The organism is Streptomyces sp. NPDC031121, assembly GCF_055570615.1.
On sequence record NZ_JBVIGV010000011.1, the window covers coordinates 125,964 to 221,263 of the forward strand.

A 95,300-nucleotide genomic window follows, 5' to 3' on the forward strand; every position below is an offset into this window, starting at 1 on the left:
CAGGCCGACGCCGACGTACGCGTACGGGGCGAACGCCGGGACGGTGGCCAGGAGCAGGAAGCCGGCCATGCCCGCGCAGCAGACGATCAGGATCGAGGGGGCGGACCAGCGCAGGCTGAGCGGGGCGACGACGAAGCGGCCGACGGTCATGGCCGCCCAGTAGGCGGAGGTGGCGGTGGCGGCGGTCGCGGCTCCGTAGCCGACGGCCTCCAGGTGGGTGGGCTCCCAGCCGCCGACGCCGGTCTCGATGGCGACGTGGAGCACGTAGATGCCGATGAACGCCGCGATGATCGGCATGACGCGGGCGCCGCTCGCGGCAGTGCCCCCGGCGGGGGCGGGTTCGGGTTCGCGGGCGGCGACGCCGCCGAGGGTGAGGAGGATGAGCAGGCTGAGCACGCCGATGCCGAGGAAGATCCCCGGGTAGTTCTCCGCGCCGAGCCGGCCGATCAGGGCGGGGCCGGCGATGGCTCCGATGCCGAAGTGCCCGTTGAGCAGGTTGAGCATGGCGGTGCTGCGGTGGCCGAAGCCGACGGCGAAAAGCTGGTTGAGGCCGTAGTCGATGCCACCGAAGCCGAGGCCGATGACGAAGGTGCCGGCAAGGGCGGGGATCCAGCTCGGCGAGAAGGCGAAGGCGGCGGATCCGGCGGCCATCAGCACGTACGAGCCGCCGAGCAGCACGCGGTTGTTCAGGCGGCCGCGCAGCACGTGGTAGACCAGCACGCCGAGGAGCGCGCCGGCGAAGTGGGCGCTCAGGCTGAGGCCGGCGACGGCCGGGCTGATGCCGTACTCCTCCCGGAGGGCCGGGATCGCGGGGCCGTACAGCGCCTGGAGGGCGCCGATCACGACGAACGCCACACAGGAGGCGACGATCGCGACGGTGGTGAGGAGGGGCCTCGCCGTTTCGGGCGGCTCTCCCCCACGGGTGGCGGACATCAGTCTCCTCATCGGTTGCGTACGAATGAACATCTTGATCGTTCAATACAGCACTAACTTCACACCACCTCTCACAGATTGCGCACTGGGAATGTTCGTTTCAACAGCCTCGATGTTTGAAAGACTCGGGGAAGCGATCGTCGCGGTCGCACCTGGGGTAGAAACGGACACATGAACGTGATGGAGAGGCACAAGCTCGTGGTGGGACTGCTCATGCAGCAGAACCGCGCGACCGTCGCCGAGCTGGCCCAGGCCACGGGGGCGTCCGAGATGACCGTCCGCCGGGACCTGGAGGTACTGGAGTCGCGGGGCGCGCTGCGCCGGGTCCGCGGCGGCGCGGTGAGCGCCCTGCCCGGCGGCGTCGAGCCGCCCTACGCCGTCCGCGCCCTGTCCGGGACGCACGCCAAGGAGCGGCTGGCCCGTGCCGTGGTCGACCTGCTCACCGACGGCGAGACCGTGGCCCTCGACACCGGCACCACCGCCGTGGCCGTCGCCAAGGCCATGGCCGGCCGGCGGTTCACCGTCTCACCCCTCTCGCTGCACGCGGCGTTCGCCCTCTCCGCGCATCCCGGCATCCAGCTCGTCCTGCCCGGCGGCCAGGTGCGCCCCGAGGAGCTGTCCTTCCACGGACAGACCCCCGTGGAGACCTTCCGCGACCTCTGCTTCGACACGTTCGTCCTCGGCTGCTGCGGCATCGACCCCGTCCAGGGCGCCACCGCCTACAACCTCGACGACGTGCAGGTGAAGCGGGCCGCGGTCGCCTCGGCCCAGCGCGTGGTCCTCGTCGCGACCGCCGACAAGCTGGGCCGCGCCGCGCTCGGGCGCATCTGCTCCGTGGAGGAGATCGCCATCGTCGTCACAGACGCCCCCGCCGACTCCCCTGCGGTCGAGGCGCTGCGGGAGCGCGGCGCGGAGGTGGTCCACCCGGCGGACGACTGAACCGCGCCCCACCCGGGCCCGGTTCAGGTTCCGAGTGCGCCGAGTACGTGCCCGGTCGTCACGTCGACGTGGGCCGGTACCTCGTCGTGGCGGTCGCCGGTGGTCGGCGTCCCCGTGGGCTCGAACATGAGGATCGCGGCGCCGGACGGCGCGTACGGCCTGTGCTGCGTGCCCCGGGGCACGGTGAAGACCGAGCCCCGTTCGAGGAGCACCGTGCGCTCCCCGGCGGGCTCGCGCAGGGAGATGTGCAGTTCTCCGTCGAGGACGAGGAAGAACTCGTCGGTGTCGTCGTGTGCGTGCCAGACGTGCTCGCCCTCGACCTTGGCGATGCGCACGTCGTAGTCGTTGACCTGCGTGACGATGCGGGGGCTCCACAGGGCGTCGAAGGAGGCCAGGGCCTTGGCGAGGGAGACGGGTGCGTTGCTCATGGGCCCATCCTCCGCGGTTCCGCGCAGGCGGTGTGAGTGCTAGGAATCGCACATGCCGCATGGATCCTCGCACGCACCGCGCCCGGCGGGCGCACACCGGGTCGTCGTGGTCGTCGACGCGAACTCGAACCCCTTCGAGCTCGGCTGCGCGACCGAGGTGTTCGGGCTGCGCCGGCCGGAGATCGGTCGTGACCTGTACGAGTTCGCGCTGTGCTCCCCCGAGCCCCGCACCCCGATGCGGGACGGGTTCTTCACCCTGACGGGGGTCGCGGGCATGGAAGCGGCCGAGACGGCGGACACCCTGATCGTCCCCAACCGCCCCGACGTGGAGGTCCCGCGGCGCCCCGCCGTGCTGGACGCCGTCCGCCGCGCCCATGCGCGCGGTGCGCGCCTGGTCGGCTTCTGCAGCGGCGCCTTCACCCTGGCCGAGGCCGGGGTGCTCGACGGGCGCCGGGCCACCGCGCACTGGCAGTGGGCGGACTCCTTCCGGGCGCGCTTCCCGTCCGTACGGCTGGAGCCCGACGTGCTGTTCGTGGACGACGGCGACATCCTCACCGCGGCGGGCAGCGCGGCCGCGCTGGACCTCGGGCTGCACATCGTCCGCCGCGACCACGGCGCGGAGGTCGCCAACGCCGTGAGCCGCCGCCTGGTCTTCGCCGCCCATCGCGACGGCGGACAGCGCCAGTTCGTGGAGCGCCCCGTGCCCGACCTGCCCGACGAGTCCCTCGCACCCCTGCTGGCGTGGGCGCAGGAGCGCCTGGACGCGCCGCTGTCGGTGTCCGATCTCGCGGCGCGCGCGGCGGTCAGCCCGGCGACGCTGCACCGCCGCTTCCGGGCCCAGTTGGGAACGACACCGCTCGCATGGCTCACGGCGGAACGGGTCGCCCTGGCCTGCCGGTTGATCGAGCGGGGCGAGGCCCGCCTGGAGGTGGTGGCGCGGCGCAGCGGGCTCGGAACCGCCGCCCGTCTGCGGACGCTGATGCGCCGGGAGACGGGCATCACCCCGTCGGCGTACCGGGCCCGGTTCGGGCGGCGGCAGACGGCGGCTGCGGGGAGCGGTTCGGCCGGTGGCGGGCGGGGTGAGCGCGGGCCGGAACCGACGCCCGGGTCGATTGTCAGTGGGGGGTGACAAAGTAAGGACATCGGTTCGGAAGAAAAAGGCGGGGAGCGGTCGTGTCCGGAAACCAGAACTACATCAACCATGTTGCCCTTGTACTGGACGCCAGTTCGTCGATGTCGCACCTGAACGGCAAGGTCGTGGAAGTCGCCGACCGCCAGATCGAATACCTGGCCCGCCGCTCCAGGGAACTGGACCAGGAAACCCGCGTCACGGTGTACGTCTTCTCCAACACCGTCGAGTGCATCATCTACGACAAGGACGTGCTGCGCATGCCGTCCTTGAAGAAGCTCTACCGGGTCGGCGGAATGACGGCGCTGCTGGCGGCGACGCTGAAGTCGCAGCGGGAGCTGGCGCAGACGGCCCAGCTGTACGGGGACCACAGCTTCCTGACGTTCATCCTGACGGACGGCCAGGAGAACGCGAGCCACCGCTGCGCGGACGCGCCCTCCAAGAGCCCGAAGGCGCTGGTGCAGGCGGTGTCGAAGATGATCGAGACGCAGGACGACAACTGGACGCTCGCCGTCCTCGTGCCCGACCAGATGGGCAAGCGGGAGGCCATGCAGTGCGGCTTCCCGAAGGACAACATCGCCGTCTGGGACGCCACGAGCACCCAGGGCCTGGAGGAGGCCGGCGAGGTCATCCGGGAGGCCACGGAGAAGTTCATGGTGGGCCGCACGAAGGGAATTCGCGGCTCGAAGGCGGTTTTCTCCACGGGCGGCGACGCGGTGAACGAGGCCACCATCAAGGCGGCCGGCCTGACCGCGGTGGATCCTTCGGGGTACGAGCTCATTCCGGTGGCGCGGGAGGCGGGTATCCGCGAATGGGTCGTGGAATGCGGGCGCACCTTCAAGAACGGCTCGGCCTTCTACCAGCTGAGCAAGTCGGAGAAAATCCAGGCGCGCAAGCAGATCGCGGTGCTGGAGAAGAAGACGGACAAGGTGTACTCGGGCCCGGAGGCCCGCGCCCTGCTGGGCCTGCCGGACGCGGAGGTCCGCGTCAAGCCCGACCACAACGACGACTTCACCATCTTCGTGCAGAGCACGAGCGTCAACCGCAAGCTGGTCCCCCAGACCCGCCTCCTGCTGATGGTGTGAGGTTCCCCCTCCGCTGGCGAGCCGGTGCCCCTTCGGGGTACCGGCTCGCCCGGCTGCCCCTCGGCCATGGCGGCTCGGCCCGCGGCGGGGCGCCGTTCCAAGATTTTTCGAAGTTCTTCTCTCCGGCCCCGTCCGAATCGGGTTCCCTGTGCCTCACCCACGGCGACCGACCCACCCGGGGCGGTCGTGAGGAGAACCGAGATGATGGACCTGTCCTTCGCGGCCACACCGTGCCTGGGCTGCACCGCTCCCGTCGACCTGCTGGACCTGGCCGAACCGCCGGACCGGGCCGGGGACGTGACCGCGGAGTACCTCGACCCGTCGCGCTGGTGCGACCGCTGCCTGCACCACTTCGACGACTGGGACCGCTTCTTCCGGCTGTACCAGCCGCGGGTGCGCGCCTTCTGCCTGGACAGGCTGAGGGGTCTCCTGCCCGACAACGAGGACCACTGGGAGGTCGCCGAGGACATCGCTCAGGAGGTGATGGTCGAGGCGTACCGGCACTTCGGGCAGTGGGAGCGGCCGGAGCGGGCGATCTGGACCACCGCCCGCAACAAGATCCACAAGAAGTGTGCGGCCTACCGCATCGTGACCAAGGACGGCTACGCGCTCACGGTCAGGCACGCCTCCGCCGCGCTCGTGGAGGACCCGTGCCTCGGCGCGACCGCGGATCCGGCGCAGGCGGTCGTCGACAAGGTCGTCCTCTACTCCGCGCTCTCCCGCCTGCCTGTCGGCCAGCAGGAGGCGGTCGTCGTCCACAAGGCCTTCCAGGTGCCGGCGGCTGCGGCCGGCACCGTGCTGGAGCGGCCGGGGTCGACGGTCAAGACACAGGCGGAACGTGCCCTCGCCCTCCTGCGGGAGGCCGCGGCGAAGGGTGCGCTCATCGCGCTGCCGGGCGTCGGCCTGTTCGGGCTGTACAAGGTCCTCCAGGAGGTGCCTCTGAAAGCCGTCGCCGAGGGCGCCGTCGACCTCCTGGCCGAGCCCGACCCCTACACGGTGCTCGTCGCTCTCGCCGCGAAGCAGGCCGGCCCCTACCTCAGCGAGTGCTACGGCGCCCTCCGCGAGCGGCTCGGCGGCGGGGAGCGCTCCACCTGGCGCGACCGTTCGTCCGCCAAGGACCCGGGCGCCGCGGGCGCCGACCGGGGCGGTCGGGCACGACGCGGAAGGCGGGGAAAGTGATGGCGGTGTACGACGTGCTCACCGGCTGGACGGCGGAAGCGCTCGGCGGCTTCACGGTCGCGCTGGTGTGCTTCCTCCTGCACCGGGCCCGCGGGCGCCGGGCCGCCGCCCGGCCCACGGCGCAGCCGGTTCCCGGCGCGGGGGTGCTGCGGACCTACACCCTGATCGGCGCCCGCGCCGCCGACGGGCAGCCCGTCCACCTCCCCAGCAGCCGGCCCGCGGGGGCCGTCCTCGTGTGGCCGGGCCCGTCCGGCGCGGCCGAGCAGTTCGAGCTCACGGACGCGGTCCTGCCGGACGGCACGTACGCGGCGGAGCGGCGGTGCCTGTACGGGCGCTGACAGCGGGCGGGCGGCCGGTCGCGGGGTCAGAGGAGGTCCGTCGCGTCCGTCGGGCGGGTGGGTGCCCACGAGGGTGAGGCCCGCGATGGTCCGGCGGGCCAGGTCAAGGGCCTGGCCCGCCAGCGTCGCCCAGCTTCTCCAGGTGCTCGGGCCGACACAACACCGACGTGACGACGCCGCCGCCCGACTCCGCGCCGGCCGCCCGCATGCGCTGCGGGATGTCGATTTCTTCGCCAGGCTGAGCAGCGCAGGAGTCCGCGTCAACAGCGCATTGCGCCCGACGGGACGCCGGCCTGCCGGTAGGCCCGCATCCTGTCCTCCACGGCTTGGGCGTTTTTCTGCGAGGTCTCCTGGATGATCGCGTGGAGCCCGTGGGCGCGGACGTATGCCTCGGCCTGCGCCATCCATGCCCGGCCGTCGGCCCGGGTGCAGGCGGCCATGAGGGTGTCGTCCCGTGCCATCAGCGCATCGTGGGCCGGGTGGTAGGGCTTGTAGAGGTCGCTGTCGATGTCCGCGAACCCGCCGTGCTGGGCGAGGGCGGCCGCGACCATCTCGGTCACCGGCTCTTGCCGGCGCCGGGCTGGCCGACGAGGAAGACCACGGTAGGGGTCTGCTGAGGCGCACGTCCGGCGAGGAGGTCGGGGACGATCCGCTCGCGGAAGTTCCGCTGGTTCTCCGCTTCCGGTAACCGGTGCCGAGCGACTTCGGCCGGGTCGATCATGCGGCGCCGTCCCGGACCTCGCGGGCGAGCTGCGCGTAGCGCTGCCGGGCCTCGGCGATCTGCTTCCGGTCGCTGGAGCGCAGCGCCTCGCGCTCGTGGGCGAGCCGGGTCTGGGCCGCGCGGGCCTCCTGGATGACCGCCGGGTCCGGGTGGGGCTTGGCCTCCTCGGCGGCGATGCGGGCGCTGTAGGCGCCGACCGCGCCGTTCACCGCCTCGATCGCCGCCTCGTAGGCGGCCGTCTCCTCGTTCGACCAGTCGTGCGGCTCCAGCGCGTGCGTGATGGAGATGCCGTTGCCGGGTGTGCTCATGGTGACCTCTCGTCAGAAGGTGGGGAGGGGCGGGCGGGGAAGGCCGGCGAGGTTCCAGTTCACCCACTGGCCGTTCTCGACCGAGCCGACCATCACGGTCGCGGGGCGGCCGGTCTCCCGCTGGGTCTCGGCGACCCAGGCCCGCGTCTGCGCGACGAGTCGCGGGTCGGTGGACTCGAACGGCGCCGCGGCCAGGTCGTCCTCGCGGTTCCAGGCGGCCAGCAGGCCGTCGAAGGACTCGGCAGGGGCCGCCCAGAAGAAGGCGTGCAGCGTGTCTGAGTCGGGGTGGTTCAGCCCTCGCGGCCGGTGCTGGGTCGTATCCGACCCCGAAGACCAGAACGTGTTCGGCCGCGGGGGCGGAGTTCACGCGGATGACGGAGTGTTGGCGGCCGTCCTGCGGGCGAGCCGCGCCGCGGTGTCCTCGTCGAGGACGATGCCGAACTCCTCCCCCAGCACCCGTCCGAGGTCGCGCGGGTGCACCGTGCGGCTGGTGCGGCTGCCGTCGGGGAGGACGGTCGTCCACTCGTCCCCGTCGAGGATCCGGTGGCTGCGGCCGTCGAACCGCTGGGCGTAGGCGCGGCGGGTGAAGGGCGACCGGGGGTGCGTGCCGACGTAGTGGCTGCCGCCGACGTAGTCGACGGGGTGCTGCGGGGTGAGGGTGAAGGTGTGCCGGTCGACCCAGCCGTGCGGCCCGCGGTGGTGCAGCCACCAGTGGTCGATGCCGTACTCCCCCGGCCTCCGCTCCAACCGGAACGGCCATCCTCCGGCCTCGGACCGGGCGTCGTCGACCAGTTCGAGCGGCTCCAGGGGGCCGGCCCCGTACCCGATGTCGCACAGCCAGCGGCGGTCGTCGCCGGGGACTTCGGCGAGGAGCAGGGCGTGCGTGGCGGGCGTGACCTTCTCCGAGCCGAGAGTCACGCGGCCGTGCAGCGCGGTGAACCGGAACCCGAGCCTCTCCAGCGCGGCGGCGAAGAGCACGGCGTGCTCGTAGCAGTACCCGCCCCGGCGGCGCCGCAGCATCTTGTCCTGCACGTGGGGCACGTCGAGCGGTATGGGCATGCCGAGCACGGCATCGAAGTTCTCGAACGGCAACGCGGTCACATGCCCGCGCACCAGCTCGCGCAGCGCGCCCTCGGTAGCCGCCCGCTCCCCCCGGAACCCGATACGCCCGAGGTACCCCTCGAGGTCGAGCAGCTCCCCCTGCCACCCGCCAGCGCCCACCGCCACCACACCACCCGTCCGCTCGCACTCACCGAGGACCGCCGTACGCACTGCGCACCGCCACCTCCGACGCTACCCCGGCCCCCCTGTACCCCACATCACGCCACAGACCGACGCCACCCCCTCCCCTGGACCGATGCCGCAAGTCGTAGGCGCCCCGGCCGGACGGCCTCGGCCGGGAGCGGGTTCGAGGCGGTGTGTTGGGGTTGTCGGCCAATGTGGGGGGCGGGGCGGGAAAGCGTTTGTGTGGTTGTCCGTGGGGCGTGATACTCACTGGGTTTGCGGGGCGGTCTGGCATCGGCCCTGGTCATGGACGTGAAGAAGGACGAGCAAGGGGTGGGTATGGCGTTGCTCCGGGGGGCGGGGCTGTCGCTGAGGCGGTGGGTCGGCAGGGCCGGTGTGCGGTTGGAGAAGGACTGCGGCGATCCCGCGGTGACGCAGGTGCGGGAGGCCGCGGAGGCGGGCGACTGGGCGGGCGTACGGGACGGGCTCGCCGCTCGGCCCGAGAGGGCCCGGGCGGGGATGCTGTGGACGGTCTCCGAGGTCGCCGGGGTGGAGGAGTGGATCCACCGGGCGATCGCGGCCGAGCCCGACTCGGCGCTGCCGCTGCTGGTCGCCGGGACGCGTTACGTGGGCTGGGGCTGGGAGGCCCGGACCGGTGCGCGGGCCAAGGACGTGTCGCGGGCGCAGTTCGAGGTGTTCCACGAGCGGCTGCGCCGTGCCGAAACGTTTCTCTACGGGGCCGCCGAGCGCGAGCCCGACTGGGTCTCGCCCTGGCAGGTGCTGCTGACCAGCGGCCGAGGCCTGGAATTCGGGCCGGTCGTCGCGCAGCGGCGGTTCGAGGCGGCGGTGCGGCGGGACCCGTTCCATCTGCGGGCCCACCAGCAGCACTTGCAGCAGGTGTGCCGGAAGTGGGGCGGCTCGCACGAGGAGATGCACGCCTTCGCCCGCGCGTCGATGCTCAAGGCGCCCGGGGGCAGCCTGCTCGGGCAGCTCGTCGCCGTCGCGCACATCGAGCACTGGCTGGACCTCCACGGCGAGGCGCGCGCGCGGTACATGCGGGGTTCCGATGTCGTCGGTTCGCTGCGGGAGGCCGCCGACCGGTCCCTCCTGCACCCCGACTTCGAGCAGGGCGACGGCCGCGTGCAGGTGTGCAACACCTTCGCCATGGCGTTCGCGCTCGCCGGGGACAAGGAGTACGCCCGCCGCTGCTTCGACGCGACCGGCGGCGTCGTCTCCGAGTTCCCCTGGTACTACATCAACGGTGGCGACCCCGTGGCGGCCTACCGCAACTACCGGTCCTCCGTGGGCGCCTGACCCCGGGCCGACCCAGACCTCCTGCCCCGTCCTGCCGCCGCCCCGCGCGGCGCGCCGAACGAAAGATCCCGTACAGGTGTCGCACTCCGCATCCGCCCACACCTTCCAGGTCGACCTGCGCGGCCTGGTCGACCTGCTGTCCCACCACCTCTATTCCAGCCCCCGCGTCTACCTGCGGGAACTCCTGCAGAACTCCGTGGACGCCATCACCGCCCGCCGGGCCGCCGACCCCGGCGCGCCCGCCGCGATCACCGTGCGGACGGGCGGCACGCTCACCATTACCGACACCGGCATCGGCCTGACCGAGGCCGACGTGCACCGCTTCCTCGCGACCATCGGCCGCAGCTCCAAGCGGACCGCGGACGGCGGCCTGGACGGGGCCGGGCTGGCCGCCGAGCGCGGGGACTTCATCGGCCAGTTCGGCATCGGCCTGCTCGCCTGCTTCGTCGTCGCCGACGAGATCACCGTGGTCAGCCGGCACGCCGCCGACCCGGCCGCGCCCGCCGTCGAGTGGCGCGGCCACTCCGACGGCCGCTACACCATCCGCACCCTCCCGGCCGGCTCGGTGCCGGAGCCCGGCACCACCGTCCGGCTCACCCCCCGCGCCGACAACGCCGAGTGGACGGCGCACGGCCGGGTCGTCGAGCTGGCCCGCCACTACGGGCGCCTGCTGCCGCACGAGGTGACCGTCGTCGACGAGGACGGCGCGCGCACCCGCATCGACGAGGCCCCGCCGTGGCAGCGGCAGCACGGCTCGCCGCTCGCCCGCCGCGAGGCGCTGACCGCGTACTGCCGCTCCGTCTTCGACTTCACGCCCCTCGACACCATCGAGCTCGACCTGCCGGCCGCCGGCCTGCGCGGCGTCGCGTACGTCCTGCCCACCGCGCTGAGCCCGGCCCAGCGCGCCGGTCACCGCGTCCACCTCAAGGGGATGCTGCTCAGCGACCAGGCGTCCGAGCTCCTGCCCGACTGGGCGTTCTTCGTGCGCTGCGTCATCGACACGACGAGCCTGCGGCCGACGGCCTCCCGGGAGGCCCTGTACGAGGACGGCACCCTGGCCGCCGTACGGGACGCACTGGGCGTCCGCATCCGCGACTGGCTGACCGGCCTCGCCGCGAGCGATCCGGCGCTGCTGCACCGGTTCGTCGACGTCCACCACCTCGCGGTCAAGGCGCTCGCCCGCTACGACGACGAGCTGCTGCGCATCGTCCTCCCGTGGCTGCCGTTCGAGACGACCGACGGGAACGTCACCCTGGAGGAGTTCGCGCGGACGCACCCCACCGTCCTCGTGACCCGCAGCGTCGAGGAGTTCCGCCAGGTCGCCCCGATCGCCTCCGCCGCCGGCCTCGGCGTCGTCAACGGCGGGTACACGTACGACCGCGACCTGGTGCACCGGCTGCCCGAGATCCGGCCCGGGACCGCCGTCACCGACCTGGACCCGGCGACCGTCACCGCGCACCTCGACGCGGTGGACCCGTCCGCGGAGATCCGGGCCGCCGCGTTCCTCGCCGTCGCGCGCGAGACGGTCGCCGCGCACGACTGCGACGTCGTCCTGCGCGACTTCCAGCCGGTCACCGCACCGGTGCTGCTGCTGGACAACCGGGAGGCCCGCCACGAGCGGACCCGCTCCGGCCTGGCCGCCGACAGCGACGGCCTGTGGGCCGACATCCTCGGCTCGCTGCGCAGCGAGACCCCGCGCGCGCAGCTCGTCCTCAACCACCTCAACCCGCTGGTCCGCCAGGCCGTGACGATCACCGAGCGCGGGCTCGCCGTCGCCGCAGCCGAGTCCCTGCTGGGGCAGGCGCTGCTGCTGAGCCGACGGCCCCTGAAGGCGAACGAGAGCGCCCTGCTGAACCGGGCGTTCATCAGCCTCCTCACCCACGCCATGCACCCCGGCGGCGCACAGTCCGCTCCCGGTTCCCACGAGCCCCGGAAGGAGCAGTAGATGCCGGACACCCCCGAGGCCGTGTTCGAAGCGCTGCGCGAGAACAACGAGCGCCCGTACGGCCTGCAGCGCACCGTCACCGCGGAGGAGCTGGTCGAGGCCGCCGAGCCGTTCGACAAGCCGGACATCCTGGTCACGGCGTTGATGGAGCTGATGGCGGCTTACGAGAACACCGGCGAGCACCGCAAGTCGCCGGTGGTGTTCGCGCGGCTGCTGAAGCTGTGGGAGGACGCGCCCGGCGCGTTCAGCGAATGGGAGGCGCACCAGGTCCTGTGGCGCTTCAAGTGGGTCGCGACGTCGCTGCTCCAGGTGCCCGAGGTGCCGCTGGCCACGATCGAGGGCTGGATCGGGCGGATGCGGGAGCGGTACGAGGCGGACGGCCACGGCGTGCAGCCGGTGGCCGCGATGCGGTACCACGTCGCGGCGCACTCCGGCGCGGGGGCGGACGCGGCCTACGACCTGTGGGCGACCCGGCCCCGGACCCGGCTCAGCGACTGCGAGGCGTGCGAGACACGCCACCACGCGCTGCACCGGGTCCGCGCCGGCGACGACGCGGCGGCGCTGGAGATGTGGCGGCCGGTCCTGGAGGGCGACTCCTCCTGCTCCGACGAACCGCAGATGAGCCAGGCGCAGGCGCTGCTGCCGCTGGTGCGGTCGGGCCGCCCGGACGAGGCGCGCTCGCACCACCTGAGCGGCTACCGGCGGGTGCGCGGCCTGACGGGCATGCAGGAGGAGGTCGGGCTGCACCTGGAGTTCTGCGCGCTCACCCGCAACGAGGGCCGCGGCCTGGAGATCCTCGCCGAGAACCGGCCGCTCTTCGAGGCGGTCGGCGCGCCGCTGTCCCGCCTCGGGTTCCTGACCGGCGTGGAGGTGCTGCTCGCCCGGCTCGTCGGAGACGGGCACGCGGACACGCCGGTGGCCGGGCCGCCCGGGCGGGGCTGGACGGCGGGGGAGCTGCTGGAGACCGTGCGGGCGGAGGCGGAGTCCCTGGCCGCCGCGTTCGACGCGCGCAACGGCACGACGGGCGTCGGCGACCGGCGGCGCGCGCGGCTGGCGTGCGCGCCGCTGACCGGGGAACCGCTGCCGCTGGGGCTGCGTACGGCCGCCGCGGCCGCCGTGACCGCCGTGACCGGGACCGGCGGGGGCGGTGGCAGCGCCTCTGCGGCTCCGGCTGCGCCCGCGATACCCGAGGACTTCGTCGAACTGGTGCGGGAGGCGCGGCGGATGGCCGCGCTGGGGCACCCCGGCGACACGCCGCTGTGGCAGCGGATCACCGCCGTGGTCGGCGAGGACGGGTACGCGCACGACGACCGGCTCGGCCCGGAGGGGCGCCTGCGCGCCGAGGTCGTCGAGCAGCGCGCGTACGAGCTGTTCGGGGACGACCGGGAGGCCGAGGGCACGGCCGCGATGACGGAGGCCGCCGGACTGTTCGGCGCGGCCGGGCTGCCGTGGGACGCGCTCGTCTGCCGGGCGCGGGCCCTCGCCTGGGCGTCCGTACCCAAGACCAGGGGCGGTTCCGATGCCGGCTCCGGCTCCGGGTCCGGGTCCGATGACGGGGCTGCGGACCGGGCCGTGATCCGTGCCGGCCTCGACGCGGTCCTGCGCGAGGCGGAGGAGCTGGCCGCGTCGGCCGGCTCCCCGGGCCCCGCCGCACGCCCCGACGGACCGGCGGCCGCGGCCGACGCGGCCGACGCGGCCGACGCGGCCGACGCGGCCGAGCAGTACCTGACCGTCGTGTACTTCCGCGCGTACGCCGCCTACCACGAGGCCGTGGCCGAGCTGCCGGAGGTCTCCGCGGCCGCCCTCGAACGGTTCGAGGAGACCGTCGCGTTCCTGCGCTCCGAGGCCGAGCGGCTGTCCGTACCGCACCGCAAGGCGGGCGCGCTGGAGTTCACGGCGGACCTGGCGCTGCGCCGCGGCGAGCCGGAGCGGGCGGAGGCGTGCCTGCGGGCAGCACTGGAGGAGGTCGAGGCGTCCGGCCGCCCCTGGACGGGCATCCGCACCCGGTCGATCCTCGCCCAGACGCTGTTCGCGCAGGGCAAGTACGGGGAAGCCCTGGACCCGCTGCACCAGGTGATCGCGCTCGCCGTACGGCACGGTGCCTCCGACTTCCCGCTGGCTTCCGTGCACGCCATGCTCGGACACGCGGCCTCACACGTCGGCGACGCCGCCACCGCGGTGCGGCACCTGTCGGAGGCCGCCGCCCGGCACGACCGGAGCGGCGCGCACGACGCGGCGGCCGACATACGGCTCCAGCTCGCTGACGTCCTCGCGCGCGCGGGCCGGCCGGAGGAGGCCGTCGCCGTTCTGGAGTCCGTCGACACGGCCGAGCCGGGCGTCCTCGACGACCGGCTGCACGCGCAGGTGCGGCTCACCCTCGGGCGCGGCCTGCGGGGGCTGGAGGAGCACCGGGCTGCGGCGGAGGTGTTCCTGCGGCTGGCGGACACCGTCGCGGGCTGGGAGGACGATCCGGCGGTGCTGACGCTGGTGGCGTCCGAGGCCGCGGTCTCGCTGGCGGCGGCCGACCGCTGGGACGCCGCCCGCGCGGCGTACGCCCGCGCCGTCGACGCGCACGCGAAGGCGGCCAATCCGCCGGTGATCATCCGGATGATGTGCGAGTTCGCCCGGCTGACCCCGCTCGGCGAGCGCACCGACGCGGAGGACGCCGAGGGGCCGGCGGGGCTGACGGCGGCGCTCGCCCACCTGGCGGAGGCCGACGCCGTGTGCGCGGCGGTGCCGCAGGACACGGACGGCTTCTCCCACGCGTACGAGACCGGTGCCATCCACTACCAGCGGGCCCGCGTCCTCGCCGCGGCCGAGCGCTTCGCCGACGCCCTCGCGGAGGCGGAGGAGTCCGCCGCCGCACACGAACGGGACGGCGAGGACGGCGAGGTGCCCCGCGCCGAATCCGTCCGGCTGGCGGCGGTGATCGAGTACAACGGCCTGGGACGGGCCTCGGAGGCGATGGCCCGCCTCTCGGCCGCCGCCAGGCGCTGCCGCCGGCACGGCCTGGAGGAGCCCGCACAGATCCTGGACGCCCTGCGCTCGGAGTTCCGCGCCCGGCAGTCCGACCGGTGAGCGGCGGCGCGGTCCGGCCGCCTGGCTGCTGCGTCAGGGGTCGTCGCGCTCCCAGAGGGTGAAGGCGTCTTCCCAGGACGCCGTCAGTCCGGTCGGGGTGTCGTGCGACCAGTCCGGCCCCGGGTCGGCGAGGACGGCGCGGATACGGCGCGCGGCCGCGCTGCCCGGGCCCTGGACGGCGACGACCGTCGCGAGGAGTTCCGCGCCGAGGCCTTGGCCGAGGGCGGGCTCCGTGACGGTGCGCCAGAGGCTGTACGTACGGCGGGCCGCGGCCTCGGTGTCGGGGTGCGCGGGGCCCTGCATGCGGGCGCGCAGGCGGAGCGCGTGCAGGTACCAGCGGACCGCCGCTCCGGTGTCGCCGGCCAGGCTGGCGAGGTAGCCGCGGACCTCGCGGATGTCCGCGAGGGCGGAGGTGGGGGCTCCGCCGACGGCTTCGTACGCGGCGTCGAGCTGCTCGGCGTGCAGCACCGCCTGGTCCAGGCTGCCTTCGGCGGCGAGGGCGGCGATGACGGCGATCCGGGCGGGAACGTCCGGGCGGGCGGGGGGCGGCTCCGGCGAGCCCCTCCAGAAGTCCGCGGTCACCACGCCCCACGGCAGGTACACCGCGTCCTCGCCCACCACTCCACCTCCCTGCGGATGCCGGTCTATCGGGTCAGCCGGGGGCCACGGTTTCCGCCGGCTCGCGTACGGACCACGGACCGGGCCCGGTCAGCGGGGATGTGCTGTTGCCGGAGGCAACCGGACCACTGCGACCGGTGGTTGCATCCACCGCGATCTCCCCACAGGTCGTGACACTATTCCCATTGCGGTCGCAGAGCGGTGAGCGGTCCGTCGCGTAGGGTCACGATAGCCGCTCACGGTACGACGCGGCGCGGGAATACCGTGCATACGAAATTCACACGAAGTGACGTCCTTCGTCGGGGCGTGCGGCTCGGGGGATTCATACGAATGGGCGAGTTGGCGTCGGCGGAGATCCCGGGATCGGCGCGCCTCGTGCTGCCCGTGATGGCCGCCGCCGGCGGAAGCGGCCGGTCCACCGTCGCCTGCCTGCTCGCCGACGCGCTGGCGCGGCTCGGCGACACGGTCGTCGCCGACCTGTCGGCGCGGCTCAGCTCCCCCTGGCCCGCCTGGACGGCGGGCACCCAGGGCGGCGGCGGACTCGGGGCGCTCCCCCCGGACCGGCCGCTGAGCCGGGCCGCGATCCGCGAGGCGGCCACGGTCCGGCAAGGGGCTGCGGGCCGCTGGTCGGTGCTGACCGACTCCCGCGAAGGGAACGCCGCCCCGCTCGGCCTCCCCGCCGACCCCGCCGCCTGGTACCAACTGGCCGCCGCCGGCGGCTGGCAGGTCCTCGTCGCCGACACCGCCCACCCCCTCGCGCACGACATCGCCGCGGCCGACTGGGCGGGCAGTCCCGGCCTGACCAGGGGCTGGTACGACCTCCCGTACGCCGTGCCCGTCCTGTGCGCGCAGCCCACCGCGGGCGGCGTACACCTGCTGCAACAGGCCGTGCAGGTCCTTCGCCGCAGCGGGGTGCCCCTGGACCGTACGGTCGTCGCGTTCTCCGCCGCCTCGGACGGGGACCTCCCGGCGGTGGCCAGGGCGGCCGCGACGATGCTGGCTCCGCATACCGCCGCCGTGGTGCACGTTCCGCACGACGCGGACATCCGGGCGCACGGTCTCGCGGCCGAGCCGTCCCGCATCCGCGACCGTACGGCGGGGGCGGCGCGCGCCCTCGCCTCGGCGGTGCTCGCCACAGCCCGCGAAGCCTTCGGGGATCCGCTTCCGGCAGCGCCCGAGCCGACGCCGATGCGCCTGTGACCTCACCTGCCGTATGACCATCCGATGAACGCCGTCGGCGTGGTGCTGCGGTCGGAGGCGTGCGGGGCCTGCGACAGAGCTGTCACAAGGTGGCATGACCGCTTGATCCAGAGCCTGGGGGCAAGGTGACAGTAGTCCCCGACATCGCGCGCGAACAGCGCGGGAAGGGGAGTTCATGTGACCGGGACCTGCGTCATCCTCGACATCGGCGGCGTACTCGAGTTCACCCCGGAGACGGGGTGGGTGCAGAGGTGGGAGGAGAGGCTGCGGCTGCCGCCCGGCACGGTGGACGAGCGGATGGGCGACGTCTGGCGTGCCGGCAGCGTCGGGGAGATCGGCGAACGGGACGTGCACGAGCAGGCGGCCACGCGCCTCGGCCTCGACGCGACGGGCGTCGAGGCCTTCATGGGCGACCTCTGGGCCGAGTACCTGGGCACACCCAACGCGGAGCTCATCGCCTACGTCGGCGGACTGCGCGGAAGATGCCGCCTGGGCATCCTGAGCAACAGCTTCGTCGGCGCGCGGGAGCGGGAGACGGCCCGGTACGGCTTCGACGAACTGGTGGAGCGGATCGTCTACTCGCACGAGATCGGCATCGGCAAGCCGGACGGACGCGCCTTCGACACCGTATGCGCCCGGTTGGACGTGCGTCCGGAGGACTGCCTCTTCGTCGACGACGTGGCGGTGAACGTGGAGGCCGCCCGCGCGGCGGGTATGCAGGCCCATCTCTTCGTGGACAACGCCGCCACGATCGCCCGCATCGCAGCCCATGTGGAGCCCGGGCGGACCGTGTGAGGCGCGGGCCAGGCGCCGGTCTCCTCGCAGATCGGCGACGGCCGGACCGGCTTCGCGGCCACGATGTGCCCGTCGGAGCGCAGGGACCATCAACCCGAGAGCTTCGCCCCTGCGGGTCGAGCAGTTCGACTCCGACTGGCACTCGGTACCAACAGCTCGATGCACGAACGGGCGTTGATCGGCTGCGCTCGTGTGATCGCCTTGGACGGGAGTCACAGGGGCTATTCGGACGGCATGGCACCACGCCTCAGGACGACGTCGGAGCTCCGCAAACCCGTGCTCCCCGCCCATCTCCCCGACCGGTGCTCCTGACCGACCGCGACGCCCTGAAGGGGTACGGGCGCCGCGGCAGGTTCCTCACGGCCGTGTGGTGGGCGCGGTGTCACAGAGCACGGGCGGTGATGTTGCCGTACGCGGTGGTGGCGTGGATGGTGAGGGCCGGGGTGGCGCCGTCGGTGTTGGCGAGGGCGTTGTGGATGCGTCCGTAGGAGGTGCCCGCGTCAAGGGAGGCCGAGGTGCCGCGGGCGGCACCGACGGTGATGTCGCCGTGCTCGGTGCGCAGGGTGAGGGTGCCGTGGTGGGCTTCGGTGACGGTCAGGTCGCCCTTCTGCGTGCGGAGTTCGCCCGGTCCCCCCAGGCGGCCGACGGTGATGTCGCCGGCCTGGAGGGTGAGGCGGGCGCCGGCGGCCTCGTCGAGCTTGACGGTGCCGTGCGCGCTGTCGTAGGCGACCTCGCCCAGCCGCCCGACGCCGCGGAACTCGGCGGAGGCGGTCCTCGCCTCGACGTGGGAGCCGGCCGGGAGCCGGACGGTGACCTCGACGCAGCCGGAGCCGGAGCCGGAGCCGGCCAGGATCCCCTTCTTCTTCGGGGTGGTGATGGTCAGGACGCCGTCGGTGCGGGCGACCTCCGTCTCCTGGGCGGCGGTGACGTCGCGGCTCTTGGAGGCGTCCGCGGGCAGCACCTCGACGGTGGTGTCGGCCCGGTCGGCGGCGATGAAGCGGATGTTGCCCGCCGGGACGTCCAGGACCACGGAGACGGGGGCGGGGGTGGCGAAGGTGTGCATGGCGGGTTCTCCCTGAAGTGATGCGGCGGGCCCTTGCGGCGCGCTGTTTCCGATGCGAGAAAGCTACGTTGCATTCGAGGGCCAGGCAACGGGCTCGTTGCGCTTTGAGTTCATATATGCAGCTCAAAGCCATTTAATCGTTGCATCTGGATGAGAAATAACGCAACGATCGACCGGCTTGCGTTGCAATGAACTGCGCATGAACGCTATACTGGACTTCCGGATCACAAAGGAGGCCGTCATGCCGGGAGGCCGGCTCACCCAGCAGGAACGCCAGCAGATCGCTCTCGGGTTGGCCGACGGCCTCGCCTACGCGGAGATCGCCCGGCGGCTCGGCCGCCCGACCTCGACCGTCACACGCGAGGTCATGCGCAACGGCGGCCCCACCGCCTACCGCGCCGACCTGGCGCACCGCGCCACCGAGCAGCGCGCGCAGCGCCGCCGGCAGGCCGCCCCGCGCAACGCGCCGACGCCCCCGCAGCCCCACGGCCGCGACGCCGAGGCGGTAAGCCGGTACGAGGAGGAGTTCACCACCGTCCTCATGGGCTCGGGCGTCCCGAAGATGATGGCCCGTGTGATGGTGTGCCTCTACACCACGGACGCCGGCAGCCTCACCGCGGCCGAGCTGGTCCAGCGCCTCCATGTCAGCCCGGCGTCCGTCTCCAAGGCGATCGCGTTCCTGGAGGAGCAGGGCCTCGTACGCCGGGAGCGGGACGAACGCCGCCGCGAGCGCTACATCGTCGACGACGACGTCTGGTACCAGTCGATGCTGGCCAGCGCCCGTTCCACCGCCCAACTCGTCGTGGTGGCCCGCCAGGGCGTCGGCATCCTCGGTCCCGACACGCCGGCGGCGGCCCGCCTCGAGAACATCGCGCGCTTCGTAGACTTCGTCACCGAGAGCCTCATCCGTGCCGCGGAACAGGCACGCGACATCCTCTACGCGAAGCCCGCCGGCACCCCCGACCGGGACGACAGCGCGGGGGCGGGCCCGCAGTAGGCGCACCGCAGGAGGGTCGGCGTCCACCCCGGGGGCCGCGGGCGGTGACGGTCACGCCGTCGCCCGCGGACTGGGCGGGCAGCGGTGTGCCCCAAGAGCTGCCCTCGCCGGTCTGCTGCCCCCGCCGGTGATCGTGTTGCGTGGGGTTGCCCGCCCGTTCCCGACCAGAAGGGCCCACCCCCGCGTGACACACGAGCACCGTTCCACTTCCCGTCGGACCGCCCGCGACAGAAGGCATTGCAGGCCAGGATCGCCGTCACCGCCGCGGCCGGAGTCCTGGCAGCCGGATGCGTCGGCGTCATCGGTGTCGCCAGCGTCTCTCCGCACCAGGGCGCTGCCGACCACGCCGTCGCCGTCGTCGCCCCTTCGACTCCGCACGCCGCTGAACAGCAGGAGGCGGCCCCGGCACATGCCCGCCAAACCCCTGCGCCGCCGCGACGACGAAGCCCCCGACGCTTCCGAAGCCGTCGTCCACCGCCAACAGGGCCCCTTCGCTCGCCGGTGTGATGAGTGAAGTCACCACGCCAACGACGAGGGGCGCTGCCTCGTCACCACACCCACTGACCAGCCCATTTCACCCTCCAGCACAGGATGAAAGAGGTTCAGTAGGATGTTCAAGGTCTCGTCGACGTACCGTCAGGCGGTGGCCTGGGATATCCCGAAACCGGCTCCGAGCTGCGAGAACGTCTCGTTCTTAGGCAGGTGCACCAGTGCGAGGAGCGCCTGCTGGAAGCAGCCGAGCTTGCGCCAGCGTGTGTTGCGGGCCTGGCGGTGCTCGTACAGCAGCCAGGCCACATGCTCGACGAGCTCATGAGGGATGTCGAGCGTGGCAGTGGCCGGCTGGGCGCCCGGCCTCCACGAAGCCCTCACCGGCCTCGGCGAAGGCGACCACGTCATCGTTGACGGCACCCTGATCCCCATCGACCGGATCCGCGCGGACGAGCCGTACTACTCGATGAAACACCGCAAGCACGGCATGAACGTGCAGGTCATCGCCCGGCCCGACGGCACACCGCTCCGGTTCTCCCGCGCGACGCCAGGCAGGACCCACGACCTGACCGCGGCCCGGGCCCACGGCATCGTCCAGGCCTGCCTCACCAGACAGATCCTCGTGCTCGCCGACCGCGCCTACCAAGGCGCCGGCGCCACCTTCCGCACCCCCTACTACCACCACCGCGAACAACCAGAGCACTACCAGCAGTTCTCCCGCTCCCCCGGCAGCTCGTCATCCCGCAGATTTCCCGACTCCAGGGTGGGCCGCGGGCCTCACTGGCCGGTCTGGCTGGTGCGGTACTCGTCCAACTTCTCGGCGAGGGCCTCGGTCTCCGTGATCAGGTGGGCGCGCGCGGCGGCCTGCTCCTTGTCGCCCTGTGCCTTGAAGGCCTTTGCGAAGTGGGGCTGGAGTTGGGTCCACCAGCCGTGATCCAGCATGGCCCACGCCTGCGGGCACAGCGGGGCCCGGCTCTTGGGCAGGTAGCCGGTGTCGACCAGGGGTCCCTCGTACTTCTTCGGGTCGCTCCCGTCCAGCGAGCAGAGGAAGTTGAAGACCCGCTGCTGGGTGACGGGGTGGTCGCTGGAGAATCCCTCCAGCGACAGCTCACCCTGCCTCCGGGCCATCTCGTCGAAGAGGATCGCGGCCGCCAGCGACGGGTTCGCTCCGGCGCCGTTGACGGTCTGGAAGGAGGCGAACCCGTCGGCCGCATCCTCTTCGAGGCCGAGGTTGGCCAGCATGAACTGGCGCTGGAGCGCGTGGCCCAGCTCGTGGCCGAAGATGAACTGGCCCGCCAGCGCGGTTAGGTCGTCGGCGTTGTACCGGTCCGCGGGAAACACCGCAGGCCGCTTGACGTCCTTGACCACGTCCTCGAACACGTCCCGGAACTCGGTCAGAAAGGCCGGGGGCATGTAGACGGTGCGGCCGTCGGGCTGGGTGACGGCGTCGGTGACCCCTGGCGGGACCTTGTCCGTCACCTTGACGACCAGGTCGTGCGGGAGGGCGACCCGCTCGTTCACCCAGTCGGCGCTCTGCTCGAGTACGCGGGACTTCCGGATCACGTCGTAGGCGTCCCGGTTCTCCGGTTTCACGGCGCCGTCCTCGTAGACGATGGTGACTCTGCCGTTCGCGTCGTCGGCCGCGCCGTCCGCCGCGCGGGCGCCACCACCGGAGCAGACGGTCCCCAGCCCGGCCACGAGCATCGCTCCCGCCACGGCGGTCCTCGACACGGCGCTTCCCGACACGGAGTGCCCGCGCCCCTTGCTCAGCACTCTGATCAGCTCCGTCCCCGGTCAAGGCCACGGAGGCACCGGCCTACGGCCCCCAAGCCAGATGGACGATTCAAGAAGATTATCCCCCTCCAGTGGTGTCGGTGCCCGCCCGGTCGCCGTCTTCCGGCAGAGCTGCGGATCCTCCACAAGACGCAGGGCCCGGCCTAGCCGGCTACCGAGACCGGACCTGGCGCCGCTCATCAGCCCGTTCCGTCGCTCTGCCCGCTCCCTTCCGCGCTCGGGTTCGTCGCGGGCGCCTTCCTGCTCTGGTTCGGCGCCGCCCTGGCCTGGTTCCACCTCGACGGGGACCGGGGCCGGCACGCACTGCAGCGTGCGTACAAGGTGACGTTCGGGTGGGGCGACGGGTTCTGATACCGCCCGGGCTCAGGCGCGGGCCGCGGGAGCGTCTTCGGGCAGGCGGGCGCGCAGCGTGTCGGCGAAGTCCTCCGCGCGGGCGAGCTGGACGCGGAGCCTCTCCACCTGCTCGGCGGCGGCCTGCTGGTAGGTGCGTACGCGGTCCAGGAGCGCCCCGCGCTCCTCGGCGTCGAGGGCGGCGCCGCCGTCGAGGCGGTCGGTGGCCTCCAGGAGGTCGCGCATCTGGTCGAGGGTGAAGCCGAGCGGCTTCATGCGGCGGATGACCATGAGGCGGGAGACGTCGCCCTCGGTGTAGAGGCGGAAGCCGCCCTGCGAGCGGGCGGACGGGGTGACGAGGCCGGTCTCCTCGTAGTGGCGGATGGTGCGCAGGGACAGCTCGGTCCGGGCGGCGACCTCGCCGATCTGCATGTGCCGGGCGGTGGTGTTGTTCGTGCCCGTGTGGTTGCCGCCGTTGTCGTCCACGTCCGTGGTCCTCCGGTCCTTCCGCGCCCGTCGGCCCGTGCCAGTGGGGGCGCCGCCGATCCCTACTCTAACGTTAGGGTAGAGTTGTCGGCGGCCGGGGCGGCCCGCTGCCGTCCTGCCGTTGCCGTGTCGGGGCCGACGGCGCCCCCGCAGAAGGTCCGATTCCGCAGGAGAGCAGCGTGCGCGAGCCCTTGGTGTCCGGCGCCGCCGCCTGCCCGCCGTGACGTTTCGCCGCAGGCCGTGAGCCGGGAAGCGGCCGCACCGCACGGTGCGTACGGTCGGCGCCATTCCCGGCGTCCCCGTCTGCTTCCTCTCCTCCGGTTCCGCTTCTTGGGGCCGCACGCCGTGTGCCGGCCCCGGTCTCCGCCTCCTCCGCGTGTCCCGGCTGCCGATCGGGGCGTGCCCGAGTACGACAGGTCTGTTCTCCTTGTCCCCTGCTGCCCCTCCTGCCTCCGGCACGTCTGCCGCCCCTCCAGCCGCTCCCGCCGTGGCCGCGGGCGCACGACTGCGCCGCCTGAAGCCCGACTGGGTCTCCGACCCGAAGGTGTGGCGGACCGAGATCCTCGCCGGTCTCGTCGTCGGCCTGGCCCTGATACCCGAGGCGATCTCCTTCTCGATCATCGCCGGCGTCGATCCGGCGCTCGGCCTGTTCGCCTCGTTCACCATGGCCGTCACCATCGCCGTCGTCGGCGGACGGCGGGCCATGATCTCCGCGGCGACCGGCGCCGTCGCCCTCGTCATCGCCCCGCTCAGCCGCGAGCACGGCGTCGGCCACCTCGTCGCCGCCGTCATCCTCGCCGGTGTCTTCCAGGTGGTGCTGGGCGCCCTCGGCGTGGCACGGCTCATGCGGTTCATCCCGCGTTCGGTGATGGTCGGCTTCGTCAACTCGCTCTCCATCCTCGTCTTCATGGCGCAGGTGCCGGAGATGCGGGACGTGCCGTGGGCCGTCTACCCGCTGATCGCGGGCGGCCTGGCGCTGATGGTGTTCTTCCCGCGGATCACGACGGCGGTCCCGGCGCCCCTGGTCTCCATCGCGGCCCTCACCCTGATCACGGTGGCGGCCGGGATCTCCGTACCGACCGTCGGCGACAAGGGTGCGCTGCCGTCGTCGCTGCCGGTGCCGGGTCTGCCGGACGTCCCGTTCACCCTGGAGACGCTGGCGACGGTCGCCCCGTACGCGTTCGCGGTGGCGCTGGTCGGCCTGATGGAGTCGCTGATGACGGCCAAGCTCGTCGACGACATCACCGACACCCGCTCGAACAAGACGCGCGAGTCGGTCGGGCAGGGCATTGCGAACATCGTCACCGGCTTCTTCGGCGGCATGGGCGGCTGCGCGATGATCGGCCAGACGATGATCAACGTGAAGGTGTCCGGCGCCCGCACCCGCCTGTCGACGTTCATGGCCGGTGTGTTCCTGCTGGTGCTGTGCATCGTCTTCGGGCCGGTCGTGTCGGAGATCCCGATGGGCGCCCTCGTCGCCGTCATGATCATGGTGTCGGTGGCGACGTTCGACTGGCACTCCGTCGCCCCGGGGACGCTGCGGCGGATGCCCGCCGGCGAGACCGCGGTGATGCTGGTCACGGTCGTCTGCGTGGTCGCGACGCACAACCTCGCCGTGGGTGTCGTCACCGGCTGCCTGTGCGCCATGGCCGTCTTCGCCAAGCGCGTCGCCCGGCAGGCGGAGGTCACCTCCGTGACCGACCCCGACGGCGCCCGCGTCGTCCACCGCGTGTCCGGCGCGCTGTTCTTCGCCTCGGCGGGGGACTTCGTCGGACGGTTCGACTACGCGGGCGATCCGGAACGCGTCGTCATCGACCTGTCGGCCGCCCACGTCTGGGACGCGACCTCCGTGGCCGCGCTCGACACCGTCACGGCCAAGTACGCGCAGCGCGGCAAGACCGTCGAGATCGTCGGCCTCAACGGGCCCAGCGCACACCTGCACGGCAGGCTGAGCGGCGAACTCCCTGTGGGGTGATCGGGGGCTGCCGAACCCGGCCCGGCCTGGTGCAGCTCGGCCCGGCCTGGTGCAGCTCGGCTCAGCTGCGGAGGGTGGCGGACGGGCTGCGTCCGTAGCGGCGGCGGTACGCGGCCGCGAAGCGGCCGGTGTGCGCGAAGCCCCAGCGCGCGGCGACCGCCGACACGGTGGCACCCGTCGAGGGGTCGGCGGCCACCAGGTCGGCGTGCGCGGCTGCCAGGCGTACGGCACGCAGGTACGCCAGCGGGGTGGTCCCGGCGTGCCGGGAGAACGCGTACTGCAGGGCCCGCGGGGTGACGTGGGCGGCGGCGGAGATGTCGGCGAGTGAGACGTCGCGGTCGGCGTTGTCTTCGATGAACGCGATGGCGCGGCGGAGAGTTCCCGTTCCGGCGTCCCGCCCGTCGGCGGGCGCCGGGCCCGGGCCGCCGGCACCGCCCGGTCCTTGGCCGTCGGGGCCGAGGGTGCTCGGCAGCGTGGCGAGGGCGGTGGCGGCGAGCAGTTGCGCGGCGCTGCCCATCACGAGTTCGGTCCGCAGTTGCCGGGGCAGTGCGGCGATGTGCGCGACGTGGGCGAGGGTGTCGGCGAGCTGCCGTCCGGCCTGCGCGCTCAACGGACGGCGGCCGGTCAGGCGGACGGGCCTGCGGTCCCGGGCGCCGCGGGCGGCGACCCGCGGGAGGAGGCCGGGGTCGAAGAGGACCGCGGTCTGCCGTACGGAGTGCAGGGCTCCGCGGTAGGGGCTGTCCGAGGTGGCGTGGAGGAAGGTCTCGCCGGGCCCGAAGGAGGCGTCGGGGCCGGTGCCGTCCGCGTCCACGGACACGGTTCCGGAGCGGACCGTCGCCACACAGACCCGGTTGAGGGGCTGCGCCGCGTACCGCATCGCGAAGCCGATCTCGAACTCGTTCACGCTGAACCCGGGCGTGGTCCGGCGCAGCAGCCGGGTCCTGGTGGGGCCGTCGCCGCCCGCAGTGGAGATCCGTACGTCCGCGTAGGTGCCGGAGAGGAAGGTTTCGGTCTCTTCCAGGTCCCTGCTGTGGAACACCAGCGGCTCCATCGGCTTCTCCACTCGTTCGTCGGAGGGCCCGCGGGGAGGCGCGAGCCGCTCCCGGTCGTCCTTGCCGGTGGGACCCTACGCCTGCCGGGACATGCCGCGGGCACAGTCGGAGGAGACGGGCGCGCCGACAGGCGGCAACGGCACCGCAATTCACCCGGCCTTCCGCCCCAGGAGAGCGAGAAGCCGCTGCTGGGGCGCACAGTTCGAGACCTGCGGCCTGCGGGGTCCCAGGCGTGCACGAGCGGTTCGATGGCGGCCGCGGCCACCACCTACTCGGCCGTCACGCCCCCGTGATGCGGGGCGACGCGTCGCGTCGGCGGCAGCGGCTGGGACGAGTCGCCGGGCGGGCTGGAGAGGGCGCCGTGAAACGCCTGCCGCCCATCTGACCAATTAAGGGATGGAGGGCGCCGTCCGGAGTCCCCGTCACCGTCACCGTCACCGTCACCGAGGAGGCAGCGAGTGAACAGTCCGCGACACGAGACGGGACCGCCGGAGCCGAGGGCGCGCGCGGGATTCGAGGTGTTCCGCGCGCAGCACTTCGGCTTCGTGCTGGGCTTCGCCGGGCGCCGGGTGGGCCGCCCGCACTGCGCCGGCGACCCGAACGCGGGCGTCTTCCGGGCCGGCATGCGGTCGGCCCCCGCGCCCCCGCCCGCCGGGCGCGGCCTCGCCGTCCTCGACGGCCTCACGGCCGCTGAGGCCGTCCGCGTTCTCGGGATCGGCCGGGTGGGGGTCCGCATGCGGCTGCGCCGTGCCCGGCGGCGTGCCCTGGGGTCCCGCTGCCCCGTTCCCGCATTCCAGATGGAGGCAGACCGATGACCAGCAGGCCCCACGCGTTCGAGGAGCGGCTCAAGGCAGCCCTCCTGGCCAGGTTCCCGGCCCAGCCGGCCCCCACTCCGACCCGCTCGTTCGCCAGGCGGTACGGCATACCCCTCGCCGTGGCCGCGGCGACCGTGGTTGCAGCCGGACTGGTGGCGCTGCCCGCCCTCGGCTCGCTCGGCGGAGGGCATGTCGGCGGCGCGCCCGCCATAGCCCCCTCGGTTTCGGTTTCGGCTTCGGCCGCGGCGGGCGTGGATCGTTCCGTCGACGGCTCCCTTCTGGTCGTGCTGCCCACCACCGAGTCCTTGCCGGGTGTGGTGGAGGAACTGCGCAGGCAGGGGGTGAAGGTGGCGGTGGTCGACAGGAAGCCCCTGTCCGAGTGTCCGCACCCGGGGGGCGGCTACTTGGGCCCGGGGGTGTCCCCCTACGACCCGGCGGAACCCCTCCTCGGCACAGGCGCAGGGCCGGCGGCCGACGGGCCGATCCTCAGGATCAACGACCGTTCCGTCCCGCCCGGTCACACCCTGGTCTTCGCCAAGCCGTACAAGTCGGCGAAGGCTCCGGTGAACGCCGGGGTCATGGCCGACTCCAGGGTGCCGCCCTGCGAACGGGACTACGCCTACCCCGACGCCGGCAGCGGAGCCGGGCTCGGGGACGCCCCAAACAGGGCGATACCGTGACGCGGCCCTGCCCCTGCCGCACCCGCCGCGGCCGGCTGGGACACGGGGGTGTCCAGCCGCCCGGGCGGGCGGGGGAGAGCGGGATGGGCCGCCATCGGCTCGGGCCGCAGCGGCGTGGCGCGGTGTCCGACGCGTCGCCTGTCTCCGGGGCCCGCCGCGTCGCCGATCTGGTCGAGCCGGCCGGGCCCTGACCGGAGGGGTCAGGAGGCCAGGAGTGCTTGGGCGATGGTCTTCTGCTCGGGCTGGAGTGTGACCGCGCCGTCCTCGATGTCCCAGAGGCAGTTCTGCAGGATGCGGCCGAGTGTCCATGCGGTGGCTCGTTCCCGGTCCAGACCGACGACTTCTGTCATCAGGTGGAAGCGGTGGCGGATGGCCGCGGGCACGTCTGCGGTGCCGAGGATGTCGTCCCAACGGTTTCGCAATGCGGGAAGCAGCTCGAAGCCGGGGTCGCCGGACAGGGGTTTGGGGTCGATGGCGAGCCAGGGAGCCCGTCCCGAGAGCTGCGAGGACGGGAGAGGGGCGAGAACGTTGTCATAGTGCAGATCCCAGTGCAGAAGCCGGTCGCCGGGCTCGTCCAGTAGCTCCCGCATCGCGGCCGCGCACGTAGCCAGCAGTCGTCGCTCGGAGGGGTCCGCCAGAGAGCGGGAGTACGTCGGAACCTGGTCGAGCATGGCTCGGGCGATGTCGGCCAACAGCCGCAGGCCGGCGGGGGCCGGGAGGGCAGCCAGTCGCCCCAGCAGCTCGGAGAGGTGCTGGAGAGCCTCGGTGCCGTCGGGCACCGTCGCGAGGGATCTGGCGGCATCGAGGCGTTCCAGGAGCATGGCTCCGGAGTCGGGGGCGGCGTTCAGTAGTGCGGCCGCGTGGCGGGGTCCCCAGACGCGCAGGGCGAGCGGCTCGTGTCGTGTCTCCTCGTCCACGGGCTGCAGCTTGAGTACGGCGGGGGTGCTGTCTGCCTGGAGCACTGGCAGTACGAGGGCGACGGCGCCGTGCACGGGCGGCCCGTCCAGTCGCAGACTCCAGCGGTCCAGGAACTCCTCGGCCAGGGTCGGCAGGGCAGCGGTCCATGCCCGCCAGGTATCGCCGTCCTGCGAGGCGGCCAGGGCCGCTGGAACTTCGACCTGGGACTGAGACCGGCTGAAGGCCACGACGCTCCCGGATGGCGACGGTGCGGGGGTGCTGGGGGCCAGCGCGCCTGACCGTCCTCGTCGTCGAGTCCGTCGGGCCGCCGTCATGCGATCGTACGTCTTCCTCGGCGCTGCCCGCCTGCCCTGGGGCTTCCGGTCCCGTCGGGGGAGGTTCTCGTGGAGGCTGCCGCCGCGTGGCGCGCCGCGCCGGAGTCGGCGGGCGCAGGAGTTGGTGTGCGGATGTCAGCGGACGTGGCCGGTCTGCCCCTTCGGGTGCGGGCCACCCGTACTGGTCGTGCCGCTGCGCCATGGCGGCTGTTCCCTTACGCGGCCTTGTGGAGGGCCAGTGAGTCCGAGACGCCCGGGAGGAGAGGGGGGAGGGGCTGGGGGTGGGGGCCCTCCCCCCTCGGTCTCGGGGTTACTTGAAGGTGACGTCCGAGCAGGAGTAGAAGGCTTCCTCGCTCTGGAAGGAGCCGTCGGGCTTCTTCAGGCCGTGCCAGATCGTGTAGATCAGGTGCTTGCCCTTCTTCTCCGGGAGCACCGCCTTGAACGAGAACGCCTTGGAGCCGAGGTAGCCGGACGGGGCCGCCGTCGCCGCGGTGTTGTCCGCGCTGAGGAACGGGGTGTCCTCCAGGTCGGACCACTTGAGCGGCTTCTTCGGGTCGTAGCCGTCCTTCGTGACGTACATCTCCATGCGGTACGGGTTGTGCAGGGCGCTGATGTCGTAGCGCAGGTCGTACTCGGCGCCGCCGGGCAGGGTCGTCGAGGGGAAGTCGTCGCGGGGCAGGTCGAGGCCGGAGAACTGGGCGTTGCCGGCGCTGCACAGCTTGCCGTCGGGGATGCGGGCGCGGTGCTGCGGGGAGGAGGTGGGGGTGCTGTGGTCGATGGCGCGGCCCTGGACGATGGACTTCCAGTCGCCGGGGATGGCGGGGCTCGCGGCGAGGGCGAGGCGGCAGGCTTCGGTCGCGGTGCGGTTCTTCGTGCAGGCCACGGTGCGGCTGACGGGGTCGGAGGTGGCGCCGTGGGCTGCGGCGGGGCCGGTGCCGAGGGTGGTGGCGGCCAGGGGGAGGACGGCGAGGGCGGTGAGGCGCAGGGCCGCGGTGCGGCGGCGGGGGGCCCGGGCGGCGTCGGCGGGGCCGTGGCCGGTGGGGGTGCGGGGGGTCGTCGGGTGCGGGGCGGTGCTCATGTGGGGTGCTCCTGGTGGTGTGCCTGAGGTGGGTGGGGCGGGCGGGGCCGCGGGGTCAGCCGCCGGTCTTGACGGTCAGTTCGCGGGAGAAGGCGCCCCACGTGCCGTCGCCGAGCCGCGCCCGGATCTTCACCGTGTACGTGGTGCCGGGGTGGGAGCCGACGAGGACCTCGCGGGTGCCCTTCGTGGTCGGCACGGGCAGTACGGGGGTGGCGGTGCCCCACATGAACGTCTGGGCCGGCTTGCCGTTCAGGTAGACCTGGTAGGTGGTGATCTGGCCGAGGTTCTGGGGGACGGACCAGGCGAGGTTGAGGTAGTGCTGGGTGACGGGGCCGTCCTGCTTGGTGGAGGTGGTGGCGGTGAAGTCGCCGGGTGCGCCGGCGCCGGTGCCGCCGCCCGTGCCGCCGCCACCGCCGCCGCCGGGCGCCGGGGCCGTCGTCACGGTGGCTTCGCGGGTCGGTTCGGACTCCTTGCCGGAGGCGTCGACGGCGGTGACCTTGAAGCGGTAGGCGGTGCTCGGGGTGAGGCCGGAGACGGTGGCGGAGTCGGCCTTGGCGTCGGCTTCCTGGACGCGCGTGCCGTTGCGGTAGATGCGGTAGCCGGTGACGGCCACGTCGTCGGTGGCCGGGTGCCAGCGCAGGGAGGCCTGGTAGGGGCCGGAGGCGGCGGCTTCGAGGTCGGCGGGGATGACCGGCTTCGCGGTGTCCTGGCCGGGTGCCGCGTGCGTGGTGAGGACGATGTCCTTGCTGAAGCCGGAGGTGCTGCCGTCGGCGCGGAGGGTGCGGACCTTGAACGTGTAGCGGGTGCCGGGGGCGAGCTTCTCGATGTCGGTCATCGTGCCCGTGACGGTCTTGAGCTGCTTGCCGTTCTGGAAGACCTCGTAGCGGTCGGTGTCGGCGGCGCCGGACGGGGGCTTCCACATCAGGTGGACGGCCGTGTGGTCCTTGACGAAGGAGCCGCTGTCGGCGGGGACCTTGGCGTCGGTGCCCGTCCCGGTGCCGCCGCTGCCGGGGCCGGTGGCGCGGCAGCCGCTGATCTTGGGGATGCCCTTGCCGGCGGGGTTGATCCCGACCTTCACGGCCCGGGTGGCACCGGCGGCGACGTCGGCGCGGTCGGCTATGGGCTTGACGGTGACGCGCTTGCCGTCCTGGCGGAGTTCGTACGCCCACGGGTTGTCGATGGTGGCCTGGCCCTGCGAGAGGTCGAACTCGGCGGTCCAGTCCCGTACGGGCCGGTCCCCCTTGTTGGCGACGGAGACCTCGGCGGACGCCCACCACGCGGTGGACTGCTCCGTGATGCGGCAGGTAGCGCCGAGTCCGCTCTCCTCTCCGGCGTTGGCTGCGACGGGGACGGCGACGGAGGCCGCTCCGACGACCACGGCCGCGCAGGCCAGGGCAATTCGCTTACGGGACATCAGGAACCTCTTGGTGAACAGGCGATCCGCCGGGGAGTCGGCGGCGGCATCGGATGTGCCTCGGTCAACGCCAGTGACCATAAGCGCGATTGCGTCCGCTTCCGGGCTCCGGAAGGGATGTGGGGACGCTGTTATCCGTCCCTTAAGGTCCGGCTAGGGCGGCCTTGAAGTGCGGGCCGGAATCCGGCCGGGCGACCGTCCGGAATCCTGCGAAGGAGCCGACCGAGGATTCCGCTTCTGTACGCCGCCTGCGGCGGGCGCGGTCTGCTCGCCCGACCGGGAGGCCCGGCGACGCGCGAGGGCCGCCACCCCGGGCGGGCGGCGGCCCTCGGCTCCGGACGGACCGTCGGATGCCGTGCCGGACCGCGGCCTTCGCGGTCGTGCCGTCCCCGGCGAGGCCTCCCGGTCGGCGGGGTGGTCTTCAGCCCGCGGTGGCGGGGCGCAGGCGGACCCGGGCGGTGTCGGGTACGGCGCCGCCGGCGTCGGCCGGGTCGAGGGGCCGGAAGGCGTCCTCGTCGGGCAGGCGGTACTCCCACTCCAGGGAACGGGTCGCGACGCGGGTCACCGGGTGGTCGCGGTAGTGGCGGGACCAGTCGCGCCAGGACCAGGTGCGGTCCGGGGCGTCGGCGAGGGAGGCGAGGCGGGTCCGTTCCGCTTCGAGGGTCTTGGCGATGTCCTGGGCGTGGCGCCGCACCAGGGTGATGCTGTCGGTCCGCAGAGGGGTCTTGTAGCCGTTCGGGGTGCGGAAGGGGGCCGTGGTGCGGGTGGTGCGGCCGTTGTCGTCGGACCAGTCGACGGTGACCGTTCCGGTGTCGTGGAGGATGATGACGGCGTCGACCGCTGCGTTCCACCACAGCACGCCGCGGCCGATCCAGCCGACGGTCAGCGTGCCGTCCGGTCCCAGGCCGTGGCGGGGGACGGTGCGTTCGGCGATGTCGTGCGCAGGGATGCCGAGGCGGGCGGCGGCCCGCTTCACGGACTTCACTAGGACCTTCTGCGGGTGGATCGAGGGGGTGATCCGCTGGTGCAGGTCCCACAGCTCTTCCATGGCGGCGGTGCCGGGCAGGTCGCCGAGCGCGGTGAACGCGGCGCCCGCGATCTCGTGGTCCACGCGGTGGTAGGTGTCCATGGCCTGGGAGTTCTTGCGGGCGACGAGAGCCAGGTCGGCGCTCAGGCCGTCGCTGCCGGCGCCCAGCCAGCCGGAGGCGAGGAGGAAGCCGATCGCGAGCGGACGGGCCGGGGAGGGGGGCTTGACCTGCCCGATCTCGCGGATGATGTGTTCGGGGTCGCCCTGGTTGTGGAAGGAGCCGCCCGCGGCGAGTTCGCGTACCGCGAGGCGGACGAGCGCGTCGGCGCCGTCGGCCTTGAGCAGCGCCTTGGTGCGGCGCTTCCAGGGGGTGTCGACCTTGTAGCGCCAGTTCCAGAACGCGTCGGAGGTGGCGAGGTGCAGGACGAGTTCGGCCAGGTATGGCGGCAGGCCGGTCAGGTGCGGGTGGATGCGGGTGCTCCAGCCGTTGCCGGGATCGAACACGCGGGCCAGGGGATCGCTCATGTCTTCGATCATGCCGGGCGGCACTGACGGTGGCGGGGGGCCGCGGCAGCGGCCGGCTCAGGGGCTGGTGAGGGGGCGGCGGGTCTCGGCGCGGACGTCGAGGGTCAGGCGGGCGAAGCCGGCCAGGTCGACCGCGGCGGGGGCGCTGCCGACGACGTCGGGGAGGACCCAGCCGACGAACGCGGCGGTGTTCCCGTCGCCCCATGCGCACACGGGGACGGTCGACGTGTCGCCCTCCTCGGTGAGCAGCAGGACCTGGCAGCTGACGGCGACGTCGGAGCCGGTCGGCCGGAAGACCTGGGGCGGGCCGGCTTCGGTGGCGCCCTCGGAGGTCCGGGCGCCGCGCAGGATCGAGTCGCGGACCGTCTCCGGGTGCTTGAACCGGCCGTACAGTCCGGAGAACGAGAGCACGGCGGTCTTCTTCCCGGCGGAGCCGCTGTAGCGGCCGACGGCGGGCCGGGGGTCGAGGATGGTCGGGTCGCGGCGGACGGTCTCGCCGGCCATCTCCTCCTTCATCGCCGCCGATTCGTCGTCGGTCAGCGTGTACTGGCCGCCGAGCAGGTGCTGCGGGAGCGTCAGCATGTGCTCGGCCGGCGGGAACGCGCTGGTGGAGACGGCTCCGAGGAGCTTCTGGGCGGGGACGGCGAGGACGCCGAGGAGGACGAGGACGCCGGCCGTGATGGCGAGGGTGCGGCCGGTGCCGCTGCGGCGGGGCGGGGCCCCTGGCGGGAACGGCGGCATGGCCGGCATCGGCGCCGCGGGCGGGATCGCCCAGGGCTGTTGCGGGGGCGGGCCGGGCGGCGGCCCGAAACCGGAAGCGGGGAGAGGCTGCTGCCCGCCGAGGGGGTGGGGCGGTCCGTACGGCGGGGGTGTGCTCATGCCAGGCAAACTACCGGACGCAACCGGAATCCGGATCATGGCCCGTCGCGGGTACGCGTCCGCCGGAGGCCGGACCCCGTTGCAGGGCCCGGACTCCGGCGGGTGTGGGCGGGTCAGGCGGCCGGTTCGGGTTCGAGGGCCGGCGTACGGGGCTTCGGGGCGGGCCGCATGACGAGAGTGGCGAGGAGGGCCGCGGCCAGGACGCCCGCCGCGCTGATCGTGAAGGTCGTCGCCATCGCGGAGGTGAAGGCCTCGCGGGCGGTGTGGGCCAGGCCGGGCTCGCCCTGGGCGGCGGACAGCGCGCCGGCGATCGACTGCTTCGCCTGGTCGGGGGCCCCGGCCGGCATCCGGTGGGCGTACCCGCCGGTCAGCAGCGAGCCGAGGATCGCGATGCCGAGGGCGGTGCCGGCCTGCTGGATGGTGTCGTTGAGGGCGGAGCCGACGCCGGCCTGCTCCTCGGGGATGGTGCCCATGAGGGCGCCGACCGCCGCCGGCATGGCCAGGCCGGCGCCGAGGCCGAGGAGGCCGAGGGCGACCGCGGGGACGGTGAAGCCGCTGTCGGCGGAGACGGTCGTCAGCAGGGCGAACGAGGAGGCCATCACGAGCATGCCGGCGAGGATCAGCGGGCGGGGGCCGGCCTTGGCGGCGAGGGCGGCGCCGGCGCCGTTGCCGACGAGGGCGGCCACGGCCAGCGGCACGAAGGCGAGGCCGGCCTTGAGGGGGGAGTAGCCGAGGACGAACTGGAGGTACTGGGTGAGGACCAGGAGCAGGCCGCCGTTGCCGATCTGCACCAGGGTCAGGGAGAGGGAGCCGCCGCTGAAGTTGCGGTGCTTGAAGAGGGCGAGCGGGACCATCGGCGCTTCGGTGGTGTTCTCCCAGACCACGAAGCCGATCAGGGCCGCGGCGGCCACGCCGAGGGTGACGGCGGAGCGGCCGCCGAACGCGCCGTGCTGCGGGATCTCGATGATCCACCAGACGAGGGCGGTCATTCCGGTGGCGGAGAGGACGGCGCCCAGGGGGTCCGGCTTGCGCCAGGCGCCCTTCGACTCGGGCATCAGGATGAGGGCCGCGGCGATGGCGAGGACGGCGACGGGCACGTTGATCAGGAAGATCGAGTGCCAGGAGAAGCGGTCGATCAGGACGCCGCCGAGGACGGGGCTGCCGACGAGGCCGAGCATCGATACGGACCCCCAGGCGGCCATGGCCTTGGGCCGCTCGTCCTCGTCGAAGACGGTGATGAGTATCGAGAGGGTGGACGGCATGATCAGTGCGCCGCCGACGCCCATCGCGGTGCGGACGGCGATGACCTGGCCGGGGTCGGTGCAGAGCGTGGCCGCGAGGGAGGCGGCGCCGAAGAGCAGCAGGCCGATCAGCATGATGCGGCGGCGGCCGAACCTGTCGCCGAGGCTTCCCGAGGTGAGCAGCAGGCCGGCGAAGACCAGGATGTAGGAGTCGAGGATCCACTGGGTGTCCTGGGCGCTCGCGCCGAGGTCGGCGGTCATGGACGGGACCGCGACGGTGAGGGCCATGGAGTCGACCACGAGGACCAGCGAGCTGAGGCACAGCACGATCAGGATCCACCAGCGGCGTGGATTGCGGTCTGCCATGGATTTCCCCTCCGGTGGGAGCAGTTGCGTGGGTGGAGCGGCCATCTGCGTACACCGTTCCGTCGATGCGCACACTGTACGCAGGGCGGAACGGTGTACGCAAGAGCGCTTCTTGTACGCTGCTGCGCACGGTGTACGCACGGAGCGCGCACCGGTCCGTGCTGCGAGGAGCAAGGAGCGACGCCATGGCAGGCAAGAGCAATCCCGTCCCGTCCGTGTGGGCCCGCACGCCGCGCGAGGCGGCCGGACAGCCCGCGCTCAGCCGGTCGGCGATCGTGCGGGAGGCGGTCTCGATGCTCGACGCCGAGGGGGTCGAGGCGCTGAGCATGCGGAAGCTGGGAGCCCGCCTCGGCGCGGGCGCGACGTCCCTGTACCGGCACGTCGCCACCAAGGACGAGCTGATGGAGCTCGCGGTGGACGAGGTGTTCGGCGAGATCCGCGTCCCCGCGGGCGAGGAGCGGGGCGGGGACTGGCGGGCCGCCGCCACCGAGGCGGCCGCGTCCTTCCGCCACACCGTGCTGCGGCACCCGTGGCTGGCCTCGGTGCTCGGCCAGGCCGGGCTCGCCTACCTCGGGCCGAACCTCATGGGGTCCTCCGAGCGGCTCGCGGCCCTGTTCACCGGGGCCGGGTTCCCCGAGCCGAGCCGGGCCATCGAAACCCTCCTCGCCTACGTCATCGGGATGAGCTCCACGGAAGCGGCCTGGCTGACGACGGTGGCCCGGTCCGGGGAGGGCGAGGCGGAGCTGATCGCCCGTCTGATGCCGGCGGCGGCGCAGGCGGCGGCCGGACACGCCCACCTCCAGGAGGAGTACGAGGCCGTGCAGGCGGCCCACACCGGCGGGAGCGGCACCGGGCAGGCGGCTACGGGCGCCCGCGACACGGACACGGCGGGCGCCGCCGGCGCCGATCCCGCCGCGCTGCGGGACGCGAAGTTCGCGTACGGGCTGGAGGTCGTCCTCGACGGCCTGGCACTGCGGCTCCCCCGGTAGGTAGCCCGGGCACTGCCCCGGCGGCCGGGGCGCGCGCGAGGTGATCGCTTAGGGTGCCGGGGCGGCCGTGTGCCGTGCGGGGCCGGCGATCGCGGTGTCCCCGGCGAGGAGAGCGAAAGGGGCTTCGGCCGTGTCGGAGATATCGGAGCCGGGCCGGGCGGGGGACGCCCCGCGGGGGCGGCCGGAGGACCGCGACCCGTGGGCGCCCCCCGGATCGGCGGGCGACCCGTGGGCGCCGCCCGGGCCGGCGGCCGGTCCGCAGGACGCGCACCGCGGCGGGCCGCGGCCGTACGCCGGAGGCGCGCAGGGCGGGGAGCCGTACGCCGGAGGCGCGCAGGGCGGGGAGCCGTACGCCGGAGGCGCGCAGGGCGGGGAGCCGTACCCCGGAGGCGCGCAGGGCGGGGAGCCGTACGCCGGAGGCGCGCAGGGCGGGGAGCCGTACCCCGGGGGCGCGCAGGGCGGGCCATACGCCGGGGGCGCTCAGGGCGGGCCGTATGCGTACCCTGCCGCGGCGTGGGGGTGGCCGGTGCAGCCGCAGCCGCCGCGGCGGGTCGCCGCGCCGGCCGGGACGCGGTACCACGAGCAGTCCCGCAACGGCCGCCAGCGCGTCTGGCACCGCCTCGGCGAATTCGTGATGGTCGGCGGGCTGTTCATGGTCGCGATGGTCCTGCTGGTCGGAATCGGCCTGACGGTCGGCCAGGCGCTGGGGTTCGACCTCGCCCCCGAGGAGGGCGGCGACCGGCTGCTGGCCGACCCGGTCGCCGACCAGGCGCTCGCGCTGGTCGGCCTGGCCCTCGGCATCCCCGCGGTGCTGCTGGGCGTGCTGGCGTGCGGCGGCCGGCCGGCGGGGACGGTCGTGTCGGTGGTCGGGCGGATGCGGTGGCGCTGGCTCGGGCTGTGCGCGGCCGTGGCGTTCCCGGTCATGGCCGTGCAGATGGGCGTCCTCGTGCTGTGGGAGTGGCTCCAGGCGGGGGACGCGGGGGACGAGGTCTTCGCCGGCGACGTCCCCGGGATGACGCGGCTGCTGGTGGGGCTGCTGTTGTTCGCGGCGCTGGTGCCGTTCCAGGCGGCGGCCGAGGAGTTCGTCTTCCGGGGCTGGCTCGTCCAGTTCTTCGGCGGGTTCCTGCGCTCCCCCTGGCCCGGGGTGTGCGTGGCGTCGGTGCTGTTCGCGCTGGCGCACGGGTTCGGCGGGTGGAGCGGCTTCTTCCTGCTGCTGTACTCGGCGCTGTGGTGGGGGTGGCTCGTCCTGCGGACCGGCGGACTGGAGGCCGTGATCGCCATACACACCGCGAACAACGTCCTGTCGTTCGGGCTGGCGCTCGCCCTCGGGCAGTTGGCGGAATCCGGGACGGCCGCCGACGCGCCGTGGCAGGCCCTGGTCGTGGAGTTGGTGAGCGCGCCGGTGTTCTGCCTGGTCATCGACCGGTTGGCGCGGGCCCGTGGTATCGCCTCCCGGCGGCCCGCGGATCCGGCCGAGGCACCGCCGGAGGTGGCGCCGGGACCGCACCCGCAGGGAATGCCGGGCCCGGGCACCGGCCTTCCCGCCTGAGCGGCGCCCGCGTACGCGCGGCGAGGTCTTCGGCGTGCGGGGCGGAAGGACGGGGGCCGCGCCAACGGCCCCCGCCGGTGCGTGGATCCGGACCGTCGGCTCCCGCGCAGGGGGCGCGAATCTTCACGGATGCGCCCCCGAGGGCAGTATGCGCGACAGGGGGTGTTGTTCAGTGCGGTCTCTTCTTCGTGAACGCTTCCGCACCCACAGGCCGGCTGTGAGCTGCGAGGACGCCTCGGCGGGCGCATAGTTCACGGACGGACGGCCCCGGCGGTGCAATGGTCACTGGGCCGGGCATCAGCGGATATCACAAGCGATAGGGGCATTTTTCGGACCGGTGCCGGGGAGGGCTGCGCTCGGGCATGGTGGGTGGGCGCCCGTCGGCTTCCGGCCTCCGAGCGGCTTCCCGCAGCGCCAACTGCGGGCCCGCGCAGGCGCTTCGCACATCGATCCGGACCGTTGCTTCGATCGGAGGATTCCGTGATGGGAATGTCCGTGGCTTCCGCTGGGTGGGCTCCGGGGCTGGGCGTACGCCCCTCCCCCGTACGCGTGAAGGTGGTCGTCGTCGTGGTGGTGGCCGTGGTCACCGCCGTCCTGGCCGTGCTCGGCCAGGCCCCGGGAACGTCCCTCGCGGTGATCGTGATGGTCACCACGACGGGCCTGGAGCTGGCCCGCCGTATCTCCGGCGACGGCGTCGGAGAGGGCGGCGGTACCGGTCCCGCCGTCCCGCAGGCCGGCCGGTAGCGGCATGGCGACGGGACGGCGCGGGCGGCCCGAACAGCCGCTCGACACGAGCGTCCCGGCCCTGGCGGAGCTCGCGCGGGAACTGCGCGGGCTCCGTGCCGCGGCCGGGCTGACCCTGGCCCGCCTTTCCGCGGACGTCAACTGGAGCAAGGGCGCGCTCAGCGCCGCCGCGTCGGGGCGGAGCCTGCCGCGCTGGGAGCTCGTCCGGGCGTGGGTGCAGGCGTGCGACCCGGCGGCCAACCTCGACCTGTGGCAGGCCCGTTACGCGCGGGCCCGGGCGGAGCACCAGTGGACCCGCATCGCCCCGCAGTCCGAGGGCCGGGCGGCGGGGCCGCCGTCCGCAGGCCCGCCGCCCGGCCCGAGGGGCGCCCACCCCGCAGGCGCCGGCGGGGGCCTGCGCACCGCCCACCCGCGTACGGACCCCGTCGCCGCCGGCGGCGGCCTCCCGGCGGGCGGCGCGCCGGGGCCGACCCGGGCCCCGGCCGCCCCGGCGGCCGGCGAGGCGGCGGCCGCCCTCCCCGCGGACCCGGCCGGCCCGCCGCACCCCGCGGACCCGGCCGGGCCGGACAGCCCCGCCGGCGTCCCGGCCGACCGGGAGGACGCCGGCGACCCGGACGGCCCGCTCGCCAGCCCCCTGGAACGGGACGCCTGGCGGACCCTCGCCCCCGACCGGCGGCCCTGGGGCGTGGCCGCCCACCCGGCGCCGATCCGCCTGCGCTACACCACCGTCGGCCCGGACTTCACCGACGCGGGCCCAGACGCCCCCGACCTCGGCGGGCGCTACGACGAGATCGCGGAGGTCCACGCCCTCGCCCCGGGGCGGCGCCTGCTCATCCTGGGCGACCGCGGTTCGGGCAAGACCCAGCTCGCCCGGCACCTCGGCACCCGGCTGCTCACCTCGGCGGGCACGGGCGCGGTGCCCGTGCTGGTGTCGCTGCGGGGCTGGCGCCCCCAGCCCGGCCCGGTCGACGACCTGCTGGCGTGGATCGCGGGCGCACTCAGCGGCTGCTCCGCGGAGGACGTGCGCACCCTGCTCGGCAGGCACCGCCTGCTGCCCATCCTGGACGACTTCGACAGCCTGACCCTGCGCCAGCGGGCCTGCGCGCTGCACCTGTTCAACCGGCTGCCCGAGCAGGCCCCGTTCGTCCTGGTCAGCGGCTGGGCCGAGTTCACCGACGCGGTGGAGCGGACCGACACCGTCATCGCCGGGAGCGCCGGGGTCCGGCTGCGCCCCCTCGGCGTGGACGACCTCGACGGCTGGATCCAGCGCAGCTCCCGCTCCCGTACCAAGCAGCAGGAGTGGGCGCCGGTGCTGGAGGCGCTCGCCGCCCGGCCCGACCTGCCGGCCGCCGCGGTCCTCGCCGACCCGACCCTGGCCGGCGCCGCACGGCTGCTGTACACGGACGGGCGCGCGGACCCCGGGGAGCTGGTGGCCGAGGACGCGACGGAGGAGTCGCTGCAGATCCGCCTGGTACGGCACCTGTTCGGGGCGTATCTGCCGTACGGCCAGCACCGGGGGCCGTTCCGCGAGCAGCGCCGCCACGCGGCCCTGCGGCTGCTGGCCTTCCGGGAGCAGGAGGAGGGCGGGCCGGTGGGCGACCTGCGGGTGCTCTACCGCGGGCGGCGGCCCTCCCGGTGGCAGGCCGGCGCGTACGCGCTTCTGACGGGCCTGCTGGTGTGGCTGGTGCTGAGCCTCTACGAGACCGAGAGCCGGGCCGACGACCTGTCCTACGGGCCCTCGTACGGCGGGTCCGACACGGACCGGGAGCCGGTGTGGTTCCTGCTGGGGGTGCTCGCCGGGTTCGCCTGGTACGCGTACCAGCGGCACCGGCTGGATCCGCGGGCGCCGCGCGGGGACCCGGTGGGGCGGGTCTGGCAGGGGGTGCTGAAGGGTGTGCCGAGCGGGCTGGTGCTGCTGTTCGCGCTGACGGTGCCGGATTCGGCCACGGACATCCTGTTCCTGATGGCGGCCGCGCTGCTGCTGGGGTTCACCGCGTGGTCCGCCGAGCGGGTGGTGCGCCCGGCGGAGACGCTGTGGGTCGTCGGGGACGTGCTGGCGCCGCTGCTGTGCTTCGTGCTCCTCGTCGCCACCTCGGCCGCCTGCGTGCTGCTGGTGCCGCTTCTGGTGGGCACCACCGTGAGCGGGCACTGGTTCCGGGCGGTCGTCTCTTCCCGGTTCGCCGTGTGGGGGCTGCCGCCGAGCGCGGTGTGCGGGCTGCTCGACGAGGCCGCGGCCCAGGAGGTGCTGCGGGTCGGGCCGGGCGGATGGTCGTTCAGGCATCCGGCCATGGCCCGGTGGTACCGCCATGCGCCGGCCCTGCCGGAGTTCGACGGGCCGTAGAGAGGGCGGCGGGGGTGGCCGGTTCTCACCTCCATGCGGTTACGGAGCGTCAGGAATCCACTACGGTGGGCCGGGTCGTTGTCGACTACACGCAGCTCGGGAGATGACAAGTGGAGCGCAGCCGTACCGATCTGAGGATCCGGGCCGTCCTGGCCGCGATGGGGGTGGGAGCGGCCATCGCGGCGGCCCCTGCCGCCCAGGCGGCGCCGGCGGCCGCCGAAACCCCACCCGCGGCGACCGCGGTGGCGGGAGCGGCCGGCTCGTCCGCCGCTCCGCCGGAGCCGTGCACCGGGGAGTTCCTGGGCGACAAGCGGCTCGGCCCCCGGCATCTGCCGAAGCGGTGGCAGCAGCCGGTGGGGCCGCTGCTGGAGGACTACCGGCGCACCGGGGGCCTGGCCCCGGCGGAGTTCCTGAAGAAGTACTGGGAGGGCCCGGCCGATTCCGGCGGCTGGAAGTACCCGCCGAACGACGGCTTCGCCGAGGTCAACGGGCAGGTGGACAAGGCGCCCGAGGTGCTGGAGCCGGGCGAGCGGCTGGACCGCTTCGGGTCCGAGTACGGGTCGTACCTGGCGCCGGCGGGCGACCCGTACGCCAAGCGGGCGCTCCCCCCGCAGAACCTCAGCACGCGGGACGCCGCCTTCCCCTGCGACTACCGCGTGTACACGGTGGTCAGGCCGTTCACGGTGTGGGAGGGCTCCATCGCCCCGTGGTTCGAGCAGCCGGGCGGCGGGCGGCAGATCAAGCTGGACCCGGCGTTCCTGGACCCGGGCGAGGGGCAGCGGCTGAACGTGAAGTGGCTGCTGGACAACGGCTACCTGGCGCCCGGGGCGTGAGCGCGGGCCCGGCGGGCAGCGGTCCGCCCGCGCGGGAGCGGCACGCGCTCGACCGGGCGCTGCGGGAGGCGGGGGTGCCTGCCGCGCACTACTGGATCGAGGGCGTGCACGAACCGGCGCCCCGTCCGCCGGACTTCGTGTACCTGCGGGCGCGCCCCGAGGGCGGCTGGGAGACGGGGGTGTACGAGCGCGGGGCCTTCGATCCGGTCGCGGCGCACGCCGACGAGGCGGGGGCGTGCGCGCACCTGCGGAGGCTGCTCGGCGTGTGAGGCGCGGCGGCGCCTATCCGGCGGGCGGCTGCCCGTCGGAGGGGTCCGGCCCGGCGGAGCCGTCGCGCAGGGCGAGGTAGTCGCCGAGCCGGGCGGCCGCGGTGAGCATCGCCACGCCCCGCGCGGTGAGCTGCCGCTGCCAGTCGTCCAGGGCGCGGGTGAGGGCGTCGGCGCCCGCGCCGGTGCCGGTGCCGGCCCGGGTGCCGGTGCCGGTGACGGCCCGGGTGCCGGTGCCGGTGACGGTGCCCGCGGTCGCGCGGAGCTGCCGGACGACGGTGGCGATGCGGTCCAGGGGGTAGCCGCCGCGCCGCAGGAGGTGGGCGAGTTCGGCGTCGCGTACGTCGGCGGCGCGGAAGACGCGGTATCCGGTGCCGGGTTCGCGGGCGGGGGCGAGGATGCCGGCGGTCTCCCAGTTGCGCAGGGTCGCCGGGGCGAGGCCGAGCCGGCGGGCGAGATCGCCGACGGTCAGGGGCCCGCCGGCCTGGGCGGGCCCTGCGGGGGCGGGGTCCGGTCCCGCCGCGAGGTGGCCGACGGCCTGCCGTACGGCGGCGAGGGTCTCCCTGTCGCGCAGCAGCCGGGCGTGGCCCCGGTCGACGGTGTGGAGGGCGTCGTCGAGGGCGCCGTGGTGGACGGCGTTCATGATGCGGCCGGCGGGCTGGTGCCCGTACGCGCCGACGAGCGCGAGGAAGGCGCGCAGTGCGGCCGCGTGCAGCGGGGTGTAGACGCGGTAGCCGCTGGGGGTGCGCTCCGCGGGCGGGAGGAAGCCGTCGCGCTCGTAGTTGCGGACGGCCTGGGTGGAGATGCCGTGCCCGCGGGCGAGGTCGGCTGGTCGCATGGCTTCCCCGCTGTTTGAGGGTTCGGCCTCCATCAGGTCGGCCAGACACGGCTTGGAGAGACGAAAGTCTCCACCGGTCTTTCAAGGATACGCTTGCGGGACATGATGAGTCAGGACATCCGGGAAATCGTTCCTGCGTCGTGCGCCCTGCTGGGCCTGGGCGAGCCGACGCACCTTGAACCCGCCTTCGGTCGGGTCCGCAACGACCTGTTCGAGCAGCTCGCCGGGCACGGCTTCCGGTCGATCGCCCTGGAGACCGACCGTGTGGCCGCGCTCGCCGTGGACGACTACGTCCGCAAGGGGCACGGAACCCTCGACACGGTGATGCGCGAGGGGTTCAGCCACGGCTTCGGGGAGTCGGCGGCGAACCGGCGGCTCGTCGCGTGGATGCACGCGTACAACCGCGGCCGGACCCCGCGGGAGCGGCTCGCCTTCCACGGCTTCGACGCCCCGACGGAGTCCATGAGCGCGCCCAGCCCGCGCCCCTACCTGGAGCACGCCCGCGCCCACCTGGGCCTGGACCTCGGCGTGGACCTCGCCGAGCTGGCCGGCGACGACGGGCGGTGGAGCCGTCCCGAGGCGGTCCTGGACGCGGCGGCCTCGCCCGGGGCCGAACCGGCGGCCACGGCGCTGCTGGCGCTCGCCGACGACCTGTGGGGCGCGCTGTACTCCCGCGCCCCGGAGCGGATCGCGGCCACCTCGCGCGAGGAGTGGCAGCGGGCGGGCATCCACCTGGCCGCCGGGCGCGGCCTGTTGCGCTACCACCGGCAGGCGGCGCGGCCCATGGACCGGTCGCAGCGGGTGCGGGGGCTGCTGGCCGTGCGGGACGGGCTGATGGCCGAGAACCTGCTCGGCATCCGCGCGGCCGAGGCGGGGCGCGGCCCGACGCTGGTCTTCGCGCACAACCTCCACCTCCAGCGGCCGCCGAGCAGCATGCGGCTCGGGGACGCGGACGTCACCTGGTCCGGTGCCGGCGCGGTGGTGGGGTCCCTGCTGGGGGCGGAGTACGCGTTCGTCGCCGGAAGCCTGGGCCGCAGTGCGGCGATCGGCCTGGGCGATCCGGAGCCCGACACGTGCGAGGGGCTGCTGCAGCGCCGGGCGGAGGGCGCCGGGTGGGGGCTGGCTCCGGTCCCCGAGCCCGGCTCCGCCCGCACGCGCACCGACACCGTGCCGCAGCAGGGCTACTTCCCCCTCGACGACGCGGTTCTGGCGGGCGCCGAGGCGGTCCTGCACGTCCCGGACGGCTCCCGGGCGGCCGCCAGCGACACGGCCGACACGGCGGCGGCCGAGTAGCCCGGGCGCACCGGCGGCCGCGGCCCGGGCGGCGGCCGGGGCCGCCGGCGCCCGGTGCGGCTGCCTTGACGACCGATCCGCCGAGCCGCGGGCTACGCCGGCTTGTCCCGGGCCGACTCCCGGTGCCAGTGGAGTTCCGCCACCGCGTCCGAGGCCTCCCGGCGCACTTCGGGATGGGGGTGCTGGAGGAACCGCTCGACGGTCGGCAGCGCCGCCTGGTCGTGGGTGTTGCCGAGGACGGCCAGGACGTAAGCGAGGAGGAGGCGCTCGAAGCCGTCCGCGCCGGCTGCGAGCGGCTCCACCACTCGGTAGGGGAGTTCATGGTGCGTGGAGGCCGTGCAGACGGCGTGCAGCGCGGACTCGCGCACTGCGTGGCTCTCGCCGGAGAGCGCGACGGTCACGAGACGCCGCACGGCCCGCTCGGCGTCGCTCTGCGCAAGGCGGCCCGTCTCCAGGACATCGCTGACGACTTCGAGGCAGAGGTCCCGGCTGCCCGCATCGGAGCTGTCCAGCTCCTCCCACGCCGATTCGATCAATGCCGCGAGGCCCTGGTCTCCGTCCACGCCCGGAGCATATGCGCCGGTCGCTGCCCTGTCTGGTGTCTGGTGCCCGGGACAGACCAACCCCGTCGTCGCGCACGGGCGGCACCGGCCACCGTGGGGCCGCGGCAGGGCGCCCCCGCGCACGACACGCACCCGGGGGGCGGACGAGTTCCGGGCGGCGGTGCGCGACGTGGTGAGCGGAGGGGGCGCCGCCGGAGCGGAAGGCTCCTGAGCGGGTCGTCAGCGGGCCGCCGTGCGGAGGGCCGTCGTGACCAGGCCGGCGAGGGTGTCCTCGCGGCCCTGGAGGTAGAAGTGGCCGCCGGGGAAGACGCGGGAGGAGAAGTCCGCGGTGGTGGTGTCGGCCCAGGTGGCGAGGGATTCCGGCGGGCAGCCCGCGTCGGCGTCGCCGCCGAGGGCGGTCACCGGGACGGGGACGCGGGCCAGGGGCCGGGCCGGGCGGTAGCCGGTGAGCAGCCCGAAGTCGCCGCGGAGGGACGGCATGAGGAGGTCGCGCAGTTCTGGGATGTCGTACACCTCGGGCTGGGCGGCGCCCTGGTCGCGGACGTACGCGAGGAGGGAGGCGTCGTCCAGGGCGGGCAGGTTGGTGCGGTCGCGTACGGGGGCGGCCGCGCCGGAGACGAAGAGCCGGACGGGCAGCGCCCGCGGGGTCTGCCGGGCGAGCCGCAGGACGGTCTCGTACGCGACGAGCGAGCCCATGCTGTGGCCGAAGACGACGGTGGGCAGTGCGGGGAGCGCGGCGAGGGCGGCGGCGACCGCGTCGGCGAGTTCGCCCAGGGTGTCGGGGACGGGATCGCCGAGCCGCTCCTGGCGGTCGGGGTACTGGACGGCCAACAGCTCGGTGTCCGCGGGGAGGTGGCGGGCCCACGGCTGGTAGGCGGGGGCGGCGCCGCCGGCGTGGGGGAGGCAGACGACGCGGGAGCGGAAGCGGGCCCCGGCGGTGGCGAAGGCGGCCGAGCCGGGGGCCTGGCCGGTGGCGGGGGTGAAGCGCTTCAGCCAGCGGTCTGCGTCCTGCATCTGGTTTCTCCGGTTGTTCGTGCGCGTACGGGCGTCGGCCGCCCGCCCGGCGGTCGGCCCGCCGGGCACCAGGATGCTGGGGCCCGGCCCGCGCCCCGGCGCCGGGGTCCCCGGCCGGGGCCGGCGGCCGGCTACAGCGGCTCGCCGAGGGGGCCGTGGACCGGTTCGAGGGCGTCGGCCCAGTGGGCGGCGAAGTCGGGCCGGGTGCCGTCGGTGTCGGTGAAGCCGTACTCCTTGGAGAGGGACCAGGTGGCCAGGGCGCGGCCCGTCCGGCGCAGGACGTCGGGGTCGGCGGCGAGGGCGGCGACCGCGCGGCCCAGGTAGGCGGGGCTTTCGGAGTGGGCGAAGTGGGGGTCCTGGGCGACGGCTTCGCGCCAGGTGGCCTCGGTGACGCCGAAGTGGTCGAGCACCGCCTCGGAGCGCAGGAAGCCGGGGGTGAGGGCGACGGCGGCGATGCCGTGCTCCTTCAGTTCGGCGGCCTGCGCGAAGGCGAGGCGGATGACGGCCGACTTGGCGAGGTCGTAGAAGAACGAGCCCCGGTAGCGGGCGGTGTTGCCGTCGGTGACCTCGACGACGAGCCCGCTGCCCTGCGCGACCATGAGGGGGAGGGCGTGGCGGCTGGTGATGACGTGGGTCTCGACGGCCTGGCGGAGCAGCCGCAGGCCGGTGTCGAGGTCCTGCTCCCACAGCGGGTGCTCCCAGTCGGTGAGCGGGTCGCCGCCCCAGACGGAGTTGACGAGGACGTCGAGCCGGCCGGACTGCTCGGCGGCGATGCGGGTGGTGAGGGCGCGGACCTCTTCGGGGTTGCTGTGGTCGACGCGTAGGGGGATGCCGATGCCGCCGGCGGCGGTGACCTGGGCGGCGGTCTCCTCGACGGTTTCGGGGCGGTCGAGCGGGGAGCGGCCGTCGGTGCTGCTGCTGCGGCCGGTGACGTACACCGTCGCGCCGGCCGCGCCGAGGGCGACGGCGGCGCCGCGCCCGCCGCCGCGGGTGCCGCCGGCGACGAGGGCGACCTTTCCGGCGAGGGGCCGGGCGGGGGTGTCGTGGGTCATCGTTCCTCCGGGCGGGCGTCACGGTGGGGGCGGTGGGCGCGGAGCACGGCGGCGAGTTCGCGGCGCACGCGGTCGGCGAGGGTGCCGCTGCGGTCGAGGGCCCAGACGAGGCCGGCGCCGGCGGTGGCGGCCTGCACGGTCGCCGCGAGCGCGGCGGTGTCCGTACCGGGGAGGAGCTCCCCGGCCTCGGCCGCCTCGCCGAGGAGGGCCTCGACGGCACGCTGCTGGGCGCGGTGCACGGCCAGGGCGTGGCGGTGGAACTCCGGGTCGGTCAGGTCGACGCACAGGAAGGCCAGGTGGTGGGCGAAGGCCTCGGGGGTGTCCATGTCCTCCGTGAAGGAGACGAGCAGCGCCTCCAGCGCGGCCAGGGCGCTGTCGTGGCCTCGGCGGGCGCGGGCGTGCAGGTCGTCCGCGTCGCGCGCGGCCTGCTCGGCGAGCGCGAGGAGCAGGCCGCGCTTGGAGCCGAACCGCTGGACGAGTGTGCCGGGGACGAGCCCGACCTCGCGGGCGACCGCAGCCAGGGTGAGGCCGGAGGGGCCGCAGCGACCGATCACGCCGACGGCGGCCCGCAGGATCACCGCGTCTTCCACGCCCCGGGGTCTTGCCATGCTCCTGCCCCTCTTCGGGTTAATGAATGAATGTTCATTCATTAAAACGCACGGCCGTGGCGGCGACAAACCCGCAGGTGGCGGGGGCGGCGCGGATGGGTCCGCGCCGCCTGGAGGTCAGGCGGTGGTGCGGGTGTAGGTCAGGAACACCGCGCCGCTCTTGACGACCGTGTGGTCGGCGAGCGTCCACGTACGGGGGTCGAAGGCGGCCTTGCGGGAGAACAGCGGGATCCCGTCGCCCAGGGTGAGCGGGCCCACCTTCAGGACCAGCATGTCGATCTCGGCGTACAGGGAGCCTGCCAGCTCGGCGCCGCCGATCAGCCAGATGTCCTTGCCGTCCTGCTGCTTGAGCTCGCGCACGGTCGCCGCCGGGTCGCCGGAGACCAGTTCGACGGCCGGATCGGGAAGCTCCGTGAGGGTGCGGGAGAACACGAGGTGCCGCAGGTGGGGGTAGGCGTCGGTGATACCGGCCGCGAGGCCGATCTCGTAGGAGCGCCGCCCTTCGAGCACGGTGTCGAAACGGGTGCCCTCGGCCGTGACGGACAGCGCCTGCCGCGCCTGGACGGGCAGGGTCTCCGGGTACTCGGCGACGAGGTGCTGGAGGTAGTCCTCCGCGATCGGCCAGAAGCCGTTCGGACCGGTCGGGTCGGCGCCGTCCGGGCCGGCGATGAAGCCGTCGAGCGTGGTGGCGATGTAGTAGACGAGTCGGCGCACGCCGGGTCCCTCCTGTTGGTCCGCTGCCGCGGTACGCCCCCGTGCCGTTGGCCGGCAGCCGGGTCGCGCACCCGCGGAACGATCATCGCATCGGGTCGTCGGGGCACCCAACACGGATGCGTTCGGGTGGAGTTCGCCCTGCGGATCGGTCGGCGTAGGGGGGGAGCCTTCGTTCCCGGCATGACGGGCGAGGTGCCGCTCCGCCCCGTCGGAACGGCCGCGGAGCATGCCCCCGGCGGGCTCGCCGCCGTCTTCGACGACCCGGTGCGCCTGCGCGGCCGCGGCGGCCGTGAGGCCGGGCGGGGGGGCGGGGGCGGGTGGGCGGTCGGGGGCCGCCGCGCACGGGTCGCGGCTGCGGGCGGCGGTCGGGGCGCGCCGCTGCCGCGGGTTGGTGGACGGACCGTACGTCGCCGGTGCCTTGCCGAGCCGGCATCGCGGAGGAGCTCGAGCTGCTGCTCCTGCGGCCCTTCGCCGCGGCGGGCGTCGGCATACCCCTCCGTACGGCCGGCCCGGAGGCGCGACCGGCTAGGGCCTGTATCGGGTTGCCCCGTGGAGCAAGGAGCGGCGTTCGGTACGTGCCCTCGGCGCGCGGGACGAATGTCCTCGTAGCGGAGCTACTAGCCTTCGGCTCGTGCGCCGAGGGTGCGTACCGGGCGTCGCGACGCCGCGGGGCACCTCAATACAGGCCCTAGCCGGCGGGTGGTCGGCGTCGTACGCGGTGCAGGGCCTCGGCGACCTCGGGGGCGTGCGCCGCGAAGGGGCCGAGGTCGGTGGCGCGCGCGAACGACGGCGAGTCGCGGTGCTCCCCGAGGCGGGCGAGGGCCCGCCGCCCGTAGTACGCGGCGGGCCGGGCGGCGGCCGTCGGGACGGCTCGGGGTCGTTCGCCGGCGGCCACGGCGGGCAGCGTCCGCTCGAACAACGTCTGGCAGGCGCGGACGCCGCGGAGCATCACCTCGTGGAAGCGGTCCGCGGGCCCGATCGGGAAGCGGTGCTCGGCGAGCACGGGGCCGGTGTCGATGCCGGCGTCGACCTCGTGGACGGTGGCCCCGTACTCGGTGTCCCCGTGGAGCAGCGCGAACACCACGGCGGCGGACGGCAGTCCGCGGTGCTGCGGCAGCAGCCCGTTGTGGACGTTGACGATGCGGAGCCCCAGCGACAGCACCGGGGCGCGGAAGATCTGCCGGTTGTTGACCGACCAGACGATCCCGTCGGTGGAGGCCGCCGCCAGGTCGGCGGCCGCGGCGTTGGCGTCGGGCGCGGCCAGGTGCGCCGTGCCGGGGCCGGCGGCCGCCGCGTCGAGCGGGTCGGGCGAGCAGACCAGGTCGACGCGGTGGCCTCGGGCGGCGGCGTGGGAGACGGCCCGGCGCAGCAGGGCGCCCTCTCCGACGAAGATCATGCGGTGGTTCCTTCGCGTACGGCGGCGAGGCGGTCGCAGACCCGGCCGAGGGTCAGGTCGCGGACCAGGACGCTGAGGTCCTCGGTGAAGCGGCGTGCCTGGTCCGGTGTGAGCAGGTCGGCGCTGACGGCACTCAGCATCTCGACGAGGGCGAGCGAGTCACCGCCGAGCGCCTGGAAGTCGGAGTCGGCGGTCAGCGCGGCGGCCTCGACGCCGAGGACGGTCGCCCAGTGGCCGGCCACGCGGGCGCGCAGCGCCTTCCGGCTGCTGCCGGGGCCGACGGCTTGGCCCCACGGATCGTGCGGTCCGGCCGACTCGTGCGCCTCGTACGGCCCGTGCGCCTCGTGCGGCCCGGCCGGCGGCGGGGCCGCTCCGGCGAACGGGTCGGGAAGGGCGTCGAAGTCCGTCTTGCCGCCCACGGTGATGGGCAGGGCCGGGACGGTGACCACATGCGCCGGAACCAGGTGCCGGGGCAGGATCCCGGCCAGGTAATCGCGGAGTTCCTCCGCCGAGGGCCCGCCGACGGAGGGCTGCTGCGGGGTGCGGACACCCGTGCCCGCCGGGCCGGTGTCGACAGGGCCGACACCCGCGGCACCGGAGGCCGCCGGGCCCATGGCCGCAGGGCCGGAGGCCGCTGGCACCGCAGCAGCTGAGCCGGAACTCGCCCGGCCCGCGGCCGCAGGGTTCATGGCCGCAGCACCCGTGGCCGCAGGGCCTACCGCCGCCTCGTGGTCCGCCAGGCCGGCGTCCGCCGAACCCATGGCAGCAGGGCCGGTAGCTTCTGGCGAGCCGAAGTCCGCAGGGACGGGGGCCGCCAGGCCCGCGGCCACAGGGTCCACGGCCGCACGGCCTATGGCCGCCGCCGCAACGCCGTCCACCAGGCCGGAGGCCGCAAGGCCCATAGCCGCATGGCCAGTGCCCGCCACGGCGAAGTCTGCTGGCTCTACGGTCGCCGAGCCGGAGTCCGCCAGGCCCATGGCCGCAGTACCCCTGGCCGCAAGACCCATGCTCGCCCGGTCCGTGGCCGCCTGGCCGGTGGCCGCAGGACCCATAGCCGTAGGGTCAATGCCCGCCGCGCCGGAGTCCACCAGGCCCGTCCGGTCCGTGGCCGCACGGTCGGTGGCCGTCAGGCGCGCGGCCGCAGGCCCGATAGCCGCATGGCCGATGACCGCCGCGCCGGAGTCCGCCACGCCCGTGGTCGCGGCACCTGTGGCCGCCGGGCCCGTAGCCGCCGAGCCGGGGGCCGCCAGGCCCATAGCCGTACGGCCGGTGTGGGGAGGGCCGCCGGCCGCGGGGCCGTGGGCCGGGATCGCGTATGCGACCAGGACCGAGCCGCGTGCGCCCGGGCGGCGCCGGGTCGTCACCGCGGCGCGGGCCACGCCGGGGTGCGCCTCCAGGGCGGCGGTGATCTCGGTGGGCTCGATGCGGTGGCCGGCGACCTTCACCTGGCCGTCGACCCGCCCGGCGAAGGCGATGCCGCCGCCGGGGAGGCGGCGTCCGAGGTCGCCGGTGCGGTACGAGCGCACCCCGTCGGGCCCGGTCGCGAACGGCGTGCCCGCGGCAGCCGGTTCAGGCGCCTGCGCCGGGGTGTGGTAGCCGCGGGCCACCTGGACGCCGTGGACGACGATCTCGCCGACGCGGCCGGCGTCGTCCGGGCCCGACCCGATGGGCGCGCCGTCCTCCGCGACCAGGTCGACGCGGAGGTCCGGGCCCGGGGTGCCGAGCGGCAGCGACGGGCCCGTCTCGGTGTCGTCGACGACGTGCGCGAGGCAGGCGACGGTGGCCTCGGTGGGCCCGTACCCGTTGATCAGCCGGCAGCCGGTGCCGAAGGCGGCGTACGCGGAGCTGACGGCCGCCGGGGTCAGCTCCTCCCCGCCGAGCAGGAGGGTGCTCAGGGGCCCGCCGCCGTCGCCGTCGAGGAGGGCAAGGTGGGACGGCGTCAGGGCGAGCGTGTCGGCGCGGTGTTCGCCGACGAGGGCGCGGAGTACGGCGGGGGACGGCGCCTCCGGGGCGAGGACGGCCGTCCCACCGGCCAGCAGCGGCAGGAACAGCGGGAAGCAGGAGATGTCGAAGGCGTAGGAGGAGGCAAAGCCGAAGCGGGTGCCTTCGCCGACGCGGCAGAGGTCGGTCATCCAGCGGACGAAGGCAACGAGCCCGCGGTGCTCGATCAGCACGCCCTTGGGGCGGCCGGTCGAGCCGGAGGTGTGCATGACGTACGCCAGGTCGTCCGGGGCCGGAGCCGTGCCGGTCGGCCCGGGGGCCGCGGGCGGGGCCGGCGTGTGCGGGGGCTGCGCGGGCGTCGGCACGTCGTCGACGGCCAGGAGCGCGCCGGGGACGAACTCGGCGAGGCTGGTGGCCAGGTGGCGGCGGGTCAGCGTGACCTGGGCGCCGCACGATGCGAGGACGCCGCGGATCCGCGGGCCGGGGTGCGCGGGGTCGAGGGGGACGTAGGCGGCACCGGCCTTGAGGATCCCCCACAGCGCGGCCACACCCTCCGGGGTGCGGTCCACGACGAGGCCGACGAGGTCCTGGCGGGCGGTCCCGCGCCGCACCAGCTCGGCGGCGACCGCGTCGGAACGCCGGTCCAGCTCCGCGTAGGTGACCGGCCCGGCGGGCCCGTCGAGGGCGACGGCCGCGGGCGTACGGGCGGCCTGGGCGCGGAAGAGGTCGACGACGGTGGCGGCGGCCGGGGCGGACACAGCATGCGGGGCGGACGCGTCAGCCGGGGCTGTCGCGGCGGGCACGGCAGCTGAGGTGGCCGGGGCGGCCGGGGCTGTGGAGACGGCCGGGGCGCTCACGGCAGACGTGGCGGACACGTCAGCCGAGGCATGAGGGGCGGCGGGGGTGGCGGAGGCGCTCGCGTCAGCGCGGGCCGTCGCGGCGGCCGGGGCGCTCGCGGCGGACGCATCAAGCAGGGCGGACACAGCGGCCGGGGCGGACGCGTCAGGCAGGGCGGCCGGGACGGTCTGGCCTGTCAATGCGGAAGCAACGGCCGGGGCCAACGAGGCCGTCGGGGTGGACGAGGCCGTCGAGGCGGACGGATCGGACGCGGACGCGTCAGCCGGGGCCGTCGCGGCGATCGGGACTGTCGGAGCCGTCGCGGCGATCGGGACTGTCGATGCGGACGCAACAGCCGGAGTGAGCGAGGCCGTGGAGACAGCTGAGGCAGACGCGCCAGCCGGGGCCAACGCGGCGGTCGGGACGGACGGGGCCGTCGCGTCCGGGGCGAGCGGGGCCGTCGGGGCAGCCGAGGTGGACGGGGCCGTCGGAGCGGACGCGGACGAGGCCGTCGAGGCGGTCGGGACGGTCGATGCGGACGCAGCGGCCGGGGTGGACGAGGCCGTCGACGTGGTGGGGGCGGATTTCGTGGACGCCGGGCTCGTACGGGCGCTGGGGCCGTCCGTGAGGAGCGCATCCATGACGGAGTCCAGGAAGGCGGGTGCGCGGTGCGGTAGGGACGGGGCGGTGGCTCGGACGCCGAGGGTGATTTCGGTTGCGACCGCCGTCTCCGTGAGGGCGAACGACAGGGGGACCAGGGGGGCGTGCACCGGCAGGGCGTAGGCCGTGGTGGCGGTGAACCCGCCGCCGGAGAGTTCGCCGGTGTCGAGCCGCCCGAGGTGGGAGACGACGGCGGAGGCCAGGTGCCGGTCGGTTCGTACGGCGGCGGTCTGCGCGGCGCGCAGCAGTGCCGCGACGGCCGGCCCGGGCAGGCGGCGGACCAGTCCTGCTTCGAATCCGGAGGCGAGTTCGCCGCCCGCGGCGAGTTCCGTCAGGAGGCGGGTGTGGGCGGCGGCCCAGTCCTGGCCGGGCCGCAGGTCGAGGAAGAGGGGCAGGGTCAGGTTGCCGGTGGCGGCGTTGAGGTGCGGAAGGTGGCGGCGCAGGTCCACGGGGACCATGGCGCGCGTGTCCAGCCGTGCCGTGTCGGCGAGGGCCTGGGCGAGCCGGGCGGTGAGTGCGGGGTGCCGGCCGGGCAGGGTGCGGCGCAGCCACAGCGTCTGCGGCGGGGCGTCGGCGGCCGGGGAGGGGCCGAGCGGGGAGCGCCGGCCAGGCAGCGGCGCGGGCCGCCGACGGGGGCGTCCGCCCCGGTCTGCGGCGAGTCGACGCAGTACGCCGAGGTCGGTGGACGGGTCGGCGGCGGGCCGGGCGGCTTCGCCGCGGAGGGCGCGGAAGACCTCCCGGACCCAGGTGAGGGCGCCGTGCCCGTCCATCACGGCGTGCGAGGCACTGAACACCAGCGCGGTACGGGCGCCGCCGGCACCGGGCACGACGAGCACCTCGCACCCGGGCCGGTCCGTCGGCCCGGCCCGGTCGGCGAGCAGACGGACGGTCCCCGGGTCGGAAACATCGAACGGCCCCGCGGTGGGCGGCGCTTGGACGATGCGCGGCAGCGGCCCACCGCCCACCCAGAGGCGCCCGCGCCGAACGAGCCGCGACCCGGGGCACGCCTCGGCGGCCCGGGCAACGGCGTCCCGTAGCCGCCCGGCATCGGGCATACCGTCGCCCTCGACGACGATCCGCAGGGCCATGGCTCCGCGCGGCTCTCCGGCGGCGAGGTAGAGCCGCTCGGTGGGTGACACGGGCCGCCGGTAGGCGTGGGCGGAGGAGCGGGGTGCCTCCGGTAGGAGCGGGGTGCCGGGTGCGCTCGCCGCGCCGAGTGCGGTGGACGCCGACGAGTCCGGAGTACCGGGCGCCCCCGGAGTGCCTGGGGCCCCGGGGGTACCGGGCGCGCTCGGACTGCCGGGCGCGCTCGCCTCGCTGGGTGCGGTGGACACCGACACGTTCGGAGTGCCCGACACGTTCGGAGTGCCGGGTGCGCTCGCCGCGCTGGGTGCGGTAGACACCGGCGGCTTCGGGATGCCCAGCGCGCTCACCGCGCCGAGTGCGGTGGACGCCGACGAGTCCGGAGTACCGGGCGCCCCCGGAGTGCCTGGGGCCCCGGGGGTACTGGGCGCGCTCGGAGTGCCGGGTGCGGTGGACACCGACACGGTCGGGGTGCCGGGCGCGGTCGGGGTGCCAGGTGTGCCGGGAGTGCCAGGTGTGCCGGGGGCGTTCGGGGTGCTGGTGGTCATCGTGAGGTGTCCTCTCGGCCGACGGGGCCGGCCGGATCGGTGGGTGCGTGACGCGGCGTCTGCCCTCCCGGTGCGGCCCCTCCCCCGGCGTCTCCGGGCTGCGCGGCTCGGGCACGTGCCGTGCCGGTGGGGAGGGTTTCGCCGTCGGGGTTGTCGGGGCCGTCGCCCCCCGTGCCGTCGGGGTCGGGCTGCCCTGCGGGGTCGCGTACGGACCGTCGGGCGCGCCCTGCCGCGGCGGCGGGCCGGGCGTCGGCAGGGCCGCGGGCGGGCGCCGGTGTCGGTCCGGGGGGCGGCGGGGGGTCGGCGGCCGGAGGGTGCGGGGCCGGGTGGTCGGCGAAGGTCGCTTCGGGGCCGGTGCGCACGTCGCCGGTTCGCGGGTCGCCGGCACGCGGATCGCCGGTGCGGGGGTGGGCGGTGCCGCGCGGTCTGCCGGGGGCGGGGTGGTTCCGGACCGGGTGGTCCGGGCCGGGCGCGGCCGTCGGGAGGGGTGCGGCGGTGTCGCCGCCGGGTGCCGTTTCCGCGGGCGGGTGCTGGGCGCGGGCCGGGGCCGGGGGCGTGGCGTCCGGGGTGTGGGTGTGTGCGGGGTGCGGGCGGGGGGCGGTCCAGGAGGCGACGCCGCCTTGCGCGGTGACCCAGCGGACCAGGTCGCGCAGGCCGTCCTCCTGCGTGCGGGCGGGGGTGTAGCCGAGGTCGCGGCGGGCCGCCGTGGTGTCGTACGTGCTCGAACGGGTCAGCAGGGCCATCATGTACCGGCTCAGCGGCGGGCTCGTCCGGGCCCGGGCGGCGGTGTCCGGGCGCAGCCGCCATGCCGTCTCGACCGCCGCGGCGAGTGCCCGGCCGGCGGGCAGCGGGATGCGGGGTGCGGGCGGCGGGCAGCCGAGGCGGGCGGCGACGTCGGCGAGGAACGGCCACAGGTCGGTCGTCTCCGCGTCGGCGACGAAGTACGCGCGCCCGCCGATGCGCTCGGCCGGGGCGGACACGGCGGCGCGCAGGCAGGCGTCCACCGCGTTGTCGACGTGGCAGAGGGAGACCAGGACGCGTTTGCCGCCCGACAGGTCCGGGAGGCGTCCCGCGTGCAGGGCGCCCATGAGGCGGGGCAGGAACCCGGCGTGGTCGCGGGGCCCCCATATGCCGCGTGGCCGCAGGGCGCAGGTGGTGAAGCCGTCGGTGTCGGCGGCGAGGACGTGCCGCTCGGCGGCGGCCTTGGTCGCGCAGTAGTCGTTGAACCAGCGGGTCGGGTAGGGGGTGGTCTCGTCGATGCCGAGCCGGTCCCCCTCCCGCGGGTCCATGAGCGCGCTCGGGCTGGAGACGAAGACGAACCGGCGGGCGCCGGCGGCGCGGGCGGCGTCCATCAGCCGGAGGGTGCCGGTGACGTTGGCTTCGGTGAAATGGGCGCGGGTGCCGTGGTCGACGACGCGTGCGGCGCTGTGCAGGACGGCTTCGCAGCCGTCGGCGGCGCGCCGGAGCGAGTCGGGGCGGGTGAGGTCGCCGGTGACGAGTTCGACACCGGGCAGGGCGCGCAGCCGGTCGGTGTCGCTGCCGGGGCGGACGAGGGCGCGTACGCCGTGGCCGGAGCGCAGGCAGGCGTCGGCGAGGTGGCCGCCGAGGAAGCCGGTGGCTCCGGTGATCAGGATCTTCACAGCTGCCGCCACCAGGTCGCCCCGTAGAGCATGGTGAGGCCCGCGGCGGCAGGGCGGCCGATGCCGGCCGCGCGGGCTCGGGGCAGGGCCAGCGGGATCTGGACGGCGTGCCCGGCGGTGCTGAGCACGGCGTCCGCCCACCACAGCAGGCGGGGCAGGCGGGCTTCGGGAACACCGACCACCGCCGCCCACACGGCGCCGCCGACGAGGTACGCCCACCCGGCGAGCGGGACGAGGCGGGCGGCGCGCTGACGGGGCGTCAGGGGGGTGGGAGGGGTGAGGCGGCGCTCGGCCCAGCGGGCCAGCTCCTCGCGGCCGATCTTGGCGTTGTGCCGGATGTCGACGGGGAAGCCGGGGTGGTGCAGGAACTCCTCGACGCCGGTGGTCGGTGCGTGCGCGCAGGCCAGGGCGCGCAGTTCGGCGGTGAGGCGCTGCCAGGCGGCCTCGTCGAGGTGTGCGTCGGCGGTCTCGACGCAGACGACCGGGCGCAGGGCGCGCCGCCGGGGGCCCGTCGGCGTACCGCCTGGCGCAAGGTGCGACGGCCAGCCCGGCGCACCACTCGACGCCCCGCGCGGCTCGACGCCCGACTCCTCGCCCGACAGCCCGCCCGGTGCAACGCTCGGCGCCCCGCCCGATGCCACGCCCGACGCCCCGCCCGGCGCCCCGCCCGGCGCCCCGCCCGGCGCCCCGCCCGGTGCAGCGACCAGTGCAACGCCCGACGCGGAGCCGCTGCCGGCAGTCCCGGTGCGGGCCGGTCCGCTGTCCGCGGTTGCACCGCGCGAGCTGCCGCTGCCGGCAGTCCCGCTCCCCGCGGCTCCGTGCGCGGCAGCGCCGCCCGCGGCCTCGCCGACAGCAGCACCGCCCGCGGAGCCGCCCTCGGCAGGGCAGTTGCCCGCGATCCCGCTCCCTGCGGTCCCGCGGCCCGGAGTTCCGTTTCGTGCGGTGCCGCTGCTCTGCGTCCCGCTGTTTGCGACGCCGTTCGTGGGCGTCCCGCCGCCCGCGGCTTCGCTGAGCGCCGCAGCGCTGCGGGGGGTCGGGCTCTCGGCGGTGCCGTCTCCGGTGCCGCTGCGGGCTGTGGTGCGGCCGCCGCGGCCCCAGCCGCTGTCCGCGGGGTCGGGGGCGGGGATGCCCACCAGGGCCGTGCGGCGGACCTGGGGGTGGGCGTTGAAGACGCCTTCGCAGCGCACCGTGTGCAGGTCGCGGTGCTCGGTGCGGACGCGTTGGGCGGAGCGGCCGCAGAACCAGAGCCGGCCGTCGTCGTCGAGGTAGCCGAGGTCGCCGGTGCGGTGCCAGGCGGGGCCGGCGGGGTCGGTGGCGTCGGGCACCTTGTGGAGCCGGTCGGCGTCCGGGGAGTGGTGGTAGCGGGGGCTGACGCAGTCGCCGCGGACGGCGATCTCGCCGACCCGGCCCGCCGGGAGGTGCGGGGCGGGGCCGGGCAGCGGGCCGTCGGTGACGGGCAGGATGGCGAGGCGGATGCCGGGGACGGGGTGTCCGACGCAGGTTCCGGCGCCTTCGGCGGCGCGTGCCGCCGTACCGCCGCGAACACCGCCGCGACCACCGCCGACATCACCGCGACCACCGCCGGTGGCCTCGTCTGCGTCCGGACCGAGGAGTTCGGTCGCCTCGATCGACGTGATCGGCAGGGCCTCCGTCGCCCCGTACGTGACGTGGATGCGGGCCCGCGGGTCCAGTACGCGCCGCAGCGCGGCCACCGTCGTGTCGGGCACGGGCGCTCCGCCGCCGACGACGCAGCGCAGGTCGGGCAGCGGGTGGCGGCCGGGGGCGGCGGCGAGGTGGGCGGCGAGCGGGCCGAGCAGGGCGGGCGAGGCGAACATGGTGGTGACGGCGAAGCGTTCCAGCGCGTCGACGACGAGCGCGGGGTCGGCCTGGGCGACGCGGGAGGGGGCCAGGGGGGCGAGGACGAGGGTGGAGCCGTAGACGAGGTCGAGGACCCCGTAGAACGGCAGGGTGACCAGGGAGGTGTCCTCGCGGGTGCGGCCGTGCACGGCCTCGATCTGGCGGGCGATCGACAGCGCCATGCGGTGGGTGTACTCGACGCCCTTGGCGGGGCCGGTGCTGCCGGTGGTGAATCCGATCATCAGCAGGTCGTCGCGGCCCGCGGCGACGGGTGCGGCCCCGCCGCCCTCGGCGCCGAGGGTCCGTAAGGCGGTGAGGGTGCGGGCCCGGCCGAGGCGGTGCCGTCCGAGGGTGACCGGGACGCGGATCCCGGCGAAGGCGCGGCGGCCGAGCAGGCGGGCGGCGTGGGCGAGGGGCGGCCCGATGAACGCCTCGGCTCCGACGGTGCGGTAGCAGTGCAGCATCCGGCGGACGCCCATGCCGGGGTCGACGACGACGGGCACGGCGCCGACCCGGAAGAGGGCGAAGGCGAGGGCGAACAGTTCGGGGCCGGGCGGCGCCATCAGGACGGTCTTGGTGCCCTTGGTGATGCCGGCGCGGGTGAAGCCGGCGGCGAGTTCCTCGACGGCCTGCTGGAGCCGGCCGTAGGTGAGGGTCCGGTAGGCGGGACGGGCGCCGTCCCGCCGCGGGCCGGCAGCGGGGTGGATGACGGCCGGCTTGTCGGGGAAGGCGCGGGCGTTGCGTTCGAGGAGGCCGGCCAGGCTGTGCGCGCCGAGGTCGTCGGCGGTTGCGGGCCGGGGCGCCGCGGGGAGGGCGGTCGTGGTCGCCATGGCGCTCACCATCCCTGCGGGCGGTAGGAGGCGCAGGCCGCTCGCGGCCCGGCGCCGGCGGTGACGAACAGGAGGGTGTCGACGCCTTCGGGGCGGGCGCGTTCCATGGCGTGCAGGTAGCCGAGGACGGGGGCCGCGGTGTGCGGTCGGCCCGGTGCCGCCCCGGCAGCGGGGTCGGGGTCGGCGGGGGTGTCGGGGCCGATGACGAGGGTGCGGCCGGGGTCGAGGCCGAACTCGCCGGTGTACGCGGCGACCGCGGCCGCGGCGAGTTCGGCGGTGCGCTGCTCGTGGCCGGGGGTGCGGTGCACGGTGATGCGGGAGCGCCCGCCGGTGCCCATGGTGTCGAGGTCGAGGTAGCCGGCGACGTCGGTGGGCCGGTCGCCGCCGTAGTGGCGTACGGGGCCGAAGCCGGTGCCGGGGTCGGCGTCGCGTTCGAGGAGGAACGCTCCGGCGAGGTCGGCGTAGGGGTAGTCGGGGTCGCGGGAGGCGTCGCCGCCGGGGTGGACGTCGGCGGCGGTGATGAGGAGCCGCTCGGTGGTTCCGGTGGCGAGGAGGGACTGGCCGGCCTGGACGGCGCTGAGGACGCCGCAGGCCCCGTCCATGAGGTCGAAGGAGAAGCCGGCGGCGGGCTGGGGGTCGGCGAGGTAGTCGGGGTTGATGCCGGTTTCCTTCTGGACCAGGGCGGCGACGGCCGGTTCGAAGGTGTTGTTCTCGCGGTAGACGCCGACGTTGACGAGGACGCCGACCCCGGACGGGGAGACGCGGGCGCGGGCGAGGCAGCGGCGGGCGGCGCGCCCGGCGAGGTCGACGGCGGAGGCGGGGCTGCCGGGGTCGGTGTGGGTGGCGGTCGCGGATGCGGTGATGACGATGCCCATGGCGGATCACGCCCCTGCGTGGGTGACGGTGGCGGACAGGGCGCCGGTGACGAGTCCCGAGGCGGCGGGCACCAGGAGGTACGTGGCGCCGGCGGCCTCGCGGGCCGCGCCGGTGGCGGCGGCTTCGCCGCGGGTGCGGCGCAGGTGGTCGCGCAGGGTCAGAAAGTGGGAGGTGGTGGCGGTGTTGCCGTACTCCTCCACGACCTGGAGGGACGGGGGCATGGGTGTGCCGAACTCGGCCTCGGCGGTCCGGTTGGCGTACTCGATGAACCGGGTGCCGACCTGGTGCTGAATGATGTGGTCGAATTCCTCGTCCTCGAAAGAGCGCCCGTTCTTGGCGAGGAAATCCTCGTGGAACCGCGGCCACAGTTTGAGGCGTTCCCGGTCGTGCATCTTCTTGTTGTCGGTGTAGAGGCCGATTCCCTGGGTGCGGTCGCTCGGCATTCCCATGCAGAGGTGGGAGTATTCGGCGCAGGTCATGAGCTCGATGTAGTGGATGCGGTCGGCGGGGTCCGTGGATTCGTCGAGGACGACCGCGGCGGCGGAGTCGCCGACCGAGAGGGAGGCGAACTGCGGGTCGTAGGAGTCGCGCAGTTCGCGGGCGGCGGTGCGGGCGACGCGGGTGGCCTGCTCGCCGCTGACGACCATGCCCGTGCGGACGGCGCCGGAGCGGATCATCCGGTCCAGCAGCCACACGCCGGTCATCATGCCGGCGCAGGCGTTGGAGACGTCGAAGCTGATGGCGGGCCTGGCGCCCAGCTCCTTGGCCAGCATCCCGGCGAAGGAAGGCTCGAAGTGGAAGCGGCTGCCGTCCTTCACGCGGGTGATGGACGCGCTGATGACGACGTCGAGGTCGGCCGCCCGGTGGCGGGAGGCGGCCAGGCAGTCGCGGGCTGCGGCGAGGGCCATCCCGAAGGAGTCCTCGCCGGCGGCCGGGTCGGGGTCGTGGACGCGGCGCTCGGCGATGCCGGTGATCCGGCGGACGTCCGCGTCGCCCAGGTTCGGCACCTTCGCGCGGAGTTCCTCGTTGGTCTCGCGTCCCGCGGGAAGAAAGGCGCCGAGGGCCTCTATTCGGCTGCGGCGCTCGGTGGTACTCATATTCGCCCTCCATGGCGATCCGCCGGGCCTTCGAAAGGTCAGTGGCTCCGGTCGGTAAAATGGCTGAGGGCCGTCACTGGTGACGGACAGCGAAGTTACCGTAGCGTACGGAATTCCGGGCGCAGGTCGCCGGACCGGTTTCGGAGGCCCGGCCGATCGAATCTCGGCCAATCCGCTCCGGGGCCAATCAGCCTTCCCTTCCGGGACCTTCGGCCCGGACCGGGGGCACCGGCGCCGGGCCGGGCGTCACCGTGCGGACGCCCGTACGGGCACGGAACGGGCGTCCGGGGGGCCGCCGGTCCGGTGCGGCCGCGGAAAAGATGTCCGGAATCGCCCGGTCCGCCTTGACCTCGCTCCCCCACCCGCCACCCCCGGCACGCCGGCACCGCGGGCGGCGGCCCCGCCGGCCCGGTGGGGCCAGGGCCGGTTCGGTCCAGTGGATCTCTCTTCCCAGGGCTTTGGCCAGCGGCGAAGCTGATTCCTGTCAGCGAGGGAGACCTCGGGACACCGCCTCGGAGCCCTGAGGAAACGTCACCGCGGGACGTGTCCGAAGGAGTCGGTCCGCTCCTGGGGACCGGGGCGGGACGCCACACCACCGCCCCTGTTATTCGAAGCCGCAGCCCGCACCCGGCATGGCCGACCTGGTGGCCGCGAACATCAACGGCGAATCCGTCGACGACGTGGTGGGCGTCAAGGCCTCCACCGGCAAGCTGCGGCTCTACAAGGGCCGGGGCAACTCCGACGGTCGCGGGCGGCTCCGAGCGCATCCTGGTCGGCTCCGGCGGCTGGAACGGCACAACGAACCTGACCGCGCTCGACCTCAAGGGTGACGGCGCCGACCTCGCGGCGGTCGAGAAGCCGACGGGCAGGCTGTACCTCTACCCGGGCACCGGCTCCGGCCTCGGCGCCCGCAAGGAGATCGGCGCGGCCGGCTGGTAGCCGCCGGGGTCCGGCCCGCACGGGACGGACCCGTGAGCACGGAATGAGGACCGCGTGGGCAGCGGCCCGCCCCCGCGGAGGGGCGGGCCGCTGCCCACGCGTACGGGCCCGGGTCAGCGCAGCTTGCCGACGGCGCGGAGGGACTCCAGCACGGCGTTGACCGCCGCGGACGAGGTGTCCTCGCCGGTGGCCAGCGTGTGGTAGCTGAGGCCGCCGGGGTTCACCATGTTCACCTCGATGACGTAGGGGAACGCCATGTCGATGCCCGAGTAGTGGATGCCGAGGTCCGTCATCCGCTTGCCCAGGAGCCGGACGAAACCCTCCTCCTCCGGCGTCAGCTCCAGGGCCTCGAAGCGGGCGCCGAGGGTGGCGTTGGAGCGGTGGTCGTGCTCCGGGTGGAAGCGCAGGAAACCGGAGACGGGGGTGTCGCCCGCGATGATGACGCGCTTCTCGTTGGTGCGGACGTGGGGGACGTACTCCTGGGCGACGGTGTGCCGCTTCGCCATGCCGATGATCTCGCGGCCGTAGCGGCCGTTCCGGGAGGCGGCGTTGCCGGTGGCCGAGCCGAGCAGCGCGGAGCGGTTGCGGTCGAGCTTGTTGACGACGAAGACATCGGCGCCGCAGCCGTCGCTGGTCGGCTTGACCACCCAGGAGCGGTCGGCGTCGGACTCCACGAGGGCGTTCAGGAAGTCGAAGTCGTTGGAGACGTACGAGGCGGGCAGGTGCTCGGCGGGGACGATCGCCCCCAGGTTGATCTTCGTGTTGAGGAAGAACAGCGCGGAGGCGTCGTTGACGAACGGGACGCGCTGGTTCAGCAGCCACAGCAGGCGGAAGGAGTCGTCGCCGGCCTCCGGATGGGTGCCCGCGAGCACCCACACCAGGTCGAAGTCCTCCGCGGAGGCGTACGACTCGCTCAGCGACGGGAAGTCGCCGCCGGCGATGAACTCCTCGGAGAGCCGCACACGGTCGCAGACGACGACGGAGTCGTGCACGTTCAGCGTGTCGATGTCGCCGATGTGCACCTCGTGGCCCTCGCGGTGGAGGGCGCTCGGGATGATCGAGTGGTTGTCGAGCTCGAACTTCGAGGCCTGGGAGACCAGGACGAGGATCTTGTACGGCACGGCGGGCACCTTTTCTCGGAAGGACGGGGCGGCGGCGGGGCGGGTCAGGCGGCGGTCAGGGTGCGGACGGCGCGGGCGAGGTTGGCCTCCAGCTCCTCCCGGGTGTCGCCGGTCGCGACCACGAAGCCGTGCCGGTCGCCCGACGCGGCCACCGGCGGCGGCAGTTCCCCGGCGGGCACGCTGATCTCGACCTCGGCGACGCCGGGCAGCGAGGCGACGAGCGCGGTGCCCGTCCCGTGCGGCGGCACGGGCACGCTCCCGTCGAAGGTGACGTACCGGATGCCCGCGACGCGCCGGCGGGCGGCGGGGGCCGGCTCCGGCAGTCCGAACACGGCGAGCATCATCTGCGCGAAGACGTCCTCGCCGAGCGCGAGGCCCAGCATGTCGCTGATCCGGTCGCCGCCGGGGCGGCCGTGCGACTCGATCAGGCGGGGGCCGGCCGCGGTCAGCATGACCTCGGTGTGGGACGGCCCGTAGCGCAGGCCGGCCGCGTCGAGGGTGGCGGTGACCACGGCGGTGACGGCGGCCTCGTCGGCGGGGTCCAGCCGTACGGGCAGGACGTGGCCGGTCTCGACGAAGTGCGGGGCTCCGGTGGTCGCCTTCTCGGTGACGGCGAGGACGCGGTGCCCGGCGGGCGTGCTCACGGCCTCGACGCTGTACTCGGCGCCCTCCAGGAACTCCTCGACGACGTGCTCGCCCGTGAACTCCGCGGCCGACAGGTGCGCCTCGGCCTCCTCGGGCGTGGCGAGGAGGCGCACGCCGGAGCTGCCGGTGCCGGCGACGGGCTTGATGACGCAGGGGAAGCCGATGCGGGCGACGGCGGCACGGGCCCGGTCCCGGTCGGAGCAGACGGCGTACGCCACCGGTACGCCGGCCCGGTCGCCGACGACGGCCCGCAGCCGGGCCTTGTCCCGCAACGCCTCCAGCGCCTCGGGCGGGTTGCCGGGCCAGCCCAGTTCCCGGTTGGCGGCGGCGGCGGTGCAGGCGCCGACCTCGCCGAACCCGAACACGGAGGCCGGTCCGTCCGGTGCGAGCACGCGCAGCCGGCGTACGAGGTCGGCGGGGTCGGCGATCCACGGGGTCCGCAGGACGGGGAAGGGCAGGCCGTCGGGGACGGGGACGGGCGAGGAGGGGTCGGCGGCGACGACGACGGACAGGCCGAGCCGCTGCGCGGCGGCGATGACGAGGTCGCGGGGGTTGAGCAGGACGGCGGTGGGCCGCGGCTCGGGCAGGTCAGGCAGGTCAGGCAGGTCAGGCATGCTGCATCCGCGCTTTCGGGAGGAGGAGTGAGGAGGCGGCCGCGGCGACGGACACCGCGACGATCACCAGCCAGATGCCGGTGCCGGTGTGCAGCGTCTGGAGCAGGAAGCCGCCGAGGCTGGAGCCGAGCAGGCTGCCGACGGCGCCGGCGGCGCTCATCGCGCCGAGGGCGAGCCCGGTCCTGCCGAGCGGTCCGGCCTGGACGGCCTGTTCGTCGAGGCTGGGGGCGATGAGCATCTCGGCGAGCGTCACCGGCAGGACGAAGGCGAGCAGTGCCGACCAGCCGGCGAGCGGGATGAGGAGCGCGTAGGCGGCGGCGAAGGCGAGGAACCCGACGACGAGCAGGGTGCGGGCGGTGGCCTGCCGGAACACGTGGCGCAGGAGCGTGTACTGGAGGAGGACGACGAGGAGGCCGTTGACGGTGAAGACGACGGAGATGGCGGCGGTGCTGCCGGTCATCTCCTTGGCGCTGATCGGCAGGATGACGTTGAGCTGGCTGTAGAGGGCCCAGAAGGCGACGCCGACCAGGCACAGCGGGACCCACTGGCGCACGGCGCGGCGCCGGGCGGCGGGGTCCGCGGCCGCCGGGGCCGCGGCGGTCGCGGCGGCCGCCGGGCCGCCGTCGGGCTGCGGTGCCGGGGCCGCCGCCGCGCCGGCGGGGCGGAGGGTGAGCCGGATGCCGAGGAGCAGGTGGGAGAGGATGCAGGCGGCGAGGATCCAGCCGAAGCCGAGCGGGTAGACGAGCGCGCCGAGTGCGGGGCCGGCGATGACGCCGATGTTCACGAAGGTGGAGCGCAGGGCGAGCATGTCGCGGGCGGGGACGCCGTCCTCGGCGACGAGCCGGGTCTTGACGGCGAGGCCGAGCAGGGAGCCGCCGACGCCGATGGCGGCGATCCCGGCGACGGCGGTCGCGGAGGCGGTCCCGGTGCCCAGGAGGGCGTACCCGGCGATGCGCAGTCCGAAGCCGGAGGCGAGGACGGCGCGGGTGCCGAAGCGGTCGACGACGAGCCCGCACAGCAGGGAGAAGCCCTGGCTGCAGAAGGCGAGCAGGCCGACGAGGAAGCCGACGCGGCCGCCGGGGACGCCCTCGGAGGAGAGGTGGACGGCGAGCAGCGGCAGGAACATGAAGGTGGTCAGGCCGGTGAGGAGGACGGTGACCAGGAGGGCGCGGCCGGTCGGCGAGGTCTGCCGCCAGGTGTTCACGGGGCCGGCACCTCCGTGTCCCGTACGCGGTCCATGAGCCAGGCCTCGGTTTCCAGGAGCCGCTGTTCGACCTGGGCGGCGTCGGCGCCCTCGACGATCGCGAAGCACAGGTAGGAGGTGCTGTTCTGGGCGACGGCGCCGGGGGCGAGGTTGTCGTTGGCCTCGTAGTGGCGGACCCAGGGGAACGGCGGCCGTTCGGGCGCGGCGACGGGCCGGCCCTGCGGGAGGATCGACACGGAGCCGTGGACGGCGGCGGGGGGCTGGGCGGGCGGCGGGGCGGCGGGCAGGCCGACGGACTGGCGCAGCCAGGCGGTGTGCAGGTCGACGCCGTAGGTGAGGCGGGTGAGGGCGGGGATGCGGTCGCCGCCGACGCGGGAGGCGATCTCGCACAGGACGAGCTCGTCGTCGGGGGTGTGGAAGACCTCCAGGTGGTAGGCGGCGGTGTCGGGGGTCTCGAAGGCGTCCAGGACGCGGTCGAGGAAGGCCTCCAGCCGTCGGGCGAACGGGTCGCGGACGGGGTGGAGCTGGACGGAGCCGTTGTTCTGCCCGGAGAACACGCCGAGGCAGCTGCGCAGGTAGCGGGAGGCGGCGACGAAGCGGTAGCCGGGGGCGATGACGGCGTCGACGTGGTACATGGGGCCTTCGACGAACCCCTCGGCCATGAGGTCCTCGCGCCAGGGGCGGCGGCTGAAGGCGAGGAGGGCGTCGTCGTCGCGCAGGACGGTGATGTCGCGGGAGCCGCCCTGTTTGACGGGTTTGACGACGACGGGGTAGCCCTGCTCGGCGATGAAGCCGGTCAGGTCGGTGATGTCGGCGAGCCTGCGGAAGGGGGCGGTGGGGACGGTGCGGCGGGCGGTCTCCTTCATGACGGCCTTGTCGCGGAAGGAGAGGGCGCTGGCCGGGCTCTGGCCGGGCAGGCCGAGGTCGGCGCGGATGCGGGCGGCGCGCTCCAGGTCGTACTCGTTGTCGGTGATGACGTGGGCGAGTCCGGTGTCGCGGGCGAGTCCGCGGATGCGCAGCTCCGGGTAGGGGACGGACTCGCAGTCCTCGACGTACTCGTACGAGGCGAGGCCGGCGGTGCCGGTGAGCCGGTGGTGGCTGAAGACGTGGAGCCGGTCGGCGAGTTCGGGGAGCATCGCGGCGTAGTCGTGGCGGGGGCCGTAGTTGATGACGGCGACGTGGGTCATGGTGTGGCCTCGCAGGAGGTGCCGGACAGGGGTGGCGGGGGCTGGGGCTCAGGCGTACGCGGGCTGCCGGGCGGCGGCGGGGGTGTAGGGCGGCAGGTCGTCGGTGACGCTGTAGGGCCGCCGGTCCCAGCGCATGGTGCACCAGGGGCCGGCCATCTCGGAGAGGTCGGTGATGGTGCGGGGGCTGTGGGCGGGGTCCTCGGTGAGGGGGCCGTCGGGCGGGAAGACGCGTTCGACGTAGCGGTGGCCCGGGTCGGCGGCGAGGAAGACGATGGGGTTGCCGTCGGGTTCGGTGGCGCGGATGTGGCGGGAGACCTGCCAGCCCGCGCCGGCGGAGAGGCCCGCGAAGACGCCGGTGGTGGAGAGCAGGTGGCGGCATCCGGCGGCGGAGACGGAGAAGTCGAGCCAGTGGATGTCGTCGTAGGCGCTGTAGTCGATGTTGTCGAAGCGGATGCCGCTGCCGATGCCGGCGATGATGAACCCGTCGAGGGGGACGGCCTCGGAGCCGAAGGAGCGGCTGCCGAAGGGCTGGATCCCGGCGACGCGGACGCCGGCGGAGGCGGCGCGCAGGTAGCGGCTCATCGCGCCGGTCGACGCGCCGGTGCCGATGCCGCCGACGAGGGTGACGCCGTCGGAGCCGAGTTCCTTGACGACGGTGTGGGCGACGCGCTCGTAGCCGAGGTAGTGGACGTCGTCGTGGTACTGCTGCATCCAGTAGGCGTCCGGGTTCTCGCGCAGGTAGGCGTGGACGAGGCGGACGCGGGTCTCCTGGTCGTGCTGGAGGCCGTCGTCGCCGGAGGACGGCACCTGCGTGTAGGTGGCGCCGAGGTACTTCAGCTGGGTGCGGATCGCGGCGTCGACGGCGACGGAGGCGAAGACGTGCGCCTTGAGGCCGAGTTCGCGGCAGACGAGGGCGAGGGCGTGGCCGTAGATGCCGCTGGAGCTGTCGACGAGGGTCTGCCCGGGGCGGATCACGCCGCGTTCGAGGAGGTCCACGACGGCGGCGCGGACCGAGGTGACCTTCATGACCTCGAAGCGCAGGACGTGGATGCCGTTCCCGAGGTCGATGAGGTCGGGCTCCGAGAGCTTCTCGGCGAAAGACTTGTACACCGCGGCTGTCCCTTCCAGTGGTGTCCGTGGGGGGCCGGGCGGCAGGCCGTGTGCGCGGGCCGCCGGCACCGACGAGTCTGGGAGGGGCCGCTCCCGGCGCGTTCCCGGCGGCTTCCCGGCGGGTTCCCGGAACGCGGCGGGAAGGATCCGGGAAGGGCGGCTGCGCAGCATGCGGGCCATGACGAGACATCAGCTTGCCCTCGACGCGGTGATGGAGCACGCCCTGCGCAGCCCCGATGGCCCCGCCGTGGTGTGCGGGGGCTCGGTACTGTCCTACGGGGCCCTGCGGGCGGCGGCGGAGGCCGCCGCCCGGGAGCTGGACGCCGACCCGCGGTCCGCCGGCGCGGACCGGATCGGCATCCTGTCGCACCGGACGGCCGGGGCCGTCGTGTACGCCCTGGCGGCCTGGCTGTCGGGCCGGTCGTTCGTGTTCGCCGACCCGCGGGCGGCGCCGGAGGCGCTGGCGCACATCCGGGAGTCGGCGGGGCTGGGGGTGGTCGTCGACCCGCGCACGGGCGCGTTCGACGCCCCCGCGGGGCCGCCGCCCGCGGACCCCTCGGCGGGCCCCTCGGCGGGCCGGGAGTGGGTGCGGGATCCCGCGGAGCGTGAGGCGTACGTGCTGTACACCTCGGGCAGCAGCGGCCGCCCGAAGGGGGTGTCGGTCTCCCAGCGGAACCTGGCGGCGTCGAACGCGGCGCGCGTCGAGGTGTACGAGCGGTTCGGCAGGCCCGTCTTCCTGCTGCTGTCGCCGTTCCACTTCGACTCGTCGGTGGCCGGGGTGTGGGGCACGCTCGCCGTGGGCGGCACGCTCGTCGTCGCCGACGAGGAGGAGCGGCGCAACCCGCAGGCGCTGGCCGGGCTCATCACCGGGCACGGCGTCAACCAGACGCTGACCGTGCCGAGCTTCCACTCCGAGCTGCTGGACACCGCCCGGGAGGACGCCGGTGTCGCGGCCGCGCTGGAGCGGCTGCGGGTGGTGGTGTGCGCCGGGGAGTCCCTCGCCCGGTCGGTCATCGACCGGCACTTCGCGCTGCTGCCGGAGGTGGTGCTGGGCAACGAGTACGGGCCGACGGAGTGCACGGTCTGGTCGACGTACCGCTTCTACACCGAGCCGGCGGACTCCACGATCGGCTTCGCGATCCCGGGGGCGACCGTGCACCTGCTCGACGAGCGGCTGCGCGCGGTGCCGCTGGGCGCGGCCGGGCAGATCGCGGTCAGCGGCCCGACGGTGGCCCGCGGCTACGTCGGCGACGAGGCGCTGACGCGGGCCCGGTTCACCGACGTCGAGACGGGGCCGGGCCGGCTGGAGCGGGTGTACCTGACGGGCGACCTGGGGCGGTGGCTGCCGGAGGGCGGCCTGGAGTTCGTGGGCCGGCTGGACAACGAGGTGAAGATCCGCGGGGTGCGGGTCCACATCGAGGCCGTCGAGGAGGCCATCGCCGCGCATCCGGGTCTGCGGGCGGCGGCCGTCGCCTATGACGCCGAGTCCGCGACGTCGTACGCCTTCGCCGTGCGCGAGCCGGGTGCGGAGGTGGACGCGGCGTCGGTGCGGCGGGTGGTGGAGGAGGCGCTGAGCGCGGCGGTCGTGCCCGACCGGATCGTGTTCCTGCCGTCGCTGCCGCGCTCCGCGCACGACAAGATCGACCGGGCGGCGCTGCTGGCGTCGGTGCGCCGGCCCGCGCCGGCCGCCGCTGCCCCGGCACCCGCGGCGGGCGGGCTCGCCGCGCAGATCGCGCGCGCCTGGGAGGAGGTCCTCGGCGTGCCCGTGCGGGGCACCGAGCAGGACACCTTCTTCGACCTCGGCGGGAACTCCCTGTCCGTGCTGCGGCTGTCCCGCGCACTGGGCCGGATCGCGGGCCGGACGCTGCCGGTCCGGCAGGTGTACCGGTGCGGCACCATCCCCGAGCAGGTCGAGCTGCTGTCGCGGCCCTGACCGGGCCCGCCTGCCCCGGCCGCCGCGGCTGCCCCGGCTGCCCGGGCTGCCCGGCCTCCGAACGCCGTCCGTACGTCCGCCACGACACCGATGGGTTCCCCATGCCTTCGACCACCAGCTCCATCAGAGAGTTCGCCCCGGGGCGCGACGGGCGCCCGGCCGTCCTGTGCTTCCCCCACGCGGGCGGCTGCGCCTCCTTCTTCCGCTCCTGGCAGGGCCTGCTGCCCGGGGCCCGCGTCCACGCCGTGCAGTACCCCGGCCGCGAGGACCGCATCACGCAGGACCATCCCGCGTCGCTGACCGCACTGGCGCAGGCCGTCGCCGACGAGGTCATCGCGAGCGGGGAGGCGTACTCCGTGCTGTTCGGGCACAGCATGGGCGCGTACGTCGCCTTCGAGACGGCCCGGCTGCTGGAGCGGGCCGGCCGGCCCGTGCCCGTCCTGGTCGTGTCGTCGGCGGCGGCGCCCGCGCTGCGCCCGCCGGTGCCGTTCGAGGACACCGCGGACGTCCTCGGCTACCTCGGCCGGTACGAGCCGCTCAGCATCGAACTGCTCCAGGACGAGGAGCTGATGGAGCTGCTGCTGGAGTACATCAAGGCCGACCTGCGGCTCGTCGCCCACTACGGCGGGTACGAGGACGCCCGGATCTCCTCCCGGCTGGTCGCGGTGGCCGGGGAGGACGACATCCCGGAGATCCGCACCCGGTTCGCCCAGTGGAGCGGGCACACCTCCGGCGGGTTCACCCCGCTGGTGCTGCCCGGCGGGCACTTCTACCTGCGGACGGAGCCGCCGTTCCCGCTGATCGCCGGCGAGCTGGCCCGGTCCGCGGCCGCCGCGGCCCCCTCGGTCTCGTGAGCACGGCGGCGGCGCACGCGCCGCGGACGACCGCGCAGGAGGACACCGCACGCCTCCTCGACGGCGAGACGCACCGCTCGGGCGACCCGTACGCCCTGTGGGCCCGGCTGCGCGAGCAGGAGCCGGTGCTGTGGCACGGGCCCGGCGAGTTCCCCGGGTTCTGGTCGCTGACCCGCTACGACGAGATCGACGAGGTGCTGCGGGACGCGCGGACGTACAGCTCCGCCTCGGGGATCCTGCTGCGGCCGCTCGCCCAGGGCGACGACCCGGGCGGCGACCGGACCCTGGCGCTGTCCGGGCCGGAGCGCCACCGGGTGCTGCGCGGGGCCGTCGCCGGCTGGTTCGCCCCGCGCAACCTGCGGCTGCTGTCGGACGCTCTGGACGCGCAGGCCGAGCGGATCGTCCGGGACGCGGTGGCGGCCGGGCGCACCGACTTCGTGACCGGCATCGCGGCCGTCCTCCCGGTGGAGGTGGTCTGCACGTTCCTCGGGATACCGGAGCGGGACCGGCCGGACATCGTGGAGTGGACGACGGACGCGTTCTGCGCGGGCACCGCGACAGAGCGGACACTGGCGCACCTGCAGATCCTCGACTACTTCGGCGAGTTGGCGGAGCGGCGGCGGGCCGCGCCCGGCGACGACCTGGTCAGCGTCCTCGCGGCGGTGCACGTGGACGGCCGGCCGCTGCCCGTCGAGGACGTCGTCCTCAACTGCGACAACCTGCTCGTCGGCGGGACGGAGAACGTACGGCTCGCCATGTCGGGCGGCATGCAGGCGCTGCTGGAGCGGCCCGCCCAGTGGGAGCTGCTGCGCACCGGCTTCGAGGAGGTGGCCGGGACGGCGATCGAGGAGATCCTGCGGTGGACCTCCAGCGCCACGCACCTCGTACGCCGGGCCGCGCGGGACGCGGTGCTGGGCGGGCGGCGGGTCCGCGAGGGCGACCTCGTGGTGTGCTGGCTGCCGTCCGCGAACCGTGACCCCGCGCACTTCGCCCACCCGGACTCCTTCGACATCCGCCGTACCCCGAACCGGCACCTGGCGCTGGGCGCGGGCCCGCACTACTGCGTGGGCTCGCAGCTGGCGAAGCTGGAGATCCGGGCGGTGCTGCGGGAGTTCGTCCGCCAGGTCCGCCACGTGGAGCCGGCCGGCACGCCGGAGCGGCTGGACTCGATCGTGGTGGGCGGCCTGCGGACGCTGCCGCTGCGCCTGACGGGGTGAGGGGCGTACGGGCGGCCGGGCGCCGCCCGCCGCGGCCGGGACCCGGACGGGAACCCTTCGGGAACGGCCGCGGCCAGGATGGTCGCTGCCGGGCGCGCCGCGGGGTGCGCCGGATCCGACGACGAAGGGGTTGCGTGATGCGGAGGACGGTGGCCGCCCTGGTGGCGGCGGTGGCGCTGGCGGCCGTCTGCGGGGCGGGGGCCGCCGCCGGGTCGGCGGGCGGGGGTGGGGAGGTGCGCGCGACCGAGATCGGCCCGTCGTTCGTCCGGCCGTAGGCCCGCAGCACGCCCCCGCCGCACCGGCTCCGACTCCGGCTCAGGGGACGGGAGTGAGGGCGGCGGGTGCCGGGGCGCCGGTCAGGGCGGCGAACGCGGCGTCCGCGCGGCCGCGGTGGGCGCGGGCGCGGTCCGGGTCGCCGAGGGCCTCGAAGGCGAGGGCCAGGCCGTGCAGCGCCCTGGCTGCCTCGACGCGGTAGCCGACGGCCTCGGCGCTGCGGAGGGCGTCGGCGTGCAGTTCGCGGGCCCGTCCGGGGGCGCCGCGCATCAGGTGGACCCGGCCGAGGACGTTCTCCACGACCGCCTGCCGCATCGCGGTGCCGTGCGCCCGGATCAGCTCCAGGGCCCGTTCGGCGTGGTCGCCGGCGAGGACGGTGCGGCCGGTGCGCTGGCAGGCCTCTGCGGCCAGGGCGAGGGTGAGGCCGAGGTTCTCCGGCATGCGGCACTCCCCCGCCAGGTCCATGGCCCGTTCCAGGGCGGCCAGGGCCTCCTGCTCCTCGCCGAGTGCCAGGCGGGCGACGGCCAGGTCGTTGAGCGCGGACACCTGCTCGCCGGCGGTGCCGGCCCGCCCGGCCAGGGCGACGGCGCGGGCCGCGGCCGCGGCGGCCTCCGCGGGCCGGCCGGTCCAGGCCAGGACCGAGCTGAGGTTGCACAGGGTGTACGCCTCCTGCCGCGCGTCGGAGAGCTGCCGGTGCAGGGCGGCTCCGCGCTCCAGGTTGCGGCGGGCCGCGCCGAGGTCCCCGAGGAGGCTGTGCAGCAGGCCGAGCAGGGTGAGGCAGACGGCCTCGCCGGACCGGTCGGCGAGGCCGGCCGCCAGGCCGAGGGCCTCGGTCGCCGCGGTGACGCCCTCGGGGAACCGGCCGAGCTTGCAGTGGGCGACGGCCTGGTTCGACAGGCTGACCCGCAGGACGGCCGGGTCGTCCAGGCGGCGGGCCGCGGCCACCGCGACGGCGGCGATCCGGCCGAACTCCTCCAGGCTGCTGCGCGAGTTGAGGTGGAAGGCGAGGTTGCGGGCCAGGTGGACGGCGTGCCGGTCGAAGCCGGCCCGCTCGGCGCACTCCGCCGCGGCGAGCAGCGCGCCCTGCTCCCGCTCGAACCAGTCCTCCGCGGCCGCGGCGTCGACCGGGCCCGGGAGGCCGGGCAGCCCCGGTCCGGCGTTCGCGGCGGCCGGCGGGCCGGCGGGCCGGCTCGCGGGGGCGCGGCCGGGGAAGCGGATCCGGCAGGCCTCCTCGGTGGCGGCGAGGAAGTGGTCGAGGACCCGTTCGAGGGCGGCCCGCTCCTGCGGCCGGGGCGGCGCGCCGTGCAGGCTGTGCGTGAAGCTGCGGACCAGGTCGTGGAGGGCGTAGCGGCCCATCTCGTACTGGCAGGCGAGGTTCATGTCGAGGAGGTGCTCCAGGACGTCCTCGGCCTCCCGCAGCCCGGTGCCCAGCAGGGCGGCCGCCGAGTGGACGCCCATGTCGCGGCCCGGGTGCAGGCCGAGGAGCCGCAGGGCCTCGCGGTGGGCGGGGGCCATCGCCTCGCACGACAGCTGGAGGGTCGCCTTGACGCTCTGGTCGCCGGCGCTGAGCTCGTCGATGCGGCGGGCCTCGTCGCCGAGCCGGTCGACGAGGTGGCGGACGGTCCAGCGGGGCCGGCTGCGCAGCCGGGCGCCGGCGATCCGCAGGGCGAGCGGCAGGTGCCCGCACAGGGCGCCGAGTTCGGCGGCGGCGCCGGGTTCGGCGCGCACGCGGTCCGCGCCGAGGACGCGGGTGATCAGGGCCAGGCCGTCGCTGGGCGGCATCGCCGCGACACTGATCCAGTCGGCGCCGTCGAGACCGGTCATCCGGGTGCGGCTGGTGACGAGGACGAGGCAGCCGGAGGAGGCCGGGAGCAGCGGCCGTACCTGTGCGGCGTCCGCGGCGTCGTCGAGGACGAGGAGCACGCGGCGGCCGGCGAGGGTGGCCCGCCACAGGGCGGTGCGGCCGTCGAGGTCGTCGGGGATGCGGTCGCCGGGGGTGCCGAGGATGCGCAGCAGGGAGCCGATGACCGCGCCGGGCGGGCGGGGGCTCTCGGCGGAGGAGAAGCCGCGCAGGTCGGCGTAGAGCCGGCCGTCGGGGTAGCCGGGGGCGAGCCGGTGGGCGGCGTGCAGGGCGAGGGCGGTCTTGCCGCTGCCGCCCATGCCGTCGATGCCGAGGACGCGGGCGGCGGCGTCCGGCAGGCCGGGGTCGGGCGGGGCGAGGAGGTGGCGCAGCTCGCGTTCGCGGCCGGTGAAGTCGGGGAGGTCGGGCGGGAGGGTGCAGGGGGCGCCGGCCGGTGCGCGGGGGGTGTCCGGCGGCGGGGCGGCGGGCGGTGCGGCGGGTTCGGGGGCGGCCAGTTCGGGGCTGTCGCGCAGGATCGCCTCGTGGAGGCGGGTGAGCTGGGGGCCGGGGTCGATGCCGAGGTCCTCGACGAGCAGTTCGCGGACCCGGCCGAACTCGGCGAGGGCCTCGGCCTGGCGTCCGGACCGGTAGAGGGCGAGCATCAGGTGGCCGCGGAGGGTCTCGCGCAGCGGGTGCTCGGCGATCAGTTCGCGCAGGTCGCCGATGAGTTCGCCGCTCTCGCCGAGGGCGAGGCGCAGTTCGACGAGCTGCTCGACGGCGGTCAGGCGGCGTTCTTCGAGGACGGCGGAGGCGGCGGCGATGACGGGGCCGCTGCTGCCGGCCAGGACGGGGCCGCGCCACAGGGCGAGTGCGTCGCGCAGGTGTCCGGCGGCCTCGGCGGGGCGGTGGGCGTCGAGGGCGCCGCGGGCCTGCTGGAGGCGGTGGGTGAAGAGGGTGAGGTCGAGGCGGGCGGGGTCGACGTCGATGCGGTAGCCGGGGCCCTCGGTGGCGATGGCGGTGGCGCCTCCGGGTATGCGCTGGCGCAGGTCCGCCACCGCTTTGCGGACCTGGTGGGCGGCGGTGGTGGGGGGTTCGTCGTCCCAGGCGGCCGCGACGAGGCGGGAGACGGAGACGGTGCGGCCCGGTTCGAGCAGCAGGGTGGCGAGCACCCGTGCGGGGATGGGGCCGCCCAGGCGCAGCCGCTCCTCCCCGGTCCTGACCTCCAGCGGTCCCAGCACCGCGAAGCTGACGTCCCCGCTCACCCGGCCCCTCCTGATCCCCCGCTGCGGGCTCCGGCGGGCGGTCGGCCCGCCCCTCCTTCCGGATGCTAGGGGAGCCGCGGCCGGAAGGCGCCGGTCGCACCGGGCGGGGTGGCGCGGCCCTCCAGGGGCTCTCCAGGGCGACTCCAGTGCAGCTCGGGAGCGGTTCCGGGCGCCGGGCCGCGGGAGGGGTCAGGCGGCGCAGGCGGGGCGGCCGCCGCGGTAGAGCGCCATCTCCTCGAAGAGGGCGCCGATGTCGAGCGGGGCGCCCGGCTCGAGGCCCTGCTGCTCGGCGTACGCGCGGTGGAGGTTGGGCAGTAGCCGCTCGGGGTCGAGGAGGTCGGCGTACGGGCCCGGCCCGGCGGTCCGGGCGAGTTCCAGGGGGGTCAGGCCGGCGGCCGCGCCGGCGGCGGCGAGGTCCCGTACGTGGCGGAGGTAGTCCTCGTTCGCGTCGAGGAGGTCGGGGCCGCCGACGGGGCCGTGGCCGGGGACGACGGTGTCGGCGCCGAGGGCGCGGAGCCGGTCCAGCGCGGCGAGGGAGCCGCTGACGGATCCCATGGCGCAGAAGGGGGTGACGCCGTTCATGGCGAGGTCCCCGGTGAACAGGACGCGCTGGTCGGGGAGCCAGACGACGGTGTCGTCGGTGGTGTGCGCGGCGGGCCCGATGTGGATGAGCTCGGCCCGGACGTCTCCCACGTGCAGGGTGGTGCGGTCGCGGAAGGTGAGCTGCGGCGGGGTGATGTCGATGTCGCCCCAGCAGACTTCCGGCCACAGTCCGGCCATGTGCTTCCCGGCGGCCAGGACCATGCTGCGGGTGCGTTCGTGGCCGATGGCGAGCGCTTCGGGGAAGAGGCAGTTGCCGTAGGTGTGGTCGCCGTGGAAGTGGGTGTTGACGACGGCTCTCGGCGGCCGCGGGGCGAGCCGGAGGGCGGCCGCGCGCAGCCGCCGGGCGCGGGCCTCGGTGGCGGCGGTGTCGACGAGGGCGCTGTGCCCGCCGTGGTGGATGATGCCCGCGTTGTTCAGGCACCAGCCGCCGGGCGGCTGGACGTAGGCGTGGACGCCGTCGGCCACCTCGGTGAGGGTGGCGTCGCCGGCCGGCTCCCGGTGGTGCGCGCCGTGCACGGCGGGCCTCCTTCCGCTCGGTTGGGGCCGCGCCACCGCGCGTCCCCGGTACCCCCAAAGGTCTCCCTCCGGCCTCGACACGCGCTCGAACGCCCTGGCGGAAGGGGCGTTCCCGGTCCGGAAACCCGCCCCTGCCGGGGTGCCAGCGGTCCTGCGTCCGGCTGCGGTCGGAATTCGAGCCCGGCTGTAGCGCACGCTCCCAAGCTGGCTAGTGCTGCGGCCGGGATGGTTCACCGGGTCGCGGCGCCCGGCACGGCGCCTCGCCGCGTTGTCGGACCGCACACGTACGCCCCGTACGCGCCGCGGCCCTCCGCCTTGCGATGCACCGCGCCGGACACCGCGACCCGGCAGACCTTCCCGGCCACAGCACTACGCGACACCGGTCCGCACCCGGTGCCTGATGTGTCGAAAGGGCCCGCATGAGCATCGTCGACGAAAGACCGCTGGAGAACGAGACGACCATCCGCTACGCCTCCTTGCGCGAGCGGACCGCCGAGCTGGGCGCCATGCGGGCGCTCGCCGAGGCGGGTCCGAGCGAGCGCGCGACCGCCGCGCAGCACGCCAAGGGAAAGCTGACCGCCCGCGAGCGCATCGCGATCCTCTTCGACGAGGGCACGTTCAACGAGGTGGAGGGGCTGCGCCGGCACCGCGCCACGGGCTTCGGCCTGGAGGACAAGCGGCCGCACACGGACGGCGTGGTGACGGGCTGGGGCAAGGTGCACGGCCGGACCGTCTTCGCGTACGCCCACGACTTCCGGATCTTCGGCGGCGCGCTGGGCGAGGCCCACGCCGAGAAGATCCACAAGCTGATGGACCTGGCCGAGGCGGCCGGCGCGCCGATCGTCGGGCTGTGCGACGGGGCGGGTGCCCGCATCCAGGAGGGGGTCACCGCCCTCGCCGGATACGGCGGCATCTTCCAGCGCAACGTCCGCAACTCCGGTGTGCTGCCGCAGATCTCGGTGGTGCTCGGCCCGTGCGCGGGCGGCGCCGCCTACTCGCCGGCGCTGACCGACTTCGTGTTCATGGTGCGCGGCACCTCGCAGATGTTCATCACCGGCCCGGACGTGGTCCAGGCGGTGACCGGCGAGGCGGTCACGATGGAGCACCTCGGCGGGGCGGACAGCCACGCCGCGGCCTCCGGTGTGGCGGCGTTCGCGTACGACGACGAGCAGAGCTGCCTGGAGGACGTGCGGCACCTGCTGTCCCTGCTGCCGTCGAACAACCGGGAGCTGGCGCCGGCCGGCGACCGGGAGGACCCGTGCGACCGGCGCTGCGAGAGCCTGCTCGACCTGGTTCCGGCGCGGCCGACGCAGGGCTACGACATCCGCGACCTGATCGAGGAGGTCGTCGACCACGGCGACTACTTCGAGGTGCACGGCCAGTGGGCGCAGAACGTGGTGTGCGCGCTGGCGCGGCTCGGCGGCCAGGTCGTCGGCATCGTGGCGAACCAGCCGGCGCACCTGGCGGGCGTGCTGGACATCCAGGCCTCCGAGAAGGCGGCCCGGTTCGTGCAGTTCTGCGACGCGTTCAGCATTCCGCTGGTGACGCTGATCGACGTGCCGGGCTTCCTGCCGGGCGTCGACCAGGAGCACAACGGCATCATCCGGCACGGCGCGAAGCTGCTGTACGCGTACTGCAACGCGACGGTGCCGCGGATCAGCCTGATCCTGCGCAAGGCCTACGGCGGCGCGTACATCGTGATGGACTCGCGGTCGATCGGCGCCGACATCGCGCTGGCGTGGCCGTCGAACGAGATCGCGGTGATGGGCGCGGAGGGCGCGGCGAACGTCATCTTCCGCCGGGAGATCGCCGCCTCCGACAACCCGGAGGAGACCCGCGCTCAGAAGATCAAGGAGTACCAGGCCGAGCTGATGCACCCCTACTACGCTGCCGAGCGCGGCCTGGTCGACGACGTGATCGACCCGGCGGACACGCGGTCCCGGCTGATCGCCGCCCTCGACATGCTGCGGTCCAAGCACCGGCAGCTGCCGAGCCGGAAGCACGGGAACCTCCCGCTGTGACCGCCGACGGGAGCACCGCGCTGGCGGCGGCCGCGATCCGGATCACCCGGGGCAACCCGACCGCCGAGGAGGTCGCGGCGGTGGCGGTCCTGCTGACGGCCCGGCTGCGGCTGGCGGCCGAGGCGCAGGCCGCGGCCGAGCAGGAGGAGTCGGCGGTGGTGTTCAAGCTGCCGCGGCGCCGGCCGCCGGTGTTCGCGCCGCCGGGCGCCTGGGCGTCGTAGCCCTCCGGCGGCGTGGCCGGGCCCGGTCCGCCGGGCCCGCCACCGCTGCCTCGCACTCTCGTCCTTCTTCGAGTCCCTGGAGGTCTCGTGCGTAAGTGGTGGCCGCTCGTCGCGGTCAGCCTGGGCGTGTTCATGCTGCTGGTGGACGTCACGATCGTGATCGTCGCGCTTCCCGCCATCGGCTCCGGCCTGGACGCGTCGCCGTCCGACCTCCAGTGGGTGATGGACGGGTACGCCCTCACCCTGGCCGCGCTGCTGCTCGGCGCGGGCTCGCTCGCCGACAGGTCCGGGCGGCGCCGCGTCTACACCGGCGGCCTGGCGCTGTTCGCGGCGGCCTCGCTGCTGTGCGGGCTGGCCGGCGACCCTGCGGTGCTGGTCGCCGCCCGGGCCGTGCAGGGCATCGGCGCGGCGGCGATGCTCGCCACCGCGATGGCGCTGCTGAACTCCACGTACCAGGGCCGGGACCGCGGGGTCGCCTTCGGGGTCTGGGGCGCCGTCAGCGGTGCGGCGGCGGCCGTCGGGCCCGTGCTGGGCGGTCTGCTGACGGAGCACCTCGGCTGGCGGTGGATCTTCCTGGTCAACCTGCCGCTGTGCGCCGCCGCCGTCGCCCTGTCGCTGGCGGTGCTGCCGGAGTCCCGCAATCCGGCGGCGGGCCGCATGGACCGGGCGGGCACCGCCGCCTTCACGGTGGCGGCCGGCTCGGCGGTGTACGTCCTGATCAGCGGCGGCTCCGAGGGCTGGACCTCGGCCGGCACGCTCGGCTTCGCCGCGCTGGCCGCGGCGGCGCTGGCGGTGTTCCTGCTGGTCGAGCGCCGCGCCGCGAGCCCGATGCTGGACCTCTCGCTGTTCCGGCGGGCCCCGTTCGCCGGGGTGATGCTGTGCGGCCTGCTGTTCTCCGCGGTGGCGTTCGCCTACCTGCCGTACACCTCGCTGTGGGTGCAGTCCGTGCTCGGGCTGGGGCCCGTCGCGGGCGGTCTGGTGGTCCTGCCCATGAGCGTGCTCGCGTTCGCGGTGTCCGCCCTGGCCGGACGGCACCTGCCGCGGATCCCGGCCTGGCTGGCGCTGGGCGGCGGCCTCGCCCTGATCGGCGCCGGCAGCCTGCTCCAGGCCCGGCTGGACGCCGGCTCCGGGTGGACGGCGCTGATGGCCGGCCTCGCCCTGACCGGGCTGGGCGTCGGGGTCGTCTCCCCGGTGCTGGCCGCCACCGCCATGGCCGCCGTGCCGCCGGAGCGGGGCGGCATGGCCGGCGGGGCGCTGAACACCTTCCGCCAGCTCGGCCAGGCGCTCGGCATCGCCGCCTTCGGCATCGTGCTCCAGCAGGGCCTGGCCCGCGCGCTGGACTCCGGCCCGGGGGCCGCGCTCGGCGCGTCCGCCGCCGCGCAGCTGGGCAGCGGGCAGGCCGGCGAGGTCGTCGCCGCGGCTCCCGCGTGGCAGGCGGACGGTGTCGTCCACCTGGTCCGCGAGGCGTTCGCCGCCGCGCTGAACGACGTGATGCTCGCCTCCGGCGCGACCGGGCTCGCCGGCGCCGCCGTGGTCGGCCTCCTGCTCGTCCGCAAGGCGGCGCCGGCTCCGGCCCGGCCCGCCGCACCGACTCCCGCGGCCGGGAGCGGCGGCGCCGACGAAGCCGCCGCACCGCTCCGGGCCGCGGGCAGGTGAGCCCCGGCGCGGGGCGGCCACCGACCGCCCGGCGCCGGACCTCCCTCCCTTCCCGCCTTCGCCTTCCGGCGCCGCCCGCCCCCGCGGGCGCGCCCACCACTTCCGCGACCGACGCCCCAGGGGGAATGCGACCGTGTCTCCGTACTACGTCGAAACCAGGATCGAGCCCGCCGAGGACCAGCTCGCCGCGGCCGCCGCGCTCGCCGACTCCGGCCTGCACGACGACTACGTCGTCTACGAGGGCCCCGGCGGATGGTCGTACGCGGGAGGCACGCTGGCCGAGCTGACCCTGGACCGCGCCGGCGCCCGCCTCTCGTACGAGGGGGAGCGGTTCCTTCCCTGGGACGGCAAGCCGCTCCGTCAGGTGCAGGCGCTCCTCGACACCCTGGCCGTCGACGGCTGGCGGGCCTACGGCTGGGCCGCGTTCGAGCTGTCGTACGCCAAGGACGGCTCCCTGGACCACGTCGGCGGCGAGAAGCTGCTGCACCTGGTCGTGCCGCGCACCGAGGTCCGCTTCGAGGGGGCGACGGCGCTGGTCCGCTCGGCCGACCCGGAGGGGCTGGTGGCCGCGCTGGACGTGCTGCGCTCGCCGGGGCGGCCCGGCGGCGGCCGCACCACCCGGATCGACGTGCGCGGCTTCGACAAGACCGACTACCGCAGCTCGGTCGAGTCGGCGGTCGCCGAGATCCACGAGGACCGGCTGCAGAAGGTGATCCTGTCGCGGGTCGTGGAGGTCGAGGACGACATCGACCTCGTCGAGACGTATGTGCGGGGCCGGCGCGGCAACACCCCGGCGCGGTCGTTCCTGCTGCGGCTCGGCGGTGTCGAGGCGGCCGGGTTCAGCCCGGAGACCGTCGTCGAGGTCGAGTCGGGGGGCCGCGTCTACAGCCAGCCCCTCGCGGGGACGCGGGCGCTGACGCAGGACCCGCAGCGCAACCGGGCGCTGCGCGAGGACCTGCTGTCGGACCCGAAGGAGATCTACGAGCACGCGATCTCGGTCAAGGTCGGCACGGACGAGCTGACGGACGTGTCGCTGGCGGGCTCCGTCGAGGTCCCCGAGTTCATGGCGGTCAAGGAGCGCGGGAGCGTCCAGCACCTGGCGTCCCGGGTGTCGGGCCGGCTCGCCGACGGGTTCGGGACGTGGGACGCGTTCGGGGCGGTGTTCCCGGCCGTCACGGCCTCCGGGGTGCCGAAGGCCGCCGCGTACGACGTGATCCGCCAGTACGAGCCGGAGCGCCGCGGCCTGTACAGCGGGGCGGTGCTGACGGTCGACGAGGACGGGGGGATGGACGCGGCGCTGGTGCTCCGCTCGGTCTACCGGCAGGGCGGCCGTACGTGGCTGCGCGCCGGTGCGGGGATCGTCGGCCAGTCGACGGCGGCCCGCGAGTTCGAGGAGACCTCCGAGAAGCTGGAGAGCGTCTCCCGCTTCCTGGTCGCCGCGGACGGGGCCGGCGGGGCGGGCGGGCCGCAGGCCCGCCTGGCCGGCTGACGCGCCGCGCGCCCCGCCCGCCCCTGCCCGACTGGCCGATCCCGTACCGGACGGAGAGCTGACCACCATGCGGTTCGACAAGCTGTACCTCGCGGGCATCGCGAGCGTCCTTCCCGAGGTCGTGGAGACCGAGCGGGCCGTCAAGGAGGGCCTGCTGGACCCGGACGTGCGCGAGGCATCCGGGATCCTGTCGGTGGCGGTCGCCGGGGACGTCCCGGCGCCCGACATGGCCGCCGAGGCGGCCGCGGCGGCGGTCCGCCGGTCGGGCCGCGCGCCCGGGGAGTTCGCGGCGCTGCTGCACAGCAGCGCCCACTTCCAGGGCCCGGACGGCTGGTCCGCGCAGCACTATGTGCTGCGGAAGGCGCTCGACGTGCCGATCCCGGCGCTGGAGGTCCGCCAGGGCTGCCTGGGCATGTTGGCCTCCCTGGAGCTGGCCGCGCACCGGCTGATCGCAGACCCGTCGCGTCCGGCGGTGCTGCTGACGGCCGCCGACAACTTCGGTACGCCGATGGTGGACCGGTGGCGGGCGTCGGGGCTGTTCCTGCTGGCCGACGGGGCGGCGGCGGCCGTGGTCGCCTCGGACGGCGGCTTCGCCCGGGTCCTGGCCGCCGGGTCGCTGTCCAACCCGGAGATGGAGGAGTTCAACCGGGGCGGGGAGGTGCTCTTCCCGCCGCCGGTGACGGTGGGGCGGCCGCTGAACCTGGAGGCCCGCCGACAGTTCTGGCGGGACCAGTGGGCCCAGGGCGTGCTGCCGCCGATGGGGAACCTGGGCGAGCTGGTGGCCGCCGTCGCCGAACGCACCCTGGACGAGGCCGGCGTGGGCATGGACCGGATCAGGCGGGTCGTCCACATCGGCTTCTCCCGCGGCCCGCTGGAGGACACCTTCCTGGAGCCGCTGGGCATCGGCGCCGACCGGGGCGTGTGGGAGTTCACCCGGCGCACCGGGCACGCGGGGGCCGCCGACCCCGTGTCCGGGCTGGAGTACCTGCTGGACACCGGGCAGGTGGCGGCGGGCGACCACGTGATGCTCGTCGGCGCCGCCCCGGGCGCCGAGGTCACCTGCGCCGTCCTGGAGATCACCGGCCCGCACGGCGGCCGCTGACCCGGCCCCCGCGGCGGCCCGGCCCCTCGCGGGGCCGCCGCCCCCGACGACCGTCCTCCCGCTGCCACGCACAAGGAGACCGACCACCATGCTTGACGGCTGCACCCCGCCCGGTGAGCACCTCGCCGAGGCCTACCGGGCGAACGGCTATTGGCGGGGCGAGAACCTCTCCGCCCTGCTGCGGTCCTGGGCCCGCCGGTACGCGGACCGGACGGCCCTCGTCCATGGCGCGACCCGGCTGACGTACCGCGACCTCGACGCGCGGGTCGACCGGCTGGCCGCCGGCTTCCGGGCGCACGGGCTCGGCCCGGGCGACCGGGTCGTCGTCCAGCTGCCCAACGCGCCCGAGTTCCCGGCGGTGTGCTTCGCGCTGTTCCGGCTGGGCGCCGTGCCCGTGTTCTCGCTGACCGCGCACCGGGCCGCCGAGATCGGCCACCTGCTGCGGGTGTCGCAGGCCGCGGCGTACGTGCTCCCGGCCGAGCACCGCGGCTTCGACCACCTGGCGCTGGGGCTGCGGCTGCGGGCCGAGGTGCCGTCGCTGCGGACGCTGTTCGTGCTGGGCGGGGTGCCGGCGGGCACGGCCGCGGTCCCGCTGGACCGGGTGGACGCCGACCCGGTGGAGCTGCCCGAGCCGGACCCGTCCGAGGTGGCGTTCTTCCTGCTGTCGGGCGGGACGACGGCCCTGCCGAAGCTGATCCCGCGGACGCACGACGACTACGCGTACCAGACGCGGACCGCGGCCGCGGTCAACGGGCTCACCGCGCGGGACGTCTACCTGGCGGCGCTGCCCGTCGAGTTCAACTTCACCTGGGGATGCCCGGGGGTGATCGGCACGCTCGGCTCGGGCGGGACGGTCGTCCTCGCCGACAGCCCCGCCCCGGACGACTGCTTCCGGCTCGTCGAGGAGGAGGGCGTCACCTTCACCTCGCTCGTGCCGACGGTGGCGCAGCTGTGGCTGGAGGCCGCCGAATGGTCGCCGCACGACCTGCGGACCCTGCGGACGGTGCAGATCGGCGGGGCACCGCTGGCACCGGAGCTCGCCGCGCGGGTCGGGCCCGGGCTGGGGGTGCGCCTGCAGCAGGTGTTCGGCATGGCGGAGGGGCTGCTGTCCTTCACCCGGGCCGACGACCCGCAGGAGGCGGTCCTCACCACGCAGGGCCGGCCGATCTCGCCCGGCGACGAGGTGCGGATCGTCGGGGAGGACGGGGCGGAGGTGCCGCCCGGCGCGACCGGCGAGCTGCACACCCGCGGCCCGTACACCCTGCACGGCTACTACCGGGCGGAGGAGCACAACCGGACGGCGTTCACCGCGGACGGCTTCTACCGCACCGGCGATCTGGCCCGGATGACGGCCGAGGGCCGCCTGGTCATCGAGGGCCGCATCAAGGACGTCATCGTCCGCGGCGGCGACAAGGTGTCCGCCGGCGAGGTCGAGGGGCACCTGCTGGAGCATCCGGCGGTGGCGCGGGCAGCGGTCGTCGGGATGCCCGACGAGTGGCTGGGCGAGCGGATCTGCGCGTTCGTCGTCCCCGACGGGGAGCCGCCGACGCTGGCCGGGCTCAAGGAGGCGCTGCAACTGCGGGGGCTGGCCGACTACAAGCTGCCCGACCGGCTGGAACTCGTGGACGCGTTCCCGCTGACCGCGCTCGGAAAGGTCGACAAGAAGACGCTGGCGGCCGGCCTGGCCGCCGCGGCGCACCGGCCGCTCGCGGCCTCGGCTCAGGGAGGGCCCCGATGACGAACAGCTCCGCCGCCCCCGGTACCGCTGCGACGGGCGCCGGCCCGCAGGACGTGACCGCGGCGCTGGCCCGGATCACCGCCGGCGTCATGAAGGTGGAGCCGGAGGACCTCGCCCCGGACGCCAACCTGGTGCACTGCGGGCTCGGCTCGCTGGAGATCATGCGGGTCGTCGGGGCGCTGCGCCGGGCCGGCATCGCGGCGGGCGTCCGCGAACTGGCCGTGGAGCCGACCCTGGAGGCATGGACGCGGCACCTCCTGGAGGGGCAGAGCGCCGCCGAGGTCACCGCGAGGCTGGCGTGACCGCCACCCCCGCCGGGGGCGGTGCGGGGCCGCTGCCGGAGAGGGCGCCGGCGCTGCTGGTGCGGGGCGGCTGCGTGTACACCGCCGACGCGGACGCGGCGATGCACCCGTCGGGCTCGGTCCTGGTCGTCGGGGACACCGTCGCCGCGGTCGGGCCGGTCGCCGAGGTCGACGCGGCGGCCGCGGCGCTGCCCGCGGCGGTGCGGGCCGGGATGCGGACCGTCGAGGCCGGCCGGCACCTGGTGCTGCCGGGCTTCGTCAACGCGCACTGGCACGAGATGTTCGCGCTGCGGCTGCCGTTCAAGGGCGCGCTGCGCGACCCGCGGGACGCCTCCGACGAGCCGGGCGTGATGGCGCTGGGCGGCGACGTCCGGAAGATCTCGGCGATGTTCGACACCTTCCAGGACGTCGCCGACGGGCTCACGCCCGGCGAGGCCGAGGCCGTCGCCCGCTACTCGCTGTGGACGCAGCTCCGCTCGGGCACCACCGCCCTCGGCGACGTCGGCTCCTTCAACCGCGCCGAGGCCCTCGCGGCGGCCGCCCGCACCGTCGGCGTCCGCTGCGCGGTCAGCCACTGGACGGGCGACGGGGTGTGCGCGCCCGGCGAGGGCCGCTTCCGGCGCACCCGTGACACCGACGCGGTGCTGTCCCGGCTGGAGGGCCTCCTCGCCGACTGCGCCCGCGACCCGTCCGGGCTGGTGACGGCCCAGGCCAGCGCCGCGTACGTGACGAACGTCAGCGACGGGCTCGGCAAGGGCCTCGGGGAGCTGGCCCGCGCGTACGACGTCCCGTTCGCCACGCACGTCGGGGCGCTGCGCCGGGAGGCGGAGGTGATGCGGGAGTACCACGGCGCGACCCCGGTGCGCCGGCTCGCCGACCTCGGGCTGCTCGACGACCGGCTGGTGGCGGTGCACTGCGCGTTCCTCGACGCGGAGGAGCGGTCGCTGCTGCTCGCCGCGGGCGCGCACGTCAGCCACTCCCCCGCCAAGTACGGGCCGACCGGCGAGTCCACGCTCACCGAGACCCGCGCCATCCCGGAGCTGCGCCGGGCCGGGCTGGACGTGTCGCTGTCCACGGACGGCGGGGCGCTGCCGGTGGGCGGCATGCCGGAGGCGATGCGGGCCGCCTGGCATACGTACACGGAGATGTACGCGGACAACACGGCGCTGCTGCCGACGGACGCGCTGGCGATGGCGACCCGGATCGCGGCGCGCGCCCTGCGCCGGCCCGACCTGGGCGCGCTGGAGCCGGGCCGGCAGGCCGACATGGTGCTCGTGCCGGCCGGCGACTGGCGCTACCTGCTCAACCCGCGGCCGCTGGAGGGGTTCCTGAACCTCGGCGGGTCGGCGGACGTGAAGACCGTGATCGTGGCGGGCCGGGTGCTCCTGGAGGACGGCCGGGCCGTCCACCTGGACGAGGAGCAGCTGGCCGCCGACTACCTTCGGGCGCTGGCGTCCTTCTCGACGCGGCGGCTGGGCATCGCGCCCGAGGCCGTCGCCGGGGTGCTGGCGGCACACGTCAGGGGGGCGGAGGCATGACCGTGGAGACGGACAAGGTCGCGCTGGTCAGCGGTGCGGCGGGCGGGATCGGGGCGGCGGTCGCGCGGGCGCTGGCGGCCGACGGCCGCGCGGTGGCCCTGCTGGACCGGGACCGGTCCGCGCTGGACCTGGTGGCGAAGGAACTCGCGGAGGACGGCCACCGGGTCGTCGCGGTCACGGCGGACGTGGCCTCGCAGGCGGAGGTCACCGCGGCCGTGGACCGTGCGGAGGAGGCGCTCGGACCGGTCTGCGAACTGGTCAACTGCGCGGGCGTGCTGCGGATGGGGCCGGTGCTGGACCTGTCCGACGACGACTGGGAGGCGACGTTCGCGGTCAACGCGGGCGGGGTCTTCCGGCTGTCGCGGACGGTGGGCCGGCGGATGGCCGAGCGGGGCAGCGGCGCCGTCGTCACGGTCGCGTCGAACGCTGCGGGCACGGCCCGCATGAACATGTCGGCGTACGCGGCGTCGAAGGCCGCGGCGACGATGCTGACCAAGTGCCTCGGGCTGGAGCTCGCCCGGTACGGGATCCGCTGCAACACGGTGGCGCCAGGGTCGACGTACACGCCGATGCTGTACGGGATGTACGACCCGGAGGACGTGGCGCGCAGCTCGATCGAGGGCCTGCCGGAGTCGTTCCGCACGGGGATACCGCTGCGCCGGATCGCCGTCCCGCCGGACATCGCGGACGCGGTGCTGTTCCTGCTCTCCGACCGGGCCCGGCACATCACCATGCACGACCTCGTCGTCGACGGCGGCGCCACGCTCGGCGCCTGAACCCGGAAAGGAGATCGTCATGGGCATCCCGGCGATCGCACCGTACTGCATGCCGTCGGGCGGGGAGCTGCCCGTGAACACCGCCCGGTGGACGGTCGACCCGCGGCGGGCCGTGCTGCTCGTCCACGACATGCAGGAGTACTTCCTGCACCCCTTCCCGGCGGGCGCGCAGCCGCTGACGGACCTCAAGGCCAACAGTGCGGCGCTGCGCGGGCGGTGCGCCGAGCTGGGCGTGCCGGTGGCGTACACGGCGCAGCCGGGGGACATGACGCCGGCGGACCGGGGCCTGCTGAAGGACTTCTGGGGGCCGGGGATGACGGTGGCGCCGCAGGACCGGGCGATCACCGCGGTGCTGGCCCCCGCGGAGGGCGACGCGGTGCTGACGAAGTGGCGGCCGAGCGCGTTCTTCCGGACGGACCTGCTGGAGCGGATGCGGGCGCAGGGCCGGGACCAGCTGCTGGTGTGCGGGGTGTACGCGCACGTGGGGATCCTGGCGACGGCGAACGAGGCGTTCGCGCACGACATCCAGACCTTCGTGGTGGCCGACGCGGTCGCGGACTTCGACGCGGGGCACCACCGGATGGCGGTGGAGTACGTGGCGACGCGCTGCGGGATGGCCGTCACCACGCAGGACGTGCTCCGGCAGCTCGCCGGGGCCGGTGCGGAGGCGGTCCGTTGACCGCCGGCGGCGGGGACCTGCTGGGCCGGATCCTGGCGGCCGGCCCGGCAGGCGCCCCGGCGGGCGGCGGCGGACCGCACTTCGCACTGCTCCACCGGCCGGAGTCCGGCTCGGGCGGGGTGGACGTGCTGCTCGGCCGGGCCGTCGAGGTCCCGGACGCGGAGGGGCTCGCCGGGCTGCCGCTGCCGGCGGCCGGCGCGCGGGGGCGGCACGAGCTGCTGGCCCTGCTGCCGTACCGGCAGGTCCGCGAGCGCGGCTTCGCGTGCCCCGACGACGGGACGCCGCTGGTGGCCCTGGAGATCGCGGAGCAGGCGGTGGTGCCGCTGGAGGAGGTGCTGGAGCGGCTGCCGCGGGAGCCGCTGCGGACCTCGGGCGGGGCGTTCGACCTCGACGACGCGGCGTACGCGGAGCGGACGGCGCGGGTGCTGGCCGAGGAGATCGGGCGCGGCGAGGGCGCGAACTTCGTGCTCCAGCGCTCGTACACGGCCGTGGTGGAGGACTGGGGGGCGGCGGCCGCGCTGTCGTTCTTCCGCCGGATGCTGCTGCACGAGCCGTCGGCGTACTGGACGTTCGCCGTGCACCTGGGCGGCCGGACGCTGATCGGGGCGACCCCGGAGCGGCACGTCAGCCTGGCGGGCGGGACCGCGGTGATGAACCCGATCAGCGGCACCTACCGCTATCCGGAGGACGGGCCGACGGAGGCGGGCCTGCTCGGCTTCCTCGCCGACCCGAAGGAGGCCGACGAGCTGTACATGGTCGTCGACGAGGAGCTGAAGATGATGGGCCGGATCTGCTCGGAGGGCGGGCAGGTCGTCGGCCCGTACCTGAAGCAGATGGCGCGCCTGGCGCACACCGAGTACCTGATCCGCGGCCGGACCGGGCTGGACGTCGTGGAGGTGCTGCGGGAGACGATGTTCGCGCCGACGGTGGTGGGCAGCCCGCTGGAGAGCGCCTGCAAGGTGGTGCGGAAGTACGAGCCGGAGGGCCGCGGCTACTACAGCGGGGTCGCCGCGCTGATCGGCCGCGACGCCGACGGCGGGCGGGCCATGGACTCGGCGATCCTGATCCGCACCGCGGACGTGGACGCGTCGGGCTCGCTGCGGCTCGCGGTCGGCGCGACGCTCGTCCGGGACTCCTCGCCGGAGTCGGAGGTCGCCGAGACCCGGGCGAAGGCGGCCGGGCTGCTGGCGGCGCTGGAGCGGGAGGCGCCGCCCGCGGAGCCGGTGCCGTCGTTCGGGGACCGCCCGGCGGTGCGGCAGGCGCTGGAGGCCCGGAACTCGGCGCTGGGCGCGTTCTGGCTGGCCGATCCGCAGGCGCGGGCGGAGGCCCGGCCCGGGCTGGCGGGCCGGCGGGTGCTGATCCTGGACGCCGAGGACACGTTCACGGCGATGGCGCAGCACCAGCTGGCCGCGCTGGGGCTGCGGGTGTGCATCCGCCGCTACGACGAGCCGTACGAGCCGGGCGCGTACGACCTGGTGGTCGTCGGGCCCGGTCCGGGCGACCCTCGGGACGCCGGCCATCCGAAGATCGCCGCGATGCGGGCGGCGACGGAGCGGCTGCTGCGCGCCGGGACGCCGTTCCTGTCGGTGTGCCTGGGGCACCAGGTGCTGAGCACCCTGCTGGGGCTGGAGGTGCGGCGCCGGCCGGTACCGCACCAGGGCGTCCAGCTGAAGATCGACTTCTTCGGCCGGCCGGAACTGGTCGGCTTCTACAACACGTTCGCCGCGCACAGCCCGGAGGACTCCTTCCGGTGCGCCCGCCGGCCGGGCACCGTCCGGGCGTTCCGGGACGCGGCGACCGGCGAGGTCCACGCGCTGGCGGGCCCGGGGTTCGCCTCGGTCCAGTTCCACCCGGCGTCGGTCCTCACGCAGAACGCGACGCAGATCCTCGCGGACCTGCTGGCGGCGGCCCTGCCCCGCTGACGGCGCCGGCCTGCGGGCCGCCGCCGCCCCACCCCCGACCGCCTCTCACCCCTCATCGAACGGGAGTAGCCATGCCCCTGACCGCCACCCTGGACGCCGGCCTGCGCGACGAGCAGGTGACGGAGCTGGACTGCACGATCATCGAGCTGGTCCGCCGCCGCTCGGAACTGGTCACGCGGCTCCAGCGGGCGAAGAGCCTGGCGGGACTGCCGAGGACCCAGCTGGGCCAGGAGACCGAGATGCTGAACCGCTACCGCTCGGCCCTCGGTGCCCACGGGACCACGCTGGCCCTGCTGCTGCTCAAGCTGGGCAACCGGCCGGACCTGCTGCCGACGGCCGGCGCCTGAGCCGCCCGCGCCCGCCCCGCCCGCACCCCCGGTCCGCACCGCCCCCCGCGACTGCTTCTGCGGGGTCCCATGAGCGCCCTTCCGGCCACTCCGGAGGGGCGCTCGTCCGTGTGCGGCACACCCTCCGGAGCGCCCGAAAGGTCGGGTTCCTCCCGTTAATCGAGGCGGCTCCTCGACGTGAACTCAATGCCGGGTGGAGGCCCGACAGGCATGTCCCGGACAGCGGCGGGAATTGCTTGCCACACCCTCCGGCACCTGCCTACTGTGCTGGACAAGGACAGGGGCAAGGCACGGGGAAGAACCCGTGGAATTCACAGGATCCGTCTTCTCCGTCTTCTGTTTCCGGACCCGCCCGGGGGGGTGCCACATGTACCGCACCATTTCCTTCCCCGCCGCCGGCGGAATCACCGGGGCAGGGGTCCCGTAATTTCTCCGACGCCTCATCCCACCGCCGTGCAGGAACTGTCGGCAGTGCGGCGTCAGGGCGGTCCGGACGTGCGCCGAACGCGCACGACGGCCGTTTCCGGCCCTCGCCCCCCTTTCAGACCGGGTCTTCCGGAATTCACGGACCAGGGAGGAACCAACGTGCTCGTTGTGACGGCGTCAGAAGCCCAGCAGTGGCTTGTCGAGAAGATCGCCCACAAGCTCGGTGTGGAGCAGAGCGAGGTGTCGCCGGAGCTTTATTTCGACGAGCTCGACCTCGACTCCACCGAGGCTCTGATCCTCGCCGGGGAAATGGAGAACTGGCTCGGATTCGAACTCGGCACCACCACCCTGTGGTACCACCCCACCATCAAGGACCTGGCCGCCTTCATCGCGGAGGAGTCCAAGACCCGAGCCGAGGAACGGCATGCGGCTGCGTCCTGACCGGACTCCGGCGCCCGTCCGCCGGCTGAGCACCGCCGCGGCCGGGGCCGACACGGTGTACCTGGTGCACCCCGGCGCGCTGGACGCCGAGGTGCACCGGACGCTCGCCGCGGCGCTGCCGGCCGGGTCGGGGCTCACCGTCCTCGACCTGTCGGCGCTCCCCGAGTACTGGGAGGCCGCCCTGACCGGCGGCCGCGCAGCGACCACCGTCGAGGACCTCGCCGGCCGGCTCGCCGCGGAACTCCTCGGCGCCCGCGCCGAGGACGCCCGCCCGTACACCCTGGCCGGCTGGTCCTTCGGCGGTGTCGTCGCCCAGGCCCTGGTCGAGCAGCTGCCGGCCGGGCAGCGCCCCCGCCGGCTCGTCCTGCTGGACAGCATCGCCCCCACCGATGCGTACAAGCCGTCCGACGAGGAACTGGACCCCACCCTGCTCCTCGGCTGGTTCGCCCTGTACCTCGGGGCGAAGCGCGGCATCCCGGTGGCCCCGGACCCGGAGCGGCTCGCCGGCGCGGACGTCGACGGCGGCCTGGAGGCCGTCCTGGACGCCGCCGTCGCCGCCGGCGCCCTGAAGGCCGGCACCCCGGTGTTCGGACTCCGCAAGCTGTACGACACGTACGTGGACGGGCTGCTGCGCAACAACCGGCTCACCACCCCGTACGAGGCCGTGCCGTCGAGCGTGCCGCTGGTCCTCGTCACGGCCGAGGGCAGCCTGATCCCCGACGACCCGACGCTCGGCTGGGAGCCGCTGGCCCCCCGCGGGCTCACCCTGCACCGCAGCCCCGGCGACCACTACACCATGCTCAGCCGCCCGGACGCCGCCGCCCTGATCGCGCAGCTGGTGCACGCCGCCTGACCGCCGCCCGCTCCTGGCAGGCCCTTCTCCACGATGACCGGCGGACCCCGGCCCACGGCCGATCGCCCCGAGACCCTGAGAGCTCTGTCGTGAATTCTCCGCAGCCCGTCACTCCGCCGTCGGACAGCCAGCTGGACCGCCGGCTGGCCCGAGACCCGATCGCCGTCGTCGGCCTCTCCGCCCTGTACCCGAAGTCGCCCGACCTGCGCGAGTTCTGGTCCAACGTGGTCGCGGCGGCCGACTGCATCGAGGACGTGCCCGGCACCCACTGGGACCTGTCCGAGCACTACGACCCGGACCCGTCGGCACCCGACAAGACGTACTCCCGGCGCGGCGGCTTCATACCGGACGTGCCGTTCAACCCGCTGGAGTTCGGCCTGCCCCCGAACACCCTGGAGGTCACCGACGTCCTCCAGCTCCTCAGTCTCGTCGTCGCCCGCGACGTCCTCAAGGACGCCGGGGCCGACCAGCCCTGGTACGACGCCTCCCGCACCGGCGTGGTCCTCGGCATCACCGGCGCCAACCAGCTCACCCAGCCGCTGACCGCCCGCCTCCAGACCCCGGTCATCAAGGAGGTCGTCCGCAGCTGCGGCCTCTCCGACCGGGACGCCGAGGAGATCGCCGCCAAGTTCCGCCTCGCGTACGCCCCGTGGGAGGAGAACTCCTTCCCCGGCATGCTCGGCAACGTCGTCGCCGGCCGCGTCGCCAACCGGCTCGACCTCGGCGGCATCAACATGACCGTCGACGCCGCCTGCGCCAGCTCGCTCGGCGCGGTCCGCGCGGCCGTCAGCGAGCTGCTGGAGCGCCGCTCCGACACGATGATCGTCGGCGGCTGCGACGCCGAGAACACGATCTTCATGTACCTGTGCTTCAGCAAGACGCCCGCCCTGTCGAAGTCCGGGAACATCCGCCCCTTCGACAAGGACGCCGACGGCACCCTGATCGGCGAGGGCATCGGCATGCTGGCCCTGCGCCGCCTCTCCGACGCCGAACGCGACGGCAACCGCATCTACGCGGTGCTGCGCGGCATGGGCACCTCCAGCGACGGCCGCTTCAAGTCCATCTACGCCCCGCGCGCCGAGGGCCAGATGGTCGCGCTGCGCCGCGCGTACGAGGACGCCGACTGCTCCCCCGCCAGCGTCGAGCTGTTCGAGGCGCACGGCACCGGCACCGCCGTCGGCGACGCCACCGAGCTGAAGGCGCTCACCTCCGTCCTCGCCGAGGCCTCCGACGCCAAGGCGTACGCGGCCGTCGGCAGCGTGAAGTCGCAGATCGGCCACACCAAGGCCGCCGCCGGCGCCGCCGGCATGATCAAGCTGGCGCTGGCCCTGCACCACAAGGTGCTCCCCCCGACGATCAACGTGCAGGAGCCCGGCAGTTCTCTGCAGCCGGGGGCCGGCCCGCTGTACGTCAACTCCGAGGCCCGCCCCTGGATCCGCCACCCCGAGCGGCCCAAGCGCCGCGCGGCCATCTCCTCGTTCGGCTTCGGCGGCACCAACTTCCACATGGTGCTGGAGGAGCACGGCGACGGCGACGACCTGCGCGCCGGCCACCAGGTGGCCGCCGTGCACCTGTGGCACGCCCCCGACACGGCCGCGCTGACCGAGCTGCTGGCCGGCGGCGCCCCCGCCACCGCGGGACCCGTCCCCGAGGGCAGCGCCCGCATCGCGCTCGTCGCCCGCACCGCCGGCGAGCTCGCCGCGCTGCGCGACACCGCCCTCGGGCAGCTGCGCGCCCGGCCCGCGGAGGAGGCCTGGTCGCACCCGAAGGGCATCTGGTTCCGCCGCCGCGCGGCCGCCGCCGGCAAGGTCGGCGCCCTGTTCTCCGGGCAGGGCAGCCAGTACGTCAACCCGGGCAGGAGCGCCGTGCTGGCGCTGCCGCCGCTGCGCGCCGCGTTCGACGCCGCGAACCGGCAGTTCGAGGGCGCGGCCGCCGCGCTGTCCGCGGTCGCGTTCCCGCCGCCCGCGTTCGACGACGCCGCGCGCAGGGAGCAGGAGGCCGCGCTGCGGGCGACCGCGTACGCCCAGCCGGCGATCGGCGCCCTGTCCGCGGGCCAGTACCGCTACCTGTCCGAACTGGGCTTCGCCGCCGACGGTTTCCTCGGCCACAGCTTCGGCGAGCTGACCGCCCTGTGGGCGGCCGGCTCCCTCGACGACGACGCGTTCTTCGCGCTCGCCCGGGCCCGCGGCAGCGCGATGTCCCCGCCGGCGGAGGAGGGCTTCGAGGCCGGTGCGATGGCCGCGGTGTCCGCCCCGGAGGAGCGGGTGGCCGAGCTGCTCGCCGCCGTGGACGGCGTCGTCGTCTGCAACCGCAACGCGCCCGACCAGATCGTGGTGGGCGGGGCGACCGCCGAGGTGGAGAAGCTGATCGCGGCCGCCAAGGAGGCCGGCGTACGGGCCTCGCGCCTGCCGGTGTCGGCGGCGTTCCACACGCCGTTCGTCGGGCACGCCGTGGAGGCGTTCCGCGGCAGCGTCGACGCCGTCGAGGTCGCCGCGCCCGCCGCGCCGGTGTTCGCGAACACGCGGGGCGCGGTGTACGGCGCGGACACCGCCGCGAACCGGCGGATCCTGACCGAGCAGCTGCTGAACCCCGTCGACTTCGCCGCCCGCGTGGAGGAGATGTACGAGGCCGGGTTCCGGGTGTTCGTCGAGTTCGGCCCGAAGGACGTGCTGGCGAAGCTGGTCGGCCGGATCCTCGGCGGGCGCGAGCACACCGTCGTCGCGCTCGACGCCGGCCCCGGCAAGGACGCGGACACCGCCCTGAAGCAGGGCGTGGCCCAGCTCGCGGTGCTCGGCCTGCCGCTGGAGACCGCGGACCGGTACGGGCCCGCCGCGCAGGCGGAGCAGGCGCCGAAGAAGGGGATGTCCATCCTCCTCAACGGCATCAACTACGTCTCGCCGGAGCGCAAGGCCGCGTACCGCGACGCGCTCGAGAACGGGTACCGCATCGCGGTCCCGACCCTGCCGAAGGCCGCCGCCCCGGCTCCCGCGGCTCCGGCCGCGGTGCCGGCCGCCGCGAAGGCCCCGGCTCCCGCTGCCGCGAAGGCCCCGGCCGCAGCGCCGGCCGCGCCGGCGAAGGCGCCGGCGGCAGCCCCGGCTCCCGTCCCGGCCGCGGCCGCGGTCGCCTCCGCACCGGCCGCCACCGCGACGGCCGTGGCCGTCCGGCCCGCACCCGCCCCGGTCGCGGCCTCCGCACCCGCCCCGGCGCCGACGCCGACGCCGGCCCCGGAACCCGCCGTCATGGAGACAGCCCACGTGGACAACGACCGCCTGGCCGATCTTGTGGCCGACCACCTTTCCCTGCACGACGACTACCTGACGGGCCAGCTGCAGAGCGCCGAGCGCCTGACGGGGCTTCTGGAGCGGGCGGCCGAACAGGGCCGGCTGAGCGAGGTCCTCGACGCGGTCAACGCCGTCAAGGAGCACGGGCTCGACATCGGACGCAGCCACCTGCGGGCCAACGAGATCCTGCGCGACCTCGCCGGGCTGGAACTCGGCGCCGCCGCCGGCGCCCCCGTCCGCAGCGCCGCCCCGGCGCCGGTGTCCGCTCCGGCCGCCCGGCCCGCCGTGGCGCCCGCCCCGGCCCCGGCCGCCCTCGCCCCGGCCCCCGCGCCCGCCGCCCCGGTGGCGCCCGCACCGCAGGCCCCGGCCGCCGCCCCGGTCCTGGTCTCCGCGGCCGTGGCCGCACCGGCCGCCCCGGCGCCCGCTGCCGCCCCGCAGCCCGCCGCGCCGAAGGCCGCCCCGGCCCCGGCGCCCGCCCCGGCCCCGGTGTCCGCGCCGCAGGCCCCGGCCGGTGCGGGTGTGGCGGACGTCCTGCTGGAGGTCGTCTCGGAGAAGACGGGCTACCCGGCGGACATGCTCGACCTGGACATGGACATCGAAGCCGACCTCGGCATCGACTCCATCAAGCGCGTCGAAATCATGGGCGTCCTCCAGGAACGCGCGGGCGCCACCGTCACCGCCGGACCCGAGCAGCTCGCCGAACTCCGCACCCTGCGCGACATCATCGGCATCATGGCCGGCTCGACGGCGGCGGCCCCCGCCCCGGCGGCCCCGGCCCCCGCGGCCGCTCCCACGTCGGGCGCGGTGGAGGCGGTGCTGCTGGAGGTGGTCTCGGAGAAGACGGGCTACCCGGCGGACATGCTCGACCTGGACATGGACATCGAAGCCGACCTCGGCATCGACTCCATCAAGCGCGTCGAAATCATGGGCGTCCTCCAGGAACG

77 protein-coding genes and 2 pseudogenes (1 of these 79 only partly in view) are annotated in these 95,300 nt (G+C 74.9%); 42 read left to right on the plus strand and 37 right to left on the minus strand.

Going from position 1 to position 95,300, the window contains the following annotated elements:
- Positions 1–933 carry the 5' portion of an MFS transporter gene (locus tag ACZ462_RS21735; protein ID WP_467803051.1) on the minus strand. 294 nt of this gene lie to the left of the window's left edge, so only the first 933 of its 1,227 coding nucleotides appear in the window; it begins with the start codon at positions 931–933; the stop codon falls past the left edge of the window.
- A 171-nt stretch (positions 934–1,104) separates the two neighbouring features.
- On the opposite strand from ACZ462_RS21735, the gene ACZ462_RS21740 reads away from it, so the two are divergent.
- On the plus strand, positions 1,105–1,872 hold the full coding sequence (locus ACZ462_RS21740) for a DeoR/GlpR family DNA-binding transcription regulator (RefSeq protein ID WP_467803053.1): 768 nt from the start codon (positions 1,105–1,107) through the stop codon (positions 1,870–1,872).
- Positions 1,873–1,895: 23 nt separating this feature from the next.
- Here ACZ462_RS21740 and ACZ462_RS21745 read toward each other — a convergent pair whose 3' ends face one another.
- Positions 1,896–2,300 carry a cupin domain-containing protein gene (locus tag ACZ462_RS21745; protein ID WP_467803054.1) on the minus strand — a complete coding sequence of 135 codons (405 nt, stop codon included), beginning with the start codon at positions 2,298–2,300 and terminating at the stop codon, positions 1,896–1,898.
- 52 nt (positions 2,301–2,352) lie between these two features.
- Between ACZ462_RS21745 and ACZ462_RS21750 the strand changes: the two genes are divergently transcribed.
- From ACZ462_RS21750 to ACZ462_RS21765, 4 genes are all read left to right on the plus strand, one after another.
- The gene (locus tag ACZ462_RS21750; protein WP_467803055.1) at positions 2,353–3,429 is read left to right on the plus strand and encodes a helix-turn-helix domain-containing protein; all 1,077 of its coding nucleotides are present in this window, start codon (positions 2,353–2,355) and stop codon (positions 3,427–3,429) included.
- A gap of 44 nt (positions 3,430–3,473) precedes the next feature.
- A complete protein-coding gene (locus tag ACZ462_RS21755; protein ID WP_467803057.1) occupies positions 3,474–4,514 on the plus strand; it encodes a VWA domain-containing protein in 1,041 nt (346 codons plus the stop codon).
- 201 nt (positions 4,515–4,715) lie between these two features.
- On the plus strand, positions 4,716–5,693 hold the full coding sequence (locus ACZ462_RS21760) for an RNA polymerase sigma factor (protein ID WP_467803058.1): 978 nt from the start codon (positions 4,716–4,718) through the stop codon (positions 5,691–5,693).
- Positions 5,693–6,031 (plus strand): hypothetical protein, encoded by a 339-nt coding sequence (locus tag ACZ462_RS21765; RefSeq protein WP_467803059.1) that lies wholly within the window; start codon positions 5,693–5,695, stop codon positions 6,029–6,031. Before ACZ462_RS21760 ends, ACZ462_RS21765 begins: the two co-directional genes overlap by 1 nt.
- Positions 6,032–6,291: 260 nt before the next feature.
- Here ACZ462_RS21765 and ACZ462_RS21770 read toward each other — a convergent pair whose 3' ends face one another.
- From ACZ462_RS21770 to ACZ462_RS21785, 4 genes are all read right to left on the minus strand, one after another.
- Entirely contained in the window at positions 6,292–6,582 is a 291-nt protein-coding gene (locus ACZ462_RS21770) for a zeta toxin family protein (RefSeq protein ID WP_467803261.1), read from the minus strand.
- Positions 6,583–6,587: 5 nt separating this feature from the next.
- The gene (locus ACZ462_RS21775) at positions 6,588–6,752 is read right to left on the minus strand and encodes a hypothetical protein (protein WP_467803060.1); all 165 of its coding nucleotides are present in this window, start codon (positions 6,750–6,752) and stop codon (positions 6,588–6,590) included.
- Complete coding sequence (locus ACZ462_RS21780; protein ID WP_467803061.1) at positions 6,749–7,060, minus strand: hypothetical protein; 312 nt, start codon at positions 7,058–7,060, stop codon at positions 6,749–6,751. The genes ACZ462_RS21775 and ACZ462_RS21780 overlap by 4 nt, the downstream gene beginning before the upstream one ends.
- A gap of 363 nt (positions 7,061–7,423) precedes the next feature.
- Positions 7,424–8,332, minus strand: a complete 909-nt coding sequence (locus ACZ462_RS21785) for an arylamine N-acetyltransferase family protein (RefSeq protein ID WP_467803063.1) — start codon at positions 8,330–8,332, stop codon at positions 7,424–7,426.
- Positions 8,333–8,623: 291 nt separating this feature from the next.
- Here ACZ462_RS21785 and ACZ462_RS21790 point away from each other — a divergent pair, with 291 nt between their 5' ends.
- The 3 genes from ACZ462_RS21790 (at position 8,624) to ACZ462_RS21800 (ending at position 14,621) form a co-directional block, all read left to right on the plus strand.
- Entirely contained in the window at positions 8,624–9,598 is a 975-nt protein-coding gene (locus tag ACZ462_RS21790) for a hypothetical protein (RefSeq protein WP_467803064.1), read from the plus strand.
- Positions 9,599–9,674: 76 nt separating this feature from the next.
- A complete protein-coding gene (locus ACZ462_RS21795; RefSeq protein WP_467803066.1) occupies positions 9,675–11,543 on the plus strand; it encodes an HSP90 family protein in 1,869 nt (622 codons plus the stop codon).
- Positions 11,544–14,621 (plus strand): hypothetical protein, encoded by a 3,078-nt coding sequence (locus ACZ462_RS21800; RefSeq protein ID WP_467803068.1) that lies wholly within the window; start codon positions 11,544–11,546, stop codon positions 14,619–14,621. It begins immediately after the preceding gene.
- Positions 14,622–14,654: 33 nt separating this feature from the next.
- Here the strand turns inward: ACZ462_RS21800 and ACZ462_RS21805 are convergent, their stop codons facing one another.
- Positions 14,655–15,239, minus strand: a complete 585-nt coding sequence (locus ACZ462_RS21805) for a hypothetical protein (RefSeq protein WP_467803069.1) — start codon at positions 15,237–15,239, stop codon at positions 14,655–14,657.
- Positions 15,240–15,569: 330 nt separating this feature from the next.
- Between ACZ462_RS21805 and ACZ462_RS21810 the strand changes: the two genes are divergently transcribed.
- Together ACZ462_RS21810 and ACZ462_RS21815 are read left to right on the plus strand one after the other, a co-directional pair.
- Positions 15,570–16,439 (plus strand): hypothetical protein, encoded by an 870-nt coding sequence (locus ACZ462_RS21810; protein ID WP_467803071.1) that lies wholly within the window; start codon positions 15,570–15,572, stop codon positions 16,437–16,439.
- Between the two features lie 177 nt (positions 16,440–16,616).
- Positions 16,617–17,234 (plus strand): HAD family hydrolase, encoded by a 618-nt coding sequence (locus ACZ462_RS21815; RefSeq protein ID WP_467803072.1) that lies wholly within the window; start codon positions 16,617–16,619, stop codon positions 17,232–17,234.
- A gap of 382 nt (positions 17,235–17,616) precedes the next feature.
- Here the strand turns inward: ACZ462_RS21815 and ACZ462_RS21820 are convergent, their stop codons facing one another.
- Positions 17,617–18,297 (minus strand): DUF4097 family beta strand repeat-containing protein, encoded by a 681-nt coding sequence (locus tag ACZ462_RS21820; protein ID WP_467803073.1) that lies wholly within the window; start codon positions 18,295–18,297, stop codon positions 17,617–17,619.
- Positions 18,298–18,538: 241 nt separating this feature from the next.
- Between ACZ462_RS21820 and ACZ462_RS21825 the strand changes: the two genes are divergently transcribed.
- Positions 18,539–19,294, plus strand: a complete 756-nt coding sequence (locus tag ACZ462_RS21825) for a GbsR/MarR family transcriptional regulator (RefSeq protein ID WP_467803262.1) — start codon at positions 18,539–18,541, stop codon at positions 19,292–19,294.
- Positions 19,295–19,933: 639 nt separating this feature from the next.
- Here ACZ462_RS21825 and ACZ462_RS21830 read toward each other — a convergent pair.
- Positions 19,934–20,191, minus strand: a pseudogene (locus ACZ462_RS21830) (helix-turn-helix domain-containing protein); the annotation flags it as partial.
- Here ACZ462_RS21830 and ACZ462_RS21835 point away from each other — a divergent pair.
- Positions 20,127–20,546 (plus strand): annotated as a pseudogene (locus ACZ462_RS21835) (transposase family protein); the annotation flags it as partial. The pseudogenes ACZ462_RS21830 and ACZ462_RS21835 overlap by 65 nt on opposite strands.
- Positions 20,547–20,560: 14 nt before the next feature.
- On the opposite strand, the gene ACZ462_RS21840 reads toward ACZ462_RS21835, so the two are convergent.
- Together ACZ462_RS21840 and ACZ462_RS21845 are read right to left on the minus strand one after the other, a co-directional pair.
- Positions 20,561–21,514, minus strand: coding sequence for a DUF4344 domain-containing metallopeptidase (locus tag ACZ462_RS21840; RefSeq protein ID WP_467803074.1), 954 nt, complete (start codon positions 21,512–21,514; stop codon positions 20,561–20,563).
- Positions 21,515–21,940: 426 nt separating this feature from the next.
- Positions 21,941–22,339, minus strand: coding sequence for a MerR family transcriptional regulator (locus tag ACZ462_RS21845; RefSeq protein ID WP_467803264.1), 399 nt, complete (start codon positions 22,337–22,339; stop codon positions 21,941–21,943).
- A gap of 541 nt (positions 22,340–22,880) precedes the next feature.
- Between ACZ462_RS21845 and ACZ462_RS21850 the strand changes: the two genes are divergently transcribed.
- Complete coding sequence (locus ACZ462_RS21850; RefSeq protein ID WP_467803076.1) at positions 22,881–24,368, plus strand: SulP family inorganic anion transporter; 1,488 nt, start codon at positions 22,881–22,883, stop codon at positions 24,366–24,368.
- Positions 24,369–24,429: 61 nt separating this feature from the next.
- On the opposite strand, the gene ACZ462_RS21855 is transcribed toward ACZ462_RS21850, so the two are convergent.
- Positions 24,430–25,407, minus strand: coding sequence for a helix-turn-helix transcriptional regulator (locus tag ACZ462_RS21855; protein ID WP_468252616.1), 978 nt, complete (start codon positions 25,405–25,407; stop codon positions 24,430–24,432).
- A 471-nt stretch (positions 25,408–25,878) separates the two neighbouring features.
- On the opposite strand from ACZ462_RS21855, the gene ACZ462_RS21860 reads away from it, so the two are divergent.
- Entirely contained in the window at positions 25,879–26,235 is a 357-nt protein-coding gene (locus tag ACZ462_RS21860) for a hypothetical protein (RefSeq protein WP_467803079.1), read from the plus strand.
- Entirely contained in the window at positions 26,232–26,915 is a 684-nt protein-coding gene (locus tag ACZ462_RS21865) for a hypothetical protein (RefSeq protein WP_467803081.1), read from the plus strand. Before ACZ462_RS21860 ends, ACZ462_RS21865 begins: the two co-directional genes overlap by 4 nt.
- Positions 26,916–27,115: 200 nt before the next feature.
- Here the strand turns inward: ACZ462_RS21865 and ACZ462_RS21870 are convergent, their stop codons facing one another.
- The 6 genes from ACZ462_RS21870 to ACZ462_RS21895 all read right to left on the minus strand — a co-directional run bounded on the left by ACZ462_RS21870 (position 27,116) and on the right by ACZ462_RS21895 (position 34,677).
- The gene (locus tag ACZ462_RS21870; RefSeq protein ID WP_467803082.1) at positions 27,116–28,060 is read right to left on the minus strand and encodes an aminoglycoside phosphotransferase family protein; all 945 of its coding nucleotides are present in this window, start codon (positions 28,058–28,060) and stop codon (positions 27,116–27,118) included.
- 397 nt (positions 28,061–28,457) lie between these two features.
- A complete protein-coding gene (locus ACZ462_RS21875) occupies positions 28,458–29,225 on the minus strand; it encodes a lytic polysaccharide monooxygenase auxiliary activity family 9 protein (RefSeq protein WP_467803084.1) in 768 nt (255 codons plus the stop codon).
- Positions 29,226–29,280: 55 nt separating this feature from the next.
- The gene (locus tag ACZ462_RS21880; protein ID WP_467803085.1) at positions 29,281–30,639 is read right to left on the minus strand and encodes a fibronectin type III domain-containing protein; all 1,359 of its coding nucleotides are present in this window, start codon (positions 30,637–30,639) and stop codon (positions 29,281–29,283) included.
- A 421-nt stretch (positions 30,640–31,060) separates the two neighbouring features.
- A complete protein-coding gene (locus tag ACZ462_RS21885; protein WP_467803086.1) occupies positions 31,061–32,191 on the minus strand; it encodes a DUF4132 domain-containing protein in 1,131 nt (376 codons plus the stop codon).
- Positions 32,192–32,248: 57 nt separating this feature from the next.
- On the minus strand, positions 32,249–33,070 hold the full coding sequence (locus tag ACZ462_RS21890; protein WP_467803087.1) for a hypothetical protein: 822 nt from the start codon (positions 33,068–33,070) through the stop codon (positions 32,249–32,251).
- Positions 33,071–33,183: 113 nt separating this feature from the next.
- Positions 33,184–34,677 carry an MFS transporter gene (locus ACZ462_RS21895; RefSeq protein ID WP_467803088.1) on the minus strand — a complete coding sequence of 498 codons (1,494 nt, stop codon included), beginning with the start codon at positions 34,675–34,677 and terminating at the stop codon, positions 33,184–33,186.
- A gap of 185 nt (positions 34,678–34,862) precedes the next feature.
- Between ACZ462_RS21895 and ACZ462_RS21900 the strand changes: the two genes are divergently transcribed.
- The 6 genes from ACZ462_RS21900 to ACZ462_RS21925 all read left to right on the plus strand — a co-directional run bounded on the left by ACZ462_RS21900 (position 34,863) and on the right by ACZ462_RS21925 (position 41,402).
- Entirely contained in the window at positions 34,863–35,666 is an 804-nt protein-coding gene (locus ACZ462_RS21900) for a TetR/AcrR family transcriptional regulator (protein ID WP_467803089.1), read from the plus strand.
- A 130-nt stretch (positions 35,667–35,796) separates the two neighbouring features.
- Entirely contained in the window at positions 35,797–37,215 is a 1,419-nt protein-coding gene (locus ACZ462_RS21905; RefSeq protein ID WP_467803091.1) for a lysostaphin resistance A-like protein, read from the plus strand.
- 495 nt (positions 37,216–37,710) lie between these two features.
- Complete coding sequence (locus ACZ462_RS21910) at positions 37,711–37,959, plus strand: hypothetical protein (protein WP_467803092.1); 249 nt, start codon at positions 37,711–37,713, stop codon at positions 37,957–37,959.
- A gap of 4 nt (positions 37,960–37,963) precedes the next feature.
- Positions 37,964–40,300: a helix-turn-helix domain-containing protein gene (locus tag ACZ462_RS21915; RefSeq protein ID WP_467803094.1), complete on the plus strand. Its 2,337-nt coding sequence runs from the start codon at positions 37,964–37,966 to the stop codon at positions 40,298–40,300.
- A gap of 158 nt (positions 40,301–40,458) precedes the next feature.
- Positions 40,459–41,133 (plus strand): TNT domain-containing protein, encoded by a 675-nt coding sequence (locus ACZ462_RS21920; protein WP_467803266.1) that lies wholly within the window; start codon positions 40,459–40,461, stop codon positions 41,131–41,133.
- Positions 41,130–41,402 (plus strand): hypothetical protein, encoded by a 273-nt coding sequence (locus tag ACZ462_RS21925; protein WP_467803096.1) that lies wholly within the window; start codon positions 41,130–41,132, stop codon positions 41,400–41,402. Before ACZ462_RS21920 ends, ACZ462_RS21925 begins: the two co-directional genes overlap by 4 nt.
- A 13-nt stretch (positions 41,403–41,415) precedes the next feature.
- Here ACZ462_RS21925 and ACZ462_RS21930 read toward each other — a convergent pair whose 3' ends face one another.
- The gene (locus tag ACZ462_RS21930; RefSeq protein WP_467803098.1) at positions 41,416–42,237 is read right to left on the minus strand and encodes a MerR family transcriptional regulator; all 822 of its coding nucleotides are present in this window, start codon (positions 42,235–42,237) and stop codon (positions 41,416–41,418) included.
- A gap of 102 nt (positions 42,238–42,339) precedes the next feature.
- Here ACZ462_RS21930 and ACZ462_RS21935 point away from each other — a divergent pair, with 102 nt between their 5' ends.
- A complete protein-coding gene (locus ACZ462_RS21935) occupies positions 42,340–43,530 on the plus strand; it encodes an erythromycin esterase family protein (RefSeq protein ID WP_467803100.1) in 1,191 nt (396 codons plus the stop codon).
- Between the two features lie 92 nt (positions 43,531–43,622).
- Here the strand turns inward: ACZ462_RS21935 and ACZ462_RS21940 are convergent, their stop codons facing one another.
- From ACZ462_RS21940 to ACZ462_RS21990, 11 genes are all read right to left on the minus strand, one after another.
- Complete coding sequence (locus ACZ462_RS21940) at positions 43,623–44,093, minus strand: hypothetical protein (RefSeq protein ID WP_467803102.1); 471 nt, start codon at positions 44,091–44,093, stop codon at positions 43,623–43,625.
- 219 nt (positions 44,094–44,312) lie between these two features.
- Positions 44,313–45,107, minus strand: a complete 795-nt coding sequence (locus tag ACZ462_RS21945) for a thioesterase II family protein (protein WP_467803104.1) — start codon at positions 45,105–45,107, stop codon at positions 44,313–44,315.
- 131 nt (positions 45,108–45,238) lie between these two features.
- Positions 45,239–46,159, minus strand: a complete 921-nt coding sequence (locus ACZ462_RS21950; protein WP_467803106.1) for an SDR family oxidoreductase — start codon at positions 46,157–46,159, stop codon at positions 45,239–45,241.
- Positions 46,156–46,767, minus strand: a complete 612-nt coding sequence (locus ACZ462_RS21955; RefSeq protein ID WP_467803108.1) for a TetR family transcriptional regulator — start codon at positions 46,765–46,767, stop codon at positions 46,156–46,158. Before ACZ462_RS21955 ends, ACZ462_RS21950 begins: the two co-directional genes overlap by 4 nt.
- Positions 46,768–46,884: 117 nt before the next feature.
- Positions 46,885–47,481 (minus strand): dihydrofolate reductase family protein, encoded by a 597-nt coding sequence (locus ACZ462_RS21960; RefSeq protein WP_467803110.1) that lies wholly within the window; start codon positions 47,479–47,481, stop codon positions 46,885–46,887.
- Positions 47,482–48,169: 688 nt separating this feature from the next.
- Complete coding sequence (locus ACZ462_RS21965; RefSeq protein ID WP_467803111.1) at positions 48,170–48,877, minus strand: formyltransferase family protein; 708 nt, start codon at positions 48,875–48,877, stop codon at positions 48,170–48,172.
- On the minus strand, positions 48,874–53,454 hold the full coding sequence (locus tag ACZ462_RS21970) for an amino acid adenylation domain-containing protein (protein WP_467803112.1): 4,581 nt from the start codon (positions 53,452–53,454) through the stop codon (positions 48,874–48,876). Before ACZ462_RS21970 ends, ACZ462_RS21965 begins: the two co-directional genes overlap by 4 nt.
- Before the next feature lie 488 nt (positions 53,455–53,942).
- Positions 53,943–55,598: an NAD-dependent epimerase/dehydratase family protein gene (locus ACZ462_RS21975; protein WP_467803114.1), complete on the minus strand. Its 1,656-nt coding sequence runs from the start codon at positions 55,596–55,598 to the stop codon at positions 53,943–53,945.
- Entirely contained in the window at positions 55,583–58,273 is a 2,691-nt protein-coding gene (locus tag ACZ462_RS21980; protein ID WP_467803115.1) for an AMP-binding protein, read from the minus strand. The genes ACZ462_RS21975 and ACZ462_RS21980 overlap by 16 nt, the downstream gene beginning before the upstream one ends.
- Positions 58,274–58,278: 5 nt before the next feature.
- On the minus strand, positions 58,279–59,148 hold the full coding sequence (locus ACZ462_RS21985; RefSeq protein WP_467803117.1) for a hypothetical protein: 870 nt from the start codon (positions 59,146–59,148) through the stop codon (positions 58,279–58,281).
- A gap of 6 nt (positions 59,149–59,154) precedes the next feature.
- The gene (locus ACZ462_RS21990) at positions 59,155–60,246 is read right to left on the minus strand and encodes a 3-oxoacyl-ACP synthase III family protein (RefSeq protein ID WP_467803118.1); all 1,092 of its coding nucleotides are present in this window, start codon (positions 60,244–60,246) and stop codon (positions 59,155–59,157) included.
- A gap of 632 nt (positions 60,247–60,878) precedes the next feature.
- On the opposite strand from ACZ462_RS21990, the gene ACZ462_RS21995 reads away from it, so the two are divergent.
- The gene (locus ACZ462_RS21995) at positions 60,879–61,076 is read left to right on the plus strand and encodes a hypothetical protein (RefSeq protein ID WP_467803119.1); all 198 of its coding nucleotides are present in this window, start codon (positions 60,879–60,881) and stop codon (positions 61,074–61,076) included.
- A 222-nt stretch (positions 61,077–61,298) separates the two neighbouring features.
- Here ACZ462_RS21995 and ACZ462_RS22000 read toward each other — a convergent pair whose 3' ends face one another.
- The 5 genes from ACZ462_RS22000 to ACZ462_RS22020 are packed head-to-tail and all read right to left on the minus strand — an operon-like array spanning position 61,299 to position 67,066.
- Positions 61,299–62,306 (minus strand): ATP-grasp domain-containing protein, encoded by a 1,008-nt coding sequence (locus ACZ462_RS22000; protein WP_467803121.1) that lies wholly within the window; start codon positions 62,304–62,306, stop codon positions 61,299–61,301.
- Between the two features lie 44 nt (positions 62,307–62,350).
- Complete coding sequence (locus tag ACZ462_RS22005) at positions 62,351–63,565, minus strand: ATP-grasp domain-containing protein (protein WP_467803122.1); 1,215 nt, start codon at positions 63,563–63,565, stop codon at positions 62,351–62,353.
- Entirely contained in the window at positions 63,558–64,769 is a 1,212-nt protein-coding gene (locus ACZ462_RS22010; RefSeq protein ID WP_467803123.1) for an MFS transporter, read from the minus strand. Before ACZ462_RS22010 ends, ACZ462_RS22005 begins: the two co-directional genes overlap by 8 nt.
- Positions 64,766–65,956: an ATP-grasp domain-containing protein gene (locus ACZ462_RS22015; RefSeq protein WP_467803125.1), complete on the minus strand. Its 1,191-nt coding sequence runs from the start codon at positions 65,954–65,956 to the stop codon at positions 64,766–64,768. The genes ACZ462_RS22010 and ACZ462_RS22015 overlap by 4 nt, the downstream gene beginning before the upstream one ends.
- A 48-nt stretch (positions 65,957–66,004) precedes the next feature.
- A complete protein-coding gene (locus ACZ462_RS22020) occupies positions 66,005–67,066 on the minus strand; it encodes a pyridoxal-phosphate dependent enzyme (RefSeq protein WP_467803127.1) in 1,062 nt (353 codons plus the stop codon).
- Between the two features lie 178 nt (positions 67,067–67,244).
- Here ACZ462_RS22020 and ACZ462_RS22025 point away from each other — a divergent pair, with 178 nt between their 5' ends.
- From ACZ462_RS22025 to ACZ462_RS22040, 4 genes are all read left to right on the plus strand, one after another.
- Positions 67,245–68,999, plus strand: coding sequence for a non-ribosomal peptide synthetase (locus ACZ462_RS22025; RefSeq protein ID WP_467803128.1), 1,755 nt, complete (start codon positions 67,245–67,247; stop codon positions 68,997–68,999).
- Positions 69,000–69,100: 101 nt separating this feature from the next.
- Positions 69,101–69,853 carry a thioesterase II family protein gene (locus ACZ462_RS22030; RefSeq protein WP_467803129.1) on the plus strand — a complete coding sequence of 251 codons (753 nt, stop codon included), beginning with the start codon at positions 69,101–69,103 and terminating at the stop codon, positions 69,851–69,853.
- Entirely contained in the window at positions 69,850–71,070 is a 1,221-nt protein-coding gene (locus ACZ462_RS22035) for a cytochrome P450 (RefSeq protein ID WP_467803131.1), read from the plus strand. Before ACZ462_RS22030 ends, ACZ462_RS22035 begins: the two co-directional genes overlap by 4 nt.
- A gap of 137 nt (positions 71,071–71,207) precedes the next feature.
- Positions 71,208–71,345 carry a hypothetical protein gene (locus ACZ462_RS22040; RefSeq protein WP_467803132.1) on the plus strand — a complete coding sequence of 46 codons (138 nt, stop codon included), beginning with the start codon at positions 71,208–71,210 and terminating at the stop codon, positions 71,343–71,345.
- A 40-nt stretch (positions 71,346–71,385) separates the two neighbouring features.
- On the opposite strand, the gene ACZ462_RS22045 is transcribed toward ACZ462_RS22040, so the two are convergent.
- Positions 71,386–74,445, minus strand: a complete 3,060-nt coding sequence (locus ACZ462_RS22045; RefSeq protein ID WP_467803134.1) for an AfsR/SARP family transcriptional regulator — start codon at positions 74,443–74,445, stop codon at positions 71,386–71,388.
- Between the two features lie 189 nt (positions 74,446–74,634).
- Positions 74,635–75,564, minus strand: a complete 930-nt coding sequence (locus tag ACZ462_RS22050; protein WP_467803136.1) for an MBL fold metallo-hydrolase — start codon at positions 75,562–75,564, stop codon at positions 74,635–74,637.
- A 419-nt stretch (positions 75,565–75,983) separates the two neighbouring features.
- Between ACZ462_RS22050 and ACZ462_RS22055 the strand changes: the two genes are divergently transcribed.
- The 15 genes from ACZ462_RS22055 to ACZ462_RS22125 form a co-directional block, all read left to right on the plus strand.
- A complete protein-coding gene (locus tag ACZ462_RS22055; RefSeq protein WP_467803137.1) occupies positions 75,984–77,585 on the plus strand; it encodes an acyl-CoA carboxylase subunit beta in 1,602 nt (533 codons plus the stop codon).
- Positions 77,582–77,806, plus strand: a complete 225-nt coding sequence (locus tag ACZ462_RS22060; RefSeq protein WP_467803138.1) for an acyl-CoA carboxylase epsilon subunit — start codon at positions 77,582–77,584, stop codon at positions 77,804–77,806. Before ACZ462_RS22055 ends, ACZ462_RS22060 begins: the two co-directional genes overlap by 4 nt.
- A gap of 87 nt (positions 77,807–77,893) precedes the next feature.
- Positions 77,894–79,462, plus strand: a complete 1,569-nt coding sequence (locus ACZ462_RS22065) for an MFS transporter (RefSeq protein ID WP_467803140.1) — start codon at positions 77,894–77,896, stop codon at positions 79,460–79,462.
- 133 nt (positions 79,463–79,595) lie between these two features.
- A complete protein-coding gene (locus ACZ462_RS22070; RefSeq protein ID WP_468252630.1) occupies positions 79,596–80,951 on the plus strand; it encodes a salicylate synthase in 1,356 nt (451 codons plus the stop codon).
- Positions 80,952–81,018: 67 nt separating this feature from the next.
- On the plus strand, positions 81,019–82,053 hold the full coding sequence (locus ACZ462_RS22075) for a ketoacyl-ACP synthase III family protein (RefSeq protein ID WP_467803144.1): 1,035 nt from the start codon (positions 81,019–81,021) through the stop codon (positions 82,051–82,053).
- Positions 82,054–82,141: 88 nt separating this feature from the next.
- Positions 82,142–83,791 carry a (2,3-dihydroxybenzoyl)adenylate synthase gene (locus ACZ462_RS22080; protein ID WP_467803146.1) on the plus strand — a complete coding sequence of 550 codons (1,650 nt, stop codon included), beginning with the start codon at positions 82,142–82,144 and terminating at the stop codon, positions 83,789–83,791.
- Positions 83,788–84,093 (plus strand): phosphopantetheine-binding protein, encoded by a 306-nt coding sequence (locus ACZ462_RS22085; RefSeq protein ID WP_467803148.1) that lies wholly within the window; start codon positions 83,788–83,790, stop codon positions 84,091–84,093. The genes ACZ462_RS22080 and ACZ462_RS22085 overlap by 4 nt, the downstream gene beginning before the upstream one ends.
- Positions 84,090–85,631, plus strand: coding sequence for an amidohydrolase family protein (locus ACZ462_RS22090; RefSeq protein WP_467803150.1), 1,542 nt, complete (start codon positions 84,090–84,092; stop codon positions 85,629–85,631). Before ACZ462_RS22085 ends, ACZ462_RS22090 begins: the two co-directional genes overlap by 4 nt.
- Positions 85,628–86,407, plus strand: coding sequence for a 2,3-dihydro-2,3-dihydroxybenzoate dehydrogenase (locus ACZ462_RS22095; RefSeq protein ID WP_467803152.1), 780 nt, complete (start codon positions 85,628–85,630; stop codon positions 86,405–86,407). Before ACZ462_RS22090 ends, ACZ462_RS22095 begins: the two co-directional genes overlap by 4 nt.
- A 19-nt stretch (positions 86,408–86,426) precedes the next feature.
- Entirely contained in the window at positions 86,427–87,086 is a 660-nt protein-coding gene (locus tag ACZ462_RS22100) for an isochorismatase family protein (RefSeq protein WP_365508281.1), read from the plus strand.
- Entirely contained in the window at positions 87,083–89,008 is a 1,926-nt protein-coding gene (locus ACZ462_RS22105; RefSeq protein WP_467803153.1) for an anthranilate synthase family protein, read from the plus strand. Before ACZ462_RS22100 ends, ACZ462_RS22105 begins: the two co-directional genes overlap by 4 nt.
- A 71-nt stretch (positions 89,009–89,079) precedes the next feature.
- Positions 89,080–89,355, plus strand: coding sequence for a chorismate mutase (locus tag ACZ462_RS22110; protein ID WP_467803155.1), 276 nt, complete (start codon positions 89,080–89,082; stop codon positions 89,353–89,355).
- 585 nt (positions 89,356–89,940) lie between these two features.
- Positions 89,941–90,222, plus strand: a complete 282-nt coding sequence (locus ACZ462_RS22115; protein WP_114059283.1) for an acyl carrier protein — start codon at positions 89,941–89,943, stop codon at positions 90,220–90,222.
- Positions 90,206–91,075 (plus strand): alpha/beta fold hydrolase, encoded by an 870-nt coding sequence (locus tag ACZ462_RS22120; RefSeq protein WP_467803157.1) that lies wholly within the window; start codon positions 90,206–90,208, stop codon positions 91,073–91,075. Before ACZ462_RS22115 ends, ACZ462_RS22120 begins: the two co-directional genes overlap by 17 nt.
- A gap of 89 nt (positions 91,076–91,164) precedes the next feature.
- Positions 91,165–95,300: beta-ketoacyl synthase N-terminal-like domain-containing protein (locus tag ACZ462_RS22125; RefSeq protein ID WP_468252636.1), on the plus strand; the 4,136-nt coding region annotated here is incomplete at its 3' end.

Bases quoted from the DNA above. Each gene is read 5' to 3' on its own strand.
- ACZ462_RS21955 (WP_467803108.1), bottom strand. From the start codon at position 46,767: ATGGCAAGACCCCGGGGCGTGGAAGACGCGGTGATCCTGCGGGCCGCC.
- ACZ462_RS21985 (WP_467803117.1), bottom strand. From the start codon at position 59,148: ATGGGCATCGTCATCACCGCATCCGCGACCGCCACCCACACCGACCCC.
- ACZ462_RS21745 (WP_467803054.1), bottom strand. From the start codon at position 2,300: ATGAGCAACGCACCCGTCTCCCTCGCCAAGGCCCTGGCCTCCTTCGAC.
- ACZ462_RS22005 (WP_467803122.1), bottom strand. From the start codon at position 63,565: ATGCCTGACCTGCCTGACCTGCCTGACCTGCCCGAGCCGCGGCCCACC.
- ACZ462_RS22075 (WP_467803144.1), top strand. From the start codon at position 81,019: ATGCGGTTCGACAAGCTGTACCTCGCGGGCATCGCGAGCGTCCTTCCC.
- ACZ462_RS21770 (WP_467803261.1), bottom strand. From the start codon at position 6,582: ATGGTCGCGGCCGCCCTCGCCCAGCACGGCGGGTTCGCGGACATCGAC.
- ACZ462_RS21880 (WP_467803085.1), bottom strand. From the start codon at position 30,639: ATGTCCCGTAAGCGAATTGCCCTGGCCTGCGCGGCCGTGGTCGTCGGA.
- ACZ462_RS21875 (WP_467803084.1), bottom strand. From the start codon at position 29,225: ATGAGCACCGCCCCGCACCCGACGACCCCCCGCACCCCCACCGGCCAC.
- ACZ462_RS21760 (WP_467803058.1), top strand. From the start codon at position 4,716: ATGATGGACCTGTCCTTCGCGGCCACACCGTGCCTGGGCTGCACCGCT.
- ACZ462_RS21990 (WP_467803118.1), bottom strand. From the start codon at position 60,246: ATGAGTACCACCGAGCGCCGCAGCCGAATAGAGGCCCTCGGCGCCTTT.
- ACZ462_RS21885 (WP_467803086.1), bottom strand. From the start codon at position 32,191: ATGAGCGATCCCCTGGCCCGCGTGTTCGATCCCGGCAACGGCTGGAGC.
- ACZ462_RS21820 (WP_467803073.1), bottom strand. From the start codon at position 18,297: ATGCACACCTTCGCCACCCCCGCCCCCGTCTCCGTGGTCCTGGACGTC.
- ACZ462_RS21890 (WP_467803087.1), bottom strand. From the start codon at position 33,070: ATGAGCACACCCCCGCCGTACGGACCGCCCCACCCCCTCGGCGGGCAG.
- ACZ462_RS21915 (WP_467803094.1), top strand. From the start codon at position 37,964: ATGGCGACGGGACGGCGCGGGCGGCCCGAACAGCCGCTCGACACGAGC.
- ACZ462_RS21930 (WP_467803098.1), bottom strand. From the start codon at position 42,237: ATGCGACCAGCCGACCTCGCCCGCGGGCACGGCATCTCCACCCAGGCC.
- ACZ462_RS21750 (WP_467803055.1), top strand. From the start codon at position 2,353: ATGCCGCATGGATCCTCGCACGCACCGCGCCCGGCGGGCGCACACCGG.
- ACZ462_RS21900 (WP_467803089.1), top strand. From the start codon at position 34,863: ATGGCAGGCAAGAGCAATCCCGTCCCGTCCGTGTGGGCCCGCACGCCG.
- ACZ462_RS21780 (WP_467803061.1), bottom strand. From the start codon at position 7,060: ATGAGCACACCCGGCAACGGCATCTCCATCACGCACGCGCTGGAGCCG.
- ACZ462_RS21945 (WP_467803104.1), bottom strand. From the start codon at position 45,107: ATGCAGGACGCAGACCGCTGGCTGAAGCGCTTCACCCCCGCCACCGGC.
- ACZ462_RS21825 (WP_467803262.1), top strand. From the start codon at position 18,539: ATGCCGGGAGGCCGGCTCACCCAGCAGGAACGCCAGCAGATCGCTCTC.
- ACZ462_RS21895 (WP_467803088.1), bottom strand. From the start codon at position 34,677: ATGGCAGACCGCAATCCACGCCGCTGGTGGATCCTGATCGTGCTGTGC.
- ACZ462_RS22030 (WP_467803129.1), top strand. From the start codon at position 69,101: ATGCCTTCGACCACCAGCTCCATCAGAGAGTTCGCCCCGGGGCGCGAC.
- ACZ462_RS21935 (WP_467803100.1), top strand. From the start codon at position 42,340: ATGATGAGTCAGGACATCCGGGAAATCGTTCCTGCGTCGTGCGCCCTG.
- ACZ462_RS21995 (WP_467803119.1), top strand. From the start codon at position 60,879: ATGGCCGACCTGGTGGCCGCGAACATCAACGGCGAATCCGTCGACGAC.
- ACZ462_RS22040 (WP_467803132.1), top strand. From the start codon at position 71,208: ATGCGGAGGACGGTGGCCGCCCTGGTGGCGGCGGTGGCGCTGGCGGCC.
- ACZ462_RS22025 (WP_467803128.1), top strand. From the start codon at position 67,245: ATGACGAGACATCAGCTTGCCCTCGACGCGGTGATGGAGCACGCCCTG.
- ACZ462_RS21980 (WP_467803115.1), bottom strand. From the start codon at position 58,273: ATGGCGACCACGACCGCCCTCCCCGCGGCGCCCCGGCCCGCAACCGCC.
- ACZ462_RS21775 (WP_467803060.1), bottom strand. From the start codon at position 6,752: ATGATCGACCCGGCCGAAGTCGCTCGGCACCGGTTACCGGAAGCGGAG.
- ACZ462_RS21790 (WP_467803064.1), top strand. From the start codon at position 8,624: ATGGCGTTGCTCCGGGGGGCGGGGCTGTCGCTGAGGCGGTGGGTCGGC.
- ACZ462_RS21800 (WP_467803068.1), top strand. From the start codon at position 11,544: ATGCCGGACACCCCCGAGGCCGTGTTCGAAGCGCTGCGCGAGAACAAC.
- ACZ462_RS22095 (WP_467803152.1), top strand. From the start codon at position 85,628: ATGACCGTGGAGACGGACAAGGTCGCGCTGGTCAGCGGTGCGGCGGGC.
- ACZ462_RS22110 (WP_467803155.1), top strand. From the start codon at position 89,080: ATGCCCCTGACCGCCACCCTGGACGCCGGCCTGCGCGACGAGCAGGTG.
- ACZ462_RS21810 (WP_467803071.1), top strand. From the start codon at position 15,570: ATGGGCGAGTTGGCGTCGGCGGAGATCCCGGGATCGGCGCGCCTCGTG.
- ACZ462_RS22055 (WP_467803137.1), top strand. From the start codon at position 75,984: ATGAGCATCGTCGACGAAAGACCGCTGGAGAACGAGACGACCATCCGC.
- ACZ462_RS21920 (WP_467803266.1), top strand. From the start codon at position 40,459: ATGGGGGTGGGAGCGGCCATCGCGGCGGCCCCTGCCGCCCAGGCGGCG.
- ACZ462_RS21950 (WP_467803106.1), bottom strand. From the start codon at position 46,159: ATGACCCACGACACCCCCGCCCGGCCCCTCGCCGGAAAGGTCGCCCTC.
- ACZ462_RS21965 (WP_467803111.1), bottom strand. From the start codon at position 48,877: ATGATCTTCGTCGGAGAGGGCGCCCTGCTGCGCCGGGCCGTCTCCCAC.
- ACZ462_RS22015 (WP_467803125.1), bottom strand. From the start codon at position 65,956: ATGACCCACGTCGCCGTCATCAACTACGGCCCCCGCCACGACTACGCC.
- ACZ462_RS21765 (WP_467803059.1), top strand. From the start codon at position 5,693: ATGGCGGTGTACGACGTGCTCACCGGCTGGACGGCGGAAGCGCTCGGC.
- ACZ462_RS21865 (WP_467803081.1), top strand. From the start codon at position 26,232: ATGACCAGCAGGCCCCACGCGTTCGAGGAGCGGCTCAAGGCAGCCCTC.
- ACZ462_RS22085 (WP_467803148.1), top strand. From the start codon at position 83,788: ATGACGAACAGCTCCGCCGCCCCCGGTACCGCTGCGACGGGCGCCGGC.
- ACZ462_RS21740 (WP_467803053.1), top strand. From the start codon at position 1,105: ATGAACGTGATGGAGAGGCACAAGCTCGTGGTGGGACTGCTCATGCAG.
- ACZ462_RS22080 (WP_467803146.1), top strand. From the start codon at position 82,142: ATGCTTGACGGCTGCACCCCGCCCGGTGAGCACCTCGCCGAGGCCTAC.
- ACZ462_RS22120 (WP_467803157.1), top strand. From the start codon at position 90,206: ATGCGGCTGCGTCCTGACCGGACTCCGGCGCCCGTCCGCCGGCTGAGC.
- ACZ462_RS21845 (WP_467803264.1), bottom strand. From the start codon at position 22,339: ATGCAGATCGGCGAGGTCGCCGCCCGGACCGAGCTGTCCCTGCGCACC.
- ACZ462_RS22100 (WP_365508281.1), top strand. From the start codon at position 86,427: ATGGGCATCCCGGCGATCGCACCGTACTGCATGCCGTCGGGCGGGGAG.